Here is a 114,695-nt window from a genome sequence, read left to right as displayed (position 1 = left end):
ACGGCCGCTCACGCGCCCCTCACCCGGGGTGCGGGTCAGTCGACGTCGACCCAGGCCGAGCCCATGGGCTCGATCGTCAGCTCCCACTCGCGCCCGTCACCGAGCACCGTCGTCGTCACGGCCTCGTAGGCGTTGTTGGTCACGAGCATCTTGCGGCGCCCCGGGTACCAGGCGACCTCCGTGGCCGGGTGGGTGGTGAACCACGTGCGCAGCAGGTCCTCACGGCCGGCCGCCCAGTACAGGGCGCGCTGCAGGGTGCGCGAGTTGGTGAAGGAGTACGGCAGGCCGGAGAAGTAGACCGCCCGGCCCGCGCCGAAGGTGTTGGCGGCGATCTTCACCGTGCCGTCGTCGTAGGAGAGCACCTGCGTGCGCTCACTGGCCGCGTAGACGTCGCCGCCCGCACCCTCACCGTCGTCGAAGGAGGAGGCCCGCTCCAGGTCCGCCGTGATGACGTGGTCCTCGACCAGGGTGGGGTAGCGGTCCGTGTTGAGGGTGAGCTGGCGCTCACGGTCGACGCCCAGGACGTCCGAGAGCTGGATGAAGGACCCTCCCTTGTCGTAGGCGGCGGGCTCGCCCACACCGATGAGGCCGTGCCCGGCGGCGACCCACTCGCGCAGGATCTCGGCCAGGCGCCCGTCGGCCCAGGCCTCGGCCCCGGAGTGGGAGGTGCCGGCGGCGCCGGCGTTGATGAGGACGCCGACCTCCTCGGGCACGCCGTGCTCACGCACCTCGTCGAAGGACAGGAAGCGGACCGTGAAGGGCAGGCCGGCCAGCGCCTCGATGACGCCGACGTAGGAGTACACGGCCTTGTACCACAGGGCGTGGGCGACCATGTGCGTCTGCCAGGAGCGCAGGGAGCCCCAGGCGTTGAGGATGCCGACCGTGAAGGGGGCGTTCTCGGGCAGCTCGCCGCCGGACTGCTCGTGGATGTCGCGGAACTCCTGGCAGATGTCGGTGATGCGCTCGATGAACTCCGGGAACTCCAGCGCCAGGGACACGTAGCCGCCGTAGCCCATGCGGTCCAGGGGCTTGCGCACGATGGCGCGCCGGGAGGTGAGCCAGGAGTCGTTGGCCTGACCGACCGGGTCGCCGCCGTCGTGGTTGAAGACGTCCGGGAAGAAGTAGGGCAGGAAACGGACCTCGGAGTAGCGCACGCCGGGGATCTCGGCGATGAGGCGGGTCGTGGCCGCGGAGCCGGCGGAGCCGACGACGGCGTCCAGCCCGATGGAGGCGAAGTGCTCCCCGAAGGGCTCGGTGCCGATCCAGTTGTCGCCCAGGAACATCATGGCCTCGCGGCCGGCCTCGTGGGCGATGTCCACCAGCCCCTTCGCCCTGGAGGCCACGAAGCGGGACTGGAAGCTGATCCAGTCGCGGAAGCGCGGGCTCGGCATGCGGAAGGGGTTGTTGTAGTGGCCGCCGTCGATGAAGTCCTCGGCGCGCAGCGCGTAGCCGTACTCGGCCTCGAAGGCGTCGATGGCCTCGGGCGAGACGGAGGCGGAGTAGCCGAACCAGTCGACGAACTTCTCCTTGCCGTGCGTGTTGAAGGTGATGGTGAAGTGGTAGAAGAACGTCGTGAAGCGCACGACGTCGACCTCCGGGTGGGCCTCGAGCCACTGGCGCAGGGCCTGCTGGGCGTGCTCCCACACGCCGTTCTTGCGCACGTCGTAGGGGCGCTCCTTGACGCGCGTGGGGTCCGTCTCGCCCCAGCCGTTGGTGATGTAGTTGTACATCTGGGTCGTGTCCCACACCTGGTCGGCCAGGAAGCCGACCGTGTACTCGTGCCACGGGGTCGGCTCGGCGATGGTGAGCACGCCGGTGGACTCGTCCACGCTCCAGCCGCTGGGCGGCACCACCTCGCCGCTGGTGCGGTCGATGACCTCCCAGAAGCGCTCGACGCGCTCGTAGCAGGGCACGAACTGCTCGCGGAAGTAGCCGTCGAGGACGTCGATGTCGAGCGGGCCCTCACCCATGGCGGTCACGCGCGCGCTCATGAGGTACTGGTTGACGAGGGTGTCGGGGTGGGCCAGGGCCCACTCCTGGTCACCGCGGGCCGGGAAGTAGGTGGAGTAGACCTTGTCGACGAGCTCGGAGGCGATCTCGGGCAGCCAGGTGCCGTCCGAGTTGCGCACGGCGTCGGCGCCCAGCGCGGTGGCGAGCTCGCGGATCTGGTCGTCGATGCCCTCCTGGATGGGCATGGTGACGCGGCCCGTGGTGCGGGGGGCGTGGGTGTCGTGGGGCATGGGCGACGTGCTCCTTCTGGCGGTGGTGGTCCGTGGTGATTGCCGGCCCGGGGCCGGTGGCCGCGTGCGGGGACCGGGTGGTCAGCGGCGGTGCTGAGGCGTGAGGCGGCGTGTGGTCAGGGCCCGGACAGCATAGGTCAGACATCTGCTCCCCGGTGAACCGGGGTGCGTCGCTCGACGGCGGCTGACGACGTCGCCCGGTGCGGGAGCGCGCCGCGGCAGGCGTTGCGCTACCGGGGGCGTCGGGGCTGTCGTGGCAGGATGGGGCCACCGCGTGCCCTGCGCGGCAGCAGCAAGGACGAGCCGTGACGAGCGGCGGGGAGGGGACGGCACGTGCCTGACGGATCCCGGCCCCTGCGCATCGGCATCATGGGCGGCACCTTCGACCCCATCCACCACGGGCACCTCGTGGCCGCCTCCGAGGTGCAGAACGTCTTCGGCCTCGACGAGGTCATCTTCGTGCCCACCTGGGCGCAGCCCTTCAAGAAGAGCGGCAAGGTCTCGGCCGCCGAGCACCGCTACCTCATGACGGTCATCGCCACGGCCTCCAACAACCGCTTCACGGTCTCGCGCGTCGACATCGACCGCGGCGGGACCACCTACACGATCGACACCCTGCACGACATCGCCGCCGAGTACCCGGGCGCGGAGCTGTACTTCATCACCGGTGCGGACGCCCTGGCGCAGATCCTCACCTGGAAGGACAACGAGGAGATCCTCGACATGGCCCGCCTGGTGGGTGTCACCCGGCCCGGCCACGTCCTGACCGACTCGGGGCTGCCGCAGGACCGCGTGGACTTCCTCGAGGTCCCCGCCATGGCGATCTCCTCGACCGACTGCCGTGAGCGCGTGTCCCGTGGGGCACCCGTGTGGTACCTGGTGCCCGACGGCGTCGTGCAGTACATCCGTAAGTACGGCCTCTACCGGCCCCACCGGCAGTCCCAGGTGACGTCGATGACGGCCCACGTCGTGCGCGAGCAGTCCGCACGCTCAGCACACGAGGAAGGAGAACGACGGTGAGCGAGTCCACCGACGTCAACCGCGAGCAGCCCAGCGCCCCGCGCCGCTCCCGGCGCGAGCAGCGCCAGGCTGAGCGCGCCGCCGAGCGCGAGGCCTACCTCACGGGGCAGCAGCCACTGCTCACCCGCCGTGAGATGCGGCGCCTGCGTGAGGAGGCCGAGGCGCTGCGGGCGGCCATCGCCGCCGGGGAGATCACGGAGGAGCAGGCCCAGGCCCTGCAGGACCCGACGCTGGCGGGGGAGAGCATGGCGGTCCTCGCCGGCGTCCCCGCCGTCTCCGGGCCCGCCGGGCCCGTCGTCATCCCCGACCTGGACGACGCGCCGGCCGGCGAGGGCTCCGACGACGCCGCGCCACTGCTGGGCGGGGCGGCCGTGGGGCAGCAGGGCGCTGCGAGGTACTCTTCGGAGGAGATGACGGCGATCGCCGCCCTCGAGACCGGGGTCATGGGGGCGCTCGACCTGGCTGCCGCGCCTGCGGGCGACGAGAGCGTTGACGCGGCCCCGGGGCAGGCGGCGGAGTCCAGTACCGGTGGCGCCGGCGCTGTGGACCCCGGTGCTGCGGGCACCGGCGTTGAGGAGGCCGAGGAGGCCAGGCCCGCGGTGCCCGAGCGCCGCTCCCTCTTCGGCGCCGTCGCACTGCAGGACGCGCCCTCCCACCCTCAGACCCCCTCGCTGCCCGAGGACGTGACCCGGCCTGACGACGCCGAGCAGACGCCGGCGTCGGGACTGCCCGCTGGAGCGGGGGACCTCCTCGAGGACGCCGAGCCCGCTGAGAGCACCGCCACGGTGGGTGACCAGGAGCCCGACGCCGAGGCGGCCGACGAGGACACGGCCTCCCCGTCCCCCTCGACGCCCGCCCGACGCCCCATCGTGCGCATCCCGGCCACGGTGCAGGGTGTGCGCACCGTCGACCTCGACACCGGTGAGCTCAGCGCCGTCCAGCCCGTTGACGACGCCTTCTCCGGCATCGAGAACCCCCAGTGGAAGGCGCTGCGCGACACCGCCGCCCCCGCCGGCGCGGCCGAGGAGGCGCCCGCCTCGGCCGCCACGCCCGAGCAGGCCGCGGAGCCCGAGGAGACTGCGGACCCGCAGCCCGCCGAGGAGGTTGATGAGGCGCTCGAGGAGATCGCGGCCCCCGTGGAGGAGCAGGGCAGGCGGGGGATGGCCCGTACACTGCTCATCGCCCTCGTGGTCCTCGTCGTCGTCCTCGTGCTGGCGACGATCGTGTGGTTCGTCCTGGTGCGCAACGGCAACGTCTTCGCTGCGCGGACGCTCCTCGCCTCGCTCGAGGCCCTCATCATCTGACCGCCCAGGAGGCACACGTGACCGCCACTCCCGAGGCCCTGGCCCTGACACTGACCGCCGCCCGCGCGGCCGCGGAGAAGAAGGCCGACGAGATCATCGCCATCGACGTCTCCGAGCGCCTGGCCCTCACCGACGTCTTCCTCATCGCCTCCGGCGCCACGGACCGGCAGGTGCGCGCCATCGTCGACGCCATCGACGAGGCGCTGCTCAAGGCCGGCTCCAAGCGCCGGATGCGCGAGGGCTTCGAGGAGGCCCACTGGGTCCTGCTCGACTACGGCGACGTCATGGTCCACGTCCAGCAGACCGAGGACCGCGAGTTCTACGCCCTCGAGCGCCTGTGGAAGGACTGTCCCCTCGTCGAGCTACCCGCGGACCTCGCTGAGGCTGCTGCCGTGGACGCCGACGACTGACGGCGGCCGCGTGACCGACCTCGTCCTGTGGCGCCACGGCCAGACCGACTACAACGCCGCCCTGCGCGTCCAGGGGCAGGTGGACGTCCCCCTCAACAAGGTGGGGCGTGCGCAGGCCGAGGCCGCCGCCCCCGGCCTGGCCGCGCTGGGGCCGACCCTGCTGGCCGCCTCCCCGCTCGGCCGTGCCCAGGAGACCGCCGGGGCCCTGGCCCGGCTCACCGGCCTGGGCGTGGGGAGCGTCGAGGGGCTGGCCGAGCGCTCCTTCGGCGCCTGGGAGGGGCTGAGCGGGGCCGAGATCGAGGCCGGGTGGCCCGAGCAGCACGAGCGCTGGCGAGCCGGACAGGACCCCGAGGGCGTCGGCGTCGAGCCCCGGGCGCGAGTCGCCGAGCGCGTCGGCAGGGCCCTGGCCGCTCTGGCTGAGCAGGCGGGGGAGGGGGACGTCGTCGTCGCCGTGGCCCACGGGGCCGCCATCACCCTGGGGGCCTCGTGGCTGCTGGGCCTGGACCCCTCGGCCTGGTTCGGGCTGCGGGGGCTGGACAACTGCCACCACGCCGTCCTGCGGCGCTCGAGGCGCGCGCCGGGCTGGATGCTGGTCGGCTGGAACCTGCCGGGCTCCCTGCCTGGGCCGACGGCGCTCAAGGGGTGAGGTACGGCACTCGCGGCAGATTTGCCCGGGCGGCGGGCGAGTCCATAAAGTAGTCCGCGTCGCCCGCAAGGGACGGTGCCCGCACTCGGGGCTATGGCGCAGTTGGTAGCGCGCTTCCATGGCATGGAAGAGGTCGGGGGTTCGAATCCCCCTAGCTCCACGACCCGCTGCACTGACGGCGGTCGCCCGGGGCTATGGCGCAGTTGGTAGCGCGCTTCCATGGCATGGAAGAGGTCGGGGGTTCGAATCCCCCTAGCTCCACCAAGGCCCGGACCTAGAGGTCCGGGCCTTTTGCGTGCCTGGACCAGGTGCGTGTCACTCATCCCTAGTCAGAGCCGTCTCCGGGCTCTGAAGGCCTCAGGGAAACCGCGTGATTCTGCGGAAGCGCGCAGTAGCATCAGTTTCTGACTAGGGATCCGTGACACGTGGGGGTCCTCGCCCGCTTCGAGCGGTGCGCAAACATCACAGCCTGTTCCTTCGGCATCACTCCATCCTCGTTCCCAACGACAGAAGCCCTCAACGCACTCAGGACAATTCCCGTGCCCCCGCCAAGCTGTGCAGGGCCGAGAATCACCCCGGCCCTGCACGTCGAGACTTCTCTGGGCACGCTGTGGGCCATCGTTAACCCAGTCCGGTGGTGTCGGTTGCGCAGACGCGGAGGCGGTGGCCATCGGGGTCCGTGGCGACGAAGGTGTAGCCGAAGGCGAGTTCCGTCGGTTCGAGCGCGATCGGTACGCTGGCCGCGGTCCAGGCTGCGTAGAGCTGGTCGACGGTCTCTCGGTCCACATCGCTGAGGGAGAGCTCACTGCCGCCGATGTGAGGTTCGGCTTTCGGGTCTATCTGGTCAGCGGCTTGTAAGCCGAGAGTGATCGTGTCGGAGAGGGCGAACACGGCGAAGCCCTCGAAGGTCTCCAACGGCTCGGTGCGGAGGACGGACCGGTAGAACTCGGTGCTGGCCTCCACGTCGGAGACGTAGAGGATGACGCTGTTCGGTGAGAATGTAGGCATGAAGGTTCCTTTCGATAGGTGGCAAGAGGACGGGAGGATCATTGCCGCCTCCGCACGCTACGAACCATTCATGACATCTTCTGTCATGTACCTGCGATGATGGGCAGATGCGCGCGGACCGGTTGCTGTCGATCATCTGGCTCCTTCGCGCTCACGGTGGGCTCTCAACGGTCGAGTTAGCTGAACGGTTGGAAGTCTCCCGGCGCACGATCCTCCGTGATGTCGAAGCGCTCTCCGCAGCAGGCGTGCCGGTCTACTGCGAGCGAGGACCGAACGGCGGCGTGCGTCTGCTTCCCGACTACCGCACCGATGTGACCGCGCTCAGCAGCGAGGAGAGCCGCGCCCTGTTCGCCGGTGTCACCGCCTGGGGTGCAGACTCTCTCGGGCTCGGCGACGCGCTCGCCTCAGGGCTGCGCAAGCTCCTTGCTGCTGTTCCCGAGACGTACCGCGATCAGTCCGCCACGGTCGCAGAGCGGATCGTGATCGACCCGCAGGGCTGGCTCCCGCAGCCCGAGCAGGAGCAGAATGGCGACACGTTCCGTATCGTCCAGAATGCGGTGTTCGCGCAGCGTCGCTTACAGATCGAGTACCGGCACAAGACACGGTCCTCCACCAGGGTGGCGGTAGTGGAACCGCATGGGCTGGTGAGCGCGACCCGCAGTTGGTACCTCTGCGCGACGACGGAGGGCGAGCTGGGATTCACGAAAGTCTCCCGCATCGACCGCGCAGAGATGCTGCCAGAGCCGTGCAGCGGCGACACAGTTGGCGTGGCGGCCGAGTGGCGGGCGCAGCGCGAGAGGTTCCTCGACGGCTTCACCGCCGTGACCGCGACCGCGTGGGTCCGGGACACCAGGTGGAGCGACGCGCACGAGTGGGTCATCCGAGCCGGCGAACGGGAACCGACCTCACCGCCACCCGACCCCGACGGCTGGAGTTTCTTGGAGCTCGAGTTTGTTGATCACCTCCACGCCATGACCATCCTCCTCCGTCTCGGCCCCGACGCCCGCATCGTCAGCCCCATAACTCTCCGCGATGACTTCACCGCCTACCTCAGCACCACTCTCGAGCGCTACGCTGGCTAAGGGCACGGCTCTATCGAAGCCGCCACCTTGCTCGGCGAAAGTCTAAGGATGCACGGATGCCGTGGTGCGCCCCTCACTCATGAGACGACTCATAGGGGTGGTCAGGATGAAGAGCGACGTGATCTGTGTTCCACAGCAGAAGTCCTTGTTGAGACACACCGCCGGCTCGGCCGACACTCCGTCAACGGGATGGGCAGGTCGACGGTATCCGGCACGGGAGCTCGCGAGTGGGCGATCCCGCGCCAGCATGCACGTATGGGGATCAGCATGAAGGCGTTCGCGGCCGCGCAGTGCCTTAACAAGTATGCCATCAAGCGGGGGACTCGTCCGCGCCGCGCTCATGGTGCGGGCGAGACGACCCTTCGGAGCCGCACCTCCTCATGGGGCCACTGGCACTGGCCACACCCTCCCACACCGGGACAACATCCACGACGCCTGCCCGTCTAGGCCGACAGCACCTACTATCACAGCCACGCCGCGGCACCCGCCGCAACGTGGACACACACTCCCTTCACCACCAAGACGCTTCCACGCCGCGCGTGGGGGCGCTTGGACGCGTCTGTGCGGGCGATGCCCTCGGCACGCAAGACGCGGGCCAGCGACGCTGATGAGGGTGCCTGCAGGCCCATCGAGACCATCTTGTCATGCACGCTGACGGACCCGTGGTCTAGACTCGAGCGCTCCAGCGCCGAGCGCACGTCGAAAGCCTGGTGGCAGACCTGGTCGCTGATACGAGTGGGGCTGTGGATCGGGCGCCTGGAACGCGGTTCAATGGCCGCTTCCTCGCCCCCCGGCCCGGGCCCAGACACGCAGCATGTAGAACGTCCTGCGGCTGATGCCCTCCTGATCACAGAACGAGCTCACCGCCCCACACGGGGCGTCATTGGGCCACCTGGCGATCGCCAGACGCACACGAGGATCAACACTCCTGCCACTACTACCGCTGGAGAGGTTCATCCCCACAACCAAGCAGAAGTACCACCCCAGAAGCCCCCAACTATCACCCATATCCTGAGAAACCACACCCGTGACTGCGACCGCCTCGTACAGCAACAGGCGCTTGCCTTTCTTCGACACCATCGCATGTGCCTAGGCGTACTTCGCTGCAATATTCGCCTTCGTGGACATCGACAACCTGCTTCCCATACCTCGGACCGTGCCCACCGTCGGCGGACATCCTTACCTGAATCACGGCCGACCCCTCACGCGCATTATTCACGACGAGTGTTGGTGAGTAGCGGACCCAGGAGGTGTCGGAGGAGGTAGTAGCCGCGGTGTAGTCACGGTACTGCGGTACCTGGAGCCGGTTGAGTCTTCGGTGGCGCTTGTGGTGACCTGGTCGCCTTCTTCACCGACGCTGCTCAAGATGTCGGAGGCCAACCGTATTGTGGGCTCAAACGCCGAAGTTTGGAGGAAGACATGACATCCGACGCATATACGTTCCCTGTCGCGATCTCGCGGCTCACCGAAGGCGAGACTTCGCGCGAGCCTCAGATCGAGCGTGCGATCAGGTGGTTGCTCGAGCGGTCCGGCCGATCCGTCATCGTGGTGACACCACAGAAGCGATTCGACAGTGAGAGCCTGAAGCAACTGGCGGCTCGGCCAGGAGTAACGCACCTTAGTTGGCGAGGGCTGTCATTGGGATCACTCTCTGGGCACCGAGTGCTCTACGCCTGGCCCGACCGCGAGCACTTGAACAAACTGTGGGACATCGATGCGGACGCGCTCGTGGTCGTCGAGTGGGATCAGCGTGAGACAGCGGAGTGGATTGAGGATGCCAACCCCGTCCAACTGTTTCAGGGGTACGCGGTTGATCCTCAGCCTGTCGCAGAGCCGGCAGATCGGCAGGAGCCGCTGCCGAACGGGGTGGGCGGGATTCTCGAGTACGTCACTACGATGTCGGCCGGCTACTCGTCAGGACTGAAATGGAACGAGATAGACAAGCTCAAGGCGGACATGATGAACCGACCGGACCGTTGGGTGTCGATTACTGTCGATCAGGTGCGAGCTAAATGTCGGGAACTTGGGATGCGGCCGGATGATATAGACACCGTTACGGAGCTTCTGCAACGGCGCAAGGAAGGGCGGCGTTTCAATGTACAGGGCTCATACCGGAAGTTCCAGTTCAACTGATCTGAGTCGCTCGCTACCCGTCAACGATCATGCATTCGGTCTTGCTTTCAAAATCAATCCTCATTGGCCAGAACTGTTTGAAGAAAAGAATCCCGGATGGGCGCGGTGAACTTTTCCCGTCGGGCGGCAACGTGACCGCCGAACGATACCCAAGGAGACGGTCTCCGATGAGCTGATCAGGCTGACGTCCAACGACGAGGGCGGGGTATGGGGCAACATCCTCTGGGAGTCTCTTGCCATAGTGTTCGAGGGCTGCGACGTGGAACATTGTAGCGTAGACATTCGCCATCATCCAGGTCTCGGCCAGCACCACGGGAAGGTCGACGCGAAGGGAGGTAACTTCCAGTCCTTGTCGCAGCTCTTTGGGTGGTCGGCTGAGATACGTGAGCATCGGGCGGTCAAAGAGAGGTGTTGACTTGCCTTCTCCGAACGCGCTGGTGGGGATGGTGCCGTCCTCGTTCGGTGGCGTCGTGATCAACTCAGTGCGCACGTCCCCGCGTGCCGATGTCGCCAGACCGTGCTTGAGCTTGTTGTGTGCCGCGTTGATGGAAAGCTCGTCGCTTGTCAGCAGCCACACGGCGTGATTCACCCATGCCACCGCCGACTCAGCAGCCCTCACGGCTGGCCCCTTAACCTCAGTGGCAGGCGGAAAGAGCAGTTGGAGGAATCGGTGCTGGTCGGCGTCGAGTGTCGCCTTGCTGGCTTCGATGACTTCGATCATGCGAGTTGGGCTGTCGGCGATGGCCAGCCAGGTGCACTTCGCATCGCCACGCCGCGGCTCCGCGGCGACTCGCGCATAGATGAACCGGATCAGGGCTTCGGCTGCCTGATGGCGGAGAGACAACGCGTCGATCGCGACTTGGATGCTGCGGTGCTGAGTGTCGAACTTGAGTGCCGAATCTGCGTTGTCAAGACCAAGTGCTTTGAAGAACTCAGGCTCGCTCTTTGGGCTTGCCTCGTAGTTCGATCGTGCTGTTTCGAGCAGCATCGAGACTCGCGACGAGAAGTGGGCGAGTGGGTCGGAGCGGAAGAACTCGTCGTCGAGTATTTTCGCCTGCTCATTGGTCAGCGTGGTGTCCTGTGCATGTAATGGAAGATGCATGCTCCTAGACTACTGAAGGAATCGGGGTGGCCATGAATTCCCCAAGCGATGTTCGCTGCTTGCGTTGCCAGTTGTGCCGCCTATCCGGCTGGCTCTGTCGCCGCCGCTTATCGAATCTCAGGGCGCGACGGTCGCCCTTGGGGGAAACCAGATGCGGAGGTGCGGGCCGGATTCCTTGAGATGCGCCTCCTGTCAGCCGGGTTACTCTGTGAGGACTATCGCGACAAGAGTGTCCCGTTCCTGGCGCACATGCGCTCGTGGTGGCGAGCCGCATCATGGTGAGGGAGGGCTTCACGACTTCGGAATCCTTCGACGGGGATAGTCGCCGTCGATAGCCGGCGGCGTAGTGACAGCCTCATCGTGGACTCTCTCGCGCCGTACATCTGTTGCACCCCAGGTGTGGAGGAGGCGGTGATCCTTCCTGACATCACTGCTCCGTCAAGCCTGAGACAGCCTACTTCAGAGGGGCTGAGCGCAACCATGCCGGGCCGAAGCCAACCGCACGTCGTAGGTGACTACAGTGTTGCCTGTACGTCGATAGCGGTCGCCAGGCGCAGGGCGTCCAAGGAACGCGGGCTCGCGCCTGGAATGAGTCCAGTAGCTGTGCGGGCTCAATCATGTACGACGAGATCTTGGGGGCTGAGTGGATTATGTCCTGGCTTGGCTCTGGGATGCGGTGAACCATGCGCCGAAAGTTGGTTTCCAGATCTTGGCCATCGAAACGTGCGGCCTGAGTCGTTGGCTTGATGGCTCGGCGCCCCGGTGCAGGGGTCAGCTGGGCCGCGGGCTGGCCGCAGCGAATGACGATAACGCCAAGCCGGTTTGCTAGCATTCAGGTATGAGTGAGAAGCAGCAGCTCAACGTGTACGTCCCGCCCGAGCTGGCGCGCGCGGCCAAGCACCGGGCGATCGACGAGGGCACGTCGTTGTCGAGGCTGGTCGAGAACGCCCTTCGGGCCTACCTCGCCCGCCCGCCCCGCGACGACTCCCAGTGAGGCGCGACGGCTGACTCCGTGCCGCGACGCCGGGTGGGCGCTGTCGCGGCACAGTCCGACCACCCGCCTCCCCCGGACGCAGACCGCTGTGCCGTCGCCAACCTGCAGCAAGGAGCGCCATGGCTGTCACCGTCCAGCAGATGCTCCTCACCGCCCACACGGCCCGCTGGCACTGCCTCGCCGCAGCCCTGGGCCTGAGGCCGCCGTACGCACCGAGCCCGCAGTGGGCCGAGCTTGACGGCGACGGCGCCCTCGCGGTCCACCACGCCACCTCCGAGTACCGCTCGGGCAGCGTCGGTCGCCACGTGCTCGTCGACGACCTCGACGCCCTGGCCTCCCGACTGCGCGAGGCCGGCTTCGACGCCGTCATCATCGACGAGGCGTACGCCGCACCATCCGCGTCGCCCACCCCGACGGGGCTGACGAGCTGCAGGTCAACGGCGTCCAGCACGACCTCTACGGGTACCGGCGAGTGCCAGCCCTCGCCGAGGCCTGAGCCCTCACGCCGAGGCCTGAGAGGAGACCTCAGGCCTCAGCGCGAAAGGTCAGACCTCGCGAGAGCCGAGCGCGGCGTCGGGCCGCTCCCCGGGCCCGGGCTCGGCTGAGCCGAGAACGAAGCGCACGACGTCGACCCGCCCGTCGGCAGCAAGCCCCGGGTAGTGCCTGTCGAGCGCCTCGTGGAGCTCGGCGAGGCCGGCGAAGCCGTCGCGCTGGGCGATCTCCTCCGTGAGCTCGTCGCGCCCGAGGGGGAGCACCTCGGTGACCGTCGCGGGCAAGGCCACCACCTCGCCGTCGTCCTTCTCGAAGACGATCCGCGCCGGACCCGGGAAGAACGGGTCATCGACCCGGATGGTCTGGGTCTTGGCGCCCGAGCGGACCAGGTGCTCATACCCCTCCCACATGTACACCGTCTGCGGCTCCTTGACGGCGTGCCAGTCATAGGCGAAGGGAAGAAGCTCCGCCGCCGTGCGGGTGGTCAGGCCACTCGGCTCACGCACGACGAAGCGGATGCCCGGGTCCAGGTCGAACATCACCTGACGGCACTTGCCGCAGGGCGGGATCACCGCACCGCTCGGCCCCCGCGCCGCCACGACGGCGACAACCGGGTCATCCGGCCGCGAGGAGGCGTGGTTGGACAGGGCAGCGACCTCCGCGCACGGTCCGCCCAGGAAGTGGTAGGTGTTGACGCCGAGCACCACCGCACCCGAGGCGGTGAGCAGCCCGGCGGCCACCGTGTGGTCCTCGCCGTCGTCCCACCGCCGGGCGTGCTCCGCCACCCGGCCCACCAGGTCCCTCAGGTCCTCACTGATCATGGGCCCCATCGTATGAGCCGGCGCCCCCGGCCAAGGCCGCCTCCTCCGTGTGGATACGCAGCGCCGTGATGAGCTCGCGGTAGAGGGCGTCCCGGGCCACGAGCTCGGTGTGGGTGCCGACGTCGCGCACCCTGCCGTCCTCGAGGACGACGATCCGGTCGGCGTCGAGCACGGTGGACAGACGGTGGGCGATGGTCACCACCACGCCGTCGCGCGAGGCCTCCTCGATGACGGCCTGGATCGCCGCCTCAGTCACCGCGTCGAGCTGGGCGGTCGCCTCATCGAGCAGCAGCACCCCCGGACGGCTGCACCAGCGCCCGGGCCACCGCCAGGCGCTGACGCTCCCCACCGGACAGGCTCGTCTCCGCCACGCTTGCGTCAAGACCCGCCTCCAGGGACCGGACCTTGCCCTCGAGGCGCACCGCGGCCAGCGCCGCCCACGCCTCGTCGTCCGAGGCCTCGGGCACCCGGAAGAGGACGTTGTCGCGCACGGTGCCGGGCACCACGGGCGTCTCCTGCTCGACGTAGGCGATCCGGCCCCGCACCTCATCCAGGCTCAGAGACTCGTACGGCACGCCGTCGAGCTCGAGCCGTCCCGACACCGGGTCGATGAAGCGCAGCAGCAGGGAGAGCACCGTGGTCTTGCCCGCCCCCGAGGGGCCGACGAGCGCGACGTGCCCCGTGCGGGGGACCTCGAGGCTGACGTCGTGCAGCGCCGGGGCCTGGGCGTCCGCGTACCCCGCCGTCACACCCCTCAGCGCCAGCACCGGCGCGTCGGCGTCCACAGGGCGACGCACCGCCTCGCCGGCCGCCCCAGCGCGTGCGGCCCGCGGGGAGCCCACCTGCGGGGACTCGGGCTCCAACGAGGTCGTCTCACGGATCCGCGCAGCGGCCGCGAAACCGCTCTGCAGGGTCGCCACCGCCTCCGCCAGCGTGGCCACCGGGTCGACGATGTTGAAGGCGTAGAGCAGGAAGGCCACCAGCGTCGACACCGACAGCTCGCCCAGCGCCACCCGCCCCGCACCCAGGCCCAGGATGACGATGACCGCCAGCTGCATCCCGCCGCCGGCCACCGACCACACCAGGGCGGAGAACCACGCCGAGCGGACCGCGTGCCGCGCGGACTCCTCCGCCCTCTCACTCACCCGGGCGATCTGGCGCTGCTCGGCCCGGCTCGACTTCACCGTCCGCAGGGCCCGAACCCCGCCCTCCAGCTCGGCACCGAGCTGGCCGACGGCGTCCTGCGCCCGCTTGTCCGCGCGGCCGATCTGGGGCACGAGCGCACCGAAGAGGCCGCCGCCGACGACGAGGGCGAGCAGCGTCGTCAGCAGCAGCTGCCAGTCCAGGACCGCCATGAGCGCGACGCTGCCCACCAGCGACACGCTCGCGTTGACGAGCTGCACGAGGCTGCTCGTCGTCGCCTCGCGCAGCAGCAGCGTGTCGCTCGTGACACGGGTGACGAGCTTTCCCGCCCGGAAGCGCTGGACCTGCTCCAACCGCGCCAGGAGGAAGCGCGAGACCAGGTCACGGCGCGCCTGGAGGACGATGCCCTCGGCGAGCCGGGCCAGCAGCACGCTCTGCGCCAGACCCGCCAGGGTCCCGACGACGAGGAGGGAGACGAGCACCGCGACCGGACGGCCGAGCCCCAGCCCGGTCCCCAGCGAGTCCAGCACCCACTTGGTGACCATCGGCGTGGCCAGGGTGATCGCCGTCGTCAGCAGGCCCAGCAGCACCCCGAGGCCGAGGACGCGCAGGTGCTGGCACGAGTAGGACCACAGGTGCGCGATGCCCTCGCGCACCGGCACCGCGGGCGCCTCGTCGAGCCCGTCGTCGGCCGGCCGGGCCCCGGTCGGGACCTCTGCGGCCTGCCGTGCGCCGGCTGCTGCGTCTGCGGCATCTGTGGTGTCGTCGTGCTGGGCGACGGTGGCGGGGGAGTCCAAGGTGCTCATCCGTCTCTCCTCGTCGTCACGTGGTCGTCATGGGGCGCGTCGCGCGGGCTCGGGGGAGTGGTGCGGGGCAGTCGCGGAGAGGGGGGGCGACCGCGAGCCGGCCGCCGTCGTCAACCTACCGGCCGTCAACCTACCGGCGCCCGCTCACCAGCCCGGCCCCGTATCGCCGCGCGCGAAGCCGGGGCTGGCTGTACCCTCGCGCTGTCGGCGCCCCCGCCGTCCCTGCACCCAGTCCCAGGAGGAACCATGGCCACGATCGGATGCGGTATCGACATCGGCGGCTCGGGCGTCAAGGGCGCCCTCGTCGACCTCGACACCGGCGAGTTCATCGGCGAGCGCATCCGCATCGCGACCCCGCAGCCCTCCACCCCCGAGGCCGTCGCCGGGGTCTGCCGCCAGATCATCGAGGGCCTCCAGGTGCCCGAGGGGGTCGCCGTCGGCATCTCCTTCCCCGCCCCCATCGTCCACGGGGTCATCCCCTTCATGGCCAACCTCGACCAGTCCTGGGTCGGGGTCAACATCGACGCCCTCATGACCGAGCACCTGGGCCGGCCGGTCCACACCCTCAACGACGCCGACGCCGCCGGCCTGGGCGAGGTCGTCTACGGCGCCGCCAAGGGCGTGGCCGGCACCGTCATCCTCACGACGCTCGGCACGGGCATCGGCTCGGCGGTCGTCGTCGACGGCGTGCTCGTGCCCAACACCGAGCTCGGCCACCTCGAGATCGACGGCCACGACGCCGAGACGCGCGCCTCGTCAGCCCAGAAGACCCTGCGGGACCTGTCCTGGAAGAAGTGGGCCAAGCGCCTGCAGCGCTACTACTCCCACGTCGAGATGCTCTTCTCCCCGGACCTGTTCGTCGTCGGCGGCGGCGTGTCGAAGAACCACGAGAAGTTCCTGCCCCTGCTCGACCTCAAGGCTCCCATCGTCCCCGCCGCCCTGCTCAACACCGCGGGCATCGTCGGCGCCGCCTACGAGGCCGCCCGCCGCGCCTGAGCGCCCGGGCGGACCGTCCCTCCCGCCCGCTGCGTCGGCCCGGGGGAGCGGACCGGCACCGTTCCCGCCCCGCGCAGCATGAGGCCGCCCGATCCCCCCCCCTCACGGGGCGGGCGGCCTCGCCGTCTGCTCAGCCCGTCAGCTCAGCGCCGCGGCCACCGCCAGCGCCAGGGAGTCCTGGAAACGGGTCTCGCGCTCAGCGGCGCTCATGTCACCGGAGTGGTCGAGCAGGTGGTCGGAGACCGTGAGCACCGCCAGCGCCTGCCGGCCGAACTCCGCGGCCACGCCGTACAGGGCCGCCGCCTCCATCTCCACGCACAGCGTGCCGTAGCCCGCCAGGGCCTGCGTCTGGCCCTCGGGCGTGAAGTAGAAGTGGTCGCGCGACAGGATCGTGCCCGCGTGCAGGCGCTCGCCCAGGCCCGCGGCCACTCCCGCCTCGTAGGCCGCCAGCGCCAGGCGGAAGTCCGCGACGGCGGAGAAGTTGACCCCGGGCACGCGCAGCTGGTTCATCGCCGAGTCCGTGTGGGCGCCGGTGGCGATGACGACGTCGCCCACCTTGACCTCGGGGCTGATGCCCCCGGCGGTGCCCACGCGGATGATGCGCTCGACACCGAACTGGCTGAAGAGCTCGGTGGCGTAGATGGTGAAGGAGGGCTGGCCCATGCCCGAGCCCATGACGGACAGCGGCCGGCCCTCGTAGGTGCCGGTGAAGCCGAGCATGCCGCGCACGTCGGTCACGAGCCGGGCGTCGGTGAGGACCGCCTCGGCGATGCGCTGGGCCCTCCGGGGGTCCCCGGGCATGAGGACGGCGGGGGCGAAGTCTCCGGGCTCGGCGGCGATGTGCGGGGTGGCCATGGCTCTCCTTGAGGTCGTGCGGGTGCGTCCGCCCACCGCGTGGGTGCTGCCGGGGCCCGGGCGGCGGTGCCGGTGGGCCCTGGGCGCCGGGCCGACGGCGAGCGGGCGGATGTCCCAGTGTGTCACAGCCCTCCGGTCCCGGGATGTGGGACAGGGCGTTTCCGCTGAGCGGACGCGCGTAGCGTGCGGGCATTCCCGGACCGCGCCCGCTCCCCGGAGGGACGGTCCAACGCCGCCCGTCGAGCACCCGCGGCGCCCACCACGCACGACCTTGGAAGGTCCGTCCCCATGTCCTCCAGCACCACGCAGCCCCGCCCCCAGCGCGAGCAGTGGAGCGGCCAGCTCGGCTTCCTCATGGCCGCCGTCGGCTCCGCCATCGGCCTCGGCAACATCTGGCGCTTCCCCGGCGTCGCCTACACCAACGGCGGCGGCGCCTTCATCGTGCCCTACATCGTCGCCCTGCTGGCCGCCGGACTGCCCGTCCTCTTCCTCGACTACGCCCTCGGGCACCGCTTCCGCGGCTCCGCGCCGGCCGTCTTCCGCCGCCTGAGCCGACGCTTCGAGTGGCTCGGCTGGTGGCAGGTCTTCATCAACTTCGTCATCATGACGTACTACGCCGTCATCGTCGGCTGGTCCCTGGCCTATACGGTCTTCTCCCTCACCCTCGCCTGGGGCGACGACGCCGGCTCCTTCTTCTACGGCTACATCGGCCTGGCCGACGCCCCCACCTTCTCCTCCGCCCCCGTCATCGGCGTCCTCGTGCCCCTCGTCATCGTGTGGGCCTTCGGCATCATCACCGTCGCCCGGGGCGTGTCCAAGGGTGTGGAGAAGGCCAACCGCCTCTTCCTGCCGCTGCTCGTGATGATGTTCCTCGTCCTGGTCGTGCGCGCCCTGCTGCTGCCCGGGGCCACCGACGGCCTCAACGCCCTGTTCACCCCCCAGTGGGGCGCCCTCGGGGACTATCGCGTGTGGATGGCGGCCTTCGGCCAGATCTTCTTCTCCCTGTCCGTCGGCTTCGGCATCATGCTCACCTACGCCTCCTACCTCAAGCCGCGCTCCAACCTCGTGGGCACGGGCCTGACCGCCGCCTTCGCCAACTCCTCCTTCGAGATCCTCGCCGGCATCGGCGTTTTCGCCACCCTGGGCTTCATGGCCCACGTCGAGAACGTGAGCGTCGGCGAGCTCGACGGCATCAGCGGCGTCGGCCTGTCCTTCGTCACCTTCCCCACCGTCATCTCCCAGATGCCCGGGGGCCCGCTCTTCGGCGTGCTGTTCTTCGGCTCCTTCTCCATGGCGGGCCTGACCTCTTTCATCTCGATCCTCCAGGTCGTCGCCCCCGCCGTCTCCGAGAAGACCGGATGGTCCGTGCCCCGCTCGACCATCGTCGCCGGCGTCACCTCCGCGGTCCTGTCCATCGTCCTGTTCGGCACCACCACGGGCCTGTACAACCTCGACGTCGTCGACGCCTACATCAACAACATCGGCGTCGTCGGCTCCGCCATCCTCATGTGCGTGGGCATCGGCTGGGTGCTGCGCCGCACATCCCTCCTCCAGCGCCACCTCAACCTCGTCTCCGAGACCCGCCTGGTCGGCTGGTGGTGGAAGGTCCTCATCGTCGTCGTCGTGCCCATGCTGCTGGGCTACATGTTCGTCCAGGCCGCCTACTCCTACGCCACCACCGGCTACGGCTACGACGGCGCCTTCGAGGCCGTCTTCGGCTGGGGCATGCTCCTGGTCGGAGCCCTCCTCACGGCGGTGCTCACCGCGGCCAGGTGGCGCACCCCCGTCGACAGCTTCCAGCCCGCCGACCTCGACGTCCTCGAGGGGGTGAAGTGACATGACCGCCCAGGCCATCATCCTCATGCTCGTCGCCATGATCATCATCTGGGGCGGCCTCGCCGTCTCCGTCACCGCGCTCGTCGTGCGCGGGCGTCGTGAGGAGGACGAGGAGCGCGCCGCCGCCTTCGCCCAGGCGCACGCCCACCTGCGCGACAGCGCCGCCCAGCCGGAGGGCTGACGAGGCACCGGACCCCTGAGCCCCGCCTGGCCCATCGGCCCCGCCCACGCGCCCGCCGCACGTTTTCCGTGCGGCGGGCGCGTGCGCCACAATGCCCCCATGGCCCCCACGACCGACCCCGCCACCCCGAGCAGCCCAGCCCTCGTCGCCTTCGACCTCGACGACACCCTCGCCCCCTCCAAGTCGCAGATGCCCGAGCCCATGGCCCGCGCCCTGCGCGCCCTGCTCGACGTCGTGCCCGTCTGCGTCATCTCCGGCGGCCAGATCCTCCAGTTCCGCGACCAGGTCCTCGCCCACCTGGGCGCCACCGACGACGAGCTCGCCCGCCTGCACCTCATGCCCACCTGCGGCACCCGCTACTACACCTACGACCTCGGCCAGGGCGAGGCCGGCTCACCCGCCGGAGCCGACTGGCGCCTGGTCTACGCCAACGACCTCACCCCCGAGCAGGTCGCCGAGGGCTTCCGCGTCGTGGAGGACACGGCCCGCGGGCTCGGCCTGTGGGAGGAGCGGACCTGGGGCCCCATCCTCGAGGACCGCGGCTCCCAGATCACCTTCTCCGCCCTCGGCCAGCAGGCCCCCCTCGAGGCCAAGAAGGCCTGGGACCCCACGGGTGAGAAGAAGGGCGCCCTGCGCGACGCCGTCGCCGCCCTCCTGCCCGACCTCGAGGTCCGCTCCGGCGGCTCCACCAGCGTCGACATCACCCTCAAGGGCGTCGACAAGGCCTACGGCATGCGCAGGCTCTCCGAGGTCACCGGCATCGCCCTGCAGGACATGCTCTTCATCGGCGACCGCCTCGACCCCGAGGGCAACGACTACCCCGTCAAGGCGCTGGGCGTGCCCTGCCACGCGGTGACCGACTGGCAGGACACCGCCGCCTACGTCACCGCCCTCGCCGCCCGCCTCGCCACCACCCGGGCCTGAGCCCGCCCTGAGCCCTCAGAGCAGCCCGTGACAGACAGGGACGGCACCGGCACCGGCAGTGCCGACGACGACGCAGCGGACCCGGCCGTGACCCCGGGCCCCGGCGGCGCCCTGGCCCGCTGGTGGGACGCGCGCACCGTCACCTTCCGGCGCACCACGCGCACCCTCGTCCTCCTGCTCGTCATCGCCGTCGTCTCCCTCGGTCTCGGCGTGGGCACGGCCACCGCCTCCTCACCGGTGGGCCCCCACGAGGCCCACTGGTCCACCACCCTCGACTCGCGGGTCACCCTCGACCTGGGCGTGCTCGGCATGGTCTCGATGGGCTCCCCGGCCGGCGTCCTCGGCGTCGCCGTCGTCCTGGGGGAGATCCCCTCGGAGGTGGCCGTGCCCACCGGCGCCGAGGGCTCCATCGCCGCGCTGCTCACCACCGACGGCGCCGCCTACCTCTCACTCGTCACCCACCCCGAGATCACCATCGAGGCGGGCCTGCACGCCCTGGCCGCCGACGCGCTGCGCCGCGCGGGGCTCGTCGCCTCCCTCCTGCTGTGCCTCGTCGCAGCCGGCCGCCTGGCCACGGGCGGCAGGCTGCGCGACGCCGTGCGAGCCCTCCTGTCGCACGGACTGTCCTCCGCGCTCCTGGCCTCGACGGTCGCGGTGATGGTCCTGGCCCTCACCGTCCCGGCGCTGCGCTCGGGCACGCGCGACGGCGCCCGCCTCGAGGTCCTGGCCGGCACCCCGCTGGCCGAGGCGCACCTGTCCGGGCGCGTGGCCGACGTCGTGGCGGCCTACGGCAGCCGCGTCACCGACCTCGTGGACGCCAACACGGCCTTCTACGACGAGGCGGACGCCAACCTCGAGACCGCCTGGCAGGCCTCTCAGGCGGTCGGCGGGACGGTCGACGTCACCGCCAGCGGGGGAGCGGTCGACACCGAGGACGTGCGGGCCCGGGTCGCGGTCGCCACCTCGCGCGAGGCGGGCCACGGGATCGTGCCCCCACCCGAGGACGACGGGCAGGAGCCCGCCCCCGAGGACGGCACGACGCCCCCTGACACACCCACCCCCTCCGAGACCCCTGCCCCCACCGGGGACGCCGACGCCTCCGGGGCCCCTGGTACCCCCGCCGCCGGCACGGCCGGACCCACCCCCTCAGTCGCCGAGCCCTCGGCCACCCCGGCCCCTGCCCCGCGCACCGGGGCCCTCGCCGTCCCTGAGCGGGGCCGGCTCACCGCCGTCCTCAGCACGGACCTGCACTGCAACCTCGACATGATCGCGCTCACCGGCCGCCTCGACGCCCTGGCCGGCGCCCAGCTCCACATGGACGACGGCGACCTCACCATGACCGGCTCCGAGCCCGAGCAGATCTGCGTCAACGCCCTGTCCGACGCCGTGCCCGACGGCGTCGCCCGCGTCTTCACCGTCGGCAACCACGACTCCACCCGGACCGCCGAGCAGATGCGCGCCCGCGGGTGGGCCGTCACCGACGGCAGCGTCCAGGAGGTCGCCGGGCTGCGCGTCATCGGCGACGTCGACGCCGAACGCACCCCCGCCGGCGGAAGCTACCAGCGCGGAGACGAGACCAGCGAGCAGATCGGCGTGAGGCTCGCGGCCGCCACCTGCGCCGAGGGCGCCGAGGTCGACGTCGTCCTCATCCACCAGCCCTACACCTTCGGCCCCCTCGTCTCCTCCGGCTGCGCCCCACTGCTCCTGGCCGGCCACGTGCACCAGGAGAAGGGCATGAGCGTCACCCAGGGCGAGCACGCCACCGTCGCCCAGCTCACCAGCGGCGCCGCCCTGGGCGGCACCTCCATCGGCCCGGTCACCGAGGACGCCTACCTCCACGTCCTGTCCTTCGACGACGAGGGCTCACTCGTCGCCTGGCGAGCCGTCGTCGTCCACCCCGACGCCTCCGTCACCGTCGGTGCCTGGCGCGGCGTGCCCCCGGCCGGCACCGTGCGCGACGGCGCCTCCCAGAGCGTGCTCGACGCCGCAGCGGTCGCAGAGGGCTGATCGGGCACAATGGTCAGGACACACGCGACACCAGGCGCAGACGAGGAGAGCCCATGGCCCACGTGCCCACCGAGGCCGAGATCGACCGGATGAGCGAGGACGAGCTCGAGGCCTACCTCGCCGGCACCACCACCGGGCCCGGTACCCCCCGCACGCCCGAGGACGCCTCCCGCCCCGCCTGGCTGCGCGCCACCGGCGCCTCCGCCCCCTACGCCTGGCTGCTCGTCGTCGGCTCCGTCATCGGCATCGCCGCCTCCTGGGAGCTCATGCTCAGCGAGATCACCCTCCTCAAGGAGCCGCTCGGCTCACTGGCCTGCGACATCAACCCCTTCGTGTCCTGCTCGGCCTCGCTGGACGCCTGGCAGGGCAACCTCCTGGGCGTGCCCAACGCCTTCGTCGGGGCCATGGCCTACGCGGTGCTCCTCGCCGTCGGGCTGCTGCTCGCCTCCGGGGCGCGCCTGCCGCGCTGGTTCTGGTGGGGCCTCGTCGCCGGGACCGTGGGCGCCCTGGCCTTCATCGCCTGGTTCGTGGCCGTGTCCGTGACCGTCTTCGGCGCCCTGTGCCCCTTCTGCATGCTCATCTGGGCGGTGACCATCCCGATGGTCTGGGCGACCTGGGGCGAGGCCGCCGAGCGGGGCCACCTGCCGCTGGGCGCGGGCGCCGCCGCCCGCCTGTCCGCCGCCCGCTGGTGGGGAACGGGCGCCACCTACCTCGTCATCCTCGTCGTCGTCCTGGTCCGCTTCTGGGACGGCTTCGTCGGACTGATCGGCTGAGCCTATGAGCACGCGCACCCCCTCGGCCACCGGTGACACGGACACCACCGTCACCCAGGACTACCTTAAGGCCGTCTGGGCCGCCTCCGAGTGGGGCGGTGGCGCCTCCATCACCGGTCTCGCCCGGCGCATGGGGGTGGCACCCTCGACCGCCTCGGAGAACGTCGCCCGCCTGGTCGAGGCCGGGCTGCTCGAGCACGAGCCCTACCGGGCCGTGACCCTGAGTGAGGAGGGACGGCGCCGCGCCTGCCTCATGGTGCGCCGCCACCGCCTGCTCGAGACCTACCTCGTGGAGCGGCTCGGCTTCGACTGGGACGAGGTCCACGCCGAGGCCGAGGAGCTGGAGCACGCCTGCTCCGACCGGCTGCTGCAGGCGCTCGACGACGCCCTGGGCCACCCTGTGCGAGACCCCCACGGCGACCCCATCCCCCTGCCCGACGGGCGCATCGTGCAGCCCGAGCTGCGGGCCCTGGACACTGTGGGCGTGGGCCGCACCGGAGTCGTCGCCCGCATCGACGACGACACCGCCCCCCTGCGCGAGCTCGCCGGAGCCGGGATCGGCCTGGACACGCCCGTCGTCGTCGTCGACCGCCCGGCCGCCGCGCCCGGTGGACGGCGCACGCGCCGCCCGACGACGATCCGCGCCGTGCTCGCCCCCGAGGGCGCGGGCGAGGTCGTGGTGCCGGTCGGGGCCCTGTGGGTGCTCGCCTGAGGAGGGACGGGCCCCGGGCCCGACGGGGCCGGGCGTCTACCCTGATCCCATGAGCACCGCAGCACCCGAGCCCACCGTCTTCACCCGGATCATCAACGGGGAGATCCCCGGCCGCTTCGTGTGGGCCGACGACGTGTGCGTCGCCTTCGCGACCATCGAGCCCCAGACCCCGGGGCACGTCCTCGTCGTGCCCCGTGAGCCGGTCGCCACCCTCATCGACGCCGACGAGGCGACCGTCGCCCACCTGGCCGTCGTCGCCCGTCGCATCGCCGCCACGCAGGTGCGGGTCTTCGAGGCCCTGCGCCCCGGCATCGTCGTCGTCGGTCTGGACGTGCCGCACTTGCACGTGCACGTCCTGCCCCTCAACCAGGCGGCCGACGTCAACCCGTCCAGCGCCCGCCCGGCCGAGGCCGCCGAGCTCGACGCCGCCATGGAGGCCCTGCGCGCCGGCCTGCGCGAGGACGGCTGGGGCGCCTTCGTGCCCGCGGCCCTCGGCTCCGCGGCCCTGGCCTAGCCGCGGCGCCGCCCGCCATCCGGGGTGGCACGCTCATGTGATGAGCCGGCGGGCTCGACCCGCGTCATTCCACGGTTGTCCTGTGCGGGCGCCTCGCATGCCGAGGCTCCCATGTGCGTCGGGTTCGCTCACGCACGTGGGAGCCTCAGCGACCGTTTTCCGTGAGAGGGCGCAATCCCCGGGACACCAACAAAATGCCCGGATCATCCGAATCACATGCGTCACATGAGCGTGCCACCACTGCGTCGGGCACCAGGTCCGAAGTCGGCACCGCCCAGGCACGCGCAACGTCAGCGATCCACGGAGCCTCCGTTGCCACGCGCCCGTACCGGGTGCCCCGACCCGACGCGGCAGGACCTACCGCCGCTTGCCGCCCCTGCCCGCGCGCGCACCGCGACGGCGCACCTCGTGGGTGAGGTGGCCGCGCTCGGGGCGCCCCAGGTCGGCCGTGCCGTGCGCGTTCGCGCCCGGGCCGCGCCGCTGGGTGCGCACCCGCAGGCGCAGCAGGACCGCACCGAGGACGGCGGCGATGAGGGTGCCCAGGAGGACCGCCGCCCGGGCGTGGTCCGTCGTCGTCGGGTCCGTGAAGGCCAGTCCCGCGATGAGCAGCGAGACCGTGAAGCCGATGCCCGCCAGGGCGGACAGGGCCAGCACGTCCTGGTTGTCGATCCCGTGGCCCAGGTGGAGCCTCGTGTAGCGCGTGAGCACCACGACGCAGCCCCAGATGCCCAGGACCTTGCCCAGCGGCAGGCCCAGGTAGATGCCGATGGCGACCGGGTCCGACAGGACCAGGGCCAGGCCGCCGCTGTCGACGATGTTGACGCCGGCGGCGAAGAGCGCGAACACGGGCAGGGCGAGCCCGGCGCTCCACGGGTGCGCCAGGTGCGTGAAGCGGGCGGTCATGCCCGTGGGCTCGGCGCGGGTGGGCCGGGCCGGCACGACGAGGCCCAGCAGGACCCCGGCGATGGTGGCGTGGACGCCGGAGGCGTGCATGAGGCCCCAGGCCACAACGCCCAGCGGGATGAGGACGTACCAGTGGGTGAGGCCGCGCTGGACGAGCACGGCGAAGACGGCCACGACGGCCAGCGCGCCCAGCAGGGGCAGCAGGCTGATCCCGCCGGAGTAGAAGAGCGCGATGACGATGATCGCGAGCAGGTCGTCGACGACCGCCAGGGTGAGCAGGAAGGTGCGTGCCGCCGGCGGCAGGCCGCGCCCGAAGATCGACAGCAGCGCGACGGCGAAGGCGATGTCCGTGGCGGTGGGCACCGCCCAGCCGGCCAGGTCGCCGTCGCCGGCGAGCTGCACGAGGACGTAGACGAGCGCCGGCCCCACCATGCCGAAGGCGGCGGCGATCATCGGCAGGGCCGCCTCCTTCAGGTCCCGCAGCGAGCCGACGACGAACTCCTGCTTGAGCTCCAGGCCCACGACGAGGAAGAAGATCGCGAGGACCCCGTCGGCCGCCCAGTGGGCGACCGACAGGTCCAGGTGCAGGGCGGCGGGCCCGAAGTGGGCGTGGGAGACCGCCTCGTAGGAGCCCCGCAGGGGGGAGTTGGCCCAGATGAGGGCGATGGCGGCGGCGGCCACCATGAGCAGGCCGGAGAAGACCTCGTCCTCGAGCTTGTGGGCGAGCCTGCCGAGCAGGCCGACGGGGGTGCGGGGCTGGGGAGTCATCAGTGCCTCTCGTCGGGGGCTCTTGGTGAAGCCTGCGGGCCCGGGTGCCAGCCGGGCGTGCCACAGCGACCTAGCGGTCGATTCAGTCGATCCAGACGGACGTTATCAAAAGAGACGGGACCACCCGGGCGGGCGTGACCGAGGTCATGGGACGGCGACGTGACCGGCATCGCCCGGCCACCAGGCGGCCGGCTGAGAGCCGGCGCCGTGCCCGGCGATAGGCTGGCCCGCATGACCGACTCCACCCAGGCACCCGACCAGAACGACGCGTCCTCCACGCCCTACCGCTACACCGCGGCGCTGGCGGACTCCATCGAGACCGCCTGGCAGGACCGGTGGGAGAACGAGGGCACCTTCCACTCCGACAACCCGGAGGGCGCGCTCGCCGGCCCCGGCGCCGCCAAGGACAAGTTCTTCCTCCTCGACATGTTCCCCTACCCCTCGGGCAAGGGACTGCACGTCGGTCACCCGCTGGGCTACATCGCCACCGACGTCGTCGCCCGCTTCACCCGCATGACCGGCAAGAACGTCCTGTACACGATGGGCTACGACGCCTTCGGGCTGCCCGCCGAGCAGTACGCCGTCCAGACCGGCCAGCACCCGCGCGTGTCCACCGAGGCCAACATCGCCAACATGCGCCGCCAGCTGCGCCGCCTGGGCCTGTCCCACGACCCGCGCCGCTCGGTGCAGACCATCGACGTGGACTACGTGCGCTGGACCCAGTGGATCTTCCTCAAGATCTTCGGCTCCTGGTTCGACCCGAGCGCCCCGCGCCGCGACGGGCGCGGCACCGGCGCCGCCCGGCCCGTGGCCGAGCTCGAGGCCAAGCTCGCCTCCGGTGAGGTCCCCACCCCCGACGGGCGCCCCTGGGCCGAGCTGAGCGCCGGTGAGCGCGCCGACGTCATCGACTCCCACCGACTGGCCTACGTCTCCAGCGCCCCGGTCAACTGGTGCCCCGGCCTGGGAACCGTCCTGGCCAACGAGGAGGTCACCAGCGAGGGCCGCTCCGAGCGCGGCAACTACCCCGTCTTCAAGCGCAACCTGCGCCAGTGGATGATGCGCATCACCGCCTATGGCGACCGCCTCGCCGAGGACCTCGACACCGTCGACTGGCCCGAGAAGGTCCGCTCCATGCAGCGCAACTGGATCGGCCGCTCCGAGGGCGCCCACGTCACCTTCGACGTCGAGGGCGCTGCCGAGGCCGGCAGCGCGGTGACGGAGCTGACCGTCTACACCACCCGCCCGGACACGCTCTTCGGCGCCACCTTCATGGTGGTCGCCCCCGAGCACCCGCTGCTGGGCTCCGTGGAGACCACCGCCGCCCAGGACCTCACCGTCCCCGCCGCCTGGCCCGAGGGCACCCGTGAGGCGTGGACGGCCGGCCACGCCACCCCCGCCGAGGCGGTGGCCGCCTACCGCGCCTACGCCGCCGGTGCCACCGAGGCCGAGCGCACCGACGAGGGCCGCACCAAGACCGGCGTCTTCACCGGCCTGTACGGCGTCAACCCCGTCAACGGGGTCAAGGTGCCCGTCTTCGTCGCCGACTACGTCCTCATGGGCTACGGCACGGGCGCCATCATGGCCGTGCCCGCGCACGACGACCGCGACTTCGCCTTCGCCCGCGCCTACGACCTCGACGTCGTCCAGACCATCGGCCCCGCCGAGGACCCGCGCGGCGTGGACCTGACCGAGGCCGCCTACACCGGCGACGGCGTCGCCGTCGACTCCTCCAACGACGAGCTCAGCCTCGACGGCCTGAGCAAGGACGAGGCCAAGGCCGCCATGATCGCCTGGCTCGAGTCCAAGGGCACCGGCCGCGGTGCCGTCACCTACCGGCTGCGCGACTGGCTCTTCAGCCGCCAGCGCTACTGGGGTGAGCCCTTCCCGGTCGTGTGGGACGAGGAGGGCCACGTCCACGCCCTGCCCGAGTCGATGCTGCCCGTCGAGCTGCCCGAGGTCACCGACTACTCCCCGCGCTCCTACGACCCCGACGACGCCGCCTCCTCCCCGGAGCCGCCGCTGGGCAAGGCCGAGGACTGGGGCAAGGTCGAGCTCGACCTCGGTGACGGGCTGAGGACGTACTACCGCGAGACCAACACGATGCCCCAGTGGGCCGGCTCGTGCTGGTACGAGATGCGCTACATCGACCCCACCGACGACGAGCAGCTCGTCTCCCCGGCCAACGAGGCCTACTGGATGGGCCCGCGCCCCGAGGCCGGCAACACCTCCGGCGGCACCGACCTGTACGTCGGCGGCGTCGAGCACGCGGTCCTGCACCTGCTGTACTCGCGCTTCTGGCACAAGGTCCTCTTCGACCTGGGCGTCGTTTCCTCCTCCGAGCCGTACCACAAGCTCTTCAACCAGGGCTACGTCCAGGCCTGGGCCTACACCGACGCGCGCGGCCAGTACGTGCCCGCCGACGAGGTCGAGGAGACCACGGCCGACGACGGCACGCCCGTGTTCACCTGGCAGGGCCAGCGCGTGGAGCGCGAGTACGGCAAGATGGGCAAGTCCCTGAAGAACATCGTCACCCCGGACGAGATGTACGAGTCCTACGGTGCGGACACCTTCCGCGTGTACGAGATGAGCATGGGCCCGCTCGACCAGGACCGTCCCTGGGACACGCGCGCCGTCGCCGGCTCCCAGCGCTTCCTCCAGCGCCTGTGGCGCAATGTCGTCGACGAGGCCACCGGCGAGCTGATCGTCTCCGACGAGCCGGCCGACGAGGCCACCCGGCGCCTGGTCGCCCAGACCATCGTGGGCGTGCGCGCCGACTACGAGGGGATGCGCCTGAACACGGCCATCGCCAAGCTCATCGTCCTCAACAACCACCTCACGGGCCTTCAGCGCTCGCCGCGCGAGGCCGTCGAGGCGCTGACCCTCATGACGGCGCCGGTCGCCCCGCACATCGCGGAGGAGATCTGGTCCCGTCTGGGCCACGAGGGCTCGCTCGCCCACGAGGCCTTCCCCGTCGTCGAGGACGCCTCGCTGCTGGCGGCCGAGAAGGTCACCTGCGTCGTCCAGGTCAAGGGCAAGGTCCGCGACCGTCTCGAGGTGGACCCGGACATCAGCGCCGAGGAGCTTCAGGACCTGGCCCTGGCGGCCCCCGGCGTCGTGCGCACGCTGGACGGCAGGGGCGTGCGCAAGGTGATCGTGCGCGCCCCGAAGCTGGTGAGCATCGTCCCGGAGGGCTGAGCCCTCGCGGCGCGCGGGCCCGGTCCCTGCTGGCCCGACCACGGCGCCCGCCCCTCCCGCCCGGTGCGGGGAGGGGCGGGCGCCGTTGCGCACCTGGAAGGGTGTAGAGGCTGCATGATGGGACCATGAGTGCGATCGACTGGTACGTCAGGCCCGCGCGCCGTGAGGACGAGGCCGCCCTGAACCGTATCTGCGTGGCTACGGCGCGCCACGGCGACGACGTCGAGGGGGAGATGAACATTCCTGCGCTCGTCGGCGCCGTCTACTCCGACCCCTACCTGCGTGCCGGTGCTGAGACCTGCCGCGTCGCTGCGGAGCGAGGGACCGCGGAGGACAAAGTCCTTGGCTATGTCGTCGGCACGTACGACTCGCGTGCCTTTGAGACGTGGTTTCGCCATGAGTACGCACCGGCGCGCGTGCGCGAGCTCAACCTGGACGGCGTCGACGCCGCGGATGATGATGCCTGTGCGAACGCAGGCTTGACGAGGCTGGACCGCGACTACCTTCGCATCCTGCGCTCGCCTGGTCGGGCTCCGGAGGACCTTGTGACAGACTTCCCCGCCCATGTCCATATCAATCTGGTCGCGCGGGCACGGCGGCTCGGTGCTGGTCGTGCTCTGATGTCCTCCTTTGCTGAGGGAGCCCGTGAGGCGGGCGTGCCCGGCCTGCACCTGGGCGCGGGCGAGGACAACCTACGCGCCCTCGCGTTTTACCGCGCCATCGGCATGGTCGAGCACTGCCGGGCTGATGGCGTTGTGTGGATGCGCCAGCCTCTGTGCTGATGGGAAGCCTGGGAGGACTCAAGCTCTAGAGGCATCTGCGGTGTGGACATGGACAGCGTCAGATGAGCTCGATGGCGACCTCGAAGGGCCGATGCCACGGCAGACTCGCCCCCGCCAGGCTAATGGCTGGCGCGGCGCTCGACTGCTCGGCGATGAAACCTCTCATGACGCCAGCGATCTGGGCTTCGTAGGCTGTGCGCCCGGTGTCGTCCGTGATGATGGAGCTGTCTCCGTCATGGTCGTCGTAGTACCTGGGGCGGATGCGGGTCTGGTACAGGTAGTCGTCCAGTAACCGTAACCACAGTGCGCGGTCGCGAGCCGCCTCGTCGAGAGCTCCGTCGCGGCGCCCCACCACTTCCGCGACGGCGGTGGCAAGAGCTGCGCCAATTGTGTTGCCCGCCGTGTTCCAGCCCCCGAAGGACACCAGGGACCAGAAGGAGCCGTCAGACAGAAGGTCCTCGACAAGCAATGGGTCCGCGCCGTTCGTGTAACGAACGTCTGCCAGGGCGACTCGTCGCCCGTCGGCCAGGAGCCTGCGCACGAGGGCAGCGGTGGCGGCAGCAGCGGTCGGACTGGGGTGCGGGGTGGAGCCCCACCAGTCGTCGTTGACGGGGCCGGGGGCGTGCACGACGAGACAGATATCGGCGTCGTCAAGATCTGTGACGCGGACGGAGCCGCAGGCGCGAATCTGAGCGGAGGCGGACTCGACCAGAGGCACGTTCTCGTAGGAGGGGATGCGAAGCAGCCCCTCGTCATCGGCGCACAGCATGGTGACGCGCGGTGCTGCTCTCTCACCGACGAGGGCACGCGCCGTCATCGTCGCGCCGACCTCGTCAGCCCCTGGGTACATGAGGACACCACTCAGGCTGGGGACCGCACGGCGCCAGTGGTTGATCCAGTACTGCTCGGCGGAACCGGCGGAGTAGTACGCGGTGTCGTCGGCCGTGACGACGAGACCGTCCAGAACACCGTCACGCAGGAGGTCAAGGCACAAGAGGTTGATGATGTGGTTGCGTAGACGCCGGCCCGTGTAGTCCTCGAGGACCGGGACGGGGACATCCGGGGCACCACGGTGGTGGATGAGCTCTCCGGTGATATCGAGCTCGAGGGACCGGTGCAGGTCCGCGCCGAGCACGTGCAGCTCGTGACCGTAGGAGGACCAGTACCGCGGCTCCTCCTGGTTCGAGTAGGAGTCCGAGGCGCGCATGACGAGCGACGAGGCGATGATGCGCGTCTGAGGGGCGACGGACTTCACATGTCGCAGCACCTCGAGATGGTTCGCCGCCCTCAGGACGGAGTCGTGGGTGAGACGCGCAGGGATGATGCCCCCGAACACGAGGGTGTCGGCGCAGACGACGACCGTCGCCCCCGAGTGCTGCGCGACGATGTCCTGGAGCCAGGCAGCGAGGGCATCAAGATCAGCGCCACGGCGGAAGCTGGGCAGGAGGGACCCCGCGGGCAAGGAGGCGCCGGCTCCCCCAATGGCCGCGACGAGGGCGGGGATCTGGGTGTTGACGGGACGCTCATCCAAGGGGATGACCACGATGTGCATCTCAGACGCCCTTCCTTACGACAGTGTTGCGGTAGGTGTACTTGTCTCCCCTGAGAAGGGTCTCGCAGTAGGCGAGGGGGTCTCCGCTGGTTCCCCGCATGACCTTGGTGATGAACAGCGCGGGCATCATGGACACGGACCTCAGCATGCGGGCGCTACGGGGCTCGAGCACGGAGGCACTCACGGTCTCATCGATCTTCTCGACCACCAGGTGGTAACGCGTGCACAGAGTCTCGAAGAGGGACTCCTCGGCACCCAGGTTCAGGTTGGGGACAAGATGCGCGGGAATCCAGGCGTGGTCGATAGCGGTGGGAACATCGTCGATCGTGCGCAGCCGCATGACGGCGGCCAAGGGGGTGGACGGGGGCACGGACAGCACGGCGGACAGGCGTGCGTCGGCAGCTACGGTCGACACGGACACGGAGGCGCTGCCAGGACGGTGGCCGCGGGCACGTACCTCCGCGGAGAAGAAGGAGGACTCCAGGGAACGTGTGCGCGTGGCGCGGGAGACGAAGGAGCCGGCCCCCTGACGACGCACGACAAGTCCCTCGGCGACGAGCGCGTCGATGGCGCGGCGCACGGTGAGTCGATTGACCTCGTAACGAGTGGCGAGCTCACGCTCGGAGGGCAGGCGGTCACCGTCGGCCAGCGTGCTCGAGGTGAGTGCTCTCAGGTCGGTCCGCAGGGCGTCGGGGCCGGTACCTCTGTTCTCGGCAGAATCCGACACTCTTCATCATCTCCTAGATTGGAGTACTCCTTTAGTGTTGCAAGGAGCTCCTTCTTTTGATAGGACCGCTCCTCTTGCTCGCTAGACTGCGTCGGGAAAGTGGCGGTAGCAAGCGAAAAACACGGAGTGTAATATAAATCACAACTATGAGATGTAGACAACATTATGAATCTAATCTAGTTTAGTGGAGTATCCCAGTAGTGAGTCGCTCGTAGGCGCCTCGAGGGTTGAGGGGCCGAAGCAATGGGGTTACGAGGACCTGGGAGGACAAGGAGTATGCGCATGGGTCTCGCTAGGAGGCAGTTCCTCACCGCAGCAGTGGTCAGTGGTGCGGCCGGAGCGGTCGCGGCCTGCTCGAAGGGCTCAACCGGGTCCGATGGCAGTATCTCCCTCGAGTTCTGGACGATCTCGCTTCAGCCGACCTTCAACGACTACTTCAACACCCTCATTGCCGACTACGAGGCGGCCAATCCGGGTGTCACTGTCAACTGGACGGACCTGCCCTACGACTCCATCGAGGAGAAGCTCATCACCGCGTCAGCAGGCGGTAGCGCCCCGGACGTCGTCAACCTCAACACCGAGTTCGCCCTGACGATGGCGGGCAAGGACGCGGTTGCCGATATCACGGCCATCACCACCGAGGAGGAGCGCGGCGTCTACATCCAGTCGCTGCTCTCCTCCGCGCAGCTCGGTGACGCCATCTACGCCTTCCCGTGGTACGCGTCCCCGAACATCATGATCTACAACAAGTCGCTCTTCGAGACCGCTGGCATCGCACAGACGCCGACCACATACGACGAGGCCATCGCGCTCGCCGCGCAGATGAAGTCGTCCACGGGCGCCTACCTCTTCAACCCGCCAACGCTCTACAACCTCTTCAATGAGGAGGGGGTGGACATCCTCAACGAGGACAAGAGCGCCGCCACGTTCGACTCCGCAGATGCCGTTGACGTCCTCAAGAAATTCAAGGCCCAGACAGACGTCGACAATATCCCGAGGACGGAGTGGGGGTCCTGGGACGTTGAGCTGCGTCTCTTCGAGACCGGCGATCTGGCGATCATCAACTCCTCGTCCGCTTCAGTGGCCCGCATCAAGGACGAGGCTCCAGACGTCTGCGAGCAGATCGGTATCGCCATGCCGATGACCGGCGCGTCCGGAGTCTCCCGCAACCCGCTCATGAACCTCGTCATCCCGTCGAAGTCCTCCCAGCAGGAAGCGGCCGCCCGGTTCGCGCTATACGTCACCAACGACGCGAACCAGCTGTCCTTCTCCCAGGAGGCCGGTATCTTCCCGTCGACTGTCGCGGCGTCCAAGGACCCCTTCTTCGCCTCGGACACCTCGACGATCGAGGGACAGGCTTCGGCCATGTGCGCTCAGGCCTCGCTCACTTCCGCGGACTTCTCCCTGGGGGTGGAGGGCCAGTCCACCATCGCCGACGAGGTCAACAAGGCGTACGAGGCCGCCATCGTCAATGGCGACGACGTCGCCGCCTCGTTGGCCGCCGCAGCCGGGTCCGTCAACATGATTCTCGGCCGGTAGTAACGGGGCGGGGCTCGGTGGGGCCGGGGCTGTCCCGCCCCACCGAGCAGCGCAGCACCAGCGAATTGAGGGTGAGCGAGAGGGAAGCGTTCGGGACATGGCACGACTGACCTTGAGGGCGCGTACGAACATCCGCGCCTACATGTTCATGGCCCCCGCGCTTATCATGCTGGCGGTATTCGTCTTTCTGCCGATCATCGGGTCCATCCCGTTGGTGTTTTACGACTACTCGATGATCGGCTCCGTGGAGTTCATCGGCTGGGACAACTTCGCGCGTGCCCTCAACGACGGCACTTTCCGTATCGCGATCGTCAACACCATCACCTTCGTGGCGGTCGTCCCGGTCATCCAGCTGTGCTCCGTCTTTCTGGCCACCCTTGTCAACCAGAGACTGAAGGGTGTCGTCTTCTTCCGGACGCTCTTCTACATCCCCGTCATCACCTCAATGGTGGCCGTGTCGATCATCTGGTCCTTTCTCTTCGACTCCCACGGCATTATCAACACCAAGCTCATGGAGTGGGGGCTGACCGAGCAGCCACTGCTGTTCCACAACTCCTCGTCGACGGCCATGCTCTGCATCATGTTCCTGACCTTGTGGCAGGGACTCGGCTACTACATGATGCTGTACCTGGCGGGGCTGCAGTCGATTCCGGATGAGGTCATTGAGGCGGCACGCACCGACGGCGCCAACGCTCTCCAGGTGTTCTTCCGCGTCAAGGTCCCGATGCTCAAGCCCTACATCTGGTTCTGCTCGCTGAACTCAGTGATCTCCGCGGTCGCAGTATTCGACCCCATCTATGTCATGACCCAGGGCGGGCCCAACAATGCGACGATGGTCATCAACTACTACGCCTACCTTAAGGCGTTCAAAGAGTTCGAGTTCGGTTACTCCGCCACAATCGGCCTGGTCCAGGCTGTCATCACCGGCATGCTGTCGGTGCTCGTCTTCGTCTACGGACGCCGTAATGGGGGAATGACCTATGGCAAGTGAGGACATGGCCACGAACCAGGACGTTGCCGCAGTCACTCGCATCGGTGGTGGGCCCCCGTCAATCTACGTCAGGCGCCGACCACCTGCTGGTGTTCGCACCAGGCGTGCGATGTCCTCGAGCCTGAAGTATCTCGCCCTGACCGCAGTGGCTATCGTCGCCTCAGGTCCCTTCATCTGGATGACCTTGACGGCCTTCAAGACGGGCCAGAACATCTACACGACGTCCTTCGACGTCGCCGATATGACTTTCGCGAACTTCACAGGCGTGTGGAGCTTCCTCAGTATTCCTGACTACATCGGGAACACGGTCATCATCACCGGGGGATCGATCATCCTCGATGTCGTCCTCGGCTCCCTGTGCGCCTACCCGTTGGCATGCATGAGCTTTCGTGGAAAGAACGTCATCATGGTGCTGCTGATCAGCGCCATGATCATCCCCGCCGCCGCAGGGATGGTGATCAACTACCTGACTCTGTCGAAGCTCAACCTGCTCAACACGCTCGTTGGTGTCATCCTGCCGGGGTCGGTGAAGGTCTTTTCCATCGTCCTGCTGCGCCAGGCCTACCTGAGCGTACCGCGTGACCTCATCGAGGCGGCGCGTATCGATGGGGCCTCAGAGCTGCTGATCTGGCGCAGGATCATGTTGCCCTCGATCATGCCCGCCATCTCCACGGTAGTGATCTTCGACTTCATCGGACGATGGAACGAGTTCCTGTGGCCGGTCATCGTCCTGCAGGACCCGTCGAAGTACCCGTTGGCGGCCGCCCTGCAGTACCTCAACGGAGCCTTCAACTACCGCTTCGGTTACATCGCCGCCGGTACCGTCATCTCCATCATCCCGGTGCTCATCGTCTTCATCATCTTCCAGAAGAACTACGTCAACGCCGTCGCCGGTGCCGTCAAGGCCTGAGTCATGGATGAGGAGCCGACCATGCCGATTCTTGACCTGCCCATCGAGCAGCTGCGTGAGTACCGTTCCGTGAGCCCCGAGCCCACTGACTTCGACGCCTGGTGGGCCGAGCAGCTCGAGCACCTGCCCGAGCACACGCCACTGCTCTCACGGCAGCGCGTCGAGGCCCCCTTCGACCTCATCGAGGTCGAGGAGGTTGTCTTCACTGGGGCTGATGGCGCCCCTGTCCGGGCGCTGCTGACTTTACCCGCTGGGGCCGTGCAGAGTCTGAGACCACTGCCCGGTGCTGTCCAGCTCGTCGGCTACGGAGGGGGCAGAGGGCTGCCGGGCCAGATCCCCTGGTACGCGATGGCGGGTCTTGCCCACCTCATTGTCGATCCCCGCGGGCAGGGAGCCGACTGGGGAGGTGGTGGAAGCACCCCCGACCCCGGCTCCGCTGGGGCTCATGCCGCCGGGTGGGTCACCGATGGCATCACGGACCGTGAGGCCTACTACTACCGTCGAGCCGTCCTGGACTCTGTCGCAGCCGTGCGCCTGCTCCAGGACCTCGAGGAGGTCGATTCCGCGCGAGTGGCCACCGTGGGCGGCTCCCAGGGAGGAGGCCTGGCACTGGCGGCTGGTGCACTGGCCGACGGCGTGGCCGCCGTGTGCGTTGACTCGCCGTTCATCTCCGACATTCCTCGCGGCATCGTCATGGCAGAGGAAGGACCCTACCTCGAGATCGTGCGCTATCTGCGAGTCCATCCCGAGCACGAGGCGGATGTCCTGGCCACCTGCGCGTACGTCGACGGCGTCCATTTCGCCAGTCGACTCACAGCCCCCCTGCTTGTCGCCACAGGCCTCCTCGACCCCGTGTGCCCGCCGTCGACCGCCTTCGCGGTGCACAACGCCGCAACGGCCGCGAGCGAGCGGCGCATCGACGTCTACCCCTATGGCGATCATGACGGCGGCAGCCATCGTCAGGTCCTCGCCCACTGCGAGTGGATGCGAGAGCGTCTGTGAGACCCCCGGCTCAGTCGCCCACCGTCCAAGGTGCTTGGGAGATACGGGCCCTGCACCTCGACATCGCCCGCAAGCGCCTCGGGGCAAGCTGGATCCACGCTCGGCTCGCTGAGATGGACAGGGCCGGGCTCAACGAGCTGCAGCTGCACGTCTCCGACAACGAGGGCTATGGGATCGTCTCCGCAGCCCACCCCGAGATCGTCTCTGAGGGAGCGCTCAGCGCCGAGGAGCTCAAGGGGATCACGGCTGACGCTCATGCACGCGGCATCCGGATCGTGCCCGCGCTCGACATTCCGGGGCACTTCGGGCACGTCCTTGCGAGGACCTCGGGGCTCGCCGCCTCAGACACGGTGGAGGGCCGCCGCGTCGTTGACTACTCGCGCTCTGAGGCACGTGACCTCATGCTGGACCTCGTCGACGAGCTCGACTCCCTCCTTCCCGGAATCGCCTGGCACCTCGGAGGTGACGAGGTCTTCGACATCGCCGCCGACGGGGATGTCGAACAGCGTTTCCCACAACTGGCTGCATACGCCGTCGAGCGTTGTGGGGAGGGCGCTCTCGTGCACGACGGCTACGTCGCCCTGCTCAACGATGTCGCCAGGCACCTGTGCTCGCGCGGACGCACGGACATCCGTGCCTGGAACGATGCCCTCTACCTGCCGGGCACCCGCACAGCTCTCGACCCGCGGATCACCGTCTGCTACTGGACGGACTGGCATCCCAGCTACCCGACGCTCGAGAGGATCCGTCAGGCCGGTCATCGCGTCATCAACTACTGCGACCGCCCCCTGTACTACGTTCTCGCCCGGGCGGGCGAGGGGCACGCCTACGAGCAGAGGCCTACCGCTGAGTCCGTGAGTGGATGGAGGCCCGGACTCTTCCCGGCGGCTCACGACGGATCCGCCCAGCGGGTCGACGAGGGGGCGTGGTGGCTGCGCGGCGCGAGCCTGGCCGTGTGGTGCGACCACCCCGACGCGGAGGACGGACAGACGCTTGCCGCTGGACTCGCCGGCCCGCTCCAAGCGTTCGGGGACGTCATGTCCACCGGCCGCATGACGGGCCCGGCTCACGGGATGAAATGACCGCTCACCACTACTGAGCGCTTGTCACGAGCGGCGGGGCCCTTCAGCCGCGCTGGCGGCGCCTGGCGCGCACCGACACGGTGGCGAGGACCGCGATGATGAGGCCGAGACCACCCCACATCATGCCGGAGCCCGCCAGCGGCCCGACGACGGGCAGCAGGGACACCCCCGAGAAGGTCACGGCGAGCAGCAGGTTGACGGGCCCCAGCACCGCGACCGACTCCGGGGTGCTCTTCGCCGTACAGTCGAGGTGGTCGTAGCGGCCGACGGGCCGCTCGGGCCTCGTGCTCAGCGAGCGGGCCTGGACAGTGCTCGTCACGGCGATGGCCGCCACCAGGACGGCGCCGATGACGACCGGCAGGAGCACCATGACGTGGCTCTTGGAGGCGAAGGAGTCGGCCACGCCCGTGAGCCCGTAGTGCACGGGGTAGGGGTCCGGCAGGTCCTCGTAGGAGGACAGCAGCACGACCACGGTGGACAGCAGCACGAGGGCCGCGCCCCAGTGCCAGGCCCAGCGGACCCGGACCGCGGGTGCGGGGCGCGTGCCGGTGGTCCGGCTCATCGTCGTGCCCTCCGTCCCGGCGCCCGTCGTCGCCCGTCGTCTCAGTGCCCGCGCAGGATGTTACCAAGCACCGAGCGCGTGATCTGGCGTCCGACGGAGCCCAGCGTCTTCTCGATCTCCCGCTGGCGCCGCTCTGCCGCCCGCTCACGCTCGCGCTGCACCCGCTCGACCGCCCGCTGCGCCTCACGGCGCTGACGCTCGGCCTCCTTCTCCAGGGCGCGCGCCTGGCGCTCTGCCTCCCTCCTCGCGGCCCTCTCAGCCTCGGCGGCGGCCCTGGCCTCCGCCTTGGCACGCTCGGCGGCCTCCGCGGCAGCCTGGGCCGCCGCCGCGTCCTGGGCCACGCGCGCCGCCAGCAGCTCGAAGGCCGACTGGCCGTCCACAGCCGTCGCGTAGCGCGCACGCAGCGGGGAGGAGGCGATGAGACCGGCGACGGTCTCAGACCGGGCCGGGCCCATGACGGAGGCCGGGGCGTCGACGACGACGGCCGTGACCGGGGCCGGCCGCCCCTTCTCGTCCAGCACGGAGACGACCGCCTGGCCCGTGCCCAGGCTGGTGAGGACCTGGCCCAGGTCCAGCGGCGAGGTCGGGAAGGTGGAGACCACCTTCCTCATCCTCGCGGCGTCGGCCGGCGTGTGGGCGCGCAGGGCGTGCTGGACGCGCGAGCTGAGCTGGGCCAGCACCTCGTCGGGCACGTCCGTCGGTGACTGGGTGATGAAGACGATGCCGACGCCCTTGGAGCGGATGAGCCTGACCGTGCGGGTGACGGCCTCGAGGAAGGCCCTGGTCGCGTTGGTGAAGAGCAGGTGCGCCTCGTCGAAGAAGAACACGGCGGTGGGACGCTCCGGGTCGCCGACCTCCGGCAGCAGCTCGAAGAGCTCGCCCAGCAGCCACATGAGGAAGGTGGAGAAGAGCACGCCCTGGCTCTGGATGTCGGCCAGCTCGAGGGCGCTGACGACACCGCGGCCGTCGGGGGCGCGGCGCAGCAGGTCGGAGACGTCGAGGGCCGGCTCGCCGAAGAAGGCGTCGCCGCCCGCGGCCTCCAGGGCCGAGACCTCACGCAGGATGACGCCCGCCGTCGCCGCCGAGACCCCGCCGATGGCCCTCAGCTCGGCCTTGCCCGCGGCGGAGCCCGTGAGGTAGTCGACGACGGAGCGCAGGTCCTTGAGGTCGATGAGGGCCAGGCCCTGGTCGTCCGCCCAGGAGAACACGAGCTGGAGGGCGGAGGTCTGCGTCTCGTTGAGGCCCAGGACGCGGGCGAGCAGGACGGGGCCGAACTCGGTGACGCTTGTGCGCAGCGCGGTGGCGGCCCGGCCCTCCGCCGTCGTCGAGTCGCCCAGGGTGAGCAGCTCGAGGGGGAAGGAGGCCGGCTGCCAGGGCTGCGCGGTCGAGGCGGTGCGGGCCGCGAGCCGCTCCGAGGCCGTCCCGGGCTCGGCCATGCCGGTGAGGTCCCCCTTGACGTCGGAGAGGAAGACGGGCACGCCCGCGGCGGACAGGCCCTCGGCGAGCAGCTGGAGGGTGCGGGTCTTGCCCGTGCCGGTGGCGCCGGCGACGAGGACGTGACGGTTGACCAGGCTCAGCGGCAGGCCCACGCGCAGGCCGGCGACGGGCGCGGGCTCGGCGCCGCCCAGGGCCGACACCCGGCACTCGAGGTAGGTGCCCACGGGCAGGACGGGGCCGTCGAAGGTGTAGCCGGCGCGCACGGTGGCGGCGTAACCGTCCTCCTCGGATGCACCCGCCTGAGGGGAGGGGACGGACTGGGCGGGTGCGGCTGGGGTGGGTTGTGGCGCCGTCCCGTTCCCAGCCGGGGCGGTGCCATCCGGGGTGGCAATGGGCGTTCCGACGGCGACGGCGTCGTCGGGCGACTCGCCCCCGGAGGAGCCCGGGGCGCCCGCGGCGGCGAGGGCGGCCTCAAGGGCGGCCTGGGCCGCGGCGGCCTGAGCGGCAGCGGCGTCGGCGGCGGCCTGGGCGGCCACGGCCCTCAGACGGGCGATCTCAGCGGCGTCGGTCATGACGACATCGTAGGGGCAGGCACTGCTTGGAGGAGGGAAGGAAGGGCACTGGTCCCCTGGGGCGGGTCTGCCGGGCGACGTAGCCTGAGACAGGCACCCCTTCCTCTGACGACGGAGCACATGATGAGTGACGACACCCGCCCGCCCTTCACGGCCCTCCCCGTCCTCACTCCGGGAACACGCTGGCAGGACGCGCACGAGGCCCTGTGGGAGGCGCTCGTGCCCCCTCCGGGCAGGCACCGACGGCCCAGGGCGAGGCGGTGCGCATCAGTGGCCGGCTCTCCTATGAGCTCCTGGACAACGGCGGCATCAACTGGGACGAGGCGTACGAGTCCCTCGTCGACGGACTGGGCGTGCTCCTGGCCTCCGGCACCCCCCTGCCCAGTGAGCAGCTGGGGGAGGCGCAGTGGCTCCTCACGATCGTGCGCACGGCCGCAGTGGACAAGAAGGCCCTGTACCGGATCAGCGAGCTCGTCGTCGAGTGGGTCGGCCTCAACCCCGAAGTCATGCCCAACCCCCTGCCCTTCACAGGGCGCTGACCACGGCAGCGCCCCTGCCGGCGCTTCCCCCGGTCTAGGCTGGGCGCCGTGCCCCTCGCCGTCGTCACCGACTCCGCCGCCTGCCTGCCCGTGGCGCTCGCGGCCGAGCGCGGCATCGAGGTCGTCGAGCTGCCCGTCATCACCGACGACGAGGGAGTCCCGACGGCGACGTCGCGGCCCAGCGTCGCGGCCCTGACCGCGGCCTACCGCCGGGCGCTGGGGCGCGCTGACGAGGTGCTCGCCATCCACCTGAGCGCCGCCCTGTCCGGCACGGTCGACAACGCCCGCCTGGCGGCCCGCGCCCTGGACCCGGGGGAGCACGGGGCCCGGCGCGTGACGGTGCTCGACCTGGGAGTGTCCGGCGGTGCCCAGGGCCTTGCCGTCCTGGCTGCGGCCGAGGCGGGAAGCGCGCGGCGCGGTGCCGCCCGGGCTCGCGAGCTCGCCGCGCGCTCGAGCTTGTTCTTCCTCGTCGAGGACCTGACCTCCCTCCACCGGGGCGGGCGCGTGGACCGGACGACCGCCCTGCTCGGCTCGGCCCTCGGCATCCGCCCGGTGCTGCGTGTCGCCACCTCCGGCATTGAGGTGGTCGAGGCCGTGCGCGGCCGCAGCCGGGCCCGGCGCCGGCTCATCGAGCTTGCGGTCGCCGAGGCCGGGGGCCGAGTGGGCGGCAGACGGGCGCGCAGGCCGGCGACTCCGGTCCAGCTGGCCGTGCACTACGGCGACGACCCCGCCGACGGGCTGGCCCTGGAGAACGACCTCGCCGAGGCGATGGCGCAGGCCGGCACGACGGTGGAGACGATCATGCGCTCCCCGGCCGACGCGGCCACCCGCGTGCACCTGGGCCCCGGGGCCCTGGGCGTCGTCGTCGCCCCGGCCCTGGGCGGCTGAGCGGCGTCCCCGGGCCGGGCGCCGTGCGCGGGACCCGGACGGCCTGGGACGCGCTGCCCGGGCTCCACAGGCCCGCGCCGTGACAGGCCCGGTGCGAGCAGTCCACAGGCGTGCCGGGGGACCCGCGAACAGGGTCCTACCGTCGTGCCATGAGCGGCAGGCGGGTGGACCGGTCGGGGCGGGTGCCCCTGGACGAGCTCATCCGCGTCGCCTGCGCCCCCGACCCCGCCGAGCCCGTTGCCCGTCCACGGCGCACCGGCCTGGCCCCCGCCGTCGCCATGGCCCTCGGGGCCCTGCTCATCGTCCTGTCGCTGGTGCTGGCCGCCCGCAGCGTCCTCACGGTCCCCGGACCCGGCGCTCCCACGCCGTCGTCCTCCACCGCCACCCCGTCACCGGGCGACGCGGCGGACGCCAACGCCCTGGCACCGGTGGACCCCCTCTCAGCACCTCCCACCACGCAGCCGGGCGCAGGCGGTGCCGGGACCGGGCAGGTCGTCGTCCACGTGGCCGGTGCCGTGACCTCACCGGGCGTCGTCGTCCTGGTCGAGGGCGCCCGCGTCACCGACGCCATCGACGCCGCCGGGGGAGTGGCCCCGGACGCGGACACGGACCAGCTCAACCTCGCGCGCCCCCTCACCGACGGCGAGCAGGTCCGCGTCCCGAGACAGGGGGAGGAGGCCCGGCAGGCGACCGGCGGGGAGGGACCCGGAGCACCCGGACAGGGCGGCACCGGTGGCGGAGGCCCGGGCACCTCCGGGACCGTCAACCTCAACACCGCCGACGCCGCCGAGCTCGAGGCACTGCCCGGCATCGGCCCCTCCCTGGCTCAGCGGATCATCAGCTACCGCGCCGAGCACGGCGCCTTCACCAGCGTCGACGAGCTCACCGCGGTCTCCGGCATCGGCAGCGCCCGCCTCGAGGCGCTGCGGGAGCTGGTGAGCGTGTGACTGACGAAGCCAGCGCCCCGGAGGACCTTCCCGCCCCCGGCCGCAGCAGCCCGGAGGGCCAGGGGACGCGCGGGCCCACCGCGCCCGGCCAGCATGAGGCCGGGCGCCGACGGGCCAACCAGGACCGTAGACACCGGCTCAGGCGCGTGCCCGCACCCGAGCCACTCGACCTGCGGCTCGTGCCCGCCGCGGTGGCCGCCTGGACGGCAGCCGGGTGGGCCGTGGGCCGCAGCGCAGGCACCAGCCTCCTCACGGCGCTCGTGCTCGCCGCAACCGCCACCGCCCTCGTGCCCGCCACCCGACGTTTCCGGCCCGCCCGCCACCGCGCCGACACCCGTCCGGGCGCCGACGTGCCCGGTGGGGCCGCCCGCGGGTCCGTCGCCGCCAGCGCCCTGCTCGTGGCCCTCACCGCCGCCTGCGTGCTCACCGTCACCGCCGCCGCCCAGCACGCCCGCTCCCTCGACCCCCTGGCCCACGCCGCCTCCAGCGGCAGCACGAGCGTCCTCACCACCACCGTCATGACCGCCCCGCGTGTCATCGCCTCCAGCCGCTCCACCACCGTGCTCGTCGAGCTCGAGGTCCACGAGGTGGACGGGCAACCATCACGGGCGAGCGCCCTGGTGCTGGGCGGCGCCGACTGGGTGGACGTCCCCCTCGGCGCCCAGGTGCGCGTCACCGGCCGCCCCGAGGCAGCCGAGCCCGGCGACGCCGAGACCGCCATCATCGGCCGCGGCGCCGAGGTGGAGGTCACCGCGCCGCCCAGCGGGGTGCTGGCGCTCGTGGGAGGGCTGCGCGAGGGCCTGGCCGAGGCCGTGGGGGCCGGCCTCCCCGACGCGGCGCCGTCCGCACCGGGGGCGCGGCCCGCGAACCCGGCCGCAGCACCCGCCGGGACAGGCGGCGCCCACTGGCCCTCCGGCAGCCGCGAGCTCGTCAGCGGCGTCGCCCTAGGAGACGACCACGCCCTGCCCCAGCGGGTGAGGGAGCAGATGCGCGCCGTGAGCCTCACGCACCTCACCGCCGTCTCCGGCCAGCACGTGGCACTCGTCGTCGGGCTCGTGCTCGCGGCGCTCGGGCCCGTGCCGCGCCGGTGGCGCGCCCTGCTCGGCGCGCTCCTGCTCGTGGCGCTCGTCGTCCTCGTCAGGCCCGGCGGCTCCATGCTGCGCGCCGCCGTCATGGGGGCCGTCATGCTCGCCGGGGTCGCTGTCGGACGCCGCTCAGCCTCCGTGCCCGCGCTGTGCACCGCCGTCGTCCTGCTCGTGCTGCTCGACCCCTGGGCCTCACGCAGCTATGGCTTCGCCCTGTCCGTCACCGCCACCGCAGGGATCCTGCTGGGCGCCCGGCCGGTCCAGGCGGCCCTGTCACGGCGGCTGCCCAGGTGGCTCGCCGCGGCCCTGGCCCTGCCACTCGTCGCCCAGGCGGCCTGCGCCCCCGTGCTCGTCATGCTCCAGCCGCAGGTGGGCCTGTGGGCCGTGCCCGCCAACGTCGTCGCCGCCCCGCCCGTGCCCGTGGCGACCGTCTGCGGCCTCCTGGCAGCCCTCGTCAGCCCCCTGTCTCCCGGTCTGGCGCGCCTGTTCGCCTGGCCGGCACTGGCCTCCTGCGCCTGGCTCGCCGTCGTCGCCCGGTTCTTCTCCTGCCTGCCCGGCGCCGTCGTCAGCTGGCCCGGGGGAGTGGGAGGATCCGCGCTCCTGGTCGCCATCGAGGCGGTGGCGGCCGTGGTGGTCAGCCGGCGCGCCCGGCACCGCCTGCGTCAGGGGCTGCGTCAGGGCCTGCGGTGCGCCCGGCGGCGCGCGTCCGGGCGTCGAAGCGCGTCACCAGCGCGTGGCAGGCTTGGCCCATGGCCTCACCCCGAACCTCGCGCGGCACCCGCCGTGCGCCCGCAGGACCCTCCTGGGACGAGGTCGACCTCGCTCCCATCGTCCTCATCCGCTCCGGCGAGGAGGTCCTCGCGGACCGGGCCGTGGCGCGCCTGCTGGCCCAGGCCCGCCAGAAGGACCCGACGACGCAGGTCACCACCCTCGAGGCCGCCTCCTACGAGCCCCACCAGCTGACCACGCTCGTCTCCCCGTCGCTCTTCGGCGAGCCCCGGCTCGTGCTCGTGCCCGCCCTCGAGCAGATGACCGACGCCCTGCTCGCCGACCTGCTCGCCTACACCGCCGCCGCGGACCCGGACGTCGCCGTCGTCCTGCGGCACAACGGGGGCCAGCGCGGCAAGCGGCTGCTCGACGCCCTGGCGGCCTCCCCGTACCCCGTCGTCACCATCGAGGCCGTCAAGTCCCCCAGGGACAAGGCCGCCCTCGTCACCGCGGACCTGCGCCACCGGGGACGGCGAGCGGAGGCCGACGCCGTCGGCGCCCTCGTGGACGCCCTCGGCTCGGACCTGCGCGAGCTGCTCAGCGCCGTCGACCAGCTGGCAGCGGACACCGAGGGCACCATCACCGTGCGCGAGGTCAACACCTACTACGCCGGCCGCTTCGAGGCCACAGGGTTCACCGTGGCGGACGCCGCCGCGGCCGGCGACGTCGCCCGGGCCGTCACGGCCCTGCGCCATGCCATCGCCACGGGCACCGAGCCCGTCCCGATCGTCTCGGCCCTGGCGATGAAGGTCCGCCAGCTCGCCCGCGTCGCCGCCGCGGGCGGCCGCAACCTGTCGGCCCGGGACCTGGGCATGGCCCCCTGGCAGGTGGACCGGGCGCGCCGCGAGCTGTCCGGGTGGAGCGACGACGCCCTGGCCACCGCCATCGTCGCCGTCGCCCGCGCCGACGCCGAGGCCAAGGGAGGCTCCCGGGACCCCGTCCACGCGGTCGAGAGGGCCGTGCTCGCCATCTGCCGTGCCCGCCGTACCCGGCGCTGACCGCCCAGCACCGGCCATCCGGTGCTGAGCACCCGGTGGCGCCGGGCGCAGCGACGGCATCCGGGGACCGACGTCCCCGGACCGCACCGTCCGGTGCCGCCCGCGGGCCCGGCACCCGGGGCGGCACCGGTGGTCTCACTTCTTGCGGTACAGGGACTTCGTGGCGAAGACCGGCTCGTTGGTCACCTGGACCCCGAGCGAGCGGAAGATGCCCTCGTCCACGCTTCCCAGGATCGTCGAGGTGTGCACGTCGCAGCCGCGCAGGTTCTCCAGCTGGTCGAGGGCCGCCTTCGCGTCGGGGTCGGTCGAGGCGGACACGGCCAGGGCGATGAGCACCTCGTCGGTGTGCAGGCGCGGGTTGCGCGACCCCAGGTGCTCGGTCTTGAGCGCCTGGATGGGCTCGATCGAGGCCTTGGCCAGCAGCTCCTTCTTGTGGTCGAGCCCGGCCAGGGCCTTGAGGGCGTTGAGGAGCATGGCGGAGCAGGCCCCCAGGAGGGCGGAGGTCTTGCCCACGACGATCTCGCCGTCGGGCAGCTCGAGCGCGGCCGCCGGCGCCTTGGTCGCCCTCGCCACGCGCAGGGCGGCGGGGACGACGGGACGGTCCTCCTTCGTCACGCCGAGCTTCGTCATGAGCAGGGCGATGCGCTCGGACTGCACCGGGTCCGTCATCTCGCGCTTCTCGGTGACCAGCGCCTTGTAGTAGCGGCGGATGACCTCCTGCTCGCTGGCGCGTCGGCAGGCGTCGTCGTCGCTGATGCAGCGCCCGGCCATGTTGACGCCCATGTCCGTGGGCGAGCGGTAGGGGGAGGAGCCCAGGATCTCCTCGAAGAGGCGGTTGAGGACGGGGAAGATCTCGACGTCGCGGTTGTAGTTGACCGTCTGGACACCGTAGGCGGCCAGGTGGAAGGGGTCGATCATGTTGACGTCGTCCAGGTCCGCGGTGGCGGCCTCGTAGGCGATGTTGACCGGGTGGTCCAGGGGCAGGTTCCAGATCGGGAAGGTCTCCCACTTGGCGTAGCCGGAGGTCAGGCCGTGCAGGTGGTCGTGGTACATCTGCGACAGGCAGGTGGCCATCTTGCCCGAGCCGGGACCGGGGGCGGTGACGACGACGAGGTCGCGCTCGGTCTCGATGTACTCGTTCCTGCCCAGTCCGTGCTCGGAGACGATGCGGGCGACGTCGTTGGGGTAGCCGGGGATGATGAAGTGGCGGTAGACCTTGAGCCCCAGCTTCTCGAGCTTGCGGCGCACGGCCTTGGCCTCGCGGTTGTCGTCCGTCCACTGGGTGATGACGACACTGCCGACGTACAGGCCGTAGTCGCGGAAGGCGTCCACGTGGCGCAGGATCTCGTCCTCGTAGGAGGTGCCCAGGTCCGCGCGGACCTTGCGGCGCTGGAAGTCACGGGCGTTGACGGCGACGATGATCTCGACCTCGTCGGCCAGCTCCTTGAGCATGACGATCTTGTTGTCCGGGCTGAAGCCGGGCAGCACGCGCGAGGCGTGCATGTCGTCCACGAGCTTGCCGCCGAACTCGAGGTAGAGCTTGCCGCCGAACTGCGCCCGTCGGGCGGCGATGTGCTCGGACTGCGTCCTGATGTACTCGTCGCGGTCAAAACCTGTGCGCATACGTTCTCCTCGTCCGTGGCTGTCGGCACGGCCGCAGGCGCGGCCGTCCGGGCACGGCTACGAGCGCCGGCCCGACGAAGACTACCGCCGGGGCATGTTGCCGCCGCGTGTCACGCCGGTGCCGCCCGCCGTCGGCGGACAGCGCACGTTCTCCTGGCAGGACGACCTGCGTCTGGCAGGACAACCTGTTGACCGGTGGATCACGTACATGCGTCACATACGTTGTCCACCTGGGCGCATGTTGTCCATCGACGCGAAGGTTGTCCACCGGTGCGTGCGTTGTCCAACCGGCAGGCTCAGCGGTGGCGGCGCCGTCGGCGAGGGAGGGCGGGGCCGCAGTAGAACGGGCAGGTGGGGCGGGGCACGTGGTGGGACGGGCAGGTGGAACGTGGCCCGCGGTGGGACGGGCAGGTGGAACGTGGCCCGCGGTGGGACGGCCTCGGTGGAACGGGCGCGAGGGAACGAGCCCGTGGCGCTGGGAGAGACGGACGGAGACAGCGAGAGGCGCCTCCCACCGGGGAGGCGCCTCTCGTCACGCGCCGCGGGCTTGCGCCCGGGCGGGGTCGGCTCAGAGGGAGGCGACGCGCTTGGCCAGCTTGGACTTGCGGTTCGCGGCCTGGTTCTTGTGGATGACGCCCTTGGAGACGGCCTTGTCGAGCTTGCGGGCGGCCTTCTTCAGGCCCTCCTCAGCGGCGGCCTTGTCGCCGGCCTCGACGGCCTCACGGACGCGGCGCACGTAGGTCTTGAGCTCGGACTTGACGGACTGGTTGCGCAGGCGGGCCTTCTCGTTGGTCTTGATGCGCTTGATCTGGGACTTGATGTTCGCCACTGTGGGAGACGCTTTCTTGAAGTCGGATTCGGTCAATGGCCGGAGAGAGGGTTCGCGCACACAGGCCAAGAGGTGGTGGAAGCACCTGGCGAGCCCGGTCGCTGGACCCCACGGCCGGCCAGGCCAGAGGTCCAAGCGGAGACCTTACCAGCAGCCCCCGTCCGGCCGCCGCCGCGCCAGCCCGGGCAGGACGTGAGGTGCGTCAACACCCCCGGCCCAGGCGGCCGTCCCCGTCCGTCCACAGCCATCCACCGCGGTCCGCGCCCGTCCGCGGACGGCCCGTGGCCCCCGGCGCGCTCAGCCCCAGTGCCCGCGCAGGGCCCGGGTGGCCCGCTCGAAGACGGCCCGGCTGATCGTCGAGCCCTCGCGACGCACCACGGCCGGGTCGACGAGCAGAAGACGGTCCAGGCGCATCTTGCTGGGGCGGCCCCGCGGGTCCCAGGCGCCGGTGCCGACGTCGAACCAGTAGCGGCCGTGACGCGCCTCCTGCTCACGGTCACGGTCGTGGTCCTTGCTGGTGAGCTGGGCGACGACGAGGCGCCCGCCGTCGCGGGCCAGGACGAGGACCGGACGGTCCTTGCCCCTGGTGGCGTCCTCCTCGTAGGGCACCCAGGTCCACACGACCTCACCGGGGTCGGCGTCGCCGTCGGGGTTGGGGGAGTAGGAGAAGGCGGGCAGCCCCCGGCAGGCCACGTCGTAGGTGCTGACGCCGCGGTGCGCCCCCGCGCCGGCCGTGCCGCTGCCGGCGCCACCGGTGGTGGCGGGCGTGGCGCGCCCGGACGAGGCCCGTGACCTCCTCGAGGAGGCCGGGGCGGAGCCGGTGCGCGTGCGCAGCTCCTCCTTGACGACCTCGGTGGCGACGTCACGGGCGGTGCGTCCCAGGACGCCGAGGACACGGTTGAGCAGTGAGGCCATGCCCGGAGGCTACCGGGAGCCGGGAGCCGTGGCCCGGGCCCGCACGCCCGGGCCCGGCCTCAGTGCCTGGTCGCGGCCTTCATGGCGGACACGAAGGCGACCAGGTCCCCGCGCAGCGCCCCCAGCGCCTCCTGGCGCGCGGCGGCGTCCGCGCCCAGCAGCGCCGGCACGTGCCCCTCGATGATCCGCACCACCGCAGAGCCGGAGATCGCCCCGTCCGCCCCGGCCGCCACCGCCTCGGCGACCTGCTGCGGCGTTGAGATCCCGAAGCCGAGCATGACCGGCGCGGCCGCGTCCGCACGCAGGCGGGCCACCGACTCGGCCAGCCCCGCCGTCGAGGAGGCCCGCTCGGTGCCCGTCACCCCGGCCCGCGAGACCGCGTAGACGTAGCCGCGCGAGCGGCGGGCCACACCGTCCAGGGTCTCGGCCGAGGCCGAGGGCGGGGCGATGTGCACGGCGTCGACGCCCGCCTGCTGCGCCGCGGCCGAGAAGGCCTCGCCCTCACGCACCGGCACGTCCGGCAGCAGCACCGAGTCCACACCGCTGTCCGCGCACAGGCGGTAGAACTCCTCCAGCCCGACGGCGAAGGGCACGTTGCCGTAGACCAGAAGCCCGATCGGCAGCCGCGGGTGGCGCTCGCGCACCCGGTGCACGACCTCCAGCGAGGAGCGCAGCCCCGCCCCGGCCCTCAGGGCCCGGATGTGGGCGCGCTGGATCGTCGGGCCGTCGGCCACCGGGTCGGAGAAGGGCACACCCAGCTCCAGGGCGTCCGCGCCGCCCTCAATGAGGGCCTCGATGACGGCCTCACTGAGCGCGGGCGTGGGGTCGCCGAGCATGACGAAGGGGACGAAGGCCCCCTCGCCCGTCTCACCCAGCCGACGGAACATCTCGGGGTAGCGGGTCATCTCAGGCCTCCTCTCCGGTGGTGGCGGCACCGGGCTCGTGCTGGGCCAGGCCCAGGTACTCGGTGCGCTTGCCCATCTCCTCCAGCATGCGCGACGCGCGGCCCACGGCGCCGTCGGCGCGGAAGGAGCCGCCCAGGCGCAGACGGACCTGGTCGAGGTCCTTGTCCCCGCGGCCGGACAGGCACACGAGCAGGTGCGGCGTGGGGGTCCCGGGCGGGGTCTCGCGCGCGATCCTCAGGGCCATGGCCAGGGCGTGGGCGGACTCCAGGGCGGGGATGACGCCCTCCCAGCGGGAGAGCTGGACGAAGGCGTCGACGGCCTCGTCGTCGGTGACGCCCACGTAGCGGGCGCGCCCGGTGTCGGCCAGCCAGGCGTGCTCGGGGCCGACCCCCGGGTAGTCCAGGCCCGCGGAGACGCTGAAGGACTCCTCGACCTGCCCCTCCTCGGTGCGCATGAGGTAGGAGCGCGCGCCGTGCAGGATGCCGACCCTGCCCGCGTTGACCGGGGCGCCGTGACGCCCCGAGCCCAGGCCCTCGCCGGCCGGCTCGACGCCGATGAGTCCCACGCCCTCGTCCGCGATGAACTCGCTGAACATCCCGATGGCGTTCGAGCCCCCGCCCACGCAGGCGATGACCTGGTCGGGTAGGCGCCCGGTGAGGGCGAGCACCTGGGCGCGCGCCTCGGTGGAGATGCAGCGGTGGTACTCGTGCACGATGGTTGGGAACGGGTGGGGGCCCGCCGCCGTGCCCAGCAGGTAGTGGGTGGTGGCGAAGGAGGCGGTCCAGTCGCGCAGGGCCTCGTTGACGGCGTCCTTGAGCGTGCCCGCACCGCTGTCCACCGGCACCACGCTCGCCCCCATGAGCTCCATGCGCTCGACGTTGGCGGCCTGGCGCACGACGTCGGTGGCCCCCATGTACACGGTGAGCTCCAGACCCAGCAGGGCGCAGACCATCGCGGTGGCCGTGCCGTGCTGGCCGGCACCGGTCTCCGCGATGACGCGGGTCTTGCCCATCCTCTTGGCCAGCAGCGCCTGGCCGAGCACCTGGTTGCCCTTGTGGGCGCCGCCGTGGACCAGGTCCTCCCGCTTGAGGAAGATGCGGGCGTTGCCCTCGCGCGGCAGGTTGCGCAGCTCGGTCACCGGGGTGGGGCGGCCCAGGTAGCGGCGCAGGAGCTCGTCGAGCTCGGCCTGGAAGGACGGGTCCGCCTGCGCCTCGATGAAGGCGTCCTCGAGCTCATCGAGGGCGGGGACGAGCAGCTCGGGCACGTACTGGCCGCCGTAGGGGCCGAAGTAGGCGCTCAGCCGAGGGTGGTGGTGCCCGTCGTGCTCGCGCCCGCCCCGCGGGGGCGCCGTGGACCCGGTGGCACCGGGGCCGACGGCGGCCGGCGGGCTCTGGGGGCCGGCCCCCGTGGCGTCGGGGTTGTCAGTCATGGTCTTCTCCCGGGTGGTGGGGACGGGGACGGCGGAGGCGAAGGAAGCGGCCAGGGCGGCCGGGTCCTCGGCTCCCGACAGTGAGGAGCCGATGAGCAGGGCGTCGACCCACGGCGCCAGGCGGCGCACGTCGTCGGCGCTGCCCACCCCGGACTCGCCCACGAGGACGACCCCGGCGGGCGCCAGAGGGGCCAGCTGCTCGGTGCGGGCCACGTCCGTGGCCAGGGTGCGCAGGTCACGGTTGTTGATCCCGACGACGGCGGCGCCCAGCGCCGCGGCCCGGTGCAGCTCCTCGACGGTGGAGACCTCCGTGAGGACCTCCATGCCGAGCGAGGCGGCCAGGTGCGCGAGCTCGCGGTAGACGTCGTCGGGCACCACGGAGAGCATGAGCAGGATCGCGTCGGCCCCCAGGGAGCGGGCCGCGAGCACCTGCACCTCGTCGACGATGAAGTCCTTGCACAGCACCGGGCAGTCGACGACGGCGCGCACGGCCGCCAGGTCCTCGAAGGAGCCGTTGAAGCGGTCCGGCTCGGTGAGCACGGACACGGCCGCCGCGTAGGGCCGGTACACGCGGGCCAGCGCCGCCGGGTCGTAGTCGGCGCGGATCGTTCCCAGCGACGGCGAGGCGGACTTGCACTCCAGCACCAGGGCCGGCTGCGGGGAGGCGAGAGGGCCTGAGCGGCGGCGCAGGGCCGCGCTGAGGGAGCGCTCGCTGCGGGGCAGGCCCTCGGGGCGCAGGTGCCCGAAGCGCTCTCGCAGCCCGGGCAGGCGGGCGCGGCGCGCCTCGACGATGGAGTCCAGGACCGTGCCCGAGACGATGAGGCGCTGCGAGACGGGCAGCCGCTCGGGGCGGCCGACGGAGGGGGCGGTGGTCGAGGCGCCCATCAGGCGACCGCCTCGTCCGCCGGGGCCGAGACGGCGACCATGCGCTCCAGGTGCTCGGCCACCCGGCCGCTGGCCAGCTGCTCGAGCGCCGCCTCAGTGCCCTCGCGCAGCGTGTCCACCCGGCCCGCGAGGTACAGCAGCGCCCCCGTGTTGACCGCGATGGCGTCACGGTGCCCCGCCCGGCCCCGGTTCTCGAAGACGTCGCGCAGGACCTGGGCGTTCTCAGCGGGCTTCCCGCCCAGCATCTCGGACAGGTCCCGCGTGGGCACCCCCAGCTCCTCGGGCGTCACCGTGAAGGAGCGCACGCCCTCCGGGGTCACCTCGCGCACCGTTGTGGCACCGTGGACGGTGATCTCGTCCAGACCCAGGCCGTGGATGACGAGGGCGCGCTCGCGGCCCAGGCGCCTGAGGCTCCGGGCCGTCATGTCCATGACAGCCGGGTCCGAGACGCCCACGACCTGGTGGCTCAGACGGGCGGGGTTGATGAGCGGGCCCAGGAGGTTGAAGACCGTCGGGGTGCGCAGGGCCGCGCGCACGGGTGCGACGAAGCGCATGGCCGGGTGGTAGGCCTGGGCGAAGAGGAAGGTGAAGCCGACCTCCTCAAGGGCCCGGGCGGACTGCTCAGGGCTCAGCTCCAGCGGCAGCCCGAGGGCACCGACGACGTCTGCGGCACCGGTCCTGGAGGACACGGCGCGGTTGCCGTGCTTGGAGACCGCCAGCCCCATCGAGGCGGCGGTGATGCCGGCGCCGGTGGAGATGTTGATGGTCCCCACCCCGTCGCCGCCGGTGCCGACGATGTCGAGCAGGGGCATGGGGACCTCGGGGAAGGGCCGGGCGGCCGCGCGGAAGGCGTGGGCGGCGCCGGCGACCTCCTCGGCGCTCTCGCCACGGGCGTGCATGGCCGCCAGCAGGGCCGCGGTCTCGACCTCGCTCAGCAGGCCCGCGCCCAGCGCGGCGAAGACGGCGGAGGCCTCCTCGTAGGACAGGACCCGTCCCTGGACGGTCGAGCGCACGAGGACGCGCGCGGCCTCCGTCTGCTCATGGTGGGTTGCCTGCCTGGTACTCATGGCGTTGTTCTCTGCGGGGGCGGTGGTCATGGTTCCCTCCTCGGGGTCGTGGTGGTCCGGTGCCGGCGGCCGGGTGGGGCCGGGCGTGGTGCTGTGGTGGTCGGGTGCGGGGCCGGGCTGCCGCTCCCGGGTGGTCGCGGTGGCTCAGGCGGTGGGGCCCGCGCCGGCGAGCGAGGCGGTCAGGGCCCGCAGGAGCGCCGGCCCCTGCGGGGTGAGGACCGACTCGGGGTGGAACTGCAGGCCGACGGCGGGCCGGTGCCGGTGGCGCGCCGCCATGACGACGCCGGCACCGGCCGGGTCCTCCTCACGGGTGACGGCCAGGGCGATGAGCTCCGGAGGCAGGGCGCGCGTGCCCAGCGAGTGGTAGCGGGCGACCTCGAGGGGCCCGCCGGACAGGACGGCGAGGGCCTCGTCGCAGCGCCCGGCCTCGGTGACGTGCACGCGCACGCTGCGCCCGTGGACCGCGCCCACCGGCCCGACGGCGCCTGCGCAGGCCTCGACGAGCGCCTGGAAGCCGAGGCAGATGCCGAGGGTGGGCACGCCCCGGGCGAGGGCCGCCTGAGTCAGGGGCATGAGGCAGCCGCTCGTGCGGGGGTGGCCGGGGCCGGGGGACAGGCACAGGACCGGGCGCTCGGAGCGGCCACGCTCCTCGACGGTGGGCTCGAGGGCCGCGAGCAGGACCTCGACGGGCAGGGTGTTGCGGTAGACCTCGGTCCGGGCGCCCAGGAGGGCGAGCTGGTCCACGAGGTTGTAGACGAAGGAGTCGCGGTTGTCGAGCAGGACGACGCGCATCTCAGGCCTCCTCAGGGGTGCGGGTTGCGATGACGAGGTCCGCGCCCTGGGCGGCGGCCACCGCCTGCAGGACCGCGGCGGCCTTGTGGACCGTCTCGGCGGCCTCCGCCTCGGGAACGGAGGCGGCCACGACCCCGGCCCCCGCCTGGACCAGGGCTCGGCCGGCGGCGACGAAGGCCGAGCGGATGACGATGCACGTGTCGAGCTCGCCGTCGCCGCGCAGGTAGCCGACCGAGCCGCCGTAGGAGCCGCGGCGCACGCCCTCGACCTGGCGGATGAGCTCGGCGGCACGCAGCTTGGGGGCGCCGGTGAGCGTGCCCATCGTCATCGAGGCCCTCAGCGCGTCCAGCGCGTCGAGCCCCGGGGCGAGCGTGCCGCTCACCTCGCTCACCAGGTGCATGACCCGGCTGTAGCGGTCCACGCGCAGCAGGTCCTGCACGCGGCGGGTGCCGGGCACGCTCACCCGGGCCACGTCGTTGCGGGCCAGGTCGACGAGCATGACGTGCTCGGCGACCTCCTTGGCGTCCGTGCGCAGCTCGAGCTCCAGGCGCGTGTCGAGCTCGTGGTCCACCGAGCCGTCCGGGGCGAGGCCGCGCGGGCGGGTGCCGGCGATGGGACGGATGGAGACCTCGCCGGTGCGCGCCGAGTGCAGCAGGGCCGACTCGGGGGAGGCCCCCAGCAGCTCGAAGCCGGGAGCGGCCACGTAGAACATGTAGGGGCTGGGGTTGGTGAGCCGCAGCGCGTGGTAGGCGGCCAGGGCGTCCGGGCAGGGCATCGTGAAGCCCCGGGAGGGCACCACCTGGTAGACCTCCCCGGCGCTGATCGACTCCTTGAGGCGGGCCGCGGTGGCGGCGAAGTCGTCGTCGGACTGGGTGGGCACCGCGTGCACCAGCGGGCGCCGGGCAGGGGCGGTGGCGCCGGGGCGCTGGTCCTCCCCGGGGGCCGTCACGCCGTCGACCAAGGCAGCGGCACCGGCGGCGTCGGTGGTCTCCGTGGCGTTGATGGCCCGGGCCAGCGCCTCCATCCGGGCCGCCAGGTCCTCGCCGTCGACACTGGCCCCCACGAGGCTCGCCTCGCGGGTGGGGTGGTCGATGACGAGGATGACGCGCGCGTCGTAGAAGAGGTAGTCGGGGCAGGTGTTGGCCCCCATCGCCACCGTCGGCAGCGTCTCGAAGGTCGCCAGGTAGTCGAAGGCGACCACGCCCGCCTCGAGCGGCAGGTGCGGGTGGTCCACCTCCACCCCGGCCAGCACCCGCAGCGGCTCCACCGTCGAGCGGGCGGTCAGGCGCTCGCGCTCCTCCGTGCGGGCGGCGTCCGCCGTCGGGATCGTGAGGGTGAGGTGGCCGTCGGTCTCGGCGGTGACGTGCTCGCCCAGGGCGGTGCGCAGGCGGGCCAGGGCCGCCTCGCCGTCGGCCCGAGCCTGCGGCAGGGCCTCGACGAGGACCTGCTCGCCCTCGCAGGTGAGCCGGGTAGAGGCCTCCAGGACCGCGATGGTCGTGCGGGAGACCTTGGTGGTGGTGTCGACGGACTCCAGCAGGACCGTGTCCACGGGCCGCCGGCGGCCCGTGGCGGGCTCGGTCGTCGTGGCCAGGAGGCCGGCCGCGGCCAGGTGCTCCAGGAGGCGCCCGCAGTCCGGCTGGTAGCGCACGCTGCGGGTGAGCACCGTCGGTGGTGGCGTGGGGGTGGTCATGAGGTGGTCTCCTCGGTCCGTGCCACCGACGGCCTGCCCCGAGTACACGAAGAGCCCGCCTGGTGGCGAGCTCTGGTGTTCTGCTTCCGCGTACGTGACTGGGTGGCTCGCCCTTAGGGGAGCCACCACCAGCTGCGGGAGGAGAACGCGGTCATGGAGGTGAGACTAGGGGGCAAGGAGCCCTGAACGCAAAATACGGTGCGCCGTCGTGTCTCATGGTGAGACGACGGCCGGGCTCAGACCTCGACGACCTCCAGCTCACGGGCCTCAGGGGCCGCCTCCAGGGCCTGCCCGGTGGCGGGTGCGCCCTCGTGCTGGCGGCTGCGCCTCCAGACGAGCAGGGCGGCCACGGCGACGACAACGGCGACCGCCCAGCCCCCGCCCGCGCCGAACCAGGCGGCGAACACGGCCAGGCCGACGGTGGCGTAGATCGTCGCCCAGATCGCAGCGCCGAGCATGACGGCGGGCAGGTAGCGGCGCAGCGGCATGAGCGTCACACCCGCCCACAACTGGACGAAGGACTGCACGCCGATCGTCATGAAGGACAGCGGGACCGCGATGACGCCCCAGCGCTCGGCCATCGCCCGGGCGCTGACGTACATCGGGCTGGCGAGCATCCCGGCGAAGCGCGAGTGCTCGGCGCCCTTGCTCAGACCCCGGCCGATCCAGTGGATGAGGTTGGAGCGCAGCATGGCCACGCACCACAGGACGCCCCAGGCCCACAGGAGGGGAAGCTCAAGAATCTGCTCGATCACGGCGGGTGAGCCTAGGACAGAGGTCGCAGATGGCACCACGGGTGTCAGCAAAATCTGAGAGACAGATCAGGCGCTGGGAACGACAGATTGTGCGTCACAGGCTGCGCCGTCCGTGCCCGGTGCGGTGAGATGACGTTGCTCGTCGGTGGAACGCGTCGAGACCTGCGAGACAGTTGTGGGCTCTGCCGCCCCTCGCCCGACGAGCGCCTGGGAGCGACGCCGAGCCCCCAGCCCTGTCTGCAGCAACCGCTGGCTGTTCCCATCCAGCTGCGCTCAATGAGGAGAACACACGTGCTACAGTTGATTATCAATACCCTGACGCCGGTTCTGGGCTCCATGGGGGTCTCCTCGGCGGACGTAGAGACCTACGTGCACAACTGCGCCGGGCACATCTACGCGATCCTGGCGATCATCCTGGTGGCCGTCGTCGCCGCCATCGCCGCCCACTGGGCCGCCCGCAAGGGTGACCGGCATGTGTGGAGGTGGGGCTCCGGCCTGGCCGCCGTCCTCGGTATGCTTCTGGTCGCGAACCTCGCACTCCTGGGACCTCTGAACTCCATCGTCTCCATCCTCATGCGCAGCAAGGTCAGCGTCTCAGAGCAGTCCATCGCCGCCTCCCACGAGATCATCTCCCGGATCGGTGACGAGGGCTTCGTCCTGGCCGAGAACGATGACGCCCTGCTACCGCTGGGTCCGGAGGTCACCAACGTCAATGTCTTCGGTTGGGCTTCCACCGCGCCGATCTATGGAGGCACCGGCTCGGGCGCCGCGGACATGAGCAACGCCACGGGCGTCTATGAGTCTCTGCGGGAGGCCGGCTACCAGACCAACCACACGCTTGAGCAGATCTACCGCGACTACCGCGACTCGCGTGCTACGAAGGAGACTATCTCCATCGGCTTCACGGACTGGACCCTGCCGGAGCCGACCGCCGAGGCCTACACCGAGCAGGTCATGGCTGAGGCGCAGGCCTTCTCCGACGTCGCGCTCGTGGTCATCTCCCGCTCCGGCGGAGAGGGTCAGGACCTGCCCACCGACATGAAAGCCGTCATTGACGGCGAGTACGCCACGATGGCCGACACCCTGGCCAACGGCAACGAGCGATTCACCTACTACGACGCCGCGTACACCAACAACGGCGACTACGACGACTTCACCGAGGGCCAGCACTACCTGGAGCTGTCCCAGACCGAGAAGGACATGCTCGCGGTGGTTGACTCCCACTTCGACAACGTCGTCGTCCTTGTCAACTCCAACAACACCATGGAGCTCGGCTGGCTCGATGACTACCCGTCTATCAAGTCCGTCCTGCTGGCGCCGGGCACCGGCGTCAACGGGATGGGCGCTCTCGGCCGTATCCTCAACGGCCAGGTCAACCCTTCCGGGCACACGGCGGACACCTTCGTGACCGACCTGACAGCCACCCCCGCCTACAACAACTACGGTGGTTTCCAGTACACCAATGTCGAGGACATGGCTGAGGAGTACCTGGCTGCCGACCCCGCCTTCCAGGGCGTCTTCGGCCGTGTGAGCTACAACGAGGGCATCTACGTGGGCTACCGGTACTACGAGACCGCCTACGACGACGCCGTCCCGGGGTTCGACTATGACGCCGAGGTCCGCTACCCCTTCGGCCACGGCCTGTCCTACACCGAGTTCTCTCACGAGATCACCTCCTTCGACGCCTCGGGTGAGGATGTGACCCTGAGCGTCACCGTGACGAACACCGGTAGCGTGGCGGGCAAGGACGCCGTCGAGATCTACTCGACCCCGCCCTACACCAACGGTGGTATTGAGAAGGCCTCGGTCAACCTGGCGGCCTTCGCCAAGACCCGGCTTCTTGAGCCCGGCGCCTCCCAGGAGGTTCAGCTGACCATCCCCAAGGAGGACCTGGCCTCCTACGACTCCTCCGGCATCAAGACCGACGACGGCGGCTACGTCCTGGAGGCCGGGGAGTACGTCATCTCGGCGCGGGCCAGCTCCCACGAGGTCTTGGACTCCGAGTCCTTCACCGTCGAGGCGGACATCGACTACTCCCAGTCCGGCCGGGACTCCGACGGTGCCGCCGCCACGAACCGTTTCGAGGACTACTCGGCCGGTGACGTCACCTACCTCTCGCGCGCTGACCAGTTCGCCAACTATGCCGAGGCGACGGCGCCGCCCAGTGCCGAGGACCTGATCATGAGTGACCAGGTGCGTGCCGCGATCGACGAGTACTCGGTCGCCCACTACGACCCCACGGCCCACGAGGACCCCAACGCCGTCATGCCCACCACTGGTGCCGACAACGGGCTGGCACTGCGCGACATGACGGGGCTGGACTACGACGACGAGCAGTGGCGGCTCCTGCTGGACCAGCTTACTGTCGAGGAGATGGCCGAGCTCGTCGCGGTCGGCGGTTTCCAGACTGTGGCTGTCGACTCCATTGACAAGCGCCTCATGCTGGACTCTGACGGCCCTGCCGGGCTCAACGACTGGGTCATCGGTGTCATGGGCACCCCCTACCCGGCGGAGGTCCTCGTCGCCCAGACCTGGAGCACCGAGCTGGCCGGCGAGGTCGGCTCCGGCATCGGCCAGGAGTACCAGGATGTCCACATCTACGGCTGGTACGGGCCGGCGATGAACATGCACCGCACCGCCTTCGGCGGACGCAACTTCGAGTACTACTCCGAGGACGGTGTGCTCGCCGGTCACCTCGCTGTGGCGACGGTGAACGGGGCAGCGAGCCACGGCGTGTACTCCTACATCAAGCACTTCGCGATGAACGACCAGGAGATCAACCGCTGCTCGCTGCTACAGACCTACGCGAACGAGCAGACGATCCGCGAGATCTACCTCAAGCCCTTCGAGGTTGTTGTCAAGGGATATGACGAAGGAGCGCCCCAGGCCGTCATGTCTGCCTTCAACTACATCGGGACCCGGTACACCGGGGCGGACCCGAACCTGCTCAACGGTGTGCTGCGTGAGGAGTGGGGCTTCCAGGGAATGGTCCTGACTGACTGGTACGGCTCCTACGGTTACCAGCAGACCACGGACTCGGTCCTCAACGGCAACGACCTCATGCTCGGCATGGGCTCACAGGCCCGGTCCACGGTTGAGAACCAGGACTCCGCGACGGTGGTCTCCGCCCTGCGCACCGCCTCGCACAACATCCTGTTCACGGTCGCCAACTCCGGGAACTTCACGGTCGAGACCGACGGCGGCGGCCCGGAGCCGTTGACGGTGAGGCTCATCATCGTCGACCTCGTCGTGGGTGTGCTGTGCGTGGGCATCATGACCCTCGTCGTCCTGCGCTGGCGCCGCAAGAAGGCCGCCCGGGCAGCGGTGCTCACCACATCCGGCAAGGACACCGCCGGGAGCGAGCGGGCCGACTCAGGCCAGGAGTAACGAGCCAGACCCGTCCCGGGTGGGGTGGGGCGCCCCCTGTGACGTCCCGCCCCACCCGGGCACCACCTCATACCTTCTGTCAGCAGCTGGACGACGTCGTCCAGGAAGGAGCAGCACCGTGACTGTCAACGCCTCAGACCTCAGCCTGTTGGAGGCTGCCGCCCTGCTGTCGGGCGCGAGCGAGTGGGACTCCCGGGCTCTTCCCGCCCGGGGCATCAGATCCTTTGTCATGTCAGACGGGCCTCACGGGGTGCGCCGTCAGCTGGGCAGTGGTGACCACCTGGGTATCGCGGCCTCGGAACCGGCCACGTGCTTCCCGACGGCGGCGGCGCTGGCCTCCTCATGGGACCCGGAGCTGGCCGAGGCCATGGGAGCCGCCCTGGGGGCGGAGGCCCGCGCGCTGGGCGTGGACGTGCTGCTGGGACCGGGGCTGAACATCAAGCGCTCGCCGTTGTGCGGGCGCAGCTTCGAGTACTTCTCGGAGGACCCGGTGCTGGCGGGGCGCATGGCGGCGGGGCTCGTGCGCGGCATCCAGTCCCAGGGCGTGGCGGCCACCCCCAAGCACTTCGCCGTCAACTCCCAGGAGCTGCGGCGCATGGCCTCGGACTCGGTGGTGGATGAGCGCACGATGCGCGAGGTCTACCTCACCGCCTTCGAGATCGTCGTGCGCGAGGCGGGCCCACGGGCCCTCATGACCTCCTACAACCGCGTCAACGGTGTCTACGCCAACGAGAACCGCCACCTGCTGACCCAGGTCCTGCGCCAGGAGTGGGGCTACGACGGGCTCGTCGTGTCTGACTGGGGTGGCTCCAACGACGCGGTGGCCGCCGCCGAGGCCGGGTCGTCGCTTGAGATGCCCGCACCTGGGCTGCACGGTGCGCGCGCCATCGTCCGGGCCGTCAAGGACGGGCGGCTGAGCCGTGAGGCGGTCTACGCCCGGGCCACGGAGGTGGTCGCCATGAGCGAGGCCGCCGTCTCGTCCCCCTCCGTGCACGCCGGCGGCGCGGCTGTGCCCGGTGCCGTGCGTGAGACTCACCATGCGCTGGCCCGGCGTGTGGCCGAGGAGTCCATGGTCCTGCTCAAGAACGAGGGGGCCGTGCTGCCGCTGGCCCCAGGCTCCCGTGTGGCCGTCGTGGGGGACATGGCCGCCACCCCGCGCTACCAGGGCTCGGGCTCGTCCCAGGTCAACCCCACCCGCCTGGAGACCTTCCTGGACGTCGTGGCCGGCTCCGACCTCGAGGTGGTCGGCTACGCCCAGGGCTACGACCGCCTGGGCAAGCCCGACACCGCCCTGCTGGACGAGGCCGTGGCCCTGGCCTGCCAGGCCGACGTCGTGCTGGCCTGGATCGGGCTGGACGAGCTCAGCGAGTCCGAGGGGCTGGACCGCTCCCACCTGCGCCTGCCGGCGGTGCAGACCCGCATGCTCGAGGCGGTGTCCGCCGCCAACCCCAGGGTCGTGGTCGTCCTGTCTGCCGGATCGGTGGTCGAGACCCAGTGGGAGACCCATGCCCAGGCCGTGCTCCACACCTACCTGTCCGGGCAGGCCGGCGCCTCGGCGGCCCTGAGGGTCCTCACCGGCCAGGTCAACCCCTCGGGCCGTCTGGCCGAGACCTACCCGCTGGTCCTCGAGGACCACCCGGTCTCAGCCTGGTTCCCCGCCACCGGCGAGCTCGCCCTCTACCGGGAGGGCCCCTACGTCGGCTACCGCTACTTCACCACCACCAGCACGCCGGTGGCCCACCCCTTCGGCTTCGGCCTGTCCTACTCGACCTTCGTCTACTCCGACCTGAGCGTGGACAGCGCCGGGGCCAGCGTGAGGGTCACGAACACCTCCGATGTCGACGGCACCGAGGTCGTCCAGCTCTACGTCAGCCCCCCCGAGGGGTGCTGGGGGCCGGCGCGCGAGCTCAAGGGCTTCGCCAAGGTCCGCGTCGGTGCGGGACAGCACACCACCGTCACCATCCCCTTCGACAGCTACACCTTCCGCCACTACAACACCGCCACCGGCGCCTGGCAGGTCACCGCGGGCAGCTGGACGATCCAGGTGGGCCCCCACGCCGAGGACCTGCCCCTGAGCACGACCCTGAGCGTCCAGGGCGACAGCCCCCAGGACGTGGACCGCGCACTGGGCGCCTACCTGACAGGACAGGTCGACGCCGTCGACGACGCGGCCTTCGCCGCCCTGCTGGGCCGGCCCGTGCCCCGCCCCCACAGCACCGGTGGCATCGGGGCCAACGACCCGGTCTCCGACATGGCCCAGGCCCGCTCACGCCTGGCCCGGGGCACGGTCAAGGCCCTCCAGCGCCGCAAGGCCCGGGCCGACGCCACCGGCCAGCCCGACCTCAACATCCTGTTCATGCTCAACATGCCCCTGAGAGCCACGAGCAAGATGACCCGCGGGGCGGTCTCCGACGAGATGGTCACCGGACTGGTCGACCTCGTCAACGGCCGCACCTTCACAGGCCTGCGCACCACTGCCACCGCATGGCTGCGCAAGCGCCGTGCCGACAAGGCCGTCCAGCGCCTGCTCGACAACCCCCACCGCTGAGCCGCACGCCCCTGCGCCACCCACCCCTTGAGAAAGCAGACGAAGGATGAACGCCATCACCACCTGGTGGAAGAACCTCGAGAAGAAGCACGAGACCGGAACCCAGTTCATCGTCTTCTTCATCCTGTCCAACGGCATCACCGTGCTCCAGCTCGTCCTCATGCCCGTCTTCCGCTGGCTCTTCGGTCTCACCACCCTGGAGGGCACCGCCTTCCAGCTCCTGCCGGTTGGCTCCAGCGGTGGACAGACCGTGTACCTCTTCGACTACGCAGCCGGCCCGATCCTCGCTGACGGCACCGGAGGAGGCCTGGCCTACTTCCTGGCCGTGGAGACCACCCTGCTCATCGCCCAGGTCATCAACTTCTTCGCCCAGCGCTCCATCACCTTCAAGTCCAACTCCTCGATCTGGAGGGCAGCCTTCTGGTACGCGCTCGCCTACGTCGTCATCACAGTCGTCGCCGCCGCCCTGCAGGTGCTCTACAAGGCCCCCATCTACTCCTGGAGCATCCACACCCTCGGCGCGGGCACCGGCGAGACCGTGGCGGACATCGTCACCATGATCATCAACGCCGCCGTCTCCTTCTGGGTCTTCTTCCCCATCTTCAAGCTCATCTTCAAGCAGGAGCCCCAGACGGGCACCCAGGCCGGTCAGGGCACCGCCGCCGGGGCCACGGCCACCGCTCGCTGAGGGACGGGGAGAGCGGACCGCTGTCGTGCTGGCGCATTCCAGTGACGGCGGGCCGGGCCTTGCTAGGCTCGGCCCGTCCGCGTTCCCCCGAGAGGACTCCCTTCTGTGAAGCCGCTCCTGAGCATCATCGTGCCCTCCTACAACGCCGAGGCGTGGCTCGAGCGCTGCGTCGACAGCATCGTCGTCGACGGCGGCGAGGTCGAGGTCATCATCGTCGACGACGGCTCCACGGACTCCACCCTCGCCGTGGCGAAGGAGCTGGCCGTGCGTGCCCCTGGCGTCGTCGTCGTGCACCAGGAGAACAAGGGCCACGGTGGCGCCGTCAACACCGGCGTCGCCCGCGCCACCGGCACCTGGCTCAAGGTCTGCGACGCCGACGACGCCCTGGACCCGCTCGCCCTGCGCGCCCTGCTGGCCCGTCTGCGCCAGTGGGACATCGACGGCACCGCCCCGGACCTGGTCGTCACCAACTTCGTGTACGTGCGCGAGGGGTCCGAGGCGTGGCGGACGATGGGGCGCCGCTCGCGGCTGGCCCGGGCCCACCTGCCGACGGTGCAGCGCTCGAGCCACGCCGTGCGCTTTCACCGGCTCATCCCCGAGGGCAGGCTCGGCACCTGGGACGACGTGCGCCGCTTCCGCGCCGACCAGTACCTCATGATGCACGCGCTGCTCTACCGCACCGAGGTGCTGCGCGCCTCGGGCACCGTCCTGCCCGAGCACTGCTTCTACGTCGACAACATCTTCGCCTTCGAGCCGCTGGCCGCCGTCAGGACCCTGACCTACCTCGACCTCGACCTGTACCTGTACACCATCGGCCGCGAGGGCCAGTCCGTCGCCGACGAGGTCATCGTCCGGCGCCTGGACCAGCACGACCGCGTCAACGCCCTCATGCTCCAGGCCCTGCCGGCCGAGGGGGAGGTCTGCTCCTCCCTGTACGGCTACCTCCTGCACTACTACCTCATCAGCTGCGTCGTCATCTCCACCATGGCGCTGCGCTCGGGCACGGAGCAGAACCTCGCCATCAAGGACGCCCTGTGGGCCCGGCTCGCCCAGCGGCGTCCTGATGTCCACGCCCGCCTCATGCGCACCGTGCTCGGGCGCTCGATGAACCTGCCCGGCAGGCTCGGCAGGCGGGTGCCGGTCCTCGGCTACCAGGTGGCCCGGCGTGTCCTCAACCTCAACTGAGGTCCGGCCCGAGGCCAGCGAGGCCGCCGCGGCCCGGCACCGGTGCGCTCGCACCTCGGTGCGCCGTGGCACGAGGCCGGTCTATGCCGGACGGATGTCCTCCGGCACGGGCAGGAGCACGCGGAGGAGGAAGGTGCCGTGGGTGGTCGTGCCGGCGCTCATCTGGCCCTCGTACCGGGCAACGGTCTGCTGGATGGACGCCAGGCCGAAGCCGTGCTGGGACGCGTCGCTCTTGGTCGTGGTGAACAGCCCGCTCGCGTGCGAGCGCACGGGAGCGCTGACCACGGGGTTCTCGATCTCGATGACCACGAAGGCCCGGCGCACGCGGATGTCGAGGCGGATGACCCGGTCCTCGGGGGCAGTCACCTTCGCCGTGGCCTCGACTGCGTTGTCCAACCCGTTGCCCAGGATCGCCGCCATGTCCATGGGTGTGAGGAATCCCAGCGCCGCGCCGTCGGCCATCGTCCGCAGCGTGATCCCCTGCTCGGCGCACACCTGCCCTTTGTCGGTGAGGATGACGTCGAGCACCGGGCTGCCGGAGCGGGTGAAGGCCGCGTAGGGGCGCACGCTGGCCTCGAGCTCGTCGAGCTGGTCACGGCGCACCCGGGGATCGGCCTCGCCCCGGATCGCCGTCACCAGGTTGCGCAGGTCGTGGTACTTGCGGTCGACAACGTCCATCGCCCTCTTGGAGGCCAGGTACTGGTTGTACTGCGAGCGCAGCAGCGACCGTGAGGCGGCCAGCTCCTGGGCCGTTCTCACCTGGCGGGACGTCTCCCGCTGCGCGTACAGCACGGCGTATCCGCACAGGTTCACGAGGGTGCGGATGTAGAAGATCTCCCGGCTCAACCGGGCGGAGAAGGGCGTCGTCGTCGACACGAAGGACAGGTTCGACAGTGCGAAGGTGATGGCGGCGATCGCCGCGGACACGGCGATGTCCCCGGCGGTGGGGGACAGGTCCGAGTGCTTCTGGCGTCGCTCGACCGCCAGGACCAGGCCCAGGAGGGCCACGTCGACGGCGACCAGGCAGATGATGGCGGAGGTGGTCGAGGGCGTGGCCGTCACCAGGGACAGGCTCACCTGCCACTGCAGGGAGGCGACGAGCTCGGCTACGACGAAGGCGCGCACCACGAGGTAGGTCGAGCGGCGCACCGAGCCGTCCAGGGCAAGGTTGAGGACGAGCCACATGAGGACGACCGCCCCCACCATGGCGGGAAGCCATGCCCACATGGGCAGTGCGCCGGCCAGGAGCTGGTAGAGGGCAATGGCCGGCAGGGCAGCCGTCAGGACGACGACGGCCTGCCGGACGGAGTCCGTGGAGCGCCAGGCGGCCAGGACGTACACGAGGCACGCGCCCCACTCCGCCACGGCCGTCCACAACCGAGGGATGTCCGGCAGAAGCTCTCCGCTCACGCCTGGGCCCCGGCGAGGTGCTCGGTGAGGGCCTCCATGAAGCCCTTCTTGCGGGGCCGCGAGACGCGCAGGCTCTGCCCGGTGCTCATGACGGCGTCCTGGTCCCTCACCCGCATGACGTGGGCGAGGTTGACGATGTAGCAGGAGTTCGAGCGGTAGAAGCCGTGGCCGGTCAGCAAGGGCTCCATCTCCTTGAGGGTGCCGGTCAGGGAGATCACCCGGGAGGTCAGGTGGATGTCGAGGCGGTGACCGACGGACTCCAGGTAGACGATGTCCGCCATGGGCACACGGCGCACGCCCGAGCCGTCACGCACGGTGAGGCTGCGGTGCTCGCGCCGGCCCAGGGCCTCCAGCGCCCGGGACATCTCCTGGGAGAAGGAGGAGTAGGGGACCGGTTTGAGAAGGTATCCCAGGGCGGAGACCTCGTAGCCGTTGATGGCGTACTGCGGGGCCGAGGTGATGAAGATGATGATGACGCTCGGGTCCGAGCGCCGGATCCTGCGGGCCGTGTCCAGGCCGTCCGTGCCCTCCATCTGGATGTCGAGCAGGAGGATGTCGTACTCGGGGCGGTAGCCGCGCAGCAGGTGGTCCCCGGCGGGGAAGAGCCGGGTGGTGATCTCCAGGTCCCGCTCCGCCCCGAAGCGCCGGAGGTAGTCGGTGAGGACGCGCGCGTGCCTGGCGTCGTCCTCGACGACTCCGACCAGCAGACTAGTCACACCGCTCACCTCCTCTCACGTGCACACTAAATTATCGCGCAGGTCGGGGGCGTCCGTGGCCTCTCGGACGTGAAGGGGTCCGTCTCACAGGCTGCGGTTCTGGTGGCGCACGCACGGCGTGGGAGACTGGGACTTAGTCGTCTCCCCCTGACCCGGAAGAGCTCACGTGTCACCGATCCCCACGCCCGAGCAGGCCGCCACCGTCACCCCTGCGGTCACCGCGCCCGAGCTGCTGCGGAACTTCTCGATCATCGCGCACATCGACCACGGCAAGTCGACCCTCGCGGACCGCATGCTGCAGGCCACCGGCGTCGTCCAGCCCCGGGACATGCGCGCCCAGTACCTCGACCGCATGGACATCGAGCGCGAGCGCGGCATCACCATCAAGTCCCAGGCCGTGCGCATGCCCTGGACCACCGGCACCGGCGCCCAGGCGCGCACCTACGCGCTCAACATGATCGACACCCCGGGCCACGTCGACTTCTCCTACGAGGTCAACCGCTCGCTGGCCGCCTGCGAGGGCGCCGTCCTGCTCGTCGACGCCGCCCAGGGCGTCCAGGCCCAGACGCTCGCCAACCTCTACATGGCCATCGAGGGAGACCTCACCATCATCCCGGTCCTCAACAAGATCGACCTGCCCGCCGCGGAGCCCGAGAAGCACGCGCGCGAGATCGCTTCCATCATCGGGTGCGAGGTCGAGGAGGTCATGCAGGTCTCCGGCAAGACCGGCGACGGCGTGCCCGAGCTCTTGGACCGCATCGTCGAGGCCGTCCCCGCGCCCGTGGGGGACCCGACGGGCCCGGCCCGCGCCATGATCTTCGACTCCGTGTACGACACCTACCGCGGTGTCGTCACCTACGTGCGCGTCGTCGACGGGGCCCTCAGGCCGCGTGAGCGCATCGAGATGCTCTCCACCGGGGCCGTCCACGACCTGCTCGAGATCGGTGTCATCAGCCCCGAGCCGCAGCCCTCGAAGGGCCTGGGCGCCGGTGAGGTCGGCTACCTCATCACGGGCGTCAAGGACGTGCGCCAGTCGAAGGTCGGTGACACCGTCACCACGGCCCAGGACCCCGCCACCGAGCCCCTGGACGGCTACCAGGACCCCAAGCCCATGGTCTTCTCCGGCCTGTTCCCCGTGGACGGCTCGGACTTCCCGAACCTGCGCGACGCCCTGGACAAGCTCAAGCTCAACGACGCCGCCCTGACCTACGAGCCCGAGACCTCCGTGGCGCTGGGCTTCGGCTTCCGCTGCGGCTACCTCGGCCTGCTGCACCTGGAGATCATCCGCGAGCGCCTGGAGCGCGAGTTCAACCTCGACATCATCTCCACCGCCCCCTCGGTGGTGTACCAGGTGACGATGGAGGACCGCAGCACCCACACGGTCACCAACCCCTCGGAGTTCCCCGAGGGCAAGGTGGCGGACGTGCGCGAGCCGGTCGTGTCCGCCACGATCCTGACCCCCAGCGAGTTCGTGGGCACGGTGATGGAGCTGTGCCAGTCGCGCCGAGGCACGATGAAGGGCATGGACTACCTGTCCGAGGAGCGCGTGGAGATGCACTACACGCTGCCGCTGGCGGAGATCGTCTTCGACTTCTTTGACGCGCTCAAGTCCCGCACCCGCGGCTACGCCTCGCTCGACTACGACATGGACGGCGAGCAGAGCGCGGACCTGGTCAAGGTGGACATCCTGCTCAACGGGGACAAGGTGGATGCCTTCAGCGCCATCGTCCACAAGGACGCCGCCTACTCCTACGGCCTCATGATGACCAAGCGTCTCAAGGAGCTCATCCCGCGCCAGCAGTTCGAGGTGCCGGTGCAGGCCGCCGTGGGCTCGCGCATCATCTCGCGCGAGACGATCCGCGCCCTGCGCAAGGACATGCTCGCCAAGTGCTACGGCGGTGACATCTCCCGCAAGCGCAAGCTGTTGGAGAAGCAGAAGGAGGGCAAGAAGCGCATGAAGGCCATCGGCCGCGTGGAGGTCCCCCAGGAGGCCTTCATCGCAGCCCTCGGGGCGGACACCCCCACCGGCAAGGACAAGTAAGAGACACGCAGGGCAGGCAGGTCAGTGAGCAGCACCCACGGGCACAGGACCGACGGCGTCCGGGTCACCTCCGGGACGCTGCAGGCCGCCATGACCGACGACGGCGCCGGCCTGCGCCTGACGGTGGCGCTGGCGCGCCGGCTGGGTGAGCCCCACGCGGGCGCCGACGGCCGCCACCGTGACGAGCCCTCGCCTCTTGTCGCGGGGGACCTCGTGGGTGCGGTCGGGGCCGTGTGCGTGCTGCGCGCCGTGCGCCCGGACGCGGGCGAGGCGGGCCGGTCGGCCATCTGCAAGGCACCCGTGGAGGGGCCGGTGCGCGTGGGCGCCCTGGGCCTGGCCGGGGACGAGCAGGCGGACCGCGCTCACCACGGTGGCCGGGACAAGGCCCTGTACGTCATGGACGCCGCCGTCGAGCAGGTCGGCTGACAGGAGGCACGATGGTCCAGGTCCACCCCGGCAGGTCGCACGCGATCCACTCGCGCGTGCGCTCCTACTCGCGCGCCGGAGGGCGCCTGACTCAGGCGCAGAGGCAGGCGCTGGCCGAGCACGGCGGCGAGTACGTCATCGAGGTGCCGCGGGCCGACGCCATCCGCACCGTCGACGCGGGCTTCCGCATCGACCCGCCCTCGGCCTTCGGCCATCCCGGCCAGGCGCGCCCCCTCGTCGTCGAGGTCGGCTCCGGTGGCGGGGAGGCCATCCTCGCCGCCGCCCAGGCCAACCCGGGCACGGACTACCTGGCCGTCGAGGTGTGGGAGACCTCCATCGCCAAGATCGTGCGCGACGCCGCCCGCGCCGGGGTGCGCAACCTGCGGGTCGTGCCCGCCGACGCCTCCCAGCTGCTGGCCACCGCGCTGCCCGTGGCCAGCGTGAGCGAGGTGTGGGTCTTCTTCCCCGACCCGTGGCGCAAGCCCCGCCACCGCAAGCGCCGCCTCGTCAACGAGGCCTTCGCGGACTCGGTGGCACGCGTGCTGCGCCCGGGCGGCGTGTGGCGCCTGGCCACCGACTGGGCGGACTACGCCTGGCAGATGCGCGACGTCCTCGAGGCCGCCTGCGCCCTGCCCGAGGGGCTGGAGGCCGACCATACCCGCCCCTACCTCAGGTACGACGACGCCGGGGCCCGGGCCGACCTCGGCGCCGACAGCGCTGAGCCGGGCTCGCTGGGCAACGGGCCGGACCCCGGCTCGCCGTCGGGCGTCCTGGGCGGCTGGTCCGAGCGCTTCGCCGGGCGGGTCCTCACCCGTTTCGAGCAGCGCGGCACCGACGCCGGGCGCACGATCCGCGACCTGACCGCCGTGCGCACCGAGGAGGCCTGGGTGCCGCGCCGCCGCCAGCCGGTGCTCGAGCAGATCGAGCACCGCTCCGCCGCCCGGGCCCCGGCCGCCTGGAGGCCCGCGGCAGGCGGGGACGTGCGGGCATGAGCACCCGGCGCCTGCCGCGACGGGCGTGGCTCGCTGTCGTCGTCCTGGGGTTCCTCGGGCTGTGTGCGGTGGTCCGCTCGCCCGTGAGCGTCATCCCGCCCCTGCTCACCCAGCTCGGCACCGACCTCGGCATGGGGCAGGTCGCCCAGGGGGCGCTGACGAGCGTGCCCGTTCTGTGCTTCGGGCTCGTGACCCCGCTCGCCTCCCGGCTCATCGCGCGCACCGGCGTCAACACGGCCGGCGCGCTCATGCTCGCCACCATCATCGTCGGTGCCCTCGTGCGCGTCGTCGGCGGGGTGCCGGGAGCCTTCGCCGGCACGGTCCTCATCGGTGCCGCCATCACCATCGGCAACCTCGTCGCCCCCATGGTCATCGGCCGCGACTTCTGGCACCGCACGAGCCTCATGACGGGCCTGTACTCGGCGACCTGCAACGTCATGGTCACCGCCGTCACGGCTCTGGCGGTCCCCGCGGCGGCGGTCGCCGGGTGGCGGGGCTCCTCCCTCGTGTGGACCGTCGTGCCCGTGGCGGCGGCCCTGGCCCTGTGGCTGTGGGTGTACCCGCCGGGCGCGCGCGGGCCCCGGGAGAGCCTGAGGCGGCGCTCGGGCATGGCCGGCTGGGTGAGGGAGCGGCCGGCCTCCACCGCGGCGGCCGTGCGCGTGCCGGTGCTGTGTCGTCCACTGACCTGGGTCATGGCCCTGGCCCTGACCGGGCACGTCCTGTCCTACAACGTGGTGACCGCCTGGCTGCCCACCGCCTTGACGGACCTGGCCGGCATGAGCGAGACCCGGGCGGGCGTGGCGGCGTCGGTGTTCTCCCTCACCGGGATCCTCGGCCCGCTGCTCGTGCCGGTGATGTTCGAGGCGCTGCGCTGGCGGGGGACGACGGTCCTGGCGGTGCTCAGCGCCTGCTGGGTGACGCTGCCCGTGTGCCTCGTTGTGGCACCGCAGTGGTGGCTCGTGCCCTGCGCCGTCTCCGGCGTCGCCCAGGGGGCCTACTTCGCGGCCCTGTTCACCATCGTCATCCAGCGCAGCAGCAACCTGGACGAGAACCGGCAGACGACGGCGGCCATGCAGTCCGTGGGCTACACGGTGGCGGCGCTCGGCCCGGTGACGGCCGGCTGGCTCCACGAGGTCAGCGGCGGGTGGACGGTGCCCTTCGCCGCCGTCGTCGGCGCGCTGGCCGTCATGACCGTGTGCGGGCAGGTGGCGGCTTCACGGCGAGGCTCGGCACGGCTGGAGGGCCGGGCCCGGCTTCCCCTGGACGGTCGCGACGAGGGGACGCCGGCGTGAGCCCGCGGCAGCCCGACGGCGCCCGGCTGCCCGGCCAGGGCGACCTGCCCCACCAGGTCCTGGCCCCGGCCCCCGACGGGGCCCCGCGGCCCTTCTCCGTGTACCTGCACGTGCCCTACTGCCGGGTGCGCTGCGGCTACTGCGACTTCAACACGTACACGAACCTCGACATGGGCGGCGGGGCCTCGGCGTCGGACTACGTGAGCACGCTGGCGGGCGAGCTGCGCCTGGCCCGGGCGGCGATGGACCGGGCGGGGCTGGAGCCCAGGCGGGCGAGCACGCTCTTCCTCGGCGGGGGGACGCCGACGATGCTGCCGGCGGCGGACCTGGCCCGGATGGTGGCGCTCGTGCGCGAGACCTGGGGCCTGGCCGAGGACGCGGAGGTGACGACCGAGGCGAACCCGGAGACCGTGGACGAGCGCTACCTGGCGGCACTGGCCGAGGCGGGCTTCACGCGCGTGTCCTTCGGGATGCAGTCGGCGGTGCCGCACGTGCTGGCCGTGCTCGAGCGCACGCACAGGCCCGAGCGGGTACCGCTGGTGGTGGACTGGGCGCGGCGCGCGGGGCTGTCGACGAGCCTGGACCTCATCTACGGTACGCCGGGGGAGTCCCTGGAGGACTGGGCCCGCAGCCTGGACGCGGCGCTGGAGACCGGCCCCGACCACGTGAGCGCCTACGCCCTGGTCATCGAGGAGGGCACGCGGATGTGGGCCCAGGTGCGGCGCGGCGAGCTGCCCATGCCCGAGGACGACGACGAGGCCACCAAGTACGAGATGGCGGACGCGGCGCTGGCCGCGGCGGGCTACGAGTGGTACGAGATCTCCAACTGGGCAAGGCCGGGCCGCGAGTGCCGGCACAACGAGGCCTACTGGCGCGACTGGGACTGGTACGGCGCCGGGCCGGGGGCGCACTCGCACTTCGGGGACGTGCGCATGTGGGACGTCAAGGCGCCCGTGCCCTGGGCCGCCCAGGTGGCGGCGGGGCGCCTGCCCGTGGCCGGGCACGAGGTGGTGGACGCCTCCGCCCGCGAGCTCGAGCGGGTCATGCTGGGCATCCGCATGCGCGAGGGGCTCGCGCTGGCGGGCCTGGCGCGCCCGGGGGAGGCGGCGACGGCGGACGGCACGCCGCGGCGGCTGGTGCCGGTGGTGGCCCAGATGGTGGCCGAGGGGCTTCTTGAGCCCGCGGCCGCCCTGCGCGCCCGCGCCGTGCTCACCCTGCGCGGGAAGCTCATGGCGGACACTGTGACGAGAAAACTGCTGTAGTTGGACTGGCTACACGGAAGCGTAGCGCTCTCGAATTGCTATGCACAACTGAATGAACTGCCGTTCGTAGCCGACATCGCAATTCCTGGTTGCTGCTACTTTTGCGCATATGTCTCGCGCTGTGAGTCCTTTCTCGTTGTCGTCAAGGTAAAGGTTGCCTGAGTGAAGGATCTTTATGTCGGTATCACTTAGGATTTCCCTCAGGTTATCTAAAGTGATGTCGATTGCCTTGATGTCTCCCAATGGCGAGCTGTGGAGCTCCTGGGTGACGCCTTGAGAGAAGCGGTAGTTGCCTGGCGTCAACGCTGCGGCGATATTCTCAAGGCGCCTCGTCCATCTCGGTCGCTGAAGTGACTCCGTGGTCATGATGGCAAGAATGACGTACGAAGGGATGCCTGCGCGCTCTGATGATTTTCGTGCGTACTCCCACACGTCAACCCCCATGTTCTTTTTGGCGATATCTACCAGGTCCTTGTCGGAAGTGTTGTCAGACCGCATTGCCGTGCTGACCAGCTTGATCAAAGTGACGACGAATATTGCCGACCAGGCCGCTTCGATGAAGGCGTCGGGGCTGGGAACTAATCCATATGCGTAATCGCGAGTGAAATATGCCGCGAAGGCGACGGTGGAGGTCCAGAGTGTGGATGTAAGTTGGAGCAGTAAAGTTATTGTGGGGCGGGTTGAGTGCCTGAATGTTAATGCGGCGGCCCGGAGTGTAGTAAGCAGAAGAAAAGATGCGGCGGTCGATGCCACTGCAATCCTGGGGTCGATTTGAATCCGCTCCGCCGTCACTCCTGTCGCATAAAACGCAAGTAATGGTGGGAGTGTGCGGAACGTGAGGTATCGAAAGAATGTCTTCTGCACAGTCCGTTCGAGGGGGGCCTTGTCGTATGTGTATAGTTGCGGCCAATCGTCTCGAACTGCTCGATATAGGAATGTGAGGAGTGTGCCAGATGCTATCCCTAGAGCCACTGCCTGAAAATGTATGCTCATCATCAAATCCTGGATTGCCAATCTGTTGTGTTGTTTCTTGGGTGAAATAGAACTAATTCTGTGGCGCCGAACTGTCCACTTGCTTTTATGTAGTGCTGCAACAAGCCTTGCAGGGGCGGGAAGGGGTGTTCTCTGAATAATCGGTGGAGTGGATGCTTAAGCGATTGAGTGAACTTGGTCGTGAGGTGATCGCGCGATGGTTCGCTCCGGACGGACGGTGAACAGATCTTAAATTGTTGTCCCGGGGCTACGGCTGTCTGCTTGCGCGGGCGTGTCATGGTGGACCGTGTCATGGGACGGCTCATGGGCTGGGTGCCTCCGAGCGTCGAGTGACTGGGATACGATGCCGCGCGGTGGCCTTGCTGAGCATGATGAGGAGTACCAGTGGATGACGTCGTCTACTCGGTGATTGACACGGAGACCACCGGGATCCATCCCGGAGCGCACCACAGGATCATTGAGATCGCGGTGATCGGCCTGGATGAGGGTGGGCGGCAGGTCTCACGGTGGGAGACCGTTCTCAACCCGGAGCGGGACCTGGGTGCCCAGCACGTGCATGGCATCACGGGTGCTGACGTCTATGGCGCGCCCACGTTCGCGGACATCGCCGACGAGCTTGCTTGGCGTCTGGATAGGACCGTGCCCGTGGCGCATAACCTGTCCTTCGACAGCCGCTTCATCGACGCCGAGTACCACCGTCTCGGGAAGCCGCTGCCGGCTGCGTATCTCGGGTCGGGCCTGTGCACGATGAGGTTGGCAGGCCGGTACCTGCCGGGTGCGGGACGTAGTCTCGCCGCCTGCTGCGGCGCCCTCGGTATCGACATCGGCACTGCGCACACGGCCGGTGACGACGCTGCTGCTGCGGGACGGCTCCTTGAGCACTTCATACAGCGTGAGCCTGGGGCATCGGTCTACTCTGACGCGATTCTTGCCGCACATGACAACGGTTGGCCGATGGACCGCCCCGCGGCAGCGCGCACCCACCTGCGTAGCACCTCCAGTGGCCGTGGCGAACGAGGATTCATCGGTCGTCTCGTGGAGACCCTGCCCACCCTTGATACCCCGATGGCCGAGGGGTCCGCCGCTCGCGACAACGAGTACGCGGCGCTACTTGACCGGGCACTTCTTGACCGTCACCTGTCCCTTCACGAGCAGGACGCACTGGTGAAGGCCGCGAATGAGGCAGGCATCAGCCGTGAGCACGTCGCTATGATCCACGGCTGCTACCTCGCCTCGCTCGCCGCAGCCGCGCTGGCGGACGGCATCGTCACCGATGACGAGCGCGCAGACCTGGCGCGTGTGGCTCTTCTGCTCGAGCTCCCGCCCCAGGCAGTGGATGCCTCCCTTGCCGCTGCAGCGGCGGTCGCCAGACCGGTGGGAACAGCGGCTGGTCCTGCGGGACGCCAGCCCGAGCCTGGGACCCGCATCTGCCTCACTGGCGACATGAGTCGTCCGCGCACCGAGATCGAGGAGCTGCTGCGACGTGCCGGTTACGTTCCCCACCCTGGTGTGACCAAGAAGGTTGGCCTCGTTGTCGCCTCCGATCCTGACTCGGCCTCTGGCAAGGCCAGGAAGGCCCGCAGTTACGGTATCCCTGTCGTGGGGGAGAGGTTCCTCTGGGACGTGGTCCTCTCGGGGTGAGTGACGGATGGAGCGCGACGGCAGGCCCTCGGGCCGCGTATGTCCGGCGTGGTCCCCCTCGGTCAGGGCCTGCCGGTGTACAGGAAGGTGTCGACGTCCTCGAGCGCGTCCTCCAGGCGCAGGGTGATCGTGTCCGAGGCGACCCGCTCCAGCCCGCGCCGCTCGTAGAACTCGTAGGAGCAGCCGGTGTCGGTGTAGAGGTGGAAGGACTTGGCGCCACTGTGGCGCAGGTACGTCAGCGCGTCCGCGTAGAGCCGGCTGCCCACGCCCTGGCCGCGGCAGCACCCGGACACGATGAAGAGCGTCAGCTCGTGGTCCAGCCGGGCCCCTGCCGCGCTCGCCCGGCGGCGCAGCTGCTCGTAGGAGCCCTCGAAGATCTGGATCTCCTTGAGCGCGCCCGTGTCGCCCCTCGTCGCTCCGACGGCGAGGGCCTTGGTCATCAGCAGCGCGGTGCGCACGCGGTAGAGCCCCTGGCCGGGGAGCTTGCGCTGTCCGGCCGCCCGGGCCATGACGACGCCGACCACCTCGCCGTCGACCTCGGCCACCTCGGCGAAGGTCGAGGAGGTCAGGCAGTGCAGGACGTAGATGCGGCGGACCGCGGCCTGGACCGTGGGGGAGGAGGCGTAGCGGCGCAGCCCGAAGGCCTCCTGCGCGAGGTGGGAGACGGCCTCGAGGTCCGTGTCGCGCAAGGGGCGGTAGGTCACGTGCTGCGTCCGGGGTGTCTGGGGCGTCCGGGGTGTCTGGGGCGCTGTCATACGGGCATGCTCACCACCGTGCCTGGGAGCGATCTGAATGCATCCTGAGCGTATCTGCGGATGTGGAGCAGGAGCTGCCGACTGCCCGGTGTGGAGTACCCGGCGGGGGAGGTGACACGGTGTTGGTCATCCGCCCCTGCGGTGGCGGCTAGACTCCCTTGGCGACGAAAAGGCGGGATGTGTCGCGAAATAACGTCACGATGCCCGCACCCCGTGACCCACCAGAAGGAGGGCCCGTGGCCCCCGACGCCGACGCACGTCCCCTCGACCCGCGCCCCGCGCTCGTCATCGCCAACCTCGGCACTCCGGCGACCCCCACCGCCAAGGACGTGCGCCCCTACCTGCGCGAGTTCCTCTCCGACCGCCGCGTCGTCGAGATGCACCCCCTGCTGTGGCGCCCCATCCTCGAGACGATGGTCCTCATCCGCCGCCCCGCGGACTCCGCCGCCAAGTACCGCACCGTCTGGCGCGAGGGGATGGAGCACACCCGCTCCGGCAGCCCCCTCATGCACTACACCGAGCGGCAGGTCGCGCTCGTTCAGGACGCCCTCGGCCAGGACGTCGTCGTGCGCGTCGCCATGCGCTACGGCGACCCCGGCGTCCAGGACGTCATGCGCGACCTCATGGATGCCGGCCACCGCCGCATCGCCCTCCTGCCCGCCTACCCCCAGTACTCCGCCTCCAGCCAGGCGCCCGTCGTCGACGAGGCCATGCGCTTCATGCTCACCTCCCGCAACCAGCCCGAGCTGCGCACCGTGCGCTCCTTCCCCGTGAACGAGACCTACATCGAGGCCCTGGCTGCCCCCATCGAGGCCCACTGGGCCGAGCATGGGCGCCCCGACGCCTCACGCGGAGAACACCTGCTGTGCTCCTTCCACTCCATCCCCGCCGCCATGCACGCGGCCGGGGACCCCTACCGCTCCGAGTGCCGGGCCACCGTCGCCGCCCTCGCCGAGCGCCTGGGCGTCACCGTCAGCCAGGACAACGGTGCCGACGGCGGGCTCGTGCTCACCACCTTCCAGTCCGTCTTCGGACGCGCCGAGTGGATCGGCCCCGCCACCATCGACACCGCCGAGGCCCTGGGGCGCGCGGGCTGCCCGCGCCTGGACGTCATCTGCCCCGGCTTCATGAGCGACTGCCTCGAGACCCTCGAGGAGATCGACCAGCTCAACCGCGAGACCTTCACCGAGGCCGGCGGCGGCACCTTCACCTACCTGCGCTGGGGCAACGACTCCGAGGGCTGCGCCCGGACCCTCGTCGAGCAGGCCCGCGGGCTCCTGGCCGGCTGGCTCTGACAACCGTCCCAGATCCTGGGACTCGCGGCGTCGTACAGTGGGCAGGTGTGCCCTGCCGCCCTCCTTGCGGGCCCGGGCCGCCCCAGCCCGAACCGACCCCGAGGAGTCCCCGTGCACCTGCAGTGGTGGTCCATCCTGCCCTTCGCCGCGATGCTCGCGTCCATCGCGGTTCTGCCACTCGTGCCCAGGACCGCCCACTGGTGGGAGAAGCAGTCCAGCCAGCTCGCCGTCGCCCTCCTGCTGGGCGTGCCCGTCGCCGTCTGGATGTGGCTCACCCTCGGCTGGCAGGTGGTCTTCGCCTCCGTCGTCGAGTACGGGCAGTTCATCGCCCTGCTGCTGGCCCTCTTCGTCGTCTCCGGTGGCATCTTCCTCAAGGGAGACATCGAGGCCACCCCGCGCAACAACACCCTCTTCCTCGCCGTCGGCGGTGTGCTCGCCTCCTTCATCGGCACCACGGGCGCCGCCATGCTCCTCATCCGGCCCCTGCTCAACACCAACCAGGAGCGCCGCTACCGCGTCCACACCGTCCTGTTCACGATCTTCGTCGTCGCCAACTGCGGCGGCCTGCTCACGCCCCTGGGGGACCCGCCGCTCTTCCTCGGCTTCCTGCGTGGCGTGCCCTTCACCTGGACCTTCAGCCTCGTGTGGGAGTGGGCCTTCGTCCTGGTCATGATGCTCGCCGCCTACTTCGCCCTCGACTCCTACTGCTATGCCCAGGAGCCAGCCGCCGCCGTGCGTGAGGACCGCCAGGACATCGAGCCCCTCGGCCTGCGCGGCGCCAGCAACCTCGTCTGGTTCGTCGTCATCATCGCCGCCGTCGCCCTGGCCCCCTCCATCGACGCCGAGGCCATCGAGGCCGGGCACGCCACCCTGGCCGACTGGGTGCCCGTGCGCGAGATCATCATGCTCACCGCCGCCTGGTGCTCCTACCGCCTCGGGGACAAGCGCGCCCGATTCGAGGACAACCAGTTCGAGTGGGGGCCCATCGCCGAGGTCGCCACCCTGTTCATCGGCATCTTCCTCACCATGATCCCGGCCCTGCACTACCTCGACCAGGTCGCCGGCGCCCTGCCGCTCAACGAGATCACCTTCTTCGTCTTCACCGGAGGCCTGTCCTCCGTCCTGGACAACGCCCCCACCTACGCGACCTTCTTCGAGATGGCCGGCCAGGTCGCCCACCCGGGCGGCGCCACGGTCGCGGGCGTGCCCGAGGTGTACCTCGCCTCCATCTCCCTCGGTGCGGTGCTGTGCGGCGCGCTGACCTACATCGGCAACGGCCCCAACTTCATGGTCAAGTCCGTTGCCGAGGGCCGCGGGGTCGAGATGCCCTCCTTCGGCGGCTACATCGCCAAGTCCCTCACCTACCTCGCCCCGGTCCTTCTGGCCATGGTGTGCCTGTTCATCGCCGAGCCGCTGTGGGCCAAGGCGTCGGGGGCCGCGCTCGTCGTGCTCCTGCTGGGCAACAACGTCCGTCTGCTCAGGCACGCCCGCCGTCTGAGCCTCCAGGACGCCTGAGCCGGGGCGGGTGCCGGGGCGGGGTCCGACGGCTGCCGTCCCGCCGACGGGCTCAGGCGCCGGACGCCTCCTGCACCCAGGCGATGAAGGCTGACTCGCCGTCACCCGTCAGCTCGGCCATCGTGTGCCCCTGGCCCCACACCGTCGCGAAGTCCACGTCCCGGCCGGCGGCCTGGAGCGCCAGCGCCAGGTTCATCTCCACGGTCGTGGCCGTGTCGCCCTGCTGGATCCCGGTGCGGATGCGCCACGACGGCGCCACGGTGGACGTGCCCGAGCCCTCAGAGCCCGCCAGCAGGAAGAACATCGGGTTGTACATCTGCTCGCGGGCGAGCACGTCAGTGCCCAGGGAGTCCGTCTGGGCGAGGTCCGCGTCGTAGCCCGCCGAGCCGTAGTCCTCTGCCCAGCCGGTCAGCGCCGCGTAGGACGACTCGCCCGCCGCGACGACATCGCGCGAGACCTGCGAGAAGTGCAGGGTCTCGGCGCCCACACCGAGGACCGTGTTCTCCGTCTGGCCACGGTCGACGCCGTCGAGCGCACTCACGTCCTTCGACGCCGGCTTCTGCGAGGTGACGAAGCCCGCCAGGCTCGTGACACTGGCCGTGCCGGCCGCGGAGTCGTAGACCACCCACTCGCCGTCGGCGTTGAGCGCCTGGAAGTAGGACTCCACCGTCTCGTAGGTCGTCGACTCGCTGCTGGACGAGCCGCCGGGGGCGGCCCCGGAGGGCGCCTCACCGCTGGGCGCCTGCCCGGACGGGGCCCCGCCCGAGGAGCCGCCGGGCTCCATGCCGGCCATCGTCGTGCTCGAGGGCGTGTACGGGAAGGTCGTCACCGCCAGGAAGTCGTTGAGGGAGCCCTCGATGAGGCCCATGAGGTGCTCGTAGTACGTGCCCGCGAGGTACACGCCGTCACCCGACTCCTGGAGCGTGAGCGCGTTGCCGTCGGCGTCGGTCAGTCCCGCGCCGTTGACCCATGACGCGTAGGCCGCCGCCAGGTCCTTCGAGTACGCCTCGGTCCAGGTGCCCTCGGCGCGCGTGCCGTCGGAGGCGAACTGACCCATGTTCCACTCGTAGGCGGCGTTGGCCTCGTTCAGGCTCGTGATCGGGCACCAGCACATGGCGCCGGCGACGGCGTCGGACAGGGCGTTGCCGTCGGTGTCAGTGGTGGCGGCGCCGATGGCCGCCAGGTAGGGCGTGTACAGGGCGCTGTCGCCCGAGGCGCCCATGACGGCGGACTGGGCACCGCCGCCCGAGTGGCCGAAGACGTAGACCTGCTCGCTGTCACCGGGCAGAGCGGCGGCGTTGTAGCGCAGGTAGCGCACCGCGGCCTTGAGGTCGGCGACGCCCCACGGGGCGTTGCCGGCGGCGGCCTCGGACGTCGAGTCCTTGCCCCGCAGGCCCGCCACCACGTAGATGAGGCCGGCCTCCATGTAGGCCTGGATGGTGGAGTAGGAGTACTCGCTCAGCGGCGACTGCGCCGAGTAGCCGGGCGTGTTGACCGGCAGGACGACCGGGGCGGTGGCGGAGGTGTAGGCACCCGCCGTGCCGTCGGCGGGCGTGAGCGTGTAGGTGCCCTCGCCGTTGTCCTCGGCGGAGACGTAGGCGCCGGGCAGGAAGATCGAGAGGGTCTCGTAGGCGGCGTCCTGGATCGAGGAGCCGTAGGCCAGGCCCATCTGGTAGTAGACGTCGCCCTCGGCGTCATAGGACCAGGCGGCGGTGTCCAGTGCGAGGGACGCGTCGGTGGGGGTGAGGGTCCCGGCGTCGGGGGAGGCCGTGGTGGTGGTGCTCGCGCTCGTGCCGGTGGAGGTGCCGCAGGCGGCCAGGCCACCGAGGACGGCGGCGAGCGGGATGGTCTGGAGGATGAGTCGGCGTGAGACGGCCATGGTTGCGGTGCTCCCTTCGCGTGCGCCCACTCGGTTGCTGCCGGGCTGCCCGGTGGCGCCGGCCCTGCGGGCTCTGGGAAAGATCCTGCGCGGTCGGCCTGAGCCCGCCGGAAGCGCCCCTTGTGCGTCCGCTGTGAGGATCGGGTGGAAGGGAGGGCCGGCTCGGCTCAGCGCGTGCCGGGGGCGGTGACGAAGTCGATGAGCTCCTCCATGCGCCCCAGCAGGCTCGGCTCCAGGTCCTTGTAGGTGCGTACCGTGGCGAGGATGCGCTGCCAGCCGCGGGCGACGTCCGCCTGGTCGGCGTGCGGCCAGCCGAGGGCCTCGAGCGTGCCGTGCTTGATGTCGGTGCCGCGCGGGACCTCGGGCCAGGCGGCGAGGCCCACGCGCTCGGGCCGCACCGTCTGCCACACGTCCACGTACGGGTGTCCCAGGACGAGCACGTTGTCCCCGCCGGGCATGGCGCGCACGCGCTCGGCGACGCGCGACTCCTTGGAGCCGGGCACGAGGTGGTCGACGAGCACCCCGGCGCGGCGCTCGGGGGAGGGGCCGAACTCGGCCATGACCTCCTCGAGGTGGTCGACGCCGTCGAGCATGAGCACGACGACGCCCTCCAGGCGCAGGTCGTCGCCCCACACCTTCTCGACGAGCTCGGCGTCGTGCTTGCCCTCGACCCAGATGCGCGAGGCGCGCGCGACCCTCGCCCTGCCGCCCTCGACCGCGTAGGAGCCCGAGGCCGTGAGCCTCCTGCCCGCGGCGCTGACGGGCCCGGTGGGCGCCGCCGGGCGGGCGACGGGCGGGTCGAGGATGACGGGGCGGCCGTCGATCCAGAAGCCGGGCCCCAGGGGGAAGCCCCGGCGGGTGCCGTGACGGTCCTCGAGGACGACGACGTGACGGCCGCCGGACTTCTCGACGGCGACGGCGGCCCCGACGAAGCCGGTCTGGCGGTCCTCGACGACGAGCCCGTGGCTGACGGGCACGTGGACGGACTCCGGGCGCACCGCGTGGGGGCCCACGCGGTGGGGGTCGGAGCGGAGCACGTCGCCGCCGTAGCGGTCCGACGCCGTGGGGCGGACGGGCGGGGCGGCCTCGGCCCGGCGCCGCTCCAGCGGGGTCATGGCGCGCCTGCCGGCGGCCCTCATGGCCTCCTGCTCGCGCTGGGCCCGCTCGCGCAGGGCGGCGCGCCTGGCCGCCGTCGAGCCCGGTACGGGTGCGGCGCCCTGCACGGGGGCAGGTGCGGCGCCCCGCACAGGTGCAGGGGCGGAAGCAGGTGCTGGGGGTCGTCGGGGCGTGTTCACTCAGGGCACGGTAGGGGAACCTCACGCCGGAGGGTGGTCTGACCCGCCGGGCCCCGGCGTAGGATGGCACTCACACCGTGAGAGTGCTAACCGCCCGCGTGCGGGAGCGCCCGGCCCAGCCCGTGACGAGGAAGGAGACCCGCATGGCCGACGACCGCCGCCTCAAGGTCCTGTCCGCCATCGTCACCGACTTCGTGCGCACCCGCGAGCCCGTGGGCTCACGCGCCCTCGTCGAGCGCTACCAGCTCGGGGTCTCCCCGGCCACGATCCGCAACGACATGGCGGTCCTGGAGGACGAGGGCTACATCCAGCAGCCCCACACCAGCGCCGGGCGCGTGCCCACTGAGAAGGGCTACCGCCTCTTCGTCGACGAGGTCGCCCGCGTCAAGCCCTTGTCGGCCCCCGAGCGGGCCGCCATCACCGCCCTGCTCACCGGCGAGGCCGACCTCGAGCAGGTCGTCGCCCGCACCGTGCGCGTGCTCGCCCAGCTCACCGGACAGCTCGCCGTCGTCGAGTACCCCAGCCTCAGGCTCACCTCCCTGCGCCACCTCGAGCTCGTGGCCCTGGGACCCGCCCGCGTCCTGCTCGTCATCATCACCGACACCGGCCGCGTCGAGCAGCGCACCGTGGTGATGGACGGCGACGTCGTCGACCTGCCGGCCCTGGAGCGCCTGCGGGTGCGGCTCAACGCCGCCCTGGTGGGCTGCCGGGCCGTCGACGTCGTGCCCGTCCTGGAGGCACTGACCGAGCAGGCCCCCGACGAGGAGCGCGTCCTGCTGCGGGCCGTGGCGGGTGCGCTCGTCGACGCCCTGCGCCCCGATGCCGAGGAGCGCCTCGTCGTGGCCGGGACCGCGAACCTGGCCCGCTCCACCCCGGACTTCTCCTCCCTGGGCCCCCTGCTGGACGCCGTCGAGGAGCAGGTGGTGCTGCTGCGGCTGCTGGCCGACGGCGGCGCCCCGGCCTCACGCGCCGCCGGCGACGGCATGCGCGTGTCCATCGGCTCGGAGAACCACGACGACGCCCTGGCCGAGGCCAGCGTCGTCTCCGCCTCCTACACGGCCGGGTCGGACGACGCCGTCGCCCACCTGGGCGTCATCGGCCCCACCCGCATGGACTACCCGGCGACGATGGCCTCCGTGCGCGCCGTCGCCCGCTACCTCACCCGGTTCCTGTCGGGGCCGGACCCCCGGTGAACCACCCACCTCCCGCTGAACGCACGCTGACGAACACGAAGGACGAGTCCCACCTGTGAGCGACTACTACGAGCTGCTGGGCGTGAGCCGCGACGCCACCGCCGACGAGATCAAGAAGGCCTACCGCAAGAAGGCCCGCCAGCTGCACCCCGACGTCGCCGGCCCTGGCCACGAGGACGAGTTCAAGGCCGTCTCCAGCGCCTACGACGTGCTCTCGGACCCTGACAAGCGCCAGATGTACGACCTCGGCGGTGAGGAAGCCCTGCGTGGCGCCGGTCCCGGCGGCTTCCCCGGCGGGGACTTCTCCGACCTGGGCGGCATGTTCCAGGCCTTCTTCGGCGGCGGACAGAGCCGGGGGCCGGCCTCCCGGGCGCGCCGCGGCCAGGACGGGATGGTGGCCGTGCCGGTCACGCTCGCCGACGTCGCCTTCGGGGCGACCAAGAGCGTGCAGGTGGACACCTACGTCCAGTGCCCCACCTGCCAGGGCTCGTGCTGCGCGCCGGGCACCTCCCCGGTGCAGTGCACCGGCTGCAACGGCCAGGGCCAGGTCCAGCGCGTCCAGCGCTCCTTCCTGGGCAACATCATGACCAGCGCTCCGTGCCCCGAGTGCGGCGGCTACGGCACGAGGATCGTCACCCCCTGCCAGGACTGCGCGGGCGAGGGACGCAACCACGTGCGCCGCGACATCGAGATCAACGTGCCCGCGGGCGTGTCCACGGGCACGCGCCTGCGCCTGTCCGGCCAGGGCGAGGCCGGCGTCGGCGGCGGCCCGGCCGGTGACCTGTACGCCATCATCCAGGAGGAGCAGCACCCCAGCCTCGAGCGCGACGGCGACGACCTCTACACCGAGCTGCGCGTGCCGATGACCGCCGCGGCCCTGGGCGCCAGGCTCTCCGTGGAGACCCTCGACGGGGACCAGGAGGTGACCGTGCGCGCGGGCGCCCAGTCGGGTGACGACATCCGCCTCGACGGCCTGGGCGTGGGCCGCCTGCGCCGCAACGGCCGCGGCGACCTGCACGTGGTGCTCACGGTCGAGACCCCCACCCGGCTCACCGACCGCCAGAAGGAGCTGCTTGAGGAGCTGGCGGCGCTGCGCGGGGAGGACGGGTACGTCGCCGTCGAGGAGGGCTTCCTGGACCGGATCAAGAACGCCGGCAAGGGCGGCAAGTCGCGCAAGCGCCGCTGAGGCCGGGGTCTGTGGCTGAGCTCCAGCCCGCGGCGCCTGCCGCTCGGCCCGGCGGGCCTCAGCGGCCGTCGGGCCGGCCGGGCCAGTAGAGGCTGTCCGGGGTGGGGCGCCGCCCGAAGACCGCCTGGCCCACCCGCACACAGGTCGAGCCGTGCTCGACGGCGAGCTCGAAGTCGCCGCTCATCCCCATCGACAGCCCTCCGTCACCGACGGTGCCTTCCTGCAGGGCCGCGTCGCGCAGAGCGCGCATGAGCCGGAAGCAGGCGATGACGCGCTCGCGGTCCTCGGTGTGGGCGGCCAGCGTCATGAGCCCGCGGACCCTGAGCGAGGAGTACGCGGGCAGGGCAGCGAGGAAACCGGGAACGTCCTCGGGAGCCAGCCCGAACTTCGTGTCCTCACCGGAGGAGTTGACCTGGACGTAGACCTCCAGGCCGCGCCCAGCGGCCTGCAGGCGCCGGTCCAGGGCCTCGGCGACGCGCAGGGAGTCCAGGGCCTGGAACTCGTGGGCGAAGGCGGCGACGTCCTTGGCCTTGTTGGTCTGGAGGTGGCCGATGACGGCCCAGTGGATCCCGAGGTCCGCCATGGCCCGGGCCTTGCCGAGAGCCTCCTGGACCTTGTTCTCACCCATCTGCCTGACCCCGGCCTCCCAGGCGGAGCGCAGACGAGGCTCCGGGACGGTCTTGGTCACCGGCAGGAGCCTGACCGCGCTGCCCTCGCGCCCGGCACGCGCGGCGGCGTCGTCGACACGAGCGCGCACCGCCGCCAGGTTCGCGGCGATCTCGGCGACGGTCTGGGCGTGCTCGGGAAAGGTGTCGGACTCGTGGGGACTCATGGGAGGCGACGCTAGCACCGGACCGAGGGGCTCCGGGCTGCCGGCTCCCGGCCCGTAGGCTGGGGCCTGTGACCGCACCCGTCTTCGTCCTCACAGCCGACACCCTCGAGCCCGCCGGGGCCGGCGCCACCGCCCAGGCCGGCACCCTCCTCGTCCTCACTGGCCCCGAGGCCCGGCACGCGGTCACGGTCCGGCGCCTGCGCTCCGGCGAGCGGGTGGACCTTGTCGACGGCCAGGGCCTGAGGCTCGTGTGCGAGGTGACCGGGCCCGGGGCCGGTGGAGCCAAGGACCGCCTGGGCGTGCGCGTCGTTGAGCGCGTCGAGGAGCCGGAGGCGCCGGTGCGCCTGACCCTGGTGCAGGCGCTGGCCAAGGGCGGGCGCGACGAGCAGGCGGTCGAGACGGCGACGGAGGTCGGCGTCGACCTCGTGCTGCCCTGGCAGGCGGGCCGCTGCGTGTCCGTGTGGAACGGGCCGAAGGCCGCCAAGGGCAGGGCCCGGTGGGAGACGACGGCACGCGAGGCGGCCAAGCAGGCGCGTCGCGCCCGGGTGCCCGTGGTCGAGGACGTCCGGTCCACGGCCCGGCTGTGCGACTGGGTGCGGCGCACGGTCGATGCCGGGGGAGTGGTCCTCGTGCTGCACGAGGAGGGCACGGCCCCGGTCGGCGGGGCGACGCTGCCCACCGCGGCGCCGGGAGCGGGGGCCGGGGAGCCGCCGGTGCTCGGTGTCGTCGTCGGGCCCGAGGGCGGGATCAGTGGTGAGGAGAGAGCGGCGCTGGAGGCTGCGGGAGCCTCGACGGTGCGCCTGGGCCCGCACGTCATGCGCACGGCCAGCGCCGGGCCGGTGGCGCTCGCGGTCCTCGCCCAGCACACCGGCCTGTGGGGCTGAGGCCGCGGCCCCTGGGCCCGGGCGGCGTGAGGCGCGGCCGCTGATGACGGGGGTGCGCGTCACCGCTGGCGGTGCAGTGCCCGGCTCGCACGCTCATGTGACTGAGCGCCTTGTATGATCCGCGTGATTCCGCGGTTTTGCGGATCGTGCGTACGACGTTCCTCGGCTCCCATGTGCGTACGCGACACGCACGCACGTGGGAGCCACGGCAACGAGCTCTGTGCCGGAGCAGGACCGCGAGATACCAATGAAAAACCTGCTTCGATGAGAAGGTGCGGACACCGTGAGCGTGCCACTGCCCCGTGCGCCCCACCCTCTGCCCTCGCCTAGCACCGGGGCTCATGAGCCCTGGCGACCCGACCACCATGACAGCCCTCGTCCTCGACCGTCCGGCGCCGCCCGAGGAGCTGGCGCAGGCCATGCACCTGACCGAGCAGGACGTCCCCGAGCCGGGGCCCGGCCAGGTGCGCGTGCGTGTGGGTGCCTGCGGCCTCAACCCGGTGGACTGGAAGGTCGCCCGCTCCGGCTCCGCCTCCTGGGACTGGCCGCACGTGCTGGGGCTCGATGTCGCCGGAACGGTGGACGCGCTCGGTGACGGCGTGTGCCCGGACGCCCACGGACCCGAGGGCAGTGACCCGCTGCGAGCGGACCTGGCGGTGGGTGCACGTGTCGCCCTGCACCACGACCTGCGCCGGCCCGGCGGCCTCGCCGAGTACGTGGTCGTGGACGCGCAGGCGCTGGCGCACGTGCCCGCGCCCGTGAGCCTGACGGCCGCCGCGGCCCTGCCCTGCGCCGGCATGACGGCCCTGCAGGCACTCACCCGCCTGCACGTGGGTGAGCAGCAGACCCTGCTCGTCACGGGAGGAGCCGGGGGAGTGGGCGGCTACGCCGTCCAGCTCGCCCGGCTCATGGGCGCGCGCGTCATCGCCACCGCTTCCCCGGGCAAGGCGGAGGCGGTGCGTGCGCTCGGTGCCGACGAGGTCCTGGACTACCGGGCGCTGGGCAGCCCCGAGGCGGTCGCGGCCGCCGCACGCGCCCTGACCCCGCAGGGCCGTGGCGTCGATGCCGTGCTCGACACCCTGGGTGCGGGCTCCGCGACCGCTAACCTGGCCGCACTGGCCTTCAACGGGGGACTGGCCTACATCGGCGGGCGCCCGGACCTGGCACAGCTGCCCGGTTTCTCCGTCTCCCCGTCCCTGCACGAGGTCTCGCTCGGCGCCGCCTACTCGGCCGGCACCTCACGTGACCGGCTCGTGCTCACGCTCATGCTCACGAGCCTGCTCACCATGGTGGCCGACGGAGAGCTGGACCCGCGCGTCGAGCGCGCTGTGGCGCTCCAGGAGGCCCCGCAGGCCTACCTCCTGCTGGCGCAGGGGCACGCCCTGGGCAAGACGGTCGCCGTCGTCGACGCCTCGCTGTAAGTAACGGGGACCGGGCACGGGAGCGTCGTCGATCCGCTTGACCGGGCGACGCCGACCCGGCGAGCGTGACAGCCTTCGGCGCTCAGGCCCCTGCACCTCATCGGGCGGTGTCGACCAGGGCCTTGGCCGCCTTCAGCCCGAGGCCTGTGCGCTCGCGCACCATCTTGATGGCGAGAACTGGGTTGACGGTGGCGAGTGCGGTCTCCTCCGGTGTCAGCCCCGTTTTGTCGGCGGGAGCCGACGGGGGTGTGAGCTGGCCGCCCGGGTGCCCCGCAGCCTGCGCTCCGAGCGCACGGGCCGCGTCAATGGCGCGCTTGGCGCTGGCGAGGTCGGCGCCGGTGCGATCGCGGTAGGCCTTGATCGCGGCGAGCGTCTGCCCGCCGGCGACGAGGGCGCTCTCGGCGGCGCTGGCCGGCTCACTGGGCGGGTCAACAGGTACCCGGGGCGTGTGGGCCTGACGAGAGGGCCGCTCCTCCTTGCGGCGCCCGAAGAGCCAGGAGAAGAGGGAGGAGCCGTCTGCGTCGTTCATGACCCGGAGGCTACCGTGAGTGCCGCAGCCCTCTTCTCAAGATGTACATCTTCGCGCTTCTTGTTCATAATGACCGTTATGGCCGACATGACCGTGACCGTTGCGCGTAGTCGTCTCGCTGATGTCATCGACGAGGCTCGTGTGCGTCATACTCCCGTCTTCCTCACTCGCCGGGGTCGTCGTGTGGCCGCGGTCATCGACGCCGAGGATCTCGAGCGTCTCACCCAGGCGGCGGAGGACCTGGCGGACATTGAGGCCGCTCAAGCCGCTCGCGCGGAGGTCGCTGAGGGCGGCACAGTTCCGTGGGACGAGGTCAAGGCGGACCTCGGACTCGTATGACCTACCGGATCGAGCTCAGCCCCGGGGCAGCACGCCAGCTGCGCAAGCTGGACGGCCTGGCGCAGCGCCGAGTCCAAGCAGTCGTTGAGCTGCTCGCCCAGGAGCCCCGCCCAGCCGGAGCGAAGAGGCTTGTCGGCGGGCATGGCGAGTGGCGGGTGCGTAGCGGCGACTACCGCATCATCTACGAGATCAATGACGGGGTGCTGCTGGTTCTTGTGCTCACCGTTGGCCACCGCCGTGAGATCTACCGGCGAAGGTGACGACGGGCGCGCACCTGCACAGATGAACCGCCTATGTCGCTCTCTCCGCTTGGGTCGTGTTCTGCTGCCTGGGCGCGGTGGAGGAGCCTCTTTCAGATGCGTGATGTCCCGGCGTGCTCAGAACTCTCCAGGCGCCACTTCTGGGCCCGGGCGGCTTCGGCGAAGCTGGGGACACCGCACCTGGACAGGCGGGCGAGCACCTCATCGAGCTCGGCCGGCGGACGTCTCATCGCCCTTGTCTGATGTTGAAGCGCCTGCATGACACGCGAAGGTGCCAGGGCAAGCTGGTGGAGGAGGAAGACGTCGGGGTTCTGCGCCTCGATGCCGTACGGGGCGAGTGAGTCGGTCGGAAAGTCCTTGAGGTTCGACGTGATGATGACGTCAGCGCGCCCGACGACTGCGGCCGCCACGACATGACGGTCGCACGGATCGGGAAGACAGATGGCCGGAACGAGTCCCTCCCACCCTGATACCGAGGCGTCGACGAAGGCTGCGTCCATTGCTTGTGCGCGTCGCTGGGCTCTCCCGGCAGGCAGGTCGGGATGAACCTCGTCGATCACTCGCGTCATCTCGTCGAGAATCGCTGTGCTCCACAGGGGACGGTAAAGGCCTCCTTCTGCGACTCTCAGAAGAGTGTCCGCAAGAGTGGCGGGGACGAGGACGCAAGTGTCGAGCAGTGCGGAGAAGAGGGTCATAAGGCCTTGTCCTGCCGCGCCCGACGCAAAGAGGTCTCATAGTTCTCAGACACGTCGTCGTACAAGCCGGTCTCAACCGCCTCGAGAGTCATGCTGTCGAGGGTGTTGCTGCGGTCCTGTGCGGTACGTTTCTGATAGGCGATGACGTCTTCCAGGCGCACCCGGCGGTGGCGTCCCACCCCGGGGCGCTCGAATGGGATCCGTCCGGACTCCAAGAGCTTGACGAGCGTCGGACGACTGACCCCCAGGAAGTCCGCCGCTTCCTGAGTTGTCAGCATCTGGTCGACTGGTGCCACGGTGATCGCCCTGCCGTGCGACATGGCGTCGACGACGTCGCTCAGCACCCGGTAGACCTCCTCGGGAAGGCCGACAGTCTGGCTGTCCGGGCCGACAAGGACCGCCGGGGCTGAGACGTGCTCGAGGAAACGGGACAGGTCGAGCATGGGCTCGAGGTCCTCGGGGGGAAGGATGGTCGAGCGTGTGCTTGCGGCAGCGGTGGTCATAGCGCCACTGTAACCAGAAATCGAAAAAAACGAAGTGGTGGGAACGGCGGGGGAGGGTAACGATATGATCCCGCTTGAGTATCGGCATCGCCGCTCCTCGAAGGATATGGCCCTGTCGCAGGAGGAGCACGTGCCCGTTGTCCCAGTCCGCACGGGAGTCGTGGCCGCACCTGCCACCGTCGGGAGTCCTGCGTGAGCCCCCGCGGCCGGCGTCCGGCCGGCAGCCCTGACGCGCGCGAGGCGATCCTCGTCGCCGCGCGCACCGCCTTCGCCCGCGACGGCTACAACACCTCCCTGCGCGGGATCGCCCGTGACGCCGGCGTCGACCCGGCGCTCGTCCACCACTACTTCGCCGACCGCGCCGCCCTGTTCTCCCAGGCTGTCGTCGGCGACATCGACGGCATCACCCTCGACCCCGCCCTCATCGAGCAGGTGCGCCAGACGGAGCCGGAGGGCCGGGGGGCGGCAATCGTGCGGATCTTCCTGACCACCTGGGACCGCATGGGCCAGGAGCGCTTCGCGGCCCTCGTGCGGGCGGCGCTGAGCCATGAGGCCGTCATCGAGGGCGTGCGTGACGTGTTCATCGGGGCCGTCATCGCCCCGCTGGTGGTCTCGATGGCCCCCGACCGGGCCGAGCTGCGCACCCAGCTCATCGCGAGCCAGCTCATCGGGCTGGGGATGGTCCGCTGGGTGGCGCGGATGTCCGCGGTGCGCGCCGCCGACCGCGAGGAGCTCGCCCTCGCCATCGGCCCGACTGTCCAGCGCTACCTCATGGGCGACCTGGGGCTGGGTCCCGGGACCTGACCGCGGCTCCGGGGAAAGGGTTGCCGGGAGTGTCGCACCGCCCTATATTCATCGCATGATGAAAAGTCGTCGGGGACACACCGCCTCGACCACCCCGGCACCCCACCGGCCCGCTCCCTACACCTCGGCCCAGCCGCACGACGACGTCCACGAGGCCGGCACCACCCTGCCCGTCGTCGAGGTCCGCGACCTGCGTGTGGCCCGCGGCGGAAAGGAGATCATCCACGGCCTGGACCTCACCCTCGACCCCGGCACCGTCACCGGCCTGCTCGGCCCCTCCGGCTGCGGCAAGACCACCCTCATGCGCACCCTCGTCGGCGTCCAGCGCTACCGCGGCCGCGTCACCGTCCTCGGCGCCGAGCCCGGGCGCCCGGCCGTGCGCGCACGCGTGAGCCACATGACGCAAGGGGCCTCCGTCTACCGCGACCTCACCGGACGACAGAACGTCTCCTACTTCGCCCGCCTCGCCGGCACCCGGGCCCGCAACGTCGAGGAGGTCATGTCCGACGTCGGGCTCAGCGACCTCATCGACCGGCCCGTGTCCACCTACTCCGGCGGCGAGGCCAACCGTGTGAGCCTGGCCTGCGCGCTCGTCGCCGACCCCGACCTGCTCGTCATGGACGAGCCCACCGTCGGCCTCGACCCCCTCACCCGCGAGGACCTGTGGCGGACCTTCCAGGACATGGCCCGGCGCGGCACCACCATCCTCGTCTCCAGCCACGTCATGGACGAGGCCTTCCGCTGCGACCGGGTCCTGCTCATGCGCGACGGCCACCTGCTGGCCTCCACCACCGCGGCCGACCTCCTCGCCGAGACAGGAGAGCCCACCATCGACGCCGCCTTCCTCGCCGTCATTATCCGTGCCCGCAGTGCCCCCGCGCCCGGGGCCCCTGGAACCCCCGTGGAGGCCTCACGATGAGCCCGCGCACCTACCTCGCCAGCACCGCCCGCATCCTCGCCCAGCTGCGCGCCGACCGGCGCACCGTCGCCCTCATCGTCGCCGTCCCCTCGGTCCTGCTCACCCTCCTGTACCTCGTCTACGCCGACTCCCCGGGCGCCGACGCCCTGTTCAACCGCGTCGCCGTGGCGATGATGGCGATCCTGCCCATGACCGTCCTGTTCCTCGTCACCTCCGTGGCCATGCTGCGCGAGCGCGTGAGCGGCACCCTCGAGCGCCTGTGGACCACGCCCACCCACCGGGCCGACGTCCTCTTCGGCTACGCCACCGCCTTCGTCGCCACCGCGCTCGTCCAGAGCCTCGTCCTGTGCGCCGTGGCCGGCTGGGGCCTCGACGTCACGGTGGAGGCGGGCTGGGGGTGGGTGCTGCTGCTCGCCCTCGCCACCGGCTTCGTCGGCGTGTGCATGGGCCTGCTGGTCTCCGCCTTCGCCCGCAGCGAGTTCCAGGCCGTGCAGTTCATGCCGGTCGTCATCGCCCCGCAGCTGTTCCTGTGCGGCCTGCTCGTGCCCCGTGAGGACATGCCCCGCCTGCTGGAGGTCATCGGCGACGCCCTGCCCATGAGCTGGGCGGTCGACGCCGTGACCGAGGTCGCGACCTCGCCTGAGGTCTCCACGCACTACGCCGGCAGGCTGGCGCTCCTGCTGGCTTTCGGCGTCCTCGCGCTCACCGCTGCCGCGCTCACCGTCCCGCGCCGCACCCGCTGACCGGCCGGCGCCACCGCCCAGGCCCCACCCACCGGGAGCCCGGGCACCTGCCGCGCGACGCCGGGGCAGGGCTAGGGTCGCCTCATGTGGGTCCTCCTCGCCTGTGGCTCCGCACTGTTCGCCGGCCTCACCTCCATCCTGGCCAAGCAGGGCATCCGCACCACCGACTCCACTGTGGCCATGGCGCTGCGGACCGTCGTCGTGCTGGTGGGCGCCTGGGCCATGGTGCTCGTCGTCGGCTCGCAGGACGGGCTGGCGCACCTGGACGCCCGCAGCACCGGCCTGCTGGTGCTCTCGGGGCTCACCACCGGCGCCTCCTGGCTGTGCTACTTCAAGGCGCTCCAGCTCGGCAGCGTGAGCAAGGTGGTGCCGTTCGACAAGCTGAGCACCGTGCTCACCGTGCTGCTTGCCCTCATCCTCCTGGGGGAGCGGGTCAGCGCCGTCGGCGCCCTCGGCATCGTCCTCATGACGGCGGGGACACTGCTCATGCTCGACGCCGACGACCTGCGGGGCCTGCCCCGGGCCCTGCGCGAGGGCGGCGGCTGGCTGGCCCACGCGGTCGGCTCGGCCCTCTTCGCCGCGCTCACCGCGGTCCTGTCCAAGGCCGGCATCGTCGGGGTCGACTCGACCCTGGGCACCGCGATCCGCACGGGGGTCGTCCTGGTCATGGCCTGGGCGCTGGTTGCCCTCAGCGGGCGGCTGCGCGAGGCGCGCCGCGTCCCGCGCGACGAGCTCGGCCTCATCCTCGCCTCCGGGGCCGCCACCTGCGCCTCCTGGCTCTGCTACCACCGCGCCCTGCAGGACGGGCCCGCCAGCGTCGTCGTCCCCATCGACAAGCTGAGCGTCCTCGTCACCGTCGCCTTCTCCGTCCTCGTCCTGCGCGAGGCCCTCAGCAGGCGCTACCTCGCGGGGCTGACCCTGCTGGTCGGCGGCACCCTCGCCATGCTCGCCTGAGCGGGCCGGCGCCCGTCGCCGACCTCCGCCGTCCGCCACCGCCCTCCGCCGTGCCCGGTAGCATGTGCCCACGATGACGAACCCGCCCATCAGCCCAGTAGCCGACCCGACGGCGATCACCTCCCGCAGCCCCCGGACCGCAGCGACCGCACCTCGTGCAGCGCACGAGGACGTCACCCGCAGCCTCGTGCTGCCCGGCGACCTCGCCCCCGTGGCCCTGCTCGGCGCCCACGACGAGGTGCTGCGCGCCATCGAGCGAGGCTTCCCCGACGTGCGCATCCACGTGCGCGGCACCGGCGTGTCCGTCACCGGCGAGCCCGCCCGCGTCGACATGGTCGTCCTGCTCCTGTCCGAGCTCATCGACGTCGCCCGCGCCGGCACCCCCCTGACCGCCGACGCCGTCGAGAGGGCCATCGGCCTGCTGGACGCCGCCGCCCGCCCCACCGAGGTCCTCACCGACGATGTCCTCACCACGCACGGCCGCTCCATCCGCCCCAAGTCCCTCGGGCAGAAGGCCTACACCGACGCCATCGAGGCCTCCACGATCACCTTCGGCATCGGCCCCGCCGGCACCGGCAAGACCTACCTGGCCATGGCCAAGGCCGTCGACGCCCTCGCCCGGCGCCGCGTCTCACGCATCATCCTCACCCGCCCGGCCGTCGAGGCGGGGGAGAACCTGGGCTTCCTGCCCGGCTCCCTCACCGACAAGATCGACCCCTACCTGCGGCCCCTCTACGACGCCCTGCACGACATGCTCGAGCCCGACGCGCTGCCCCGCCTCATGGCCGCCGGCACCATCGAGGTCGCGCCCCTGGCCTACATGCGCGGGCGCACCCTCAACGACGCCTTCGTCATCCTCGACGAGGCCCAGAACACGAGCCCCGAGCAGATGAAGATGTTCCTCACCCGCCTCGGCTTCGGCTCCAAGATGGTCGTCACCGGCGACGTCTCCCAGATCGACCTGCCGGGCGGGCGCCCCTCCGGCCTCGTGCTCGTGCGCCGCATCCTCGAGGGCGTGGACGACATCAGCTTCTGCGAGCTCGGCAGCGCCGATGTCGTGCGCCACCGCCTCGTGGGACGCATCATCGACGCCTACGCCCAGCACGACGCCGAGCGGGCCGCCTCCGAGGCGCACACGGGTGAGGACCGCCGCCCCCGCGCCACGGCCGCCCGCCGCGGGCGCACCCCCCAGGACTTCCGCACCGCCACAGGGAGGACCAGCGCATGAGCACCGAGGTCAACAACGAGACCGAGGTCGAGGTCGACCTCACCGAGTTCGCCGCCATCGCCGAGCACGTCCTGCGCCACATGCACGTCAGCCCCCGCGCCGAGCTCAACATCATCTTCATCGACCCCGAGCCGATGGAGGAGCTGCACGTGCGCTGGCTGGACCTGCCCGGCCCCACGGACGTCATGAGCTTCCCCATGGACGAGCTGCGCCCCGGCACCGACGAGTCCGAGACCCCCGCCGGCACGCTCGGCGACGTCGTCATCTGCCCGCAGGTCGCCGCCCGTCAGGCCCTCGAGGCCGGGCACTCCACTGCCGAGGAGATGCTGCTGCTCACCGTCCACGGCATCCTCCACCTCCTGGGCTACGACCACGCCGAGCCCGAGGAGAAGAAGGAGATGTTCGACCTCCAGCGCACCCTCCTGCTCACCTTCCTCGCGGAGCGAGGCGCATGAGCGCCACCCCCGTCGCGCTCCTGCTCGTCGCCGCCGTCCTCACCCTGTCCTGCGGCGCCTTGCTGTCCGCCGGGGAGGCCGCGCTCACCCGCATCACCCGGGCCGCGGCCGAGGACCTCGTGGAGGAGGGGCGCCGGGGTGCCGGGCGCGTCCTCGACCTCGCCGGCCGGCGCAGCCGGGTCCTGGCCTCCGTCGGCGCGGTGCGCGTGGGCGTCGACATGCTCGCCGCGATCCTGCTCACCCTGGCCGTCTCCGGCCTCATCGGGCCCTGGTGGGCCGTCCTGGCGGTCTCCGTGGCCGCCAACGCCGTCCTGCTCGGTCTCGTCGTCGGCATCTCCCCGCGCTCGGTGGGGCGCCGCAACCCGAGCGGCACGCTGCTCGTCCTCGCCGGTCTCCTGGGCCGTGTCGACGCTCTCGGCGCGCCCTGGCGCTGGTTCGAGGAGCGCTTCGGACGCGCCTCCACCCTCACCGACGCCGAGGCCCTGGCCGAGGTCACCGAGGACCTGCGCGAGATGATCGACGAGATTGGCGAGGCCGAGTCCATCGAGGACGAGGACCGCGAGATGCTGCGCAGCGTCGTCGCGCTCGGCCAGACCCTCGTGCGCGAGGTCATGGTCCCGCGCACGGACATGGTCACCATCGACGTCGACGAGCCCGCCGGCGCCGCCATGCGCCTGTTCACCCTCTCCGGCTACTCGCGTGTGCCCGTCGTGGGGGAGGACGCCGACGACGTGCGCGGCATCGTCTACCTCAAGGACGTCCTGCGCCGCCTGTCCGACCACCCCGAGCACGCCGAGCGCCCCGTCCTCGGCTTCGTGCGCGAGGTCACCTGGGTGCCTGAGACCAAGGCCGCCGACGACCTCCTGCGCGAGATGCAGACCGGCCACGTCCACATGGTGCTCGCCGTGGACGAGTACGGCGGCACCGCCGGCCTCGTGACCATGGAGGACCTGCTCGAGGAGGTCGTCGGCGAGCTCCAGGACGAGCACGACCACGCCGAGCCCGAGGTCGAGGACCTCGGTCAGGGCACCTACCGCGTGCCCGCCCGCCTCGGTCTGGACGACCTGGGCGCGCTCTTCGACCTGGAGATCGACGACGACGACGTCGACACCGCCGGCGGTCTGCTCACCAAGGCCATCGGCCGCGTCCCCCTGCCCGGCGCCACCGGCCGCACGCAGGGGCTCCGGCTCGTCGCCGACGAGGCCACCGGCCGCCGCCGCCAGGTCACGAGCCTCATCGTCAGCCGGGACGAGCAGGGCCGTGAGGACCGCTGAGGACCCCTTCGGGCCACTGAGGACGCTGCCGAGGCGGTCGCGCCGGCTGCCCGCAAGTGCGGCTACGATCGCAGACGCGGCACCCGCCGCACGAGTAGGCCCACGGGCCCGGACCACCTAGGAGAACCCATGACGGACGCCCCCTTCCGCTTCCCCAGCGACGACGAGCTCATGGCCGGGCCCAACGCCTTCGACGAGGCCGAGCAGGCAGGGGAGTCTGAGGAGCCCGGGCAGGCCGAGCCGGTCCGGGACGGGCAGGCCGAGCCCGACGACGACGCCCTGCCCGCCTCCGCCCGCGTCGCGGTCACCGTCCCCGAGGTTCCCGAGGGCTACCGTGCCGGCTTCGCCTGCCTCGTCGGCCGCCCCAACGCCGGCAAGTCCACCCTCACCAACGCCATGGTCGGCCAGAAGGTCGCCATCACCTCCGGGCGCCCCCAGACCACCCGCCACAACGTGCGCGGCGTCGTCCACCGCGACGACGCCCAGCTCGTCCTCGTCGACACCCCCGGCCTCCACCGGCCCAGGACCCTGCTGGGCAAGCGCCTCAACGACCTCGTGCGCGAGACCCTGTCCGACGTCGACGTCATCGTCTTCTGCGTGCCCGCCGACGAGAAGGTCGGCCCCGGGGACCGCTTCATCGCACGCGACCTCGCGGACGCCCGCCGCCCCGTCGTCGCTGTCGTCACCAAGGCGGACACCGTCAGCCGCGAGGCCCTGGCCGCCCAGCTCCTCGCCGTCAACGACCTGGGCGACTGGGCCGACGTCGTTCCCGTCTCCGCCCGGCGCGGCGAGCAGGTCGACGTCCTCGAGGACGTCCTCATCGGCCACCTACCGCCCTCCCCGCCCCTCTACCCGACCGGTGAGGTCACCGACGAGCCCCAGGCCGTCATGATCGCCGAGCTCGTGCGCGAGGCCGCCCTCGAGGGCGTGCGCGACGAGCTGCCCCACTCCCTGGCCGTCGTCGTCGACGAGATCGTCGACCCCCGCACGGACCGCACCGGCTCGCGCGTCAAGGGCACCGGAGGCCGGTTGCAGGTGCGGGTGAGCCTCGTCGTCGAGCGGGACTCGCAGAAGGCCATCATGATCGGCAAGGGGGGCTCGCGCCTGAAGGAGATCGGTGTCGTCTCCCGCAAGGGGATCCAGAAGCTGCTCGGCCGCCCCGTCTACCTCGACCTGCACGTGCGCACCTCCAAGGACTGGCAGTCCGACCCGAAGGCGCTCGCCAGGCTCGGCTTCTGAGCCCGGTCACCTCCCGTGGGAGCCCAGGAGCGCGATCGCAGGCGCAGCGAGCGTGAGCGCAGGCGGCTCGAGCGCGCCAAGCGCCGCGAGGCCCGGCGCGCCGACCCGGCCCACCCCAGCCGCCGCGAGCTCGCCGCCGCGATCACCTGGCTGCGCGTCGTCCCCCGGCGCGCCTGGGCCCTGCTCGCGCGCCTGTGGCGTGAGGAGCGAGCCCGCCTCGCCGTCATGGGCGCCGGTGTGCTCGTCGCCGTCCTCGTCCTGGCCCTGGTCGGCGCCGGGCAGGCCGAGATCGTCGGGATCGTCACCACGGTGGCCCTGGGCGCGCTCGTCCTCGCCGTCTCCTGGGACCACCGCACGGCCGGGGCCGTCGTCGTCACGGTCCTCGCCCTGTCACTGCTGGGCTCCCTCGCCGGGCCCCGGTGGTCCCCTCAGCCGGCGCAGGACGCGCTCGTGCCCTCCACCACCGACACGCGCATCGGGGGCCCGGTCGCCACCGTCGACGTCGGCACCTACGACATCCGCGCCACCGAGGTGAGCCTGCCGCAGGAGGACGGCACGAGGGTCGACGCCCTGCTGCGCCAGCCCCTGGGCGAGGACGGCGAGCCCCTGACGGGCACCCTCGGCGTCGTCTTCATGCACGGCGCCGGCACCCACACCTGGCGCGGCTTCCGTGAGCAGGCCGAGGCCCTCACCAGCGCCGGCGCCACCACCCTCGTGCCGGACAAGCCCACCCAGGACTACACGCTCACCGAGCGCGACTACGAGCTCATGGCGGACAACTACGCGCACTCCATCGACTACCTGCGCGCCCTGCCCACCGTCGAGGCCGACGGCGTCGGCGTCTACGCGGAGTCCGAGGGAGGTTTCCCCGGTGTCGTCACCGCCGGGCGCGACCCGGACCTCGCCTTCCTCGTGCTCGCCAGCGCCCCCGTCGTCCAGCTGCGCCAGCAGGCGACCTACGCCGCCGGCACCTACCTGAGCAACGTCGGGGTGCCCGAGCCCCTGCTCACGGCCGTGGCCCGCCTGCTGGGCACGCGCGAGCTGCCGGGCGGCGCCTTCCGCTACGCCGACTTCGACGCCACCTCCTACCAGCAGCGCATCACCGCGCCCGTGCTCATGCTCTACGGCACCGCGGACTCCTCCATGCCCCTCGTCCAGGGGCCCGCGACCATCTGGCGCGACATCCAGGCCGCCGGCAACACGCGGCTGACCGTGCGCTACTACGCCGGCGCCAACCACGGCCTCAAGCTCGGCCACAGCACCGACGGCGCCCTCGCCCCCGGAGTGGCCCGCGACCTCGCCCGCTGGGTCACGGGGCTGCCGGCCACCGCCTCCGCCGAGCCGCACGTCGCCGGGGCGACCCCCGTCCAGGACTTCTGGGCCCAGGCACCCGGCCGCGCCCGCTGGTACGCCTCCGGTGACCTCATGCTCGCCGGCATCCTCACCGGCCTGGGCCTGCTGGCGGCCTCCGGGGCCGGCTGGGCGCTGGGCCAGCTGCCCAGGCTCGTGGGCCGGCGGGGCATGCACCTGCCCGACCCCGTGGGACGCTGGACCGGGGCCCTGGCCCTGGCCGTCCTGGCCTCCTGGGTCCTCTACCTCGCCTACGTCGGGATGGTGGCGCGCCTGGCCCTGTCCTACTCCTCCAACCCGTGGGTCTCCTACGGCGGGTGGCTGGCCGCCCAGCTGACGGCGCTGCTCGCCGTCGTCATCCTCGTCAAGCTCGTCGGGCGGATCCGCCTCGTGCGCGGGCACGTGCGCCACGGCCGCGACGAGGGCGGGCGCTGGCTCACCCTGCCCTCGGCCGCGGTGCTGACCAGCGCGGTGACGGGCTCGGTGCTGCTCCTGGCCGCGCTGGCCTACTGGGGGCTGTTCCCCATGCTCGGCTGAGTCCCGGCTGAGCGGCGGGGCGCCGCCGCGTGCGCACGGACGGCGGGTGCCCACCAGGCGTCCACACAGTGACGCACCCTGCGCGCACAGGCGGATCGCGGTAACGTCGCACCCGTGCGAGCGACCATGAGCCTGCTGCTTAGTCGCCGCGGCGGGGCCTGACCAGGCCGGCGACCCGACCGCGGCTGATCCGTGCTGCCGGCCCCGGGCGCGCCCTCGTGCCGCCCGCTCGCCACACCGCCCAGGAGAAGACCCATGCGCACCGCACGCCCTGCCCCCCAGCAGCCCTCCGGCATGCCCTACACCAAGTACGTGCCCTTCCAGGACACCGTCCTCACCGACCTGCCCGACCGCACCTGGCCCACCAAGCGCCTCACGCGCGCGCCCCGCTGGCTGTCCACCGACCTGCGCGACGGCAACCAGTCCCTCATCGAGCCCATGGGGCCCGAGGCCAAGCGCGCCCTGTTCGACCTGCTCGTGCGCATCGGCTTCAAGGAGATCGAGATCGGCTTCCCCGCCGCCTCCCAGACCGACTTCGACTTCGTGCGCTCCCTCGTCGAGGACGACGCCATCCCCGAGGACGTGACGATCAGCGTCCTCACCCAGTCCCGCGAGGACCTCATCGACCGCACCCTCGACGCCTGCGTCGGCATCCCGCGCGCCACCGTCCACCTGTACAACGCCCTGTCCCCGCTGTTCCGCGAGGTCGTCTTCCGCATGGGCCGGGACGACGTGCGCGAGCTCGCCGTCGACGGCACCCGCATGGTCATGGCCCGTGCCGAGAAGGTCCTCACCGATGACACCGTCTTCGGCTTCGAGTACTCCCCGGAGATCTTCGTCGACACCGAGCGCGACTACACCCTCGAGGTCTGCGAGGCCGTCATGGACGTGTGGCAGCCGCAGGACGGGCGCGAGATCATCCTCAACCTGCCCGCCACCGTCGAGCGCGCCACCCCCAACGTGTACGCGGACCAGATCGAGTGGATGAGCCGCAACCTCTCGCGCCGCGAGGCCATCGCCCTGTCCCTGCACAACCACAACGACCGGGGCTCGGGCGTGGCCGCCGCCGAGCTCGGCCTGCTCGCCGGCGCCGACCGGGTCGAGGGCTGCCTCTTCGGGCACGGCGAGCGCACCGGCAACGTCGACCTCGTCACCCTCGCCCTCAACCTCTTCAGCCAGGGCGTCGACCCCATGCTCGACCTGTCGGACATCGACGAGGTCCGCCGCGTCGTCGAGACCTCCACCCAGATGGGCGTGCCCCCGCGCACCCCCTACGCCGGCGAGCTCGTCTACACCTCCTTCTCCGGCTCCCACCAGGACGCCATCAAGAAGGGCTTCGCCGCCCGGGCCGAGGCGGTCGCCGCCAAGCGGGCCGAGGGCCTCGACGGCGAGGCCGCCGAGACCGCGGTGCCCTGGTCGATGCCCTACCTGCCCATCGACCCGCACGACGTCGGCCGCTCCTACGAGGCCGTCGTGCGCGTCAACTCCCAGTCCGGCAAGGGCGGCGTGTCCTACCTGCTCAAGCAGAGGCACAACCTCGACCTGCCCCGCCGGCTCCAGATCGAGTTCTCCCGCATCATCCAGCGGCACACGGACACCTACGGCGGCGAGATCGACGCGGCGGCCATGTGGACGATCTTCACCGACGAGTACCTGCCCGCCCGCTCCGAGCCCGGCTCGGGGCTCGAGCCCTGGGGCCGCTTCGAGCTCAAGGGCGCGACGCTGACCTCCGCCGGCGACGAGGACTCGATCCTCACGGTCACGGTGCGCGACAGCGGCGAGCGCCGGCTGCTGACCGCCTCCGGCAACGGCCCGCTCGACGCCTTCGTCACCGCCCTGGAGCAGACGGGCGTGAGCGTGCGCATCCTCGACTACGTCGAGCACGCGCTGAGCGAGGGCCGCGACGCGCGCGCCGCCTCCTACGTCGAGTGCGAGGTCAATGGCCAGGTCCTGTGGGGCGTCGGCATCGACCCGTCGATCACGACCTCCTCCTTCAAGGCCGTCATCTCCGCCGTCAACCGCGCCCTGCGCTGACGTCCCCCGTCCCCTCCGGCTCACGCCCCACACCCGCCCAACTCCTCGGTTTGCGCTCGAATGTACGGCCAGCTTCCAGGGAGCTCGCGCGCGAACCGAGGAGTTCGGGGCGGGGTGCAGGAGGAGGGGCTCCGGCGCGTCACACCCACAGGTCGTGGTGCTCGGTCCGCTTCCTGCGGCTGACGACGGCGAGCGGCATGATCTCCTGCATACGGCCGACCATCCGCTCCGGGTCGCGCACCTCCTCCCAGCCGAAGCGGTGCACCCGCCACCCGGCCCGGGCCAGCCGGAGCTCACGCGACTTCTCCTGACGGACGTCATCCGCCTCCTGCATCTTGTCGAGCCCGTCGAACTCCCATCCGGTGCGCAGCCTGTCGAAGCCGAGGTCCAGGAAGTACTCGTAGCCGTCGACCTCGACACGTCGTTGGCACACGGCGGCCGGCAGCCCGGCCGCCGCGGCGCCCCAACGGATGACGCTCTCGCCCGGGGACTCTGCGAGCGGGTCCGTCAGTGACAGCGCCGTGCGCGCCCGGCACGCGCCCCGGCGCGGCCCCTGGCGCTCCACGCCGTCGCGCAGGAGGGCGACGGCGTCGCCGATGGGAGTTGACGTCGTCGCCTCCCGTGTCCAGCGGTCCGGACGGCAGACCATGCGCAGGGCGGAGTCGATGATCGGAAGCGACTCGCGCACCGGCAGGTCGAAGGCGCAGTCGAGCGCCGTGCGCAATGGCGTCGTCACGTACATGCCGTTGACGGTCGTGATCTCGTCGTCGTCGGGCATCACCAGGGACCGGTGGATGACGACGAGCCGGCAGGGGCGCTCTCCGACGCGCACGCGGGGCATGGGCAGGCGGGCACGGCGGCGTATGGACGTCACGGCCAGACGTATGTCGGGCTCGCGCCGGATCGTGGACAGCCCGAGGACCGCCGCCGCGGCCTCGTGCGTGAGCGCGCGGGCGGAGGGAACCTGGTGCAGCGCCGCCGCGCAGCGCGCGAGCGTCACCTGCTGCTGCGCGCGCCAGAAGGGCAGGTCATCAGGGCGGGTCATGTAGGTGCCCCAGCCCACGCGGACGAGCTCGGGGTGGGAGCCGAGGTCTCTGACCGTCTTCTCCGAGGTGAAGCGGATGGACGGTAGTGGAGGAGGGCTAGGGTAGTGCTGAGACGGTGAGGTCATGGCGCAAGGTTGTGGAGGCCGCTGAGGCTGCGCCACTGACGGCCCCGAGCCTGTCGACAACTCGTCCCCGGGGTGGTGCGAGGAGACCCTGTGGAGCCCCGGATGCCCCTCGCCACCTCTCCAGATCCTCGGTTTGCGCTCGAAACCACGGGGATCTCCCAGGGAGTTCGGACGCAAACCGAGGAGGTGGGTGGGGGTGGGGGCGTGAGAGACTGCGCGCGTGCCCAGCAAGCTCTACCGCGACGAGGCCCTCGTCCTGCGCACCTACACGCTGGGCGAGGCCGACCGCATCATCGTCATGCTCACGCGCGCCCACGGGCAGGTCCGCGCCGTCGCCAAGGGCGTGCGCCGCACCACCTCCCGCTTCGGAGCCCGCCTCGAGCCCTTCTCCATGGTCGATGCCCAGCTCCACGCCGGCCGCAGCCTCGACGTCGTCACCCAGGTGGAGACCATCGAGCCCTTCGCGCGGGGCATCACCGGCGACTACGCCGTCTTCACCTGCGCCTCCACCATGGTCGAGACCGCCGAGCGCCTCACCGAGGACGACGGCGACCTCGGCACCACCGAGGCGGCCCAGCAGTTCCTCCTCCTGTACGGAGCCCTCTTCGCCCTCAGCCGCCGCCGGCACGCCCCCGGCCTGGTCCTCGACTCCTACCTGCTGCGCGCCCTCGCCCTGGCCGGCTGGGCCCCCTCCTGCTTCGAGTGCGCCCGGTGCGGCGAGCCCGGCCCCCACACGGCCTTCCACGTCCAGGCCGGTGGCGCCGTGTGCTCCTCGTGCCGCCCCGCGGGCAGCGTCGAGGTCGAGCCGGGCACCATGGTGCTCCTCGGCGCCCTGCTGTCAGGGGACTGGCCGGTGGCGGAGCGCTCCACCGCCCGCGAGCGCGCCCAGGCCTCCGGCCTGGTCTCGGCATACTTGACCTGGCACCTGGAGCGCCGCCTGCGCTCCCTCTCCCTCGTCGAAAGGGGCTGACGATGGCCGCGAAGGGCACCGCCGTCTACGAGACCGTCCCCCTGCACCGCGAGGGCCTCACGCCCCCGCCGCTGGCGCCCGCAAGCGTGCCCGGCCACGTCGCCTGCGTCATGGACGGCAACGGCCGCTGGGCCAACAGCCGCGGCCTGCCGCGCACCGAGGGCCACCGAGCCGGGGAGTCGACGATGATGGACGTCATCGCGGGCGCCGTCGAGATCGGGGTCAAGGAGCTGAGCGTCTACGCCTTCTCCACGGAGAACTGGCGCCGCTCCCCGGCCGAGGTCCGCTTCCTCATGGGATTCACCCGCGAGGTCCTGCGCGCCCAGACCGACGACCTGCTCGACTGGGGGGTGCGCGTGAACTGGGTGGGGCGCGAGCCGCGCCTGTGGCGCTCGGTCCTGTCCGAGGTCCGCCGCTCCGAGAGGATCACCGCCGGCAACGAGGCCCTGGTGCTCAACATGTGCCTCAACTACGGCGGACGGGCGGAGATCGCCGACGCCGCCCGGGCCATCGCGGCCGAGGTCGAGGCCGGCAGGATCACGGCCTCCTCCGTCAACGAGCGCACGATCCAGCGCCACCTGTACTCGCCGTCGATGCGCGACGTCGACCTCATGATCCGCACGGGCGGGGAGCAGCGCACGAGCAACTTCCTCATGTGGGAGTCCGCCTACGCCGAGCTCTACTTCTCCGACCTGCCGTGGCCGGAGTTCGACCGCACCCAGCTGTGGCGCGCCGTCGAGGCCTACGCCCACCGCGAGCGCCGCTTCGGGGGCGCCGTCGACGCCGTCACGAGCGCCGGCGCCGCCGGTGCGCCGGACGCACCGGCGGCGCCGGACCCGACCGCCTGAGCCGGGCACCGGGCCCGGTGCCCAAGAGCGCTCTGGTGCTCAGGAGCGCTCCGGGGCCAGGGGCCCGCCCGCGGCGGTCTCCGCCAGCAGGTGACGGGCGACGGCGAGCCCCGCCACCTCGCCACGCGCCTGGGCGGAGCGTGCCACCGCCAGCTGGCGCTCGGAGCCGTTGCCGAGGGCCAGCACCCGGCTCACCCGTGCCAGCTCGGCCGCGCAGCCGAGGTCCTCGGCGACGGGCTCCAGGCGCGACACCAGAGCCGGCAGCGACTCGCGCAGCGGCACCGGGTCGGCCCCGACCTCCTCCACGAGCACGGCGTCGAGCCCGTAGCGGGCCGAGCGCCACTTGTTGGCGGCCAGCAGCCAGTGGGGCAGGCGGCGCAGCGCGCGCCCCGCGTCGAGGGTGCGCGCGGCCTCCTCGACCAGGCAGTGGACGAGCGCGGCGACGGCTCCCACCTCGGCGAGGTTGGAGCAGGCGTCGCAGGCGCGCACCTCCACCGTCCCGAAGGCGGGGGAGGGGCGCACGTCCCAGCGCAGCTCGTTGACCTCACGGATGGCCCCGGCCCGCGCCAGGTCGCGCGCGCAGTCCTCGAAGTCCTGCCAGGTGCTCACCGGCTCGGGCAGGCCCGCGTTCGGCAGCTGCTGGAACATCATGGCGCGGTTGTCCGCGTAGCCGGTCTCCTGGCCGGCCCACGTGGGGGAGGAGGCGGCCACGGCCTGGAGGTGGCCGATATAGGTGGCCATGTGGTTGAGGACCGGCACGGCCCGGGCGACGTCGTCGACGCCGACGTGCACGTGGGTGCCGAAGATGAGCATCTGGCGCCCCCACCAGCGGGTGCGCTCGACGAGCTCGGAGTAGCGGGGCGTGCAGGTGACCTCGTGCTCGCCCGGGTCCTCGAAGGGGTGGGCGCCGGCACTGGTGAGTGCGGCGCCGTGGGCGGCGAAGGCGGGCGAGACGAGATCGAGGGAGCCGGCCAGGTCCGCGAGCGCGTCGGGCACACGGGTGCGCCGGGCCGAGACGAGCTCGATCATGCCGCGGTGCATCTCCTTGTGGACGCGCTCGACGCCCGGGGCCCCGGCGGCCTCGAGCTCGTCGAGGACGTCGGGGCCGATGGGGGCGAAGCGGCCGGTGGCCGGGTCGACCACCTGCAGCTCCCACTCGACGCCGACGCTGGAGCGCGGTGAGCGCGCGAAGACGGTCCTCATGAGCGGGTGCGCCCGCGGTAGCGCTGGACGAAGCTGCTGACGACGCGGTTGGCGGGGCGCACGTCCGCAGCGTCGCAGCGCTCGATGACGGCCGCGCGCTCGTGGGCGGGGTAGTAGGCGTCCCCGTAGGCGTCGATGCGCACGCGCATCCCGGCCGTGGTGATCTCGGGGTGGAACTGGGTGCCGTAGACGTTGCGGCCCCAGCGGCCCATCTGGATGGGGCAGCGCGTGCCCGTGGCCAGGACGACGCCGCCGCCGGGCAGGCCGGTGACCGACTGGGAGTGCCCGACGTAGGCCCGGAAGGAGGGGGCCAGGGCGGCGGTGAGAGGGTCGGCGGCCCCGGCCTCGGTGAGGGTCATGACGGGGGCCTGGAGCTCCTCGCCGACGTCGTCGCGCAGGCTGCCGCCCAGCGCCAGGACGATGGACTGCAGGCCGAAGCACAGGCCGAGGGTGGGCACGTCCTCCTGGACGAGCCGCAGGGACAGGGCCAGGACGCGCTCACGCAGCCGCTCGTGGGCGGGGTCGGGCGACAGGGGGCCCGTGAGGGACAGGGGCGAGCCGGTGATGAGGACGCCGGCCCAGGTGCCCAGCTCGAGCGCGCCCGGCTCCGGGCAGCCGTCGTCGAGCAGGTTGATGACGTCGAGGCCCCGCCCGGGTGCGAGGCCCGTGTGCTGGTCGAGGAAGGAGATCTCGTCGTCGGCGATGGCGCCTGGGCGGCGGCAGACGGCGAGGAGGAAGGGGGCGCTCACGCTCGCAGGCTACCGCTCGCCCTGCTCCTCGTCGGCCAGGGCCGAGCACTGCGCGCACAGGCCAAAGAACTCGGCGGTGTGCTCCATGCGGGTGAAGCCGTGGGCGGTGGAGACCTGCGAGACCCAGGTCTCCAGGGCGGCGTCGGAGACCTCGACGGCGTGACCGCAGCGGCGGCACACGAGGTGGTGATGGTGGTGGCCCAGGTCCTCGCAGGCCCGGTAGAGGACCTCGCCGTCGGCGTTGCGCACCTGGTCGACGTCGCCGGCCTCCGCCATGGCGGTGAGGTTGCGGTAGACGGTGGCCAGCCCCACCTTGGTGCCCTCGGCCTCGAGGGCGGCGTGGATCTGCTGCGCGGAGCGGAACTCGGGGGTGCGGGTGAGCAGGTCGGCGACGGCGGCCCGCTGCCAGGTGGCACGGGGCCGGCTGGACGTGGAGCCTGCGGTCGAGCGTGCCGTCGTCATGGGGAGACCTCCTGGTGACCGGTGGTGACGGCGTCGAGCATATCGGTACCGCGGCCGTGGCGGTTGCGGCGCAGGGTGTGCAGCGCCGCGCCGAGGACCGCGGTGAGGGCGTACAGGCCCACCAGCAGGACGACGATCATGGCGCCGGGCGAGGCGGGCACGACGTAGGTGATCGTCAGGCCGGTGACGCAGGTGATGACGCCGATGGCCATGGCCAGGTGCATGGTGCGGGTGAAGGACCGTGAGACGAGCTGGGCGACGGCGACGGGCACGATCATGACGGCGGAGACGAGCAGTGCCCCGACGACCCGCATGGACACCGACACGGTCAGGGCGGCGACGACGGCGATGGTCACGTTGAGCACACCGGTGGGCAGGCCGGTGGCGCGGGCGAACTCCTCGTCGTTGGACAGGGAGAACAGGGGCCCGCGCAGCCCGAGGCCGACGAGGAGGACCGCGGTGGCGAGCACAGCGGTGTAGACGACGTCCTGGCGTGAGACGGTCGAGATGGAGCCGAAGAGGTAGGAGCTGAGGTTGGTGGTGGTGCCGCCGGCCAGCTTGATGAGCAGGACACCGCCGGCGATCCCCCCGTAGAAGAGGATGGCGAGGGCGACGTCGCCGCGGGTGCGGCCGCGGGCCCGGATGACCTCGATGAGGACGGCCCCCAGGACGGAGACGACGACGGCGAAGGGCACGGCGAGCGTGTCCTGGGGGCTGAGGTGGGCCACGCCGCCGGCGATCCAGCCGAGCGCGACACCGGTGAGGGCGATGTGGCCGATGCCGTCGCCGAGCAGGGCCAGGCCCCGCTGGACGAGGTAGGTGCCGACGACGGGGGCGGCCAGGCCCACGAGGACGGCGACGACGAGGGCCCGCTGCATGAGGGGGCTGGAGAGCATGGCGGCCATCGTGTCCAGGGTCATGGCTGGTCCTGGGGGGAGCGGGTGGACAGGACGGGGGCGTGGTGGGCGACGGGCGCTGCGGGGTGCGGGTGGTCGTGGCCGTCGTCGGAGCGGTGCGCCAGGGCGGTGCGCAGGGCGTGCGGGTCTTCTCCGAGCCGGCTCGCGGGCGCGTCGAGCACGACCCTGCCCTCGTCGAGGACGACGGCCCGCTCGACGACCTGGGCGAGCTCGCCCATCTCGTGCAGGACGGTGACGAGGGTGAGACCGCTGCGGCGCAGGCCGGTGAGGATCTGGGCCAGCGACTCGCGGCTGGCGCGGTCGATGCCGGCCAGGGGCTCGTCGAGCAGCAGCAGCTCGGGCCGGCGCACGAGCGCGCGGGCGATGAGGACGCGCTGCATCTGCCCACCGGAGAAGACCTGCACGTGGTCCTCGGCACGGTGGGCGAGGCCGACGGCGTCGAGCGCGCTCATGGCGGCCTCGCGGGCGCGCCGGCCGCGGTCGGCCAGGGGGCGGCGGGGGCCGAGCAGGCCGGAGCGCACCACCTCCAGGGCGGTGGCGGGCACGCCGGAGGCGGAGCCGATGCGCTGGGGGACGTAGCCGACGCGGTCCCAGGCGACGTCGCGGCGGCTGGTGACGTCGGCGCCGAAGAGCCGCACGGTGCCGGAGGCGACGGGCAGCAGCCCGAGCACGGTGCGCACGAGGGTCGACTTGCCCGAGCCATTGGCCCCGAGCAGGGCGACGGACTCGCCGGCCCGGACGAGCAGGTCCACGCCGTCGAGGACGAGGCTGTCGCCCAGGACGACGCAGACCCCCTCCGCCTGGACGGGGTGCTCCTGGCCGGTCACTTGCAGGCGAGCGCGGTGCGCAGGGCCTCGAGGTTGGCGCTCATGCCCGCGGCGTAGTCCCCGGCCTCGGGCTGGGACTCCATGGGGGACAGGACGGCGGTGGTGGCGCCGGTCTCGTCGGCCAGGGCCTGGGCGGTCTCGGGGGAGACGAGCTCCTCGGTGAAGACCGTCGTCGTGCCGGTGGCGTGGACGACCTCCTTGACGGCGGCGAGGTCCGCGGGGCTGGGCTCGGCCTCGGGGTCCACGCCGGAGACGGAGACCTGGGTGAGCCCGTAGCGGTCCGCGAGGTAGCCGAAGGCGGCGTGGGAGGTGATGAAGGTGGTGCGCTCGCAGCTGGCCAGCCCGCTGGTGTAGTCCTCGTCGATGCCGTTGAGGGTGGTGACGAGCTCGGCCAGGCCCGCCTGGTAGGTGGAGGCGTTGGCGGGGTCCGCCTTCTCCAGGGCGGCCTCGATGGCGCCCGCGGCGGCGACCATGCGCTCGGGGTCGAGCCAGAAGTGCGGGTCGGCCTCGTCGGCGTGCTCGTGGTCGTGGTCGGCGTCCTCGGCCTCGTGGTCGTGGGCCTCGCCCTCGCCCTCGTGGTCGTGCTCGACCCCCTCGTGGTGGACGAGGTCGACGGCGCCGGCGATGTCGAGGACGGTGGGGCCGTCGACCTGGGCCAGGGCCTCGTCCAGGGAGGCCTGGAAGCCGGAGGCGTAGGCCACGAGGTCCGCCTTCTCCAGGGCGGCGACGTCCGCGGGAGCGAGCTCGAAGTCGTGCGGCTCGACGTTGACGGGGGTGACGCTGGTGACGTTGACGGCGTCGCCGCCGATGGCCTCGACGAGGTACTGGATGGGGTAGAAGGAGACCGAGACGTCCAGGACGCCGTCGTCGGAGGAGGTGGAGGAGGCTCCACCGCAGGCGGCCAGCGAGCCGGCGAGGGCGAGGGCGGCGGCGACGGCGAGGGGGCGGCGGAGACGGGAGGTGGGGACGTGCATGGAAACGATTCTCATCTTTTTCTGTCACACCGTCAAACCTGTCTTGACACGCCCTCCTGAGGAGTGGGTCACGGCCGTCAGCACCACCACGGGCCGCCGCCCGCCCGCCCGTACACTGTGCCCACCTCGTTCCCACCATCCAGGTGCGGACAACGACGACATCAGGAGACACACGGTGGCCAAGACCCCCTCCACCCTCGACAACGTCATCAACCTGGCCAAGCGCCGGGGCTTCGTCTTCCCCTGCGGGGAGATCTACGGCGGCACCCGCTCCGCGTGGGACTACGGACCGCTGGGCGTCGAGCTCAAGGAGAACATCAAGCGCCAGTGGTGGCAGCACATGGTCCGCTCACGCGACGACGTCGTCGGGCTGGACTCCTCCGTCATCCTGCCGCGTGAGACCTGGGTCGCCTCCGGCCACGTCGGCGCCTTCACCGACCCGCTCGTGGAGTCCCTGCACACCCACAAGCGCTACCGTGCCGACCAGCTCATCGAGGAGTACGCCGAGCGCAAGGGCCTCGACCCCGAGACCGTCACCCTCGACATGGTGCCGGACCCCGTCACCGGCCAGCCCGGCTCCTGGACCGAGCCGCGCGAGTTCTCCGGCCTGCTCAAGACCTTCCTCGGCCCCGTGGACGACGAGGCCGGCCTGCACTACCTGCGCCCCGAGACCGCCCAGGGCATCTTCATCAACTTCGCCAACGTCATGAGCGCGGCCCGCAAGAAGCCGCCCTTCGGCATCGGCCAGGTCGGCAAGTCCTTCCGCAACGAGATCACGCCGGGCAACTTCATCTTCCGCACCCGCGAGTTCGAGCAGATGGAGCTCGAGTTCTTCTGCGAGCCCGGCACGGACGAGCAGTGGCACCAGTACTGGATCGACTACCGCAAGGCCTGGTACGTGGGCCTGGGCATCGACCCGGCCAACCTGCGCGAGTACGAGCACCCCCAGGAGAAGCTCTCCCACTACTCCAAGCGCACCGTCGACCTGGAGTACCGCTTCGGCTTCCAGGGCTCGGAGTGGGGCGAGCTCGAGGGCATCGCCAACCGCACCGACTTCGACCTGTCCACCCACGCCGAGCACTCCGGCAAGGACCTGTCCTACTTCGACCAGGCGCGGGGCGAGCGCTGGACCCCCTACGTCATCGAGCCCTCCGCCGGTCTGACCCGCTCCCTCATGGCCTTCCTCGTCGAGGCCTACACCGAGGACCAGGCCCCCAACACCAAGGGCGGCGTCGACACCCGCGTGCTGCTGCGCCTCGACGCGCGCCTGGCCCCCGTCAAGGCCGCCGTCCTGCCGCTGAGCCGCAAGGAGGAGCTCACCGGCCCCGCCCGTGAGCTCGCCGCCCGCCTGCGCCAGGTCTGGAACGTCGAGTACGACGACGCCGGCGCCGTCGGCCGCCGCTACCGCCGCCAGGACGAGATCGGCACGCCCTTCTGCGTCACCTACGACTTCGAGTCGCCCCAGGACGGCGCCGTCACCGTGCGCGAGCGCGACACGATGGCCCAGGAGCGCGTGCCGCTCGAGGGCCTTGAGCGCTACCTGGCCGAGCGCCTCGTCGGCTGCTGACCCCGGCCGAGGAGGGCCCCGCCCGGGCCCCGGACCTCCCGACGCCGCCCCACCGCCTCATCCGGCGGCGGGGCGGCGTCGGGCATGATGAGCCGGTGACCCACACGCACTCCGGTCCCCTGCACCTGAGCGACCACGAGCACCGCCGGGTCGTCACCGTCCTGGCGGCCCTCGTCGTGCCCCTCGTGCTCGCCACCCTCATCGGCCTGGCGGTGCTGTGGCCCGCAGGCTCCGGCCTGGTGGGCTCCCAGGCATTCACCGCCAAGGGGGCGAGCCCCGAGTCTGCCACCGTCACCGGGCTCGACGTCGCCGACTGCGTCCAGGCCGCCGCTGCGCTCGGCGCCGTGAGCGACGGCTCCCTGCTGGACTCGGCCGTCTGCGCCGAGATCACCACGGGCGCGGCCGCCGGCCTCGTCATGCCCGTGCACGTGCCCGCCGAGTCCCTGCCCGCCGCCGACGTCGGCGACCGCCTCAACGTCATCTACACGGCCGACGCGCTCGCGGGCGGCACCCCCTTCGTCTTCGTCGACTACGACCGGCAGCTGCCCGTCGGGGCGCTCGCCCTGGTCTACCTCGTCGTCGTCGTCGCCGTCGCCGGCCGCAAGGGCGTGCTCAGCGTCGTCGGCCTCCTGCTGTCCTCCTGCGTCCTCCTGCTGTTCATGATCCCCGCCCTGCTCGAGGGCGGCTCACCCATGGCGGTCACGCTCACCGGCTCGGTCGCCATGATGCTGCTGGCCGTGTACGTCGCCCACGGGGTGAGCGTGCGCACCACCACCGCGCTGCTGGGGACCCTCGCCGGCGTCGTCATCACCGTGGCGCTGGCCCTGTGGGGCGTGGGGGCGGCGAACCTCACCGGCGCGGTGGGGGACGACGCCCTCATCCTCACCTCCCTCGTCCCCGGCCTGGACCTGCGCTCGCTGCTCACCTGCGGCATGGTCATCGCCGGGCTCGGTGTCCTCAACGACGTCACCATCACCCAGGCCTCGGCCGTCTGGGAGCTGCACGCCGCCAACCCGGCGCTCGGGCGCGGCCGGCTGTTCACCGGCGGGATGCGCATCGGGCGCGACCACATCGCCTCGACCGTCTACACCCTCGCCTTCGCCTACGCCGGCACGGCCCTGCCGCTCATCCTGTCGGCCTCGCTCATCGACCGGGCCGTGGTGGACACGCTGCTGTCGGGCGAGATCGCCGAGGAGCTCGTGCGCACCCTCGTGTCCTCCGTGGGCCTCGTCCTGGCCATCCCGGCGACGACGCTCATCGCCGCCCTGCTGTGCCGCACCGAGAGCACCACAGCGCCTCCTGCACGCTGAGCCCTCACACCGAGGCCTGACCCGAGGGCTCAGGCCCCAGCCTGAGAGATCAGGGCTCGGCGCGAGGGCGCGCAGGGCACAGTGGGCGCGGGCCGGCGACGGCTGCCGGCGAGGGCGGTGGGGGCCGGCTCAGCCGCCGGAGACGTCGGACTCGGCGTCGAGCAGCAGCACCCTCTGCTCCTCAGTGAGGTACGGCGAGTCCAGCCAGCCCTCGGGCAGGTGCGGGCGCTTGGGCGACCCGGCCCGCCCGCGCGGCCCCTCCACCGTCTCACCCGGGTAGGGCACCACCTCGGGCAGGCGCGCGCGCATCGCCGCCAGCGCCTCGTGCAGCTCCTCGAGCGTGCCCACTCGCATGAGCGCGTCACGCGCCGCCCCACCCACCGGGTAGCCCTTGAGGTACCAGCCCACGTGCTTGCGCAGGTCGCGCACACCGCGCTGCTCACCCATCTCCTGCGCCAGCAGCCGCCCGTGCTCCTCGATGACCTCGATGACACGGTCCAGGTCCGGGCGCGTGCGCTGGTGGGACCCGTGCAGGGCGCTGACGATGTCCGCGAAGAGCCACGGGCGCCCCTGGCAGCCGCGTCCCACGACGACGCCGTCGCAGCCCGTCTCACGCACCATCCGCAGCGCGTCGTCACCCGTCCACAGGTCCCCGTTGCCGAGCACCGGCAGGCTCGTCGCCTCCTTCAGGCGCGCGATCGTCTCCCAGCTGGCGTGCCCCGCGTAGTGCTGGCGGGCCGTGCGCCCGTGCAGGGCGAGCGCCGCCACGCCCGCGTCGGCGGCCGCACGCGCCACGTCCAGGTAGGTCTCGTGCTCCTCGTCCACGCCGACGCGCGTCTTGACCGTCACCGGCACCGGGTGGTCGCGGCCCACGGCCGCCGACGCCGCCTCCGAGGCCCGCACCGTCTCGCGCAGGATCGCCGCCATGAGGTCGCGCTTCCACGGCAGGGCCGCGCCGCCGCCCTTGCGCGTCACCTTCGGCACCGGGCAGCCGAAGTTGAGGTCGATGTGGTCCGCCAGGTCCTCCTCGACGAGGATCCGCACGGCCCTGCCGGCGATGGACGGGTCCACCCCGTACAGCTGGATCGAGCGCACCCGCTCGCCCGGGTCCGTGCGCACCATCGCCAGGGTCTTCTCGTTGCGCTCCACCAGCGCGCGCGTCGTCACCATCTCGGTGACGTACAGCCCGGCCGGGGCGCGCAGGCGCCCACCGGGCAGCGCCACGGGCCCGTCGCCGTCGGGACGCAGAGCCCCGGGCAGGGCGCTCTCTCCGTACAGGCGGCACAGACGCCGGAAGGACGCGTTCGTCACCCCCGCCATCGGCGCGAGCTCGACCGGGGTGGTCACCTCGATGGGGCCGATGCGCAGCGGGGGCAGCACGGCGGCGGGCACGTCGGTCGTCATGGGGGCCTGAGTCACCCGGACACTCTCGCACACCCCCGCGGCCGGGGCGCAGCCGTCACAGCCGCCCGACGGCGAGGCCCCGGCCACGTACCCTGGCGCCATGACCAGCGACCCCACCGTGAGCGACGGCGCCCGGCCCGACGGCGAGGCGGGCGGCACCCGGGCGCGCACCGTCGTCGTCACCGGCGCCTCGCGCGGCATCGGCGCCGCCGTCGCCACCGCCCTGGCCCGCCGCGGGGACCGCGTCGCCGGCCTGTCGCGCACCGGCACGGCCCCGGACGGGGTCCTCGGCCTGGCCGCCGACGTCACCGACCCGCGGGCCGTCGAGCGCGCCGTCGCCACCGCCCTGGCGGCACTCGGTTCCGAGGCTGTGGACGTCCTCGTGGCCGCCGCGGGCACGCACGTCGACGCCCTGGCCATGCGCACGTCCGACGCCGCCTGGGACGAGGTGCTGCGCACCAACCTCACGGGCTCCTTCCACGCGGCCCGCGCCGTCCTGCCCGGGATGCTGCGCCGGCGCCGCGGCCGCGTCGTCCTCGTCTCCTCCGTCGTCGCCGCGCGCGGCGGGACGGGGCTGGCGGCCTACGGCGCCTCCAAGGGCGGCGTCGAGGGCCTGACCCGCTCGCTGGCGCGCGAGGTCGCCGGACGGGGGGTCACGGTCAACGCCGTCGCCCCCGGCCTGGTCGCCACCGACATGACCGCCTCCCTGAGCGAGCGCGCCCGCGCCTCCTACCTCGCCGCGATCCCGGCCGGACGCCTCGCCACGGTCGAGGAGGTCGTCGGCCCCGTCGTCTTCCTCGCCTCTCCCGAGGCCTCCTACGTCACCGGGGCGGTCCTGGCCGTCGACGGCGGGATGGGGATGGGCCGGTGAGCGCGGCCCCGGGCCTGCTGGAGCACCGCACCGTCCTCGTCACCGGGGTGCTGCGCCCGAGCTCGATCGCGGCCGCCGTCGCCCGCACCGCGAGCGGGCAGGGCGCGCGCGTGCTGCTCACCGGCCAGCCGCGCACCCTGCGCCTGACACAGCACCTGGCGGCCGGACTGGGGGTCACCGACCCGGTCCTGCCCCTGGACGTGGCCGACGCCGTGTCCCTGGCCGCGCTGCCCGGGCACCTGGCGCAGGCGGGTGTGGAGCGCCTGGACGGCCTCGTCCACGCCGTCGCCCACGCCGGGCGCGACCTGCTCGGCGACGCGCTGGCCGGCTCGCTCACGGGCGCGCCGACCGACGGCGACGCCGCCTCGGCTCCGGCCGCCGGGCCCGGTCCCGCGGCCGTGCTCTGCGCCCGCCTCGACGCCCTGGCCGCGGCCAGCACCGTGAGCGCCGCCTCGCTCGCGGCGCTCACCGGCGTCCTGCGGCCCCTGCTCGGCGCGGGCTCGAGCGTCGTCACCCTCACCTTCACCTCCGGGAGGGTGGCGCCCGGCTACGGCTGGATGGGGCCCCTCAAGGCCGCCCTGGAGGCC

The 114,695-nt window shown here is 71.5% G+C and carries 101 protein-coding genes, 2 tRNA genes and 1 pseudogene (1 of these 104 running past the window's edge); 65 read left to right on the top strand and 39 right to left on the bottom strand.

Features of this window, described 5'->3' with window-relative positions; translation table 11 throughout:
* Window position 1 carries a 1-nt sliver of a glutamate-5-semialdehyde dehydrogenase gene (locus H6X67_RS00520; RefSeq protein WP_249368230.1) on the top strand. It extends 1,295 nt beyond the left edge of the window, so only 1 of the gene's 1,296 nt is visible here; its start codon lies beyond the left edge, outside the window; only part of the stop codon is in view: it crosses the left edge, with 1 base visible at window position 1.
* Window positions 2-35: 34 nt separating this feature from the next.
* Here H6X67_RS00520 and gnpA read toward each other — a convergent pair whose 3' ends face one another.
* Window positions 36-2,240 carry a 1,3-beta-galactosyl-N-acetylhexosamine phosphorylase gene (gnpA, locus tag H6X67_RS00515; RefSeq protein WP_249368228.1) on the bottom strand — a complete coding sequence of 735 codons (2,205 nt, stop codon included), beginning with the start codon at window positions 2,238-2,240 and terminating at the stop codon, window positions 36-38.
* Between the two features lie 369 nt (window positions 2,241-2,609).
* Between gnpA and nadD the strand changes: the two genes are divergently transcribed.
* From nadD to H6X67_RS00485, 6 genes are all read left to right on the top strand, one after another.
* Entirely contained in the window at window positions 2,610-3,260 is a 651-nt protein-coding gene (gene nadD / locus H6X67_RS00510) for a nicotinate-nucleotide adenylyltransferase (RefSeq protein ID WP_250649289.1), read from the top strand.
* Entirely contained in the window at window positions 3,257-4,564 is a 1,308-nt protein-coding gene (locus tag H6X67_RS00505; protein ID WP_249368225.1) for a hypothetical protein, read from the top strand. Before nadD ends, H6X67_RS00505 begins: the two co-directional genes overlap by 4 nt.
* Before the next feature lie 17 nt (window positions 4,565-4,581).
* Window positions 4,582-4,974, top strand: a complete 393-nt coding sequence (rsfS, locus tag H6X67_RS00500) for a ribosome silencing factor (protein WP_249368222.1) — start codon at window positions 4,582-4,584, stop codon at window positions 4,972-4,974.
* A 10-nt stretch (window positions 4,975-4,984) separates the two neighbouring features.
* Window positions 4,985-5,620 carry a histidine phosphatase family protein gene (locus H6X67_RS00495; RefSeq protein ID WP_249368221.1) on the top strand — a complete coding sequence of 212 codons (636 nt, stop codon included), beginning with the start codon at window positions 4,985-4,987 and terminating at the stop codon, window positions 5,618-5,620.
* 87 nt (window positions 5,621-5,707) lie between these two features.
* A tRNA-Ala gene (locus tag H6X67_RS00490) sits at window positions 5,708-5,780 on the top strand.
* 28 nt (window positions 5,781-5,808) lie between these two features.
* Window positions 5,809-5,884: transfer RNA gene (locus H6X67_RS00485), tRNA-Ala, on the top strand.
* 357 nt (window positions 5,885-6,241) lie between these two features.
* Here H6X67_RS00485 and H6X67_RS00480 read toward each other — a convergent pair.
* Complete coding sequence (locus tag H6X67_RS00480; RefSeq protein WP_249368219.1) at window positions 6,242-6,628, bottom strand: VOC family protein; 387 nt, start codon at window positions 6,626-6,628, stop codon at window positions 6,242-6,244.
* Window positions 6,629-6,735: 107 nt separating this feature from the next.
* On the opposite strand from H6X67_RS00480, the gene H6X67_RS00475 reads away from it, so the two are divergent.
* Together H6X67_RS00475 and H6X67_RS00470 are read left to right on the top strand one after the other, a co-directional pair.
* Entirely contained in the window at window positions 6,736-7,710 is a 975-nt protein-coding gene (locus H6X67_RS00475; RefSeq protein ID WP_249375453.1) for a helix-turn-helix transcriptional regulator, read from the top strand.
* Window positions 7,711-9,129: 1,419 nt separating this feature from the next.
* On the top strand, window positions 9,130-9,843 hold the full coding sequence (locus H6X67_RS00470) for a hypothetical protein (protein WP_249368215.1): 714 nt from the start codon (window positions 9,130-9,132) through the stop codon (window positions 9,841-9,843).
* Between the two features lie 13 nt (window positions 9,844-9,856).
* On the opposite strand, the gene H6X67_RS00465 is transcribed toward H6X67_RS00470, so the two are convergent.
* Window positions 9,857-10,945, bottom strand: a complete 1,089-nt coding sequence (locus H6X67_RS00465) for a hypothetical protein (RefSeq protein ID WP_249368213.1) — start codon at window positions 10,943-10,945, stop codon at window positions 9,857-9,859.
* 838 nt (window positions 10,946-11,783) lie between these two features.
* Between H6X67_RS00465 and H6X67_RS00460 the strand changes: the two genes are divergently transcribed.
* Entirely contained in the window at window positions 11,784-11,939 is a 156-nt protein-coding gene (locus H6X67_RS00460; protein WP_249368211.1) for a ribbon-helix-helix protein, CopG family, read from the top strand.
* Window positions 11,940-12,058: 119 nt separating this feature from the next.
* Window positions 12,059-12,544, top strand: coding sequence for a hypothetical protein (locus H6X67_RS00455; protein ID WP_249368209.1), 486 nt, complete (start codon window positions 12,059-12,061; stop codon window positions 12,542-12,544).
* Here H6X67_RS00455 and H6X67_RS00450 read toward each other — a convergent pair.
* The 3 genes from H6X67_RS00450 to H6X67_RS00440 are packed head-to-tail and all read right to left on the bottom strand — an operon-like array spanning window position 12,485 to window position 15,201.
* Window positions 12,485-13,252, bottom strand: coding sequence for an ASCH domain-containing protein (locus tag H6X67_RS00450; protein WP_249368207.1), 768 nt, complete (start codon window positions 13,250-13,252; stop codon window positions 12,485-12,487). The genes H6X67_RS00455 and H6X67_RS00450 overlap by 60 nt on opposite strands.
* Entirely contained in the window at window positions 13,242-13,547 is a 306-nt protein-coding gene (locus H6X67_RS00445; protein WP_249368205.1) for a hypothetical protein, read from the bottom strand. Before H6X67_RS00445 ends, H6X67_RS00450 begins: the two co-directional genes overlap by 11 nt.
* Window positions 13,531-15,201, bottom strand: coding sequence for an ABC transporter ATP-binding protein (locus H6X67_RS00440; protein ID WP_249368203.1), 1,671 nt, complete (start codon window positions 15,199-15,201; stop codon window positions 13,531-13,533). Before H6X67_RS00440 ends, H6X67_RS00445 begins: the two co-directional genes overlap by 17 nt.
* 246 nt (window positions 15,202-15,447) lie before the next feature.
* Here H6X67_RS00440 and ppgK point away from each other — a divergent pair, with 246 nt between their 5' ends.
* Window positions 15,448-16,197, top strand: a complete 750-nt coding sequence (ppgK, locus tag H6X67_RS00435) for a polyphosphate--glucose phosphotransferase (protein ID WP_249368200.1) — start codon at window positions 15,448-15,450, stop codon at window positions 16,195-16,197.
* Window positions 16,198-16,335: 138 nt separating this feature from the next.
* Here ppgK and deoD read toward each other — a convergent pair whose 3' ends face one another.
* Window positions 16,336-17,052, bottom strand: coding sequence for a purine-nucleoside phosphorylase (deoD, locus tag H6X67_RS00430; protein ID WP_249368198.1), 717 nt, complete (start codon window positions 17,050-17,052; stop codon window positions 16,336-16,338).
* Between the two features lie 288 nt (window positions 17,053-17,340).
* On the opposite strand from deoD, the gene H6X67_RS00425 reads away from it, so the two are divergent.
* The 7 genes from H6X67_RS00425 to H6X67_RS00395 all read left to right on the top strand — a co-directional run bounded on the left by H6X67_RS00425 (window position 17,341) and on the right by H6X67_RS00395 (window position 23,999).
* Window positions 17,341-18,888 carry a sodium-dependent transporter gene (locus H6X67_RS00425; protein ID WP_249375451.1) on the top strand — a complete coding sequence of 516 codons (1,548 nt, stop codon included), beginning with the start codon at window positions 17,341-17,343 and terminating at the stop codon, window positions 18,886-18,888.
* A 1-nt stretch (window position 18,889) separates the two neighbouring features.
* Window positions 18,890-19,069: a methionine/alanine import family NSS transporter small subunit gene (locus tag H6X67_RS00420; protein ID WP_249375449.1), complete on the top strand. Its 180-nt coding sequence runs from the start codon at window positions 18,890-18,892 to the stop codon at window positions 19,067-19,069.
* A 99-nt stretch (window positions 19,070-19,168) separates the two neighbouring features.
* Window positions 19,169-19,993 (top strand): HAD hydrolase family protein, encoded by an 825-nt coding sequence (locus H6X67_RS00415; protein WP_249376967.1) that lies wholly within the window; start codon window positions 19,169-19,171, stop codon window positions 19,991-19,993.
* A 27-nt stretch (window positions 19,994-20,020) separates the two neighbouring features.
* Window positions 20,021-22,000, top strand: coding sequence for a metallophosphoesterase family protein (locus H6X67_RS00410; protein WP_249376965.1), 1,980 nt, complete (start codon window positions 20,021-20,023; stop codon window positions 21,998-22,000).
* A gap of 53 nt (window positions 22,001-22,053) precedes the next feature.
* The gene (locus tag H6X67_RS00405) at window positions 22,054-22,773 is read left to right on the top strand and encodes a vitamin K epoxide reductase family protein (protein WP_249368784.1); all 720 of its coding nucleotides are present in this window, start codon (window positions 22,054-22,056) and stop codon (window positions 22,771-22,773) included.
* A gap of 4 nt (window positions 22,774-22,777) precedes the next feature.
* Window positions 22,778-23,485: a metal-dependent transcriptional regulator gene (locus H6X67_RS00400; RefSeq protein ID WP_249368785.1), complete on the top strand. Its 708-nt coding sequence runs from the start codon at window positions 22,778-22,780 to the stop codon at window positions 23,483-23,485.
* Window positions 23,486-23,534: 49 nt separating this feature from the next.
* Entirely contained in the window at window positions 23,535-23,999 is a 465-nt protein-coding gene (locus H6X67_RS00395; protein WP_249368786.1) for an HIT family protein, read from the top strand.
* A 357-nt stretch (window positions 24,000-24,356) separates the two neighbouring features.
* Here H6X67_RS00395 and nhaA read toward each other — a convergent pair whose 3' ends face one another.
* Complete coding sequence (gene nhaA / locus H6X67_RS00390; RefSeq protein ID WP_249368787.1) at window positions 24,357-25,670, bottom strand: Na+/H+ antiporter NhaA; 1,314 nt, start codon at window positions 25,668-25,670, stop codon at window positions 24,357-24,359.
* A 231-nt stretch (window positions 25,671-25,901) separates the two neighbouring features.
* Between nhaA and H6X67_RS00385 the strand changes: the two genes are divergently transcribed.
* Window positions 25,902-28,865, top strand: coding sequence for a leucine--tRNA ligase (locus H6X67_RS00385; RefSeq protein WP_249368788.1), 2,964 nt, complete (start codon window positions 25,902-25,904; stop codon window positions 28,863-28,865).
* 125 nt (window positions 28,866-28,990) lie between these two features.
* Entirely contained in the window at window positions 28,991-29,647 is a 657-nt protein-coding gene (locus H6X67_RS00380) for a GNAT family N-acetyltransferase (protein WP_249368789.1), read from the top strand.
* 58 nt (window positions 29,648-29,705) lie between these two features.
* On the opposite strand, the gene H6X67_RS00375 is transcribed toward H6X67_RS00380, so the two are convergent.
* The gene (locus H6X67_RS00375) at window positions 29,706-31,199 is read right to left on the bottom strand and encodes a DUF4127 family protein (protein WP_249368790.1); all 1,494 of its coding nucleotides are present in this window, start codon (window positions 31,197-31,199) and stop codon (window positions 29,706-29,708) included.
* A gap of 1 nt (window position 31,200) precedes the next feature.
* On the bottom strand, window positions 31,201-31,926 hold the full coding sequence (locus H6X67_RS00370) for a GntR family transcriptional regulator (protein WP_249368791.1): 726 nt from the start codon (window positions 31,924-31,926) through the stop codon (window positions 31,201-31,203).
* A 282-nt stretch (window positions 31,927-32,208) separates the two neighbouring features.
* On the opposite strand from H6X67_RS00370, the gene H6X67_RS00365 reads away from it, so the two are divergent.
* The 5 genes from H6X67_RS00365 (at window position 32,209) to H6X67_RS00345 (ending at window position 37,450) form a co-directional block, all read left to right on the top strand.
* Window positions 32,209-33,465, top strand: coding sequence for an ABC transporter substrate-binding protein (locus tag H6X67_RS00365; protein ID WP_249368792.1), 1,257 nt, complete (start codon window positions 32,209-32,211; stop codon window positions 33,463-33,465).
* 97 nt (window positions 33,466-33,562) lie between these two features.
* A complete protein-coding gene (locus H6X67_RS00360; RefSeq protein WP_249368793.1) occupies window positions 33,563-34,456 on the top strand; it encodes a carbohydrate ABC transporter permease in 894 nt (297 codons plus the stop codon).
* A gap of 109 nt (window positions 34,457-34,565) precedes the next feature.
* A complete protein-coding gene (locus tag H6X67_RS00355) occupies window positions 34,566-35,366 on the top strand; it encodes a carbohydrate ABC transporter permease (protein ID WP_249368794.1) in 801 nt (266 codons plus the stop codon).
* Between the two features lie 21 nt (window positions 35,367-35,387).
* Window positions 35,388-36,368, top strand: a complete 981-nt coding sequence (locus H6X67_RS00350; RefSeq protein ID WP_249368795.1) for an acetylxylan esterase — start codon at window positions 35,388-35,390, stop codon at window positions 36,366-36,368.
* Complete coding sequence (locus tag H6X67_RS00345) at window positions 36,347-37,450, top strand: family 20 glycosylhydrolase (RefSeq protein ID WP_349305289.1); 1,104 nt, start codon at window positions 36,347-36,349, stop codon at window positions 37,448-37,450. The genes H6X67_RS00350 and H6X67_RS00345 overlap by 22 nt, the downstream gene beginning before the upstream one ends.
* A 43-nt stretch (window positions 37,451-37,493) precedes the next feature.
* Here the strand turns inward: H6X67_RS00345 and H6X67_RS00340 are convergent, their stop codons facing one another.
* On the bottom strand, window positions 37,494-38,012 hold the full coding sequence (locus tag H6X67_RS00340) for a DUF1648 domain-containing protein (RefSeq protein ID WP_249368797.1): 519 nt from the start codon (window positions 38,010-38,012) through the stop codon (window positions 37,494-37,496).
* Window positions 38,013-38,053: 41 nt separating this feature from the next.
* On the bottom strand, window positions 38,054-40,021 hold the full coding sequence (locus H6X67_RS00335) for a helicase HerA-like domain-containing protein (RefSeq protein WP_249368798.1): 1,968 nt from the start codon (window positions 40,019-40,021) through the stop codon (window positions 38,054-38,056).
* A gap of 206 nt (window positions 40,022-40,227) precedes the next feature.
* On the opposite strand from H6X67_RS00335, the gene H6X67_RS00330 reads away from it, so the two are divergent.
* The 5 genes from H6X67_RS00330 (at window position 40,228) to holA (ending at window position 45,246) form a co-directional block, all read left to right on the top strand.
* A complete protein-coding gene (locus tag H6X67_RS00330) occupies window positions 40,228-40,560 on the top strand; it encodes a hypothetical protein (RefSeq protein ID WP_249367129.1) in 333 nt (110 codons plus the stop codon).
* A 48-nt stretch (window positions 40,561-40,608) separates the two neighbouring features.
* The gene (locus tag H6X67_RS00325) at window positions 40,609-41,448 is read left to right on the top strand and encodes a DegV family protein (protein ID WP_249367130.1); all 840 of its coding nucleotides are present in this window, start codon (window positions 40,609-40,611) and stop codon (window positions 41,446-41,448) included.
* Window positions 41,449-41,597: 149 nt separating this feature from the next.
* Entirely contained in the window at window positions 41,598-42,395 is a 798-nt protein-coding gene (locus tag H6X67_RS00320; RefSeq protein WP_249375241.1) for a helix-hairpin-helix domain-containing protein, read from the top strand.
* Entirely contained in the window at window positions 42,392-44,443 is a 2,052-nt protein-coding gene (locus tag H6X67_RS11940; RefSeq protein WP_249367132.1) for a ComEC/Rec2 family competence protein, read from the top strand. Before H6X67_RS00320 ends, H6X67_RS11940 begins: the two co-directional genes overlap by 4 nt.
* Window positions 44,353-45,246: a DNA polymerase III subunit delta gene (gene holA, locus H6X67_RS00310; RefSeq protein WP_249367133.1), complete on the top strand. Its 894-nt coding sequence runs from the start codon at window positions 44,353-44,355 to the stop codon at window positions 45,244-45,246. The genes H6X67_RS11940 and holA overlap by 91 nt, the downstream gene beginning before the upstream one ends.
* A 135-nt stretch (window positions 45,247-45,381) precedes the next feature.
* Here the strand turns inward: holA and H6X67_RS00305 are convergent, their stop codons facing one another.
* From H6X67_RS00305 to H6X67_RS00265, 9 genes are all read right to left on the bottom strand, one after another.
* On the bottom strand, window positions 45,382-46,869 hold the full coding sequence (locus tag H6X67_RS00305) for a DUF1846 domain-containing protein (protein ID WP_249367134.1): 1,488 nt from the start codon (window positions 46,867-46,869) through the stop codon (window positions 45,382-45,384).
* A 568-nt stretch (window positions 46,870-47,437) separates the two neighbouring features.
* Window positions 47,438-47,698: a 30S ribosomal protein S20 gene (gene rpsT / locus H6X67_RS00300; RefSeq protein ID WP_249367135.1), complete on the bottom strand. Its 261-nt coding sequence runs from the start codon at window positions 47,696-47,698 to the stop codon at window positions 47,438-47,440.
* A 297-nt stretch (window positions 47,699-47,995) separates the two neighbouring features.
* Complete coding sequence (locus H6X67_RS00295; RefSeq protein WP_249367136.1) at window positions 47,996-48,613, bottom strand: type II toxin-antitoxin system PemK/MazF family toxin; 618 nt, start codon at window positions 48,611-48,613, stop codon at window positions 47,996-47,998.
* Between the two features lie 59 nt (window positions 48,614-48,672).
* Entirely contained in the window at window positions 48,673-49,518 is an 846-nt protein-coding gene (gene trpA, locus H6X67_RS00290; protein ID WP_249367137.1) for a tryptophan synthase subunit alpha, read from the bottom strand.
* Window position 49,519: 1 nt separating this feature from the next.
* Window positions 49,520-51,832 (bottom strand): tryptophan synthase subunit beta, encoded by a 2,313-nt coding sequence (trpB, locus tag H6X67_RS00285; RefSeq protein ID WP_249367138.1) that lies wholly within the window; start codon window positions 51,830-51,832, stop codon window positions 49,520-49,522.
* On the bottom strand, window positions 51,832-52,929 hold the full coding sequence (trpD, locus tag H6X67_RS00280) for an anthranilate phosphoribosyltransferase (RefSeq protein ID WP_396121315.1): 1,098 nt from the start codon (window positions 52,927-52,929) through the stop codon (window positions 51,832-51,834). Before trpD ends, trpB begins: the two co-directional genes overlap by 1 nt.
* 114 nt (window positions 52,930-53,043) lie before the next feature.
* A complete protein-coding gene (locus H6X67_RS00275; RefSeq protein WP_249367139.1) occupies window positions 53,044-53,691 on the bottom strand; it encodes an anthranilate synthase component II in 648 nt (215 codons plus the stop codon).
* Between the two features lies 1 nt (window position 53,692).
* Window positions 53,693-55,381 (bottom strand): anthranilate synthase component 1, encoded by a 1,689-nt coding sequence (locus H6X67_RS00270; RefSeq protein ID WP_249367140.1) that lies wholly within the window; start codon window positions 55,379-55,381, stop codon window positions 53,693-53,695.
* A 236-nt stretch (window positions 55,382-55,617) separates the two neighbouring features.
* Window positions 55,618-56,136 (bottom strand): DedA family protein, encoded by a 519-nt coding sequence (locus tag H6X67_RS00265; protein ID WP_249367141.1) that lies wholly within the window; start codon window positions 56,134-56,136, stop codon window positions 55,618-55,620.
* Window positions 56,137-56,427: 291 nt separating this feature from the next.
* Between H6X67_RS00265 and H6X67_RS00260 the strand changes: the two genes are divergently transcribed.
* The 4 genes from H6X67_RS00260 to H6X67_RS00245 all read left to right on the top strand — a co-directional run bounded on the left by H6X67_RS00260 (window position 56,428) and on the right by H6X67_RS00245 (window position 63,944).
* Window positions 56,428-59,523 carry a glycoside hydrolase family 3 N-terminal domain-containing protein gene (locus tag H6X67_RS00260; protein ID WP_249367142.1) on the top strand — a complete coding sequence of 1,032 codons (3,096 nt, stop codon included), beginning with the start codon at window positions 56,428-56,430 and terminating at the stop codon, window positions 59,521-59,523.
* A gap of 118 nt (window positions 59,524-59,641) precedes the next feature.
* On the top strand, window positions 59,642-62,071 hold the full coding sequence (locus H6X67_RS00255) for a beta-glucosidase (protein ID WP_249367143.1): 2,430 nt from the start codon (window positions 59,642-59,644) through the stop codon (window positions 62,069-62,071).
* A gap of 46 nt (window positions 62,072-62,117) precedes the next feature.
* Complete coding sequence (locus H6X67_RS00250; RefSeq protein WP_249367144.1) at window positions 62,118-62,759, top strand: hypothetical protein; 642 nt, start codon at window positions 62,118-62,120, stop codon at window positions 62,757-62,759.
* A 105-nt stretch (window positions 62,760-62,864) separates the two neighbouring features.
* Complete coding sequence (locus tag H6X67_RS00245) at window positions 62,865-63,944, top strand: glycosyltransferase family 2 protein (protein WP_249367145.1); 1,080 nt, start codon at window positions 62,865-62,867, stop codon at window positions 63,942-63,944.
* An 81-nt stretch (window positions 63,945-64,025) separates the two neighbouring features.
* Here H6X67_RS00245 and H6X67_RS11935 read toward each other — a convergent pair whose 3' ends face one another.
* Together H6X67_RS11935 and H6X67_RS00235 are read right to left on the bottom strand one after the other, a co-directional pair.
* Window positions 64,026-65,354 (bottom strand): ATP-binding protein, encoded by a 1,329-nt coding sequence (locus H6X67_RS11935; RefSeq protein ID WP_249367146.1) that lies wholly within the window; start codon window positions 65,352-65,354, stop codon window positions 64,026-64,028.
* Window positions 65,351-66,070 carry a LytR/AlgR family response regulator transcription factor gene (locus H6X67_RS00235; RefSeq protein ID WP_249367147.1) on the bottom strand — a complete coding sequence of 240 codons (720 nt, stop codon included), beginning with the start codon at window positions 66,068-66,070 and terminating at the stop codon, window positions 65,351-65,353. Before H6X67_RS00235 ends, H6X67_RS11935 begins: the two co-directional genes overlap by 4 nt.
* Before the next feature lie 166 nt (window positions 66,071-66,236).
* Between H6X67_RS00235 and lepA the strand changes: the two genes are divergently transcribed.
* The 5 genes and pseudogenes from lepA (at window position 66,237) to hemW (ending at window position 72,083) form a co-directional block, all read left to right on the top strand.
* Complete coding sequence (gene lepA, locus H6X67_RS00230; protein ID WP_311765823.1) at window positions 66,237-68,111, top strand: translation elongation factor 4; 1,875 nt, start codon at window positions 66,237-66,239, stop codon at window positions 68,109-68,111.
* A gap of 90 nt (window positions 68,112-68,201) precedes the next feature.
* Window positions 68,202-68,528: pseudogene (locus H6X67_RS00225) on the top strand (MOSC domain-containing protein); the annotation flags it as partial.
* Window positions 68,529-68,548: 20 nt separating this feature from the next.
* A complete protein-coding gene (gene trmB / locus H6X67_RS00220) occupies window positions 68,549-69,529 on the top strand; it encodes a tRNA (guanosine(46)-N7)-methyltransferase TrmB (RefSeq protein WP_249367148.1) in 981 nt (326 codons plus the stop codon).
* The gene (locus H6X67_RS00215; RefSeq protein ID WP_249367149.1) at window positions 69,526-70,821 is read left to right on the top strand and encodes an MFS transporter; all 1,296 of its coding nucleotides are present in this window, start codon (window positions 69,526-69,528) and stop codon (window positions 70,819-70,821) included. The genes trmB and H6X67_RS00215 overlap by 4 nt, the downstream gene beginning before the upstream one ends.
* Window positions 70,818-72,083: a radical SAM family heme chaperone HemW gene (gene hemW, locus H6X67_RS00210; protein ID WP_249367150.1), complete on the top strand. Its 1,266-nt coding sequence runs from the start codon at window positions 70,818-70,820 to the stop codon at window positions 72,081-72,083. Before H6X67_RS00215 ends, hemW begins: the two co-directional genes overlap by 4 nt.
* A gap of 9 nt (window positions 72,084-72,092) precedes the next feature.
* Here hemW and H6X67_RS00205 read toward each other — a convergent pair whose 3' ends face one another.
* Complete coding sequence (locus tag H6X67_RS00205; RefSeq protein WP_249375239.1) at window positions 72,093-73,076, bottom strand: hypothetical protein; 984 nt, start codon at window positions 73,074-73,076, stop codon at window positions 72,093-72,095.
* 384 nt (window positions 73,077-73,460) lie between these two features.
* Here H6X67_RS00205 and H6X67_RS11930 point away from each other — a divergent pair, with 384 nt between their 5' ends.
* The gene (locus H6X67_RS11930) at window positions 73,461-74,717 is read left to right on the top strand and encodes an exonuclease domain-containing protein (protein WP_249367152.1); all 1,257 of its coding nucleotides are present in this window, start codon (window positions 73,461-73,463) and stop codon (window positions 74,715-74,717) included.
* Window positions 74,718-74,779: 62 nt separating this feature from the next.
* Here H6X67_RS11930 and H6X67_RS00195 read toward each other — a convergent pair whose 3' ends face one another.
* Entirely contained in the window at window positions 74,780-75,421 is a 642-nt protein-coding gene (locus tag H6X67_RS00195; protein ID WP_249367153.1) for a GNAT family N-acetyltransferase, read from the bottom strand.
* A 251-nt stretch (window positions 75,422-75,672) separates the two neighbouring features.
* Between H6X67_RS00195 and hemH the strand changes: the two genes are divergently transcribed.
* On the top strand, window positions 75,673-76,767 hold the full coding sequence (gene hemH, locus H6X67_RS00190) for a ferrochelatase (protein WP_250648885.1): 1,095 nt from the start codon (window positions 75,673-75,675) through the stop codon (window positions 76,765-76,767).
* A 111-nt stretch (window positions 76,768-76,878) separates the two neighbouring features.
* Window positions 76,879-78,282 carry a sodium:proton antiporter gene (locus H6X67_RS00185; RefSeq protein WP_249367155.1) on the top strand — a complete coding sequence of 468 codons (1,404 nt, stop codon included), beginning with the start codon at window positions 76,879-76,881 and terminating at the stop codon, window positions 78,280-78,282.
* Window positions 78,283-78,334: 52 nt separating this feature from the next.
* Here H6X67_RS00185 and H6X67_RS00180 read toward each other — a convergent pair whose 3' ends face one another.
* Together H6X67_RS00180 and H6X67_RS00175 are read right to left on the bottom strand one after the other, a co-directional pair.
* Entirely contained in the window at window positions 78,335-80,161 is a 1,827-nt protein-coding gene (locus H6X67_RS00180; RefSeq protein WP_283251259.1) for a subtype A tannase, read from the bottom strand.
* Window positions 80,162-80,328: 167 nt separating this feature from the next.
* Window positions 80,329-81,276: a DUF3097 domain-containing protein gene (locus H6X67_RS00175; RefSeq protein WP_250648899.1), complete on the bottom strand. Its 948-nt coding sequence runs from the start codon at window positions 81,274-81,276 to the stop codon at window positions 80,329-80,331.
* Between the two features lie 323 nt (window positions 81,277-81,599).
* On the opposite strand from H6X67_RS00175, the gene hrcA reads away from it, so the two are divergent.
* Entirely contained in the window at window positions 81,600-82,649 is a 1,050-nt protein-coding gene (gene hrcA / locus H6X67_RS00170) for a heat-inducible transcriptional repressor HrcA (protein WP_249367157.1), read from the top strand.
* A gap of 55 nt (window positions 82,650-82,704) precedes the next feature.
* Window positions 82,705-83,835: a molecular chaperone DnaJ gene (gene dnaJ / locus H6X67_RS00165; RefSeq protein ID WP_249367158.1), complete on the top strand. Its 1,131-nt coding sequence runs from the start codon at window positions 82,705-82,707 to the stop codon at window positions 83,833-83,835.
* A 58-nt stretch (window positions 83,836-83,893) separates the two neighbouring features.
* On the opposite strand, the gene H6X67_RS00160 is transcribed toward dnaJ, so the two are convergent.
* Window positions 83,894-84,667 (bottom strand): YggS family pyridoxal phosphate-dependent enzyme, encoded by a 774-nt coding sequence (locus H6X67_RS00160; RefSeq protein WP_249367159.1) that lies wholly within the window; start codon window positions 84,665-84,667, stop codon window positions 83,894-83,896.
* A gap of 68 nt (window positions 84,668-84,735) precedes the next feature.
* On the opposite strand from H6X67_RS00160, the gene H6X67_RS00155 reads away from it, so the two are divergent.
* Window positions 84,736-85,551 (top strand): 16S rRNA (uracil(1498)-N(3))-methyltransferase, encoded by an 816-nt coding sequence (locus H6X67_RS00155; RefSeq protein ID WP_249367160.1) that lies wholly within the window; start codon window positions 84,736-84,738, stop codon window positions 85,549-85,551.
* Between the two features lie 365 nt (window positions 85,552-85,916).
* A complete protein-coding gene (locus H6X67_RS00150) occupies window positions 85,917-86,972 on the top strand; it encodes a zinc-binding dehydrogenase (RefSeq protein ID WP_249376963.1) in 1,056 nt (351 codons plus the stop codon).
* A gap of 97 nt (window positions 86,973-87,069) precedes the next feature.
* Here the strand turns inward: H6X67_RS00150 and H6X67_RS00145 are convergent, their stop codons facing one another.
* Entirely contained in the window at window positions 87,070-87,501 is a 432-nt protein-coding gene (locus tag H6X67_RS00145; protein WP_249367162.1) for a ribosomal protein L7/L12, read from the bottom strand.
* Between the two features lie 78 nt (window positions 87,502-87,579).
* Between H6X67_RS00145 and H6X67_RS00140 the strand changes: the two genes are divergently transcribed.
* The gene (locus H6X67_RS00140; protein ID WP_249367163.1) at window positions 87,580-87,840 is read left to right on the top strand and encodes a type II toxin-antitoxin system Phd/YefM family antitoxin; all 261 of its coding nucleotides are present in this window, start codon (window positions 87,580-87,582) and stop codon (window positions 87,838-87,840) included.
* Complete coding sequence (locus tag H6X67_RS00135; RefSeq protein ID WP_249367164.1) at window positions 87,837-88,100, top strand: type II toxin-antitoxin system RelE family toxin; 264 nt, start codon at window positions 87,837-87,839, stop codon at window positions 88,098-88,100. The genes H6X67_RS00140 and H6X67_RS00135 overlap by 4 nt, the downstream gene beginning before the upstream one ends.
* 92 nt (window positions 88,101-88,192) lie before the next feature.
* On the opposite strand, the gene H6X67_RS00130 is transcribed toward H6X67_RS00135, so the two are convergent.
* Both H6X67_RS00130 and H6X67_RS00125 read right to left on the bottom strand, forming a co-directional pair.
* Window positions 88,193-88,795, bottom strand: a complete 603-nt coding sequence (locus H6X67_RS00130; RefSeq protein ID WP_249367165.1) for a PIN domain-containing protein — start codon at window positions 88,793-88,795, stop codon at window positions 88,193-88,195.
* On the bottom strand, window positions 88,792-89,298 hold the full coding sequence (locus H6X67_RS00125; RefSeq protein WP_249367166.1) for a helix-turn-helix domain-containing protein: 507 nt from the start codon (window positions 89,296-89,298) through the stop codon (window positions 88,792-88,794). The genes H6X67_RS00130 and H6X67_RS00125 overlap by 4 nt, the downstream gene beginning before the upstream one ends.
* 192 nt (window positions 89,299-89,490) lie before the next feature.
* Between H6X67_RS00125 and H6X67_RS00120 the strand changes: the two genes are divergently transcribed.
* The 10 genes from H6X67_RS00120 (at window position 89,491) to leuA (ending at window position 100,835) form a co-directional block, all read left to right on the top strand.
* On the top strand, window positions 89,491-90,102 hold the full coding sequence (locus H6X67_RS00120; RefSeq protein ID WP_249367167.1) for a TetR/AcrR family transcriptional regulator: 612 nt from the start codon (window positions 89,491-89,493) through the stop codon (window positions 90,100-90,102).
* Window positions 90,103-90,298: 196 nt separating this feature from the next.
* Window positions 90,299-91,021 carry an ABC transporter ATP-binding protein gene (locus H6X67_RS00115; RefSeq protein ID WP_396121316.1) on the top strand — a complete coding sequence of 241 codons (723 nt, stop codon included), beginning with the start codon at window positions 90,299-90,301 and terminating at the stop codon, window positions 91,019-91,021.
* Window positions 91,018-91,764 (top strand): ABC transporter permease, encoded by a 747-nt coding sequence (locus H6X67_RS00110; RefSeq protein WP_249367169.1) that lies wholly within the window; start codon window positions 91,018-91,020, stop codon window positions 91,762-91,764. The genes H6X67_RS00115 and H6X67_RS00110 overlap by 4 nt, the downstream gene beginning before the upstream one ends.
* Window positions 91,765-91,848: 84 nt before the next feature.
* Window positions 91,849-92,718: an EamA family transporter gene (locus H6X67_RS00105; RefSeq protein WP_249367170.1), complete on the top strand. Its 870-nt coding sequence runs from the start codon at window positions 91,849-91,851 to the stop codon at window positions 92,716-92,718.
* Between the two features lie 73 nt (window positions 92,719-92,791).
* Window positions 92,792-93,946 carry a PhoH family protein gene (locus tag H6X67_RS00100; protein WP_249367171.1) on the top strand — a complete coding sequence of 385 codons (1,155 nt, stop codon included), beginning with the start codon at window positions 92,792-92,794 and terminating at the stop codon, window positions 93,944-93,946.
* The gene (gene ybeY / locus H6X67_RS00095) at window positions 93,943-94,401 is read left to right on the top strand and encodes an rRNA maturation RNase YbeY (protein ID WP_249367172.1); all 459 of its coding nucleotides are present in this window, start codon (window positions 93,943-93,945) and stop codon (window positions 94,399-94,401) included. Before H6X67_RS00100 ends, ybeY begins: the two co-directional genes overlap by 4 nt.
* A complete protein-coding gene (locus H6X67_RS00090; RefSeq protein WP_249367173.1) occupies window positions 94,398-95,675 on the top strand; it encodes a hemolysin family protein in 1,278 nt (425 codons plus the stop codon). The genes ybeY and H6X67_RS00090 overlap by 4 nt, the downstream gene beginning before the upstream one ends.
* 129 nt (window positions 95,676-95,804) lie before the next feature.
* A complete protein-coding gene (gene era / locus H6X67_RS00085) occupies window positions 95,805-96,914 on the top strand; it encodes a GTPase Era (RefSeq protein WP_249367174.1) in 1,110 nt (369 codons plus the stop codon).
* A gap of 15 nt (window positions 96,915-96,929) precedes the next feature.
* Complete coding sequence (locus H6X67_RS00080; RefSeq protein ID WP_249367175.1) at window positions 96,930-98,801, top strand: alpha/beta hydrolase family protein; 1,872 nt, start codon at window positions 96,930-96,932, stop codon at window positions 98,799-98,801.
* A gap of 255 nt (window positions 98,802-99,056) precedes the next feature.
* On the top strand, window positions 99,057-100,835 hold the full coding sequence (leuA, locus tag H6X67_RS00075) for a 2-isopropylmalate synthase (RefSeq protein ID WP_249367176.1): 1,779 nt from the start codon (window positions 99,057-99,059) through the stop codon (window positions 100,833-100,835).
* 139 nt (window positions 100,836-100,974) lie between these two features.
* Here leuA and H6X67_RS00070 read toward each other — a convergent pair whose 3' ends face one another.
* Window positions 100,975-102,006 (bottom strand): type IV toxin-antitoxin system AbiEi family antitoxin, encoded by a 1,032-nt coding sequence (locus H6X67_RS00070; protein WP_249367177.1) that lies wholly within the window; start codon window positions 102,004-102,006, stop codon window positions 100,975-100,977.
* Window positions 102,007-102,226: 220 nt separating this feature from the next.
* On the opposite strand from H6X67_RS00070, the gene recO reads away from it, so the two are divergent.
* Both recO and uppS read left to right on the top strand, forming a co-directional pair.
* Window positions 102,227-102,976 carry a DNA repair protein RecO gene (gene recO / locus H6X67_RS00065; RefSeq protein ID WP_249367178.1) on the top strand — a complete coding sequence of 250 codons (750 nt, stop codon included), beginning with the start codon at window positions 102,227-102,229 and terminating at the stop codon, window positions 102,974-102,976.
* 2 nt (window positions 102,977-102,978) lie between these two features.
* Entirely contained in the window at window positions 102,979-103,824 is an 846-nt protein-coding gene (gene uppS, locus H6X67_RS00060) for a polyprenyl diphosphate synthase (protein ID WP_249367179.1), read from the top strand.
* 39 nt (window positions 103,825-103,863) lie between these two features.
* Here uppS and H6X67_RS00055 read toward each other — a convergent pair whose 3' ends face one another.
* From H6X67_RS00055 to H6X67_RS00030, 6 genes are read right to left on the bottom strand one after another with little or no spacing between them, the layout of a single operon-like run.
* Entirely contained in the window at window positions 103,864-105,027 is a 1,164-nt protein-coding gene (locus H6X67_RS00055; protein ID WP_249367180.1) for a carboxylate-amine ligase, read from the bottom strand.
* Window positions 105,024-105,776, bottom strand: a complete 753-nt coding sequence (locus H6X67_RS00050) for a glutamine amidotransferase-related protein (protein WP_249367181.1) — start codon at window positions 105,774-105,776, stop codon at window positions 105,024-105,026. Before H6X67_RS00050 ends, H6X67_RS00055 begins: the two co-directional genes overlap by 4 nt.
* A 9-nt stretch (window positions 105,777-105,785) precedes the next feature.
* Complete coding sequence (locus H6X67_RS00045; RefSeq protein ID WP_249367182.1) at window positions 105,786-106,238, bottom strand: Fur family transcriptional regulator; 453 nt, start codon at window positions 106,236-106,238, stop codon at window positions 105,786-105,788.
* Window positions 106,235-107,158 carry a metal ABC transporter permease gene (locus tag H6X67_RS00040; protein ID WP_249367183.1) on the bottom strand — a complete coding sequence of 308 codons (924 nt, stop codon included), beginning with the start codon at window positions 107,156-107,158 and terminating at the stop codon, window positions 106,235-106,237. The genes H6X67_RS00045 and H6X67_RS00040 overlap by 4 nt, the downstream gene beginning before the upstream one ends.
* Entirely contained in the window at window positions 107,155-107,982 is an 828-nt protein-coding gene (locus tag H6X67_RS00035; protein WP_249367184.1) for a metal ABC transporter ATP-binding protein, read from the bottom strand. Before H6X67_RS00035 ends, H6X67_RS00040 begins: the two co-directional genes overlap by 4 nt.
* Window positions 107,979-108,956 (bottom strand): metal ABC transporter substrate-binding protein, encoded by a 978-nt coding sequence (locus H6X67_RS00030; protein WP_249367185.1) that lies wholly within the window; start codon window positions 108,954-108,956, stop codon window positions 107,979-107,981. Before H6X67_RS00030 ends, H6X67_RS00035 begins: the two co-directional genes overlap by 4 nt.
* A gap of 175 nt (window positions 108,957-109,131) precedes the next feature.
* Here H6X67_RS00030 and H6X67_RS00025 point away from each other — a divergent pair, with 175 nt between their 5' ends.
* Together H6X67_RS00025 and H6X67_RS00020 are read left to right on the top strand one after the other, a co-directional pair.
* Entirely contained in the window at window positions 109,132-110,523 is a 1,392-nt protein-coding gene (locus H6X67_RS00025) for a glycine--tRNA ligase (RefSeq protein ID WP_249367186.1), read from the top strand.
* Between the two features lie 95 nt (window positions 110,524-110,618).
* On the top strand, window positions 110,619-111,833 hold the full coding sequence (locus H6X67_RS00020) for a YibE/F family protein (protein ID WP_249367187.1): 1,215 nt from the start codon (window positions 110,619-110,621) through the stop codon (window positions 111,831-111,833).
* Window positions 111,834-111,962: 129 nt separating this feature from the next.
* Here the strand turns inward: H6X67_RS00020 and dusB are convergent, their stop codons facing one another.
* The gene (gene dusB / locus H6X67_RS00015; protein ID WP_249367230.1) at window positions 111,963-113,237 is read right to left on the bottom strand and encodes a tRNA dihydrouridine synthase DusB; all 1,275 of its coding nucleotides are present in this window, start codon (window positions 113,235-113,237) and stop codon (window positions 111,963-111,965) included.
* 100 nt (window positions 113,238-113,337) lie between these two features.
* Between dusB and H6X67_RS00010 the strand changes: the two genes are divergently transcribed.
* Together H6X67_RS00010 and H6X67_RS00005 are read left to right on the top strand one after the other, a co-directional pair.
* A complete protein-coding gene (locus tag H6X67_RS00010; RefSeq protein WP_249367188.1) occupies window positions 113,338-114,108 on the top strand; it encodes an SDR family oxidoreductase in 771 nt (256 codons plus the stop codon).
* Window positions 114,105-114,695: SDR family oxidoreductase (locus H6X67_RS00005; protein ID WP_249376961.1), on the top strand; the 591-nt coding region annotated here is incomplete at its 3' end. The genes H6X67_RS00010 and H6X67_RS00005, both read left to right, overlap by 4 nt.

It is taken from the genome of Actinomyces sp. AC-20-1 (assembly GCF_023369555.1).
GTDB lineage: Bacteria > Actinomycetota > Actinomycetes > Actinomycetales > Actinomycetaceae > Actinomyces.
The sequence above is the reverse complement of the archived record's forward strand: the minus strand, read 5'-3'. Positions and strand labels throughout refer to the sequence as shown.

Excerpts from the sequence above, each read along its gene's own strand:
- gnpA (WP_249368228.1), bottom strand. The coding sequence starts at position 2,240 with ATGCCCCACGACACCCACGCCCCCCGCACCACGGGCCGCGTCACCATG.
- nadD (WP_250649289.1), top strand. The coding sequence starts at position 2,610 with ATGGGCGGCACCTTCGACCCCATCCACCACGGGCACCTCGTGGCCGCC.
- H6X67_RS00480 (WP_249368219.1), bottom strand. The coding sequence starts at position 6,628 with ATGCCTACATTCTCACCGAACAGCGTCATCCTCTACGTCTCCGACGTG.
- H6X67_RS00475 (WP_249375453.1), top strand. The coding sequence starts at position 6,736 with ATGCGCGCGGACCGGTTGCTGTCGATCATCTGGCTCCTTCGCGCTCAC.
- H6X67_RS00470 (WP_249368215.1), top strand. The coding sequence starts at position 9,130 with ATGACATCCGACGCATATACGTTCCCTGTCGCGATCTCGCGGCTCACC.
- H6X67_RS00465 (WP_249368213.1), bottom strand. The coding sequence starts at position 10,945 with ATGCATCTTCCATTACATGCACAGGACACCACGCTGACCAATGAGCAG.
- H6X67_RS00460 (WP_249368211.1), top strand. The coding sequence starts at position 11,784 with ATGAGTGAGAAGCAGCAGCTCAACGTGTACGTCCCGCCCGAGCTGGCG.
- H6X67_RS00455 (WP_249368209.1), top strand. The coding sequence starts at position 12,059 with ATGGCTGTCACCGTCCAGCAGATGCTCCTCACCGCCCACACGGCCCGC.
- H6X67_RS00450 (WP_249368207.1), bottom strand. The coding sequence starts at position 13,252 with ATGATCAGTGAGGACCTGAGGGACCTGGTGGGCCGGGTGGCGGAGCAC.
- H6X67_RS00440 (WP_249368203.1), bottom strand. The coding sequence starts at position 15,201 with ATGAGCACCTTGGACTCCCCCGCCACCGTCGCCCAGCACGACGACACC.
- ppgK (WP_249368200.1), top strand. The coding sequence starts at position 15,448 with ATGGCCACGATCGGATGCGGTATCGACATCGGCGGCTCGGGCGTCAAG.
- deoD (WP_249368198.1), bottom strand. The coding sequence starts at position 17,052 with ATGGCCACCCCGCACATCGCCGCCGAGCCCGGAGACTTCGCCCCCGCC.
- H6X67_RS00425 (WP_249375451.1), top strand. The coding sequence starts at position 17,341 with ATGTCCTCCAGCACCACGCAGCCCCGCCCCCAGCGCGAGCAGTGGAGC.
- H6X67_RS00420 (WP_249375449.1), top strand. The coding sequence starts at position 18,890 with ATGACCGCCCAGGCCATCATCCTCATGCTCGTCGCCATGATCATCATC.
- H6X67_RS00415 (WP_249376967.1), top strand. The coding sequence starts at position 19,169 with ATGGCCCCCACGACCGACCCCGCCACCCCGAGCAGCCCAGCCCTCGTC.
- H6X67_RS00405 (WP_249368784.1), top strand. The coding sequence starts at position 22,054 with ATGGCCCACGTGCCCACCGAGGCCGAGATCGACCGGATGAGCGAGGAC.
- H6X67_RS00400 (WP_249368785.1), top strand. The coding sequence starts at position 22,778 with ATGAGCACGCGCACCCCCTCGGCCACCGGTGACACGGACACCACCGTC.
- H6X67_RS00395 (WP_249368786.1), top strand. The coding sequence starts at position 23,535 with ATGAGCACCGCAGCACCCGAGCCCACCGTCTTCACCCGGATCATCAAC.
- nhaA (WP_249368787.1), bottom strand. The coding sequence starts at position 25,670 with ATGACTCCCCAGCCCCGCACCCCCGTCGGCCTGCTCGGCAGGCTCGCC.
- H6X67_RS00385 (WP_249368788.1), top strand. The coding sequence starts at position 25,902 with ATGACCGACTCCACCCAGGCACCCGACCAGAACGACGCGTCCTCCACG.
- H6X67_RS00380 (WP_249368789.1), top strand. The coding sequence starts at position 28,991 with ATGAGTGCGATCGACTGGTACGTCAGGCCCGCGCGCCGTGAGGACGAG.
- H6X67_RS00375 (WP_249368790.1), bottom strand. The coding sequence starts at position 31,199 with ATGCACATCGTGGTCATCCCCTTGGATGAGCGTCCCGTCAACACCCAG.
- H6X67_RS00365 (WP_249368792.1), top strand. The coding sequence starts at position 32,209 with ATGGGTCTCGCTAGGAGGCAGTTCCTCACCGCAGCAGTGGTCAGTGGT.
- H6X67_RS00360 (WP_249368793.1), top strand. The coding sequence starts at position 33,563 with ATGGCACGACTGACCTTGAGGGCGCGTACGAACATCCGCGCCTACATG.
- H6X67_RS00355 (WP_249368794.1), top strand. The coding sequence starts at position 34,566 with ATGTCCTCGAGCCTGAAGTATCTCGCCCTGACCGCAGTGGCTATCGTC.
- H6X67_RS00350 (WP_249368795.1), top strand. The coding sequence starts at position 35,388 with ATGCCGATTCTTGACCTGCCCATCGAGCAGCTGCGTGAGTACCGTTCC.
- H6X67_RS00340 (WP_249368797.1), bottom strand. The coding sequence starts at position 38,012 with ATGAGCCGGACCACCGGCACGCGCCCCGCACCCGCGGTCCGGGTCCGC.
- H6X67_RS00335 (WP_249368798.1), bottom strand. The coding sequence starts at position 40,021 with ATGACCGACGCCGCTGAGATCGCCCGTCTGAGGGCCGTGGCCGCCCAG.
- H6X67_RS00320 (WP_249375241.1), top strand. The coding sequence starts at position 41,598 with ATGAGCGGCAGGCGGGTGGACCGGTCGGGGCGGGTGCCCCTGGACGAG.
- H6X67_RS00305 (WP_249367134.1), bottom strand. The coding sequence starts at position 46,869 with ATGCGCACAGGTTTTGACCGCGACGAGTACATCAGGACGCAGTCCGAG.
- H6X67_RS00295 (WP_249367136.1), bottom strand. The coding sequence starts at position 48,613 with ATGGCCTCACTGCTCAACCGTGTCCTCGGCGTCCTGGGACGCACCGCC.
- trpA (WP_249367137.1), bottom strand. The coding sequence starts at position 49,518 with ATGACCCGCTACCCCGAGATGTTCCGTCGGCTGGGTGAGACGGGCGAG.
- trpB (WP_249367138.1), bottom strand. The coding sequence starts at position 51,832 with ATGGGCGCCTCGACCACCGCCCCCTCCGTCGGCCGCCCCGAGCGGCTG.
- trpD (WP_396121315.1), bottom strand. The coding sequence starts at position 52,929 with ATGACCACCGCCCCCGCAGAGAACAACGCCATGAGTACCAGGCAGGCA.
- H6X67_RS00275 (WP_249367139.1), bottom strand. The coding sequence starts at position 53,691 with ATGCGCGTCGTCCTGCTCGACAACCGCGACTCCTTCGTCTACAACCTC.
- H6X67_RS00270 (WP_249367140.1), bottom strand. The coding sequence starts at position 55,381 with ATGACCACCCCCACGCCACCACCGACGGTGCTCACCCGCAGCGTGCGC.
- H6X67_RS00250 (WP_249367144.1), top strand. The coding sequence starts at position 62,118 with ATGAACGCCATCACCACCTGGTGGAAGAACCTCGAGAAGAAGCACGAG.
- trmB (WP_249367148.1), top strand. The coding sequence starts at position 68,549 with ATGGTCCAGGTCCACCCCGGCAGGTCGCACGCGATCCACTCGCGCGTG.
- H6X67_RS00215 (WP_249367149.1), top strand. The coding sequence starts at position 69,526 with ATGAGCACCCGGCGCCTGCCGCGACGGGCGTGGCTCGCTGTCGTCGTC.
- H6X67_RS00205 (WP_249375239.1), bottom strand. The coding sequence starts at position 73,076 with ATGAGCATACATTTTCAGGCAGTGGCTCTAGGGATAGCATCTGGCACA.
- hemH (WP_250648885.1), top strand. The coding sequence starts at position 75,673 with ATGCCCGCACCCCGTGACCCACCAGAAGGAGGGCCCGTGGCCCCCGAC.
- H6X67_RS00180 (WP_283251259.1), bottom strand. The coding sequence starts at position 80,161 with ATGGCCGTCTCACGCCGACTCATCCTCCAGACCATCCCGCTCGCCGCC.
- H6X67_RS00175 (WP_250648899.1), bottom strand. The coding sequence starts at position 81,276 with ATGACCCCGCTGGAGCGGCGCCGGGCCGAGGCCGCCCCGCCCGTCCGC.
- hrcA (WP_249367157.1), top strand. The coding sequence starts at position 81,600 with ATGGCCGACGACCGCCGCCTCAAGGTCCTGTCCGCCATCGTCACCGAC.
- H6X67_RS00160 (WP_249367159.1), bottom strand. The coding sequence starts at position 84,667 with ATGAGTCCCCACGAGTCCGACACCTTTCCCGAGCACGCCCAGACCGTC.
- H6X67_RS00150 (WP_249376963.1), top strand. The coding sequence starts at position 85,917 with ATGACAGCCCTCGTCCTCGACCGTCCGGCGCCGCCCGAGGAGCTGGCG.
- H6X67_RS00145 (WP_249367162.1), bottom strand. The coding sequence starts at position 87,501 with ATGAACGACGCAGACGGCTCCTCCCTCTTCTCCTGGCTCTTCGGGCGC.
- H6X67_RS00140 (WP_249367163.1), top strand. The coding sequence starts at position 87,580 with ATGGCCGACATGACCGTGACCGTTGCGCGTAGTCGTCTCGCTGATGTC.
- H6X67_RS00135 (WP_249367164.1), top strand. The coding sequence starts at position 87,837 with ATGACCTACCGGATCGAGCTCAGCCCCGGGGCAGCACGCCAGCTGCGC.
- H6X67_RS00130 (WP_249367165.1), bottom strand. The coding sequence starts at position 88,795 with ATGACCCTCTTCTCCGCACTGCTCGACACTTGCGTCCTCGTCCCCGCC.
- H6X67_RS00125 (WP_249367166.1), bottom strand. The coding sequence starts at position 89,298 with ATGACCACCGCTGCCGCAAGCACACGCTCGACCATCCTTCCCCCCGAG.
- H6X67_RS00110 (WP_249367169.1), top strand. The coding sequence starts at position 91,018 with ATGAGCCCGCGCACCTACCTCGCCAGCACCGCCCGCATCCTCGCCCAG.
- H6X67_RS00105 (WP_249367170.1), top strand. The coding sequence starts at position 91,849 with ATGTGGGTCCTCCTCGCCTGTGGCTCCGCACTGTTCGCCGGCCTCACC.
- H6X67_RS00100 (WP_249367171.1), top strand. The coding sequence starts at position 92,792 with ATGACGAACCCGCCCATCAGCCCAGTAGCCGACCCGACGGCGATCACC.
- ybeY (WP_249367172.1), top strand. The coding sequence starts at position 93,943 with ATGAGCACCGAGGTCAACAACGAGACCGAGGTCGAGGTCGACCTCACC.
- H6X67_RS00090 (WP_249367173.1), top strand. The coding sequence starts at position 94,398 with ATGAGCGCCACCCCCGTCGCGCTCCTGCTCGTCGCCGCCGTCCTCACC.
- era (WP_249367174.1), top strand. The coding sequence starts at position 95,805 with ATGACGGACGCCCCCTTCCGCTTCCCCAGCGACGACGAGCTCATGGCC.
- leuA (WP_249367176.1), top strand. The coding sequence starts at position 99,057 with ATGCGCACCGCACGCCCTGCCCCCCAGCAGCCCTCCGGCATGCCCTAC.
- H6X67_RS00070 (WP_249367177.1), bottom strand. The coding sequence starts at position 102,006 with ATGACCTCACCGTCTCAGCACTACCCTAGCCCTCCTCCACTACCGTCC.
- uppS (WP_249367179.1), top strand. The coding sequence starts at position 102,979 with ATGGCCGCGAAGGGCACCGCCGTCTACGAGACCGTCCCCCTGCACCGC.
- H6X67_RS00055 (WP_249367180.1), bottom strand. The coding sequence starts at position 105,027 with ATGAGGACCGTCTTCGCGCGCTCACCGCGCTCCAGCGTCGGCGTCGAG.
- H6X67_RS00045 (WP_249367182.1), bottom strand. The coding sequence starts at position 106,238 with ATGACGACGGCACGCTCGACCGCAGGCTCCACGTCCAGCCGGCCCCGT.
- H6X67_RS00040 (WP_249367183.1), bottom strand. The coding sequence starts at position 107,158 with ATGACCCTGGACACGATGGCCGCCATGCTCTCCAGCCCCCTCATGCAG.
- H6X67_RS00030 (WP_249367185.1), bottom strand. The coding sequence starts at position 108,956 with ATGCACGTCCCCACCTCCCGTCTCCGCCGCCCCCTCGCCGTCGCCGCC.
- dusB (WP_249367230.1), bottom strand. The coding sequence starts at position 113,237 with ATGACGACCGACGTGCCCGCCGCCGTGCTGCCCCCGCTGCGCATCGGC.
- H6X67_RS00010 (WP_249367188.1), top strand. The coding sequence starts at position 113,338 with ATGACCAGCGACCCCACCGTGAGCGACGGCGCCCGGCCCGACGGCGAG.